Source organism: Azospirillum sp. 11R-A, assembly GCF_049472615.1.
GTDB classification, from domain to species: domain Bacteria; phylum Pseudomonadota; class Alphaproteobacteria; order Azospirillales; family Azospirillaceae; genus Azospirillum; species Azospirillum palustre.
In genome coordinates this window covers 1-109,275 of the sequence record NZ_JBCEBL010000028.1, presented here as the reverse complement: position 1 = coordinate 109,275, position 109,275 = coordinate 1, and the positions used below count along the sequence as shown (strand labels likewise).

92 protein-coding genes and 2 pseudogenes are annotated in these 109,275 nt (G+C 65.2%); 49 read left to right on the top strand and 45 right to left on the bottom strand.

The window, feature by feature from the left end; genetic code table 11:
- The first annotated feature begins 168 nt into the window (after positions 1–168).
- Complete coding sequence (locus VH569_RS28420; protein ID WP_423319844.1) at positions 169–792, top strand: hypothetical protein; 624 nt, start codon at positions 169–171, stop codon at positions 790–792.
- Between the two features lie 130 nt (positions 793–922).
- Positions 923–1,285, top strand: a complete 363-nt coding sequence (locus VH569_RS28415) for a hypothetical protein (protein ID WP_423319842.1) — start codon at positions 923–925, stop codon at positions 1,283–1,285.
- A 433-nt stretch (positions 1,286–1,718) separates the two neighbouring features.
- Here the strand turns inward: VH569_RS28415 and VH569_RS28410 are convergent, their stop codons facing one another.
- The 3 genes from VH569_RS28410 to VH569_RS28400 form a co-directional block, all read right to left on the bottom strand.
- Positions 1,719–1,982 (bottom strand): hypothetical protein, encoded by a 264-nt coding sequence (locus VH569_RS28410; RefSeq protein WP_423319840.1) that lies wholly within the window; start codon positions 1,980–1,982, stop codon positions 1,719–1,721.
- A 92-nt stretch (positions 1,983–2,074) separates the two neighbouring features.
- Entirely contained in the window at positions 2,075–2,710 is a 636-nt protein-coding gene (locus VH569_RS28405) for a hypothetical protein (protein ID WP_423319839.1), read from the bottom strand.
- A gap of 6 nt (positions 2,711–2,716) precedes the next feature.
- Positions 2,717–3,343: a transposase gene (locus VH569_RS28400; protein WP_423319837.1), complete on the bottom strand. Its 627-nt coding sequence runs from the start codon at positions 3,341–3,343 to the stop codon at positions 2,717–2,719.
- Between the two features lie 41 nt (positions 3,344–3,384).
- Between VH569_RS28400 and VH569_RS28395 the strand changes: the two genes are divergently transcribed.
- From VH569_RS28395 to VH569_RS28380, 4 genes are all read left to right on the top strand, one after another.
- Positions 3,385–3,612, top strand: coding sequence for a hypothetical protein (locus VH569_RS28395; protein WP_423319836.1), 228 nt, complete (start codon positions 3,385–3,387; stop codon positions 3,610–3,612).
- A 224-nt stretch (positions 3,613–3,836) separates the two neighbouring features.
- The gene (locus VH569_RS28390) at positions 3,837–4,715 is read left to right on the top strand and encodes a DNA/RNA non-specific endonuclease (RefSeq protein WP_423319834.1); all 879 of its coding nucleotides are present in this window, start codon (positions 3,837–3,839) and stop codon (positions 4,713–4,715) included.
- Complete coding sequence (locus tag VH569_RS28385; RefSeq protein ID WP_109155856.1) at positions 4,712–4,960, top strand: hypothetical protein; 249 nt, start codon at positions 4,712–4,714, stop codon at positions 4,958–4,960. The genes VH569_RS28390 and VH569_RS28385 overlap by 4 nt, the downstream gene beginning before the upstream one ends.
- Before the next feature lie 176 nt (positions 4,961–5,136).
- Positions 5,137–5,610 carry a helix-turn-helix domain-containing protein gene (locus VH569_RS28380; protein WP_423319831.1) on the top strand — a complete coding sequence of 158 codons (474 nt, stop codon included), beginning with the start codon at positions 5,137–5,139 and terminating at the stop codon, positions 5,608–5,610.
- Here VH569_RS28380 and VH569_RS28375 read toward each other — a convergent pair.
- The 6 genes from VH569_RS28375 to VH569_RS28350 form a co-directional block, all read right to left on the bottom strand.
- Positions 5,607–6,284: a JAB domain-containing protein gene (locus VH569_RS28375; protein WP_423319829.1), complete on the bottom strand. Its 678-nt coding sequence runs from the start codon at positions 6,282–6,284 to the stop codon at positions 5,607–5,609. The two genes, VH569_RS28380 and VH569_RS28375, sit on opposite strands and share 4 nt — an antisense overlap.
- Before the next feature lie 137 nt (positions 6,285–6,421).
- Complete coding sequence (gene argH / locus VH569_RS28370; protein WP_423319827.1) at positions 6,422–7,963, bottom strand: argininosuccinate lyase; 1,542 nt, start codon at positions 7,961–7,963, stop codon at positions 6,422–6,424.
- A gap of 66 nt (positions 7,964–8,029) precedes the next feature.
- On the bottom strand, positions 8,030–8,959 hold the full coding sequence (locus VH569_RS28365) for a DMT family transporter (protein ID WP_423319826.1): 930 nt from the start codon (positions 8,957–8,959) through the stop codon (positions 8,030–8,032).
- Between the two features lie 27 nt (positions 8,960–8,986).
- Entirely contained in the window at positions 8,987–10,213 is a 1,227-nt protein-coding gene (locus tag VH569_RS28360) for an ATP-grasp domain-containing protein (protein WP_423319824.1), read from the bottom strand.
- Positions 10,213–11,280 carry a cysteine synthase family protein gene (locus VH569_RS28355; RefSeq protein WP_423319823.1) on the bottom strand — a complete coding sequence of 356 codons (1,068 nt, stop codon included), beginning with the start codon at positions 11,278–11,280 and terminating at the stop codon, positions 10,213–10,215. The genes VH569_RS28360 and VH569_RS28355 overlap by 1 nt, the downstream gene beginning before the upstream one ends.
- A gap of 7 nt (positions 11,281–11,287) precedes the next feature.
- On the bottom strand, positions 11,288–12,178 hold the full coding sequence (locus VH569_RS28350) for a hypothetical protein (protein WP_423319821.1): 891 nt from the start codon (positions 12,176–12,178) through the stop codon (positions 11,288–11,290).
- A gap of 336 nt (positions 12,179–12,514) precedes the next feature.
- Between VH569_RS28350 and VH569_RS28345 the strand changes: the two genes are divergently transcribed.
- Positions 12,515–12,988 carry an Lrp/AsnC family transcriptional regulator gene (locus VH569_RS28345; protein ID WP_377807863.1) on the top strand — a complete coding sequence of 158 codons (474 nt, stop codon included), beginning with the start codon at positions 12,515–12,517 and terminating at the stop codon, positions 12,986–12,988.
- A gap of 13 nt (positions 12,989–13,001) precedes the next feature.
- Here VH569_RS28345 and VH569_RS28340 read toward each other — a convergent pair whose 3' ends face one another.
- Positions 13,002–13,457, bottom strand: a complete 456-nt coding sequence (locus VH569_RS28340; RefSeq protein WP_377807862.1) for a thermonuclease family protein — start codon at positions 13,455–13,457, stop codon at positions 13,002–13,004.
- A gap of 162 nt (positions 13,458–13,619) precedes the next feature.
- Between VH569_RS28340 and VH569_RS28335 the strand changes: the two genes are divergently transcribed.
- Together VH569_RS28335 and VH569_RS28330 are read left to right on the top strand one after the other, a co-directional pair.
- Positions 13,620–13,835, top strand: a complete 216-nt coding sequence (locus tag VH569_RS28335) for a hypothetical protein (protein ID WP_377807861.1) — start codon at positions 13,620–13,622, stop codon at positions 13,833–13,835.
- Positions 13,836–14,445: 610 nt separating this feature from the next.
- Positions 14,446–16,629, top strand: coding sequence for an ATP-dependent RecD-like DNA helicase (locus VH569_RS28330; RefSeq protein ID WP_423319818.1), 2,184 nt, complete (start codon positions 14,446–14,448; stop codon positions 16,627–16,629).
- 457 nt (positions 16,630–17,086) lie between these two features.
- Here VH569_RS28330 and VH569_RS28325 read toward each other — a convergent pair whose 3' ends face one another.
- On the bottom strand, positions 17,087–18,745 hold the full coding sequence (locus VH569_RS28325) for an ISL3 family transposase (protein ID WP_423319816.1): 1,659 nt from the start codon (positions 18,743–18,745) through the stop codon (positions 17,087–17,089).
- Between the two features lie 659 nt (positions 18,746–19,404).
- Positions 19,405–19,746 (bottom strand): hypothetical protein, encoded by a 342-nt coding sequence (locus VH569_RS28320; RefSeq protein ID WP_423319814.1) that lies wholly within the window; start codon positions 19,744–19,746, stop codon positions 19,405–19,407.
- A gap of 194 nt (positions 19,747–19,940) precedes the next feature.
- Between VH569_RS28320 and VH569_RS28315 the strand changes: the two genes are divergently transcribed.
- Positions 19,941–28,529 (top strand): GH36-type glycosyl hydrolase domain-containing protein, encoded by an 8,589-nt coding sequence (locus tag VH569_RS28315; RefSeq protein WP_423319813.1) that lies wholly within the window; start codon positions 19,941–19,943, stop codon positions 28,527–28,529.
- Positions 28,530–28,610: 81 nt separating this feature from the next.
- Here VH569_RS28315 and VH569_RS28310 read toward each other — a convergent pair whose 3' ends face one another.
- The 3 genes from VH569_RS28310 to VH569_RS28300 form a co-directional block, all read right to left on the bottom strand.
- On the bottom strand, positions 28,611–29,654 hold the full coding sequence (locus tag VH569_RS28310; protein WP_423319811.1) for a fatty acid desaturase: 1,044 nt from the start codon (positions 29,652–29,654) through the stop codon (positions 28,611–28,613).
- A gap of 65 nt (positions 29,655–29,719) precedes the next feature.
- Positions 29,720–30,199, bottom strand: a complete 480-nt coding sequence (locus VH569_RS28305; protein WP_423319846.1) for a DUF2147 domain-containing protein — start codon at positions 30,197–30,199, stop codon at positions 29,720–29,722.
- Between the two features lie 492 nt (positions 30,200–30,691).
- On the bottom strand, positions 30,692–32,338 hold the full coding sequence (locus tag VH569_RS28300) for an ELWxxDGT repeat protein (RefSeq protein ID WP_423319809.1): 1,647 nt from the start codon (positions 32,336–32,338) through the stop codon (positions 30,692–30,694).
- 358 nt (positions 32,339–32,696) lie between these two features.
- On the opposite strand from VH569_RS28300, the gene mgtA reads away from it, so the two are divergent.
- On the top strand, positions 32,697–35,240 hold the full coding sequence (gene mgtA, locus VH569_RS28295; RefSeq protein WP_423319807.1) for a magnesium-translocating P-type ATPase: 2,544 nt from the start codon (positions 32,697–32,699) through the stop codon (positions 35,238–35,240).
- Positions 35,241–35,781: 541 nt separating this feature from the next.
- Positions 35,782–36,147, top strand: coding sequence for a response regulator (locus VH569_RS28290; protein ID WP_098735085.1), 366 nt, complete (start codon positions 35,782–35,784; stop codon positions 36,145–36,147).
- Between the two features lie 78 nt (positions 36,148–36,225).
- Here VH569_RS28290 and VH569_RS28285 read toward each other — a convergent pair whose 3' ends face one another.
- The 4 genes from VH569_RS28285 to VH569_RS28270 form a co-directional block, all read right to left on the bottom strand.
- Positions 36,226–36,801 (bottom strand): chemotaxis protein CheB, encoded by a 576-nt coding sequence (locus VH569_RS28285; protein WP_423319805.1) that lies wholly within the window; start codon positions 36,799–36,801, stop codon positions 36,226–36,228.
- Between the two features lie 114 nt (positions 36,802–36,915).
- Positions 36,916–37,248 (bottom strand): response regulator, encoded by a 333-nt coding sequence (locus tag VH569_RS28280; protein ID WP_423319803.1) that lies wholly within the window; start codon positions 37,246–37,248, stop codon positions 36,916–36,918.
- Positions 37,249–37,277: 29 nt separating this feature from the next.
- Positions 37,278–40,433 (bottom strand): chemotaxis protein CheB, encoded by a 3,156-nt coding sequence (locus tag VH569_RS28275; RefSeq protein WP_423319802.1) that lies wholly within the window; start codon positions 40,431–40,433, stop codon positions 37,278–37,280.
- Between the two features lie 460 nt (positions 40,434–40,893).
- Positions 40,894–45,717, bottom strand: a complete 4,824-nt coding sequence (locus VH569_RS28270; RefSeq protein ID WP_423319800.1) for a chemotaxis protein CheB — start codon at positions 45,715–45,717, stop codon at positions 40,894–40,896.
- A gap of 392 nt (positions 45,718–46,109) precedes the next feature.
- Here VH569_RS28270 and VH569_RS28265 point away from each other — a divergent pair, with 392 nt between their 5' ends.
- Positions 46,110–47,222, top strand: a complete 1,113-nt coding sequence (locus VH569_RS28265; protein WP_423319798.1) for a response regulator — start codon at positions 46,110–46,112, stop codon at positions 47,220–47,222.
- A gap of 95 nt (positions 47,223–47,317) precedes the next feature.
- On the opposite strand, the gene VH569_RS28260 is transcribed toward VH569_RS28265, so the two are convergent.
- The 5 genes from VH569_RS28260 to VH569_RS28240 all read right to left on the bottom strand — a co-directional run bounded on the left by VH569_RS28260 (position 47,318) and on the right by VH569_RS28240 (position 49,891).
- Complete coding sequence (locus tag VH569_RS28260) at positions 47,318–47,569, bottom strand: hypothetical protein (protein ID WP_143273067.1); 252 nt, start codon at positions 47,567–47,569, stop codon at positions 47,318–47,320.
- A gap of 236 nt (positions 47,570–47,805) precedes the next feature.
- Positions 47,806–48,093 carry a hypothetical protein gene (locus tag VH569_RS28255; RefSeq protein ID WP_423319796.1) on the bottom strand — a complete coding sequence of 96 codons (288 nt, stop codon included), beginning with the start codon at positions 48,091–48,093 and terminating at the stop codon, positions 47,806–47,808.
- Positions 48,094–48,168: 75 nt separating this feature from the next.
- Positions 48,169–48,468, bottom strand: a complete 300-nt coding sequence (locus VH569_RS28250) for a hypothetical protein (RefSeq protein ID WP_423319794.1) — start codon at positions 48,466–48,468, stop codon at positions 48,169–48,171.
- Between the two features lie 210 nt (positions 48,469–48,678).
- Entirely contained in the window at positions 48,679–48,870 is a 192-nt protein-coding gene (locus VH569_RS28245; protein WP_423319792.1) for a hypothetical protein, read from the bottom strand.
- Between the two features lie 94 nt (positions 48,871–48,964).
- Entirely contained in the window at positions 48,965–49,891 is a 927-nt protein-coding gene (locus tag VH569_RS28240) for a hypothetical protein (protein ID WP_423319790.1), read from the bottom strand.
- A 341-nt stretch (positions 49,892–50,232) separates the two neighbouring features.
- Between VH569_RS28240 and VH569_RS28235 the strand changes: the two genes are divergently transcribed.
- Complete coding sequence (locus VH569_RS28235; protein WP_423319788.1) at positions 50,233–50,655, top strand: hypothetical protein; 423 nt, start codon at positions 50,233–50,235, stop codon at positions 50,653–50,655.
- A gap of 36 nt (positions 50,656–50,691) precedes the next feature.
- Here the strand turns inward: VH569_RS28235 and nhaA are convergent, their stop codons facing one another.
- From nhaA to VH569_RS28215, 4 genes are all read right to left on the bottom strand, one after another.
- Complete coding sequence (gene nhaA / locus VH569_RS28230; protein ID WP_098735075.1) at positions 50,692–52,029, bottom strand: Na+/H+ antiporter NhaA; 1,338 nt, start codon at positions 52,027–52,029, stop codon at positions 50,692–50,694.
- A 118-nt stretch (positions 52,030–52,147) separates the two neighbouring features.
- Positions 52,148–52,876 carry a YsnF/AvaK domain-containing protein gene (locus VH569_RS28225; RefSeq protein WP_423319786.1) on the bottom strand — a complete coding sequence of 243 codons (729 nt, stop codon included), beginning with the start codon at positions 52,874–52,876 and terminating at the stop codon, positions 52,148–52,150.
- A gap of 55 nt (positions 52,877–52,931) precedes the next feature.
- On the bottom strand, positions 52,932–53,330 hold the full coding sequence (locus VH569_RS28220; RefSeq protein ID WP_423319784.1) for a YsnF/AvaK domain-containing protein: 399 nt from the start codon (positions 53,328–53,330) through the stop codon (positions 52,932–52,934).
- A 38-nt stretch (positions 53,331–53,368) separates the two neighbouring features.
- Entirely contained in the window at positions 53,369–53,917 is a 549-nt protein-coding gene (locus tag VH569_RS28215) for a hypothetical protein (RefSeq protein ID WP_423319783.1), read from the bottom strand.
- A gap of 344 nt (positions 53,918–54,261) precedes the next feature.
- On the opposite strand from VH569_RS28215, the gene VH569_RS28210 reads away from it, so the two are divergent.
- The 4 genes from VH569_RS28210 to VH569_RS28195 all read left to right on the top strand — a co-directional run bounded on the left by VH569_RS28210 (position 54,262) and on the right by VH569_RS28195 (position 57,318).
- Positions 54,262–55,455 (top strand): sensor histidine kinase, encoded by a 1,194-nt coding sequence (locus VH569_RS28210; RefSeq protein ID WP_423319781.1) that lies wholly within the window; start codon positions 54,262–54,264, stop codon positions 55,453–55,455.
- Positions 55,452–56,099 carry an exopolysaccharide biosynthesis protein gene (locus VH569_RS28205; RefSeq protein WP_423319779.1) on the top strand — a complete coding sequence of 216 codons (648 nt, stop codon included), beginning with the start codon at positions 55,452–55,454 and terminating at the stop codon, positions 56,097–56,099. Before VH569_RS28210 ends, VH569_RS28205 begins: the two co-directional genes overlap by 4 nt.
- A gap of 590 nt (positions 56,100–56,689) precedes the next feature.
- Positions 56,690–56,995 carry a hypothetical protein gene (locus VH569_RS28200; RefSeq protein WP_423319778.1) on the top strand — a complete coding sequence of 102 codons (306 nt, stop codon included), beginning with the start codon at positions 56,690–56,692 and terminating at the stop codon, positions 56,993–56,995.
- A gap of 125 nt (positions 56,996–57,120) precedes the next feature.
- A complete protein-coding gene (locus VH569_RS28195) occupies positions 57,121–57,318 on the top strand; it encodes a hypothetical protein (RefSeq protein WP_423319777.1) in 198 nt (65 codons plus the stop codon).
- Between the two features lie 55 nt (positions 57,319–57,373).
- Here the strand turns inward: VH569_RS28195 and VH569_RS28190 are convergent, their stop codons facing one another.
- Both VH569_RS28190 and VH569_RS28185 read right to left on the bottom strand, forming a co-directional pair.
- Positions 57,374–58,660 carry a type II toxin-antitoxin system HipA family toxin gene (locus tag VH569_RS28190; protein WP_423319775.1) on the bottom strand — a complete coding sequence of 429 codons (1,287 nt, stop codon included), beginning with the start codon at positions 58,658–58,660 and terminating at the stop codon, positions 57,374–57,376.
- The gene (locus VH569_RS28185) at positions 58,657–58,947 is read right to left on the bottom strand and encodes a helix-turn-helix domain-containing protein (protein ID WP_376967798.1); all 291 of its coding nucleotides are present in this window, start codon (positions 58,945–58,947) and stop codon (positions 58,657–58,659) included. Before VH569_RS28185 ends, VH569_RS28190 begins: the two co-directional genes overlap by 4 nt.
- A 148-nt stretch (positions 58,948–59,095) precedes the next feature.
- Between VH569_RS28185 and VH569_RS28180 the strand changes: the two are divergent.
- The 4 genes and pseudogenes from VH569_RS28180 to VH569_RS28165 form a co-directional block, all read left to right on the top strand.
- Positions 59,096–59,533 (top strand): annotated as a pseudogene (locus tag VH569_RS28180) (IS6 family transposase); the annotation flags it as partial.
- Positions 59,534–59,784: 251 nt separating this feature from the next.
- A complete protein-coding gene (locus tag VH569_RS28175) occupies positions 59,785–60,255 on the top strand; it encodes a hypothetical protein (RefSeq protein ID WP_423319773.1) in 471 nt (156 codons plus the stop codon).
- A 269-nt stretch (positions 60,256–60,524) separates the two neighbouring features.
- Positions 60,525–60,917: pseudogene (locus VH569_RS28170) on the top strand (transposase); the annotation flags it as partial.
- Positions 60,918–61,130: 213 nt separating this feature from the next.
- On the top strand, positions 61,131–62,039 hold the full coding sequence (locus VH569_RS28165; RefSeq protein ID WP_423319771.1) for a helix-turn-helix transcriptional regulator: 909 nt from the start codon (positions 61,131–61,133) through the stop codon (positions 62,037–62,039).
- Between the two features lie 64 nt (positions 62,040–62,103).
- Here VH569_RS28165 and VH569_RS28160 read toward each other — a convergent pair whose 3' ends face one another.
- The gene (locus tag VH569_RS28160; protein ID WP_423319769.1) at positions 62,104–62,376 is read right to left on the bottom strand and encodes an XRE family transcriptional regulator; all 273 of its coding nucleotides are present in this window, start codon (positions 62,374–62,376) and stop codon (positions 62,104–62,106) included.
- Positions 62,377–62,595: 219 nt separating this feature from the next.
- Here VH569_RS28160 and VH569_RS28155 point away from each other — a divergent pair, with 219 nt between their 5' ends.
- The 3 genes from VH569_RS28155 to VH569_RS28145 all read left to right on the top strand — a co-directional run bounded on the left by VH569_RS28155 (position 62,596) and on the right by VH569_RS28145 (position 64,761).
- Positions 62,596–63,297: a TlpA family protein disulfide reductase gene (locus VH569_RS28155; RefSeq protein WP_423319768.1), complete on the top strand. Its 702-nt coding sequence runs from the start codon at positions 62,596–62,598 to the stop codon at positions 63,295–63,297.
- Positions 63,298–63,657: 360 nt separating this feature from the next.
- Positions 63,658–63,819, top strand: coding sequence for a hypothetical protein (locus tag VH569_RS28150; protein ID WP_423319766.1), 162 nt, complete (start codon positions 63,658–63,660; stop codon positions 63,817–63,819).
- Positions 63,820–63,897: 78 nt separating this feature from the next.
- Positions 63,898–64,761 (top strand): IS5 family transposase, encoded by an 864-nt coding sequence (locus tag VH569_RS28145; protein WP_423319764.1) that lies wholly within the window; start codon positions 63,898–63,900, stop codon positions 64,759–64,761.
- 130 nt (positions 64,762–64,891) lie between these two features.
- Here VH569_RS28145 and VH569_RS28140 read toward each other — a convergent pair whose 3' ends face one another.
- Entirely contained in the window at positions 64,892–65,725 is an 834-nt protein-coding gene (locus VH569_RS28140) for a helix-turn-helix domain-containing protein (protein ID WP_423319763.1), read from the bottom strand.
- 21 nt (positions 65,726–65,746) lie between these two features.
- On the opposite strand from VH569_RS28140, the gene VH569_RS28135 reads away from it, so the two are divergent.
- From VH569_RS28135 to VH569_RS28125, 3 genes are all read left to right on the top strand, one after another.
- Positions 65,747–66,268 carry a hypothetical protein gene (locus VH569_RS28135; protein ID WP_423319762.1) on the top strand — a complete coding sequence of 174 codons (522 nt, stop codon included), beginning with the start codon at positions 65,747–65,749 and terminating at the stop codon, positions 66,266–66,268.
- Between the two features lie 340 nt (positions 66,269–66,608).
- Entirely contained in the window at positions 66,609–67,538 is a 930-nt protein-coding gene (locus VH569_RS28130) for a recombinase family protein (protein WP_423319760.1), read from the top strand.
- Positions 67,539–67,826: 288 nt separating this feature from the next.
- The gene (locus VH569_RS28125) at positions 67,827–71,801 is read left to right on the top strand and encodes a hypothetical protein (protein WP_423319758.1); all 3,975 of its coding nucleotides are present in this window, start codon (positions 67,827–67,829) and stop codon (positions 71,799–71,801) included.
- Here VH569_RS28125 and VH569_RS28120 read toward each other — a convergent pair.
- Together VH569_RS28120 and VH569_RS28115 are read right to left on the bottom strand one after the other, a co-directional pair.
- Complete coding sequence (locus VH569_RS28120) at positions 71,798–72,586, bottom strand: hypothetical protein (RefSeq protein ID WP_423319757.1); 789 nt, start codon at positions 72,584–72,586, stop codon at positions 71,798–71,800. The two genes, VH569_RS28125 and VH569_RS28120, sit on opposite strands and share 4 nt — an antisense overlap.
- A complete protein-coding gene (locus tag VH569_RS28115; protein ID WP_423319756.1) occupies positions 72,583–75,534 on the bottom strand; it encodes an N-6 DNA methylase in 2,952 nt (983 codons plus the stop codon). The genes VH569_RS28120 and VH569_RS28115 overlap by 4 nt, the downstream gene beginning before the upstream one ends.
- 359 nt (positions 75,535–75,893) lie before the next feature.
- On the opposite strand from VH569_RS28115, the gene VH569_RS28110 reads away from it, so the two are divergent.
- Together VH569_RS28110 and VH569_RS28105 are read left to right on the top strand one after the other, a co-directional pair.
- On the top strand, positions 75,894–76,487 hold the full coding sequence (locus tag VH569_RS28110) for a hypothetical protein (protein ID WP_423319755.1): 594 nt from the start codon (positions 75,894–75,896) through the stop codon (positions 76,485–76,487).
- Between the two features lie 68 nt (positions 76,488–76,555).
- Complete coding sequence (locus tag VH569_RS28105; RefSeq protein ID WP_423319754.1) at positions 76,556–76,876, top strand: hypothetical protein; 321 nt, start codon at positions 76,556–76,558, stop codon at positions 76,874–76,876.
- A 71-nt stretch (positions 76,877–76,947) separates the two neighbouring features.
- Here VH569_RS28105 and VH569_RS28100 read toward each other — a convergent pair whose 3' ends face one another.
- The 3 genes from VH569_RS28100 to VH569_RS28090 are packed head-to-tail and all read right to left on the bottom strand — an operon-like array spanning position 76,948 to position 81,493.
- Entirely contained in the window at positions 76,948–78,390 is a 1,443-nt protein-coding gene (locus VH569_RS28100) for a TniQ family protein (protein ID WP_423319752.1), read from the bottom strand.
- A 2-nt stretch (positions 78,391–78,392) separates the two neighbouring features.
- Complete coding sequence (locus VH569_RS28095) at positions 78,393–79,319, bottom strand: TniB family NTP-binding protein (protein ID WP_423319750.1); 927 nt, start codon at positions 79,317–79,319, stop codon at positions 78,393–78,395.
- Entirely contained in the window at positions 79,316–81,493 is a 2,178-nt protein-coding gene (locus tag VH569_RS28090) for a Mu transposase C-terminal domain-containing protein (RefSeq protein ID WP_423319748.1), read from the bottom strand. Before VH569_RS28090 ends, VH569_RS28095 begins: the two co-directional genes overlap by 4 nt.
- A gap of 283 nt (positions 81,494–81,776) precedes the next feature.
- On the opposite strand from VH569_RS28090, the gene VH569_RS28085 reads away from it, so the two are divergent.
- The 5 genes from VH569_RS28085 (at position 81,777) to VH569_RS28065 (ending at position 88,713) form a co-directional block, all read left to right on the top strand.
- Complete coding sequence (locus VH569_RS28085) at positions 81,777–82,676, top strand: PhnD/SsuA/transferrin family substrate-binding protein (RefSeq protein WP_423319746.1); 900 nt, start codon at positions 81,777–81,779, stop codon at positions 82,674–82,676.
- Positions 82,677–82,711: 35 nt separating this feature from the next.
- Positions 82,712–84,142, top strand: coding sequence for a sensor histidine kinase (locus VH569_RS28080; protein ID WP_423319744.1), 1,431 nt, complete (start codon positions 82,712–82,714; stop codon positions 84,140–84,142).
- Entirely contained in the window at positions 84,129–85,466 is a 1,338-nt protein-coding gene (locus VH569_RS28075; protein WP_423319742.1) for a sigma-54-dependent transcriptional regulator, read from the top strand. Before VH569_RS28080 ends, VH569_RS28075 begins: the two co-directional genes overlap by 14 nt.
- A gap of 212 nt (positions 85,467–85,678) precedes the next feature.
- On the top strand, positions 85,679–86,233 hold the full coding sequence (locus VH569_RS28070) for an arsenate reductase (azurin) small subunit (RefSeq protein WP_423319740.1): 555 nt from the start codon (positions 85,679–85,681) through the stop codon (positions 86,231–86,233).
- Positions 86,234–86,244: 11 nt separating this feature from the next.
- Complete coding sequence (locus VH569_RS28065; RefSeq protein WP_423319738.1) at positions 86,245–88,713, top strand: arsenate reductase (azurin) large subunit; 2,469 nt, start codon at positions 86,245–86,247, stop codon at positions 88,711–88,713.
- 104 nt (positions 88,714–88,817) lie between these two features.
- On the opposite strand, the gene VH569_RS28060 is transcribed toward VH569_RS28065, so the two are convergent.
- Complete coding sequence (locus VH569_RS28060; RefSeq protein ID WP_423319736.1) at positions 88,818–89,909, bottom strand: ArsO family NAD(P)H-dependent flavin-containing monooxygenase; 1,092 nt, start codon at positions 89,907–89,909, stop codon at positions 88,818–88,820.
- A 185-nt stretch (positions 89,910–90,094) separates the two neighbouring features.
- Here VH569_RS28060 and VH569_RS28055 point away from each other — a divergent pair, with 185 nt between their 5' ends.
- The 11 genes from VH569_RS28055 to VH569_RS28005 all read left to right on the top strand — a co-directional run bounded on the left by VH569_RS28055 (position 90,095) and on the right by VH569_RS28005 (position 99,169).
- Entirely contained in the window at positions 90,095–90,445 is a 351-nt protein-coding gene (locus VH569_RS28055; protein WP_423319734.1) for an ArsR/SmtB family transcription factor, read from the top strand.
- A gap of 19 nt (positions 90,446–90,464) precedes the next feature.
- On the top strand, positions 90,465–91,430 hold the full coding sequence (locus tag VH569_RS28050) for a permease (RefSeq protein WP_423319732.1): 966 nt from the start codon (positions 90,465–90,467) through the stop codon (positions 91,428–91,430).
- 21 nt (positions 91,431–91,451) lie between these two features.
- Entirely contained in the window at positions 91,452–91,688 is a 237-nt protein-coding gene (locus VH569_RS28045) for a thioredoxin family protein (protein ID WP_423319730.1), read from the top strand.
- Between the two features lie 174 nt (positions 91,689–91,862).
- Positions 91,863–92,012 carry a hypothetical protein gene (locus VH569_RS28040; RefSeq protein ID WP_423319728.1) on the top strand — a complete coding sequence of 50 codons (150 nt, stop codon included), beginning with the start codon at positions 91,863–91,865 and terminating at the stop codon, positions 92,010–92,012.
- A 75-nt stretch (positions 92,013–92,087) separates the two neighbouring features.
- Entirely contained in the window at positions 92,088–92,432 is a 345-nt protein-coding gene (locus VH569_RS28035; protein WP_423319726.1) for a hypothetical protein, read from the top strand.
- 148 nt (positions 92,433–92,580) lie between these two features.
- Positions 92,581–92,850: a hypothetical protein gene (locus tag VH569_RS28030; protein ID WP_423319724.1), complete on the top strand. Its 270-nt coding sequence runs from the start codon at positions 92,581–92,583 to the stop codon at positions 92,848–92,850.
- A gap of 94 nt (positions 92,851–92,944) precedes the next feature.
- On the top strand, positions 92,945–94,132 hold the full coding sequence (locus VH569_RS28025) for a thiolase family protein (protein ID WP_423319722.1): 1,188 nt from the start codon (positions 92,945–92,947) through the stop codon (positions 94,130–94,132).
- 560 nt (positions 94,133–94,692) lie between these two features.
- The gene (locus VH569_RS28020; protein ID WP_423319720.1) at positions 94,693–95,250 is read left to right on the top strand and encodes a 2-oxoacid:acceptor oxidoreductase family protein; all 558 of its coding nucleotides are present in this window, start codon (positions 94,693–94,695) and stop codon (positions 95,248–95,250) included.
- Positions 95,251–95,268: 18 nt separating this feature from the next.
- Entirely contained in the window at positions 95,269–96,516 is a 1,248-nt protein-coding gene (gene porA, locus VH569_RS28015) for a pyruvate ferredoxin oxidoreductase (RefSeq protein WP_423319718.1), read from the top strand.
- 11 nt (positions 96,517–96,527) lie between these two features.
- Entirely contained in the window at positions 96,528–97,535 is a 1,008-nt protein-coding gene (locus tag VH569_RS28010) for a thiamine pyrophosphate-dependent enzyme (RefSeq protein WP_423319716.1), read from the top strand.
- Complete coding sequence (locus VH569_RS28005) at positions 97,535–99,169, top strand: NAD(P)-binding protein (protein ID WP_423319714.1); 1,635 nt, start codon at positions 97,535–97,537, stop codon at positions 99,167–99,169. Before VH569_RS28010 ends, VH569_RS28005 begins: the two co-directional genes overlap by 1 nt.
- A gap of 42 nt (positions 99,170–99,211) precedes the next feature.
- Here the strand turns inward: VH569_RS28005 and arsH are convergent, their stop codons facing one another.
- From arsH to VH569_RS27980, 5 genes are read right to left on the bottom strand one after another with little or no spacing between them, the layout of a single operon-like run.
- The gene (gene arsH / locus VH569_RS28000) at positions 99,212–99,973 is read right to left on the bottom strand and encodes an arsenical resistance protein ArsH (protein ID WP_423319713.1); all 762 of its coding nucleotides are present in this window, start codon (positions 99,971–99,973) and stop codon (positions 99,212–99,214) included.
- On the bottom strand, positions 99,966–101,039 hold the full coding sequence (gene arsB, locus VH569_RS27995; protein ID WP_423319711.1) for an ACR3 family arsenite efflux transporter: 1,074 nt from the start codon (positions 101,037–101,039) through the stop codon (positions 99,966–99,968). Before arsB ends, arsH begins: the two co-directional genes overlap by 8 nt.
- A gap of 12 nt (positions 101,040–101,051) precedes the next feature.
- Entirely contained in the window at positions 101,052–101,486 is a 435-nt protein-coding gene (arsC, locus tag VH569_RS27990) for an arsenate reductase (glutaredoxin) (RefSeq protein WP_423319710.1), read from the bottom strand.
- Positions 101,483–102,001 (bottom strand): arsenate reductase ArsC, encoded by a 519-nt coding sequence (locus tag VH569_RS27985; RefSeq protein ID WP_423319709.1) that lies wholly within the window; start codon positions 101,999–102,001, stop codon positions 101,483–101,485. Before VH569_RS27985 ends, arsC begins: the two co-directional genes overlap by 4 nt.
- 52 nt (positions 102,002–102,053) lie before the next feature.
- Positions 102,054–102,410, bottom strand: coding sequence for an ArsR/SmtB family transcription factor (locus tag VH569_RS27980; RefSeq protein WP_372395598.1), 357 nt, complete (start codon positions 102,408–102,410; stop codon positions 102,054–102,056).
- A 744-nt stretch (positions 102,411–103,154) separates the two neighbouring features.
- On the opposite strand from VH569_RS27980, the gene VH569_RS27975 reads away from it, so the two are divergent.
- From VH569_RS27975 to VH569_RS27965, 3 genes are all read left to right on the top strand, one after another.
- On the top strand, positions 103,155–105,002 hold the full coding sequence (locus VH569_RS27975) for a methyl-accepting chemotaxis protein (RefSeq protein WP_423319706.1): 1,848 nt from the start codon (positions 103,155–103,157) through the stop codon (positions 105,000–105,002).
- A gap of 201 nt (positions 105,003–105,203) precedes the next feature.
- Positions 105,204–105,524 carry a hypothetical protein gene (locus VH569_RS27970; RefSeq protein ID WP_423319704.1) on the top strand — a complete coding sequence of 107 codons (321 nt, stop codon included), beginning with the start codon at positions 105,204–105,206 and terminating at the stop codon, positions 105,522–105,524.
- A 365-nt stretch (positions 105,525–105,889) separates the two neighbouring features.
- Positions 105,890–106,222, top strand: a complete 333-nt coding sequence (locus VH569_RS27965; protein WP_423319702.1) for an ArsR/SmtB family transcription factor — start codon at positions 105,890–105,892, stop codon at positions 106,220–106,222.
- Here the strand turns inward: VH569_RS27965 and VH569_RS27960 are convergent.
- Together VH569_RS27960 and VH569_RS27955 are read right to left on the bottom strand one after the other, a co-directional pair.
- A complete protein-coding gene (locus VH569_RS27960) occupies positions 106,207–107,445 on the bottom strand; it encodes an MFS transporter (protein WP_423319700.1) in 1,239 nt (412 codons plus the stop codon). The genes VH569_RS27965 and VH569_RS27960 overlap by 16 nt on opposite strands.
- Positions 107,442–108,881: an NAD(P)-binding domain-containing protein gene (locus tag VH569_RS27955; RefSeq protein ID WP_423319698.1), complete on the bottom strand. Its 1,440-nt coding sequence runs from the start codon at positions 108,879–108,881 to the stop codon at positions 107,442–107,444. Before VH569_RS27955 ends, VH569_RS27960 begins: the two co-directional genes overlap by 4 nt.
- Positions 108,882–109,275: the final 394 nt, after the last annotated feature.

The window sequence follows — 109,275 nt, the reverse complement described above, 5'->3', positions numbered from 1 at the left end:
TCCTGTCCGGGATCGGGGCTATCGGCATCCCGCAAAGGCAACGGGTCTNGGCATGACGTGCCGGGATGACCGCACCGTCGCNGGGGGGGGGGGGGGGGGGGCGGCGCCCGCCCAACGCGCAAGGGGTCAGGCATCGCTCGGGCATGCGAAACCACGCGGAATTTTTCGATGATCCTCGAATCCCTGTCTGAAGCGCTGAATGAGACCGCGTCCCTCGACGTCTTCTGGCTGGACCATCGCCTGCGCTTGAACGGAACCGTCATTCCGCGCGAGGACCCGCGCTGTGCACCGGTCGACAGCTGGATTCGCCGCTTCGAGGCCGGTACCGGTGTCGGGGTCCTCGATCTCACCGCAACCGTTCCGGTCGGCGCTCGCGGCGTGCTGGATCTCGGGCGCTTGGGAACTCTTCTGGCATGTCTGCAAGCGGAGCTTGTCCTCAACCGGCCTGTGTGGCTGGGCAACACGCGGATCGAGAGCGTCACCACGGTGACGTTTCCGTCCAATGGAGCGGGTGGAGCAGACCGCCCAACCGCGTCGAGCGTCGTGTGCTCGATCAATCGCTGGGGCGACCACCGCAGCGAGGACGAGCGCTGGCCCGCGATGGTCGACGCGATGAACAGCGCGGCCGTGGCGGCCATCGACGATCAGCGCTCCTGGTTCGGCGCATGTGGGCTGGGGACGATGCGGCTGTTCGTCCGTGCCCGGTACCCGCTGTCGGAGCGGCATCGCGACCGCGCCCGCGAACAGCGGCGGCGTGCGGCGGAGATGCTTGAGAACAAGCCGGTGCGCTGACCGCCTCCCGCGTCGCGCCGCCCGGCAAACCGCACACCCAATCCGTCGCCCGTCCCGGCGCGCCGGCTGGCCCTACGGGCCGCCGCGCCGGGCGGTCGGCACGACAACGATGTTCCGACAGGAAGAAGCCATGATGACGATTGTTCGCGACGGTACCGAGCTGATCAACCGCATCGAAGCGGATGCGGTCGTCAGGGTGTTGCAGCCGGACACCGCCTATCTCACCAACCGCCTGTGCCGGCTTCTGCGGGATGCGGTGCATGCGTGGTCGCACGGCGAACACTCGCCCGCTGCGCGCGAGCAGATCGAGAACCTCCTTCTGGTGGCCGGATCCCTTGGCTACCAGGTGGGCCTCGAATGCACGGATGTCTTTACGGCCGTCGGCGACCTGGACGCGGCCGTGCAGCACGGGTTGGCTCTGATGCCACATTTTGACCGGCCGGTCCTTCGTCTGGCGTTGCAGCCCAAGCTCAACGTGGAGGCCCACGCCTGAGGGGATCGACCACCGCCGGGCGCGCCACCTCGCTCAGCCTGGCGTGGAGCGCATGAACCGGAGAGGAGGCCGGGACGGGAGCGGCCAGTTGGAACCGATGAGGACGCCCAGGGTGAGGCCCGCCGTCGGCCTCGCCGCCGCTCAGCCCGGGGCGGGCACCAAGGCCATGCACTGCAAAGGCATCAGCGTTCGCAGTGCATGGGCATCCCGGAATTCCTGCTGCCCCAAACATTTAGGTGCGAGATTCGGCTGCACGTCACGTCGGCGTCGCCTTGATGCGTCGGCGCGCCCCGTCCAAGGCACCCCGTAACCCCGTACATGTCACCCCGTCGGCCGCTGTCCCTCCGCACACGTAATCCCGGAACCCCGTACTTTTCACCCCGTCACCCCATCTCCGTCCAGGATTGGTGCGGGGTTCCGGTTCTCCGGAATCTTAGAACAGAGTATTCTTAAACAGGGGAACGAAGTTCCCGCCCAAGGGGCGCGGTCTGGTGTTTTCGCCACGGATGCCTTCGGTACCCGGCAGGCCGTACAAGCGGTGGCTGCCGCGGCCGCTCACCTCGACGGCATCGCCGCAGGCTACCAGATCCTCCAGCATCAGCCCGGCGCCGCGGACGCTGCAGCCGACCAGGACGGCCAAGCTGGCGCGAAAGCTGTCGGAATCGACATGGAAGCCGTGGAGGGCGCTCTGTCCCACGACCTTGTGAATAAGGCTGCGGGCATCGGCTTGACCGAGAAGAGGTGGCGTTGGTCGTCGGCTGGAATTTGGAGAGAGCCTCGCCTAACAGGTCAGGTCCGAGCTGTCGGAGATGATGCGCGAGGTACCCGAAGGATCGCCTTACGCCGCCTTCGGACCTGCTGGTGCTGAAGAGTAGGGTCCGGCGGCCCTGCGTCGATCACCACCACCGACAGCAGTTCGCGCGCACTGCCCGTCAGCCGATTCACGAGCGCCGTCTTCAGGTCTCCCGCCGATGCCGGGGGCGGCGAGCCGTCGCGTGGGGACGTGAGGTCAACCGTCGGCCCGAACCAGAACACAAGATACACGCCACGTCCGCCCGCCAGCGGATCGGCCGTGTAGAGCCGCTGCAACTGCCCTTCCGCCGCCGTCCACAGCGCATCGTGCATCTGCAGTTTGATCTCGACGGGTAACACGAGGGTGCCGCCGTCCACGTCGATATCGGCGTCCTTGCTCCCGGCGTAATAGCCTTCCGGCTTCGCCACCGCGCCGTGGCGGATGAGGCGGGGGGTCAACAGGCTGAGCAGGGCGTTGCGGCAGATGTTCTCCACCTTGGGTCTGACATGCTTCTCCACCTCAGTGTTCCAGAAGATCTTCCAGCCGTCGCCGGAGCTGGTGCGGATTTCCTCGGCGATGTCCTCCAGATGCTGGACGACGAGTGCCTGCAAATCCGCGGCGTTGGCTGGCAACTGTATTCAGGCTGCTTCCGGTGGTTCGTAATCGGTGCCCGTCGCAATCATCGCGTTGAGGGTGACGAGGAGCTTCCGAGCCGTGGCGATAAGGGCCGCTTTAACCGGCTTTCCGGCGGTCTGGAACCGCGCCCGAAACTCCTTGAATGCCTGGCACCATCGAGAGGCGTGCAAGGCGGCGATGTAGAGCACCGTCCGGACGATAGGCCTACCGCCGGCAATCGCCCGTGGGGCGGAGCGCTTGCCGCTGTCGCGGGCGACCGGGGCTAAGCCGACAAGTGACGCGATGCGACGGCGGTCGAGCTGACCCAGCTCTGGCAGTTCCGCGATCAATGTCGCCGCGACGACGGCGCCGGCACCCGGTATGGTACGCAGTCGGCGGTCGATAACGGCCATTTCCGGACCAGCGGCAACGAGAGCCGTCATGCGCTCTTCTATCTTGGCGATTCGGCGGTCGAGCACGACGAGCAAGCTGCGGATGTCGGCACTGGCTTCGGCGTCCGCCGTCTGCTGGAGACGGGTCGCCTCCCGTTTGCGCATCGCCACGAGCTGGCGGCGGCGCGTCGACCATTCCGTGCGGCACGCGGGTTCGTGAAGTCCATCTCTCCCCGGTTGCGTAATGGTCAAGGCCACGCTACCTTTCGTCCGATCATTGCCGAACTGGACGATTTCTGTTGGATACCGCAGACGTCCGCAGCCTGCATCTCCATTCCCTGGACAGTCTGCTGGCCGATCTGGTCAGCGGTCGGCCGGTTGGGTTGGTCGCGGACGGAACGTGCCGTTTCGCCCTGGGAACGGACGAGGCGCGGGCCTTGCTCGACTGGTACCGGAGGAACCGGCCGGTGTGGTCGAAGGCCGTCGCCAAAGACCTGCTGCCGCTCCTGGTGGACGCCGCCGCCTAGACGCCGCCCGACCTGACGGCCGCCTCTGCCTCCTCCTATACGCCCGGCAGCTACGTGCCTATTCGGGTCGAGATTCTCCGATTCGGAGGCGTGCAGGAGTACGATAGCGACGAACCTCTGGGCATCGATTTCGACAAGCGGCTGCTCCTGTTGGAAGTGCACAACGGCTGACAGTGCATTGCAAGCTGTCGTAGCTTCGGCCCTTTCTGGGAATGGGAGACACCATGCTTCTCGGACTATATGCCGTTGCCCGATGGGGGGTTGCCTGCTCGCTTCCGGCTCTCGTCCTTTTCGCCCTTTCTGCTCCCGCTGACGCCGCATCGACTGCTTGCCCTGATCATTATGCTGCGGCCGTAGCGCCGGACCTGATCAATCAGAAGCTGGCTGCGAAGACGCGGGAGCTTTGCTACTCAGCCTTCGCCGTTCTTCATTCCGGTGTGACACGGACTCCTCTCTATGCGGTTGAGCACCTGACCCGTGACAGCGTTGCGGCCGCCAAGGGCCTCGAGCGTCCGGAGGCGAGCGCCTTCCACGCCGAAACGGCCTTGCCGCCGGACGAGCGCTCCGAATTGGCCGACTTCAAGCGCTCTGGCTTCGACCGCGGCCACATGGCGCCGAACGGCGACATGCCGACGCCGAAGGCCCAGCAGGAGAGCTTTACTCTGGCCAACATGATCCCCCAGGTCGGTGAGAGCAACCGTGGGATCTGGAGTGCCATCGAAGGGGCGACCCGCCATCTCGCCAACACCCGCGGCGAGGTCTATGTCGTGACTGGTCCCGTCTTCCAGGGCGCCAACCTCCAGCGTATCGGCGGCCGGGTTCTCGTGCCGACCCACGTCTTCAAGGCCATCTACGATCCGCGTCGCCGTGAGGCCGCCGCCTATCTCGTGCCCAACGCGACAGGGAACGATTACCAGCGCATCCCCATTGCACAGCTGGAGGAGGTCACCGGCATCTCGGTCTTTCCAGGCATCCCGGCCACGGCCAAGTCGACGGTACTGGCTCTGCCGGAACCTCAGGCCTCGGGGCGGGGACGGAAGAAGGATGAGCCCGGTTTCTCTGAACGCGACGTGCTGAAGTTCCTGAAGGAGTTGATGCGATGATCAAGCCGTATGCCGACGACGCCGGAGCCATGCAGATCGGTGAACTCCAGGTCGAGAACGGCACCGACCGGGTGGCGCTCTATGGGTCAATCGATCTGACCAGGGATAAGCAAGGACTGGAACATGCCCGCAAGCTGCGTGACCTGCTGGCTGCCGTCGTGAAATCCCTGGAAACCGAAACAGACCTTCCCGACCAGATCCCTCCCCCGAAGCCGACGGATACGGTCGACAACCCGTTCAAGTGAATGGCAGCGGACACAGAGTTCACAGCCTTGGCTGTCCCACTGACCCTCGGGACATGCCAACAAGCACTCCTTGCCCACTGTGCCCGACCCAGGTCCGTGAAAGTGCATTTGGATGTGCGGACATGAGGGTTGTATAATGATTTCATCTGCTCACGCAAATGGATCGGTTAGGCGGCATGTCGCGTCGAAGGAATGGAATCCAAGCTAACGACGAAGTTGTAGCGCCCACAGCGGTAGACCAATATGTTGGAAGCCGCATCCGGCTGCGTCGCACGCTTCTGGGGATGACCCAGACCGCGTTGGGGCAGGCTGTTGGGCTCACGTTCCAGCAGATCCAGAAGTACGAGAAGGGAGCCAACAGGGTCTCCGCATCCCGCCTGTGGCAGTTCGGGATGACGCTGGATGTGCCTGTGTCCTTCTTCTTCGACGGCCTTGCCGACCAAGACTATATGCCGGACGTGACGCTCGAAGCCGATCTCTGCGCACCGGGAGAGCCGGACCCGATGGCAAGACGAGAGACGCTTGAGCTTGTCCGAGCCTACTACCGCATTGAGGATCGAGCCTTGCGCAGGCGGCTGCTGGACCTGATCAGGGCGGTTGCCGCAGCGGACGTCCCGGCAGACGCCTTTCTGGCCGCCACCGATGCCTAACGGACGGCGGCTTCGGGCGACGCCGTGACGCTGTCCCGCTCCGCTGCGACGAGGCGGGCCAGCCGCTTCACGACAGGTTCGCCCAGCAGGGTGACGTAAGAGCGCCTGCCGATGAGCAGGTACTCAACCAATTCGACCCCGAGCAAGTTCCCGGCTTTCTGGATGTCCGCGCAGGACACCCTGACGCTGGCCGGGTTTGGTGGTTCATCGCTGGGGCAGCTGTGGACGATCACCAAAGCACTGGCGTCCATGGTCAGCGCGCGGCCCATGATCTCCCGCACATACAAGGCGACGTCACCAACCGAACCGGTCTGGTGAAGCTCATCGGCAATCAGCTGGCGCTGGGGGTCGAGGAACAGCAGGCGCAGCGTCTGGACCGTCGAGCACGCGGCGCGGAGGCGGGCATAGGTCACCAGATCCTGGTGAGAGGAAAGGAGTGGGCGTTGCTCCAGCACAGGCCTTGCCAAGCGGGCCGCCAACTCGAGCACGGCTCGGAAGCGCAGCGATGCATGATTGTCCCAGAGGATGCCGCCGGGCAGCTTGCCCGCTGATGCCGCCGCGATGGCCGTCTCCAACGACCCATGCCCGCTTAGCAGGCGCAGGGCCAGGAGATCCCCGTCGGTGTCCGGGGCAGCCATCGCGAGTAAAGAGGACAGCAAGGCTTCGTCCGGCATCCCCTCCAGGCTGCCACCGACCCTCGCGTCCCTCATCACCGGGAACGGCCGGGGACTGTCGGTGGCTGTCAGTCTCCCGGCCTTCACCCTCGGCGCAACCTTGGCCGTGCTTGGCATGGTCGACCTCTCACTCCTAATTATGCTTGGCCAAGACGGCCACGACCCGTCCGGTCGAGAACGGCGATGCCGAGGACGCCGTCGACCGCCGCACGCAAGGACCGGCGTGCTTGGCGCCAGCGCCGCCGCTGCTCCACCAGCGCACCACGACGGCTGCGAAGCGAGGCCCGCACCCGTTCGATCTCGCTGGTGGTAGATTCGCGACCGGGGCCTCCGCCATGCTCCTGGGCTGCGGCGATGTCGACCGGCCGCAGTACGGGCGACCGGGTGCCGCGGAACCACTCAGGCCGAGCCTCGCGCGCGGCGGTCTCCAGATCGACCACACCTTGGACCATCATCGAGCGGATGATGTCGCCGACCTCATGGTGGGCGCGGCGGAAGGGCATGCCATGCTCCCGGACCAGCCAGTCGGCCAGCGCGGTGGCGTTGGTCTGGCCGGACACCGCCCTGAGGCGCATGGCGCCCTGGTTCGGCTCCGCCCCGGCCACGATCAGCCGGACCAGCGTCAGCGCATCCAGCATTCCCGAGGCCGCCGACCATACCGGCTTGACGCCCTCGGTGCCGACGGCGATGGAGTTGGAGAAGGGGGTGGCGTGCATCGCCATCGCTGCCGACGTCAGCGCTCCCATCGGCGCTGCCGCCAGACCCTTGACGTGCTCCAGCATGTAGACGTTGCGCTTCTGCGGCATCATCGAACTGGTGCCGACCAGATCGTCGGCCACCGTCAGGAAACCGAACTCGCCGGTGGTCCACAGCTGGAGGTCATGGGCAAGGCGGCTGAGCGTCACGCCGAGGATGCCCAGGGCCGCCAGCAGGCGCAGGACGGCGTCGCGCGAGGCCACGGCGTCGATGGAGTGCGTCCAGGGCGCCGAGAAGCCGAGCAGGGCGGCCGTTCGCCGGGTGTCGATGGGAAGCCCGGTGCCACCTACCGCTCCAGCACCCAGCGGGCAGCGGTCGAGATCGGCCAGCACGGCATGCAGGGACTCGGCGTCGCGGTCCAGCGCCGCGGCAACCCCAGCGTAATAGTGGGCCAGCGTCACCGGCTGGGCGGGCTGGTAGTGGGTGTAGATCGGAAACACGGCGTCGGTGCAGGCCGCAGCGCGGCGCAGGAGCGTGGTCTGGAGCCGGGACAGGCCGGTCAGCAGGTCGGCGACGACGCTGCGCAACCGCAGGCGCAGCACGGTGGCGCCCAGGTCGTTGCGCGAGCGCGCCGTCTGGAGGACGCCGCCGATTTCCTCGCCGAGGTCGGCGATGAGATAGGTCTCGTAGAGCAGGTACACGCCGCGCGGGGCCGAACGTCCGCGCAGGACGGCGAAGCCCGATCCTTCCATCTCGTCGATGCGCCGCAGCAGGGGGGAAACCTGCGCCACCGGCAGCAGGCCGGTCTCGGCCATCATCACCAGATGCGCCCGGTCCACTTGGGTGATCCAGGGCAGGTCACGGTCGATGGCGTCGTCGGCAACGTCGCCGAACAGGATGGACTGGGCCTTCGGGTTGAGCGTCCCAGCCACCCGGCCGGTGTCGCCGAGGTGGGCCAGGATTTGGGCGTTGCTGATCACCATGAGGGTGGCTCCCGGTGAGAAGGAATTTCGGGTGTATGGCTGGTCGGAGCGTGGCTGGTCGCCGGATCAGCGGCTGGAGGTCCGGCGGGCCAGCGTGATGCCGACCAGTGCCAGCGCGCCGCCGAGCCACTGGAGCGGCCCCAGGGCCTCGCCGAACAGCATCCAGGCCAGCGCCGCCGCCGCGACCGGCTGGATGAGCAGGCCGATGGACGAAAAGGTGACCGGAAGGTGTGCCAGCGCATGGGTGATGAGGCCTTGACCGATGACATGGCAGGCGACGCCCAGCGCCAGCACCACGGCCCAACCCCAAGCGGTTGCGGGCAGCAGCGGGCCGCCCTCAAGTGAGGCGGCTACCGCCAGCACCAGGGCGGCGGCAGCACTCGATCCCGCCATGATGACGCTGGTCGAGTGGCTGGACCGCAGGCGTTTCACCGCCATCAGGTAGACGGCGTAGAAGGCGGCGGTGCTGACTGCGATGGCGTCACCCTGCCATTGCCCCTCCGCAGCACTTCCCACCGACGCGAACAGCCCGTCGCCAATCAGCAGTGCCATGCCCGACAGCGAGACCGCCAGGGCGACGATCAGCCCGAGGCCGATCCGCTCGCCGAACAGCAGCCAGCCGAGCAGGGCGACTAAGACAGGGGCGCAGTTGTTGAACAGCGTCGCCTTGGCCACCGAGGTCATGGTGATGCTGAGATGCCAGAGTGCGAGGTCGCCCGCCAACATCAGCCCGGCCACCCCCATCAACGCCATGTCGGCGGCGGTGACGCGCGCGCTGGCGGACCGGGGGGCCTTGCGTTCGGCGAGCATGCCGAGCCAGAAGAAGGGCAGCGCGATGACCAACCGGTAGAAGGCAGTGGCGATCGGCTCCAGTTCGCTGACCCGCACCAGGATGGGGGCGAGCGCGATGGCGAGTGCGCCCGCCAGCAGGGAGAGCAGCGCCGGGTTCGCCCCGGCGCGCGACGATCCGGCTGCCGCAATGGAGGTTGAAGACATGGAAGGGGGCTCCTGCTGCTGTTCCGGTCAGGCGACGGTGGCAAGGGTTCCGGTGCCGTCCGCCGCGATACGGAAGCGGATGGCGCGGCGCGCCAGTTCGGCGGCGGCCACTGCGCCCTCCAGGGTGGGGGCGCTGGTGAGTGCGTGGCCGAGGCGGTCCTGGAAATCGCCGCGGCGGGCTATAGGCAGCGGGGATGCGCGGTAGAGCCGCAGGTCGCGCAGGAAGGGCGCACCCCGTGCCGCCTCCAGACCCTCGGTGGCGAACCACAGTCCGTCGTCGGGGGGCGTGAGGAAGCGGATCGCCGCGTGCTCCTGCCGGGTTGGCGTTACATCCGGGGTCTGGCCGACGGCCAGTTCGACAGTCGCCCGGATGAGGTCGATGCCGGTGGCCTGGCGGACGAGCTCGGGGATGAATCCCCCGGCCAGCCGCGGGTTGACCTCCATCATGTGCGGGCCGTCCTCGCCGAGGCGAAGCTCGACATGCAGCGGCCCCCAGGTGAGGCCGAGTGCCCGCGTTGCGGCGAGCGCAAAGCCCGCGATGCGGTCTGCCGCGGCTGTGGCCAGCGGTGCCGGGAAATCGTGGCCCATCTCAACGAAGTGCGGCAGGGCGCCCAGGTGCTTGCGGGTCACGCCGATGACCGCGTCGTGGAAGATCTCCACCGAATACTCGTCACCCCGGACGACCTCCTCGACCAGCAGCGCGCCGCCGGTCGGGTCGGCGAGCAGGGCCCTGGCATGGGCGGCCACCTCGGCCATCGTGGCGCAGAGCCGGACGCCGACGCTGCCTGATCCGGCCACCGGCTTCAGGACGACGGGCAGCCCGATGCCGATGGCGGCCTGGACCGCATCGGCTGCGCCGGTGACCTCGGCATGGCGCACGCGGTCGACACCGGCCTCGTCCAGGCGGCGGCGCTGGGTCGCCTTGTTGCGGCAGGCGGCCACAGCGTCAGCATCCGGCCCCGGCAGGCCGAGTTCGGCGGCTAGGCAAGCGGCGGTGGCGATGTAGTATTCCGAACTGGAGGTAATCCCGGCCACCCCCTCGCTGGGCGCCAGCTGCTGCACAAGCGAGCGCAGGACGGTCAGGTCGGCGGTATTGGCCTCGATGCTGCGGACGGCGTCCTCGGCGACATAGGGATAGCGGCTGGGCTGGCGGCTGATCAGTACCGGTTCGAAGCCGAGGGCACGGGCGGTTTGAGCGAACAGGCGACCGGTGCCGGACGTGTTGCTCTCGATGAACAGCAGGAGGCGCGGCATCACGCGGCCTCCGCGAGGTCGCGCGCAACCGGGGTGCCTGCCGCCAGCACCTCGTCCAGCGTCCGGCGGTCCCAGCGGAAGCTGCTCCAGCTGGGCCGGACATCGCTGGGATGCGCCACCGGCTGCGGGGCTTCGGGCAGCACGCCGGTCCAGCCCGGCAGCGCGGCGAGCCAGTCGTCATTGTAGATGCTGGCGACGTAGCGGTGGCCCTCGTCGGGGAACAGCGTCACCACCTTGCGGTCGGGATGGGTGCGCGCCCACCAATCGGCCACCAGGTAGGCCGCCCCGCTGGTGCCGCCCTGGTAGAGCGCATGGTGCTGGTGCAGGTGGCGGGTGGCCAGGAACGCCTCGGCGGCACCGACCCAATGGACTTCGTCGAACTGGCGGTGGTCGACGTTCGGTGGCACCAAGCTGTTGCCGAGGCCACGCAGCAGCCGCTTGCCGTCAGGCTGGCCGAAGACGACGCTGTTGGGGGTGTCGACGCCGATGACGTGGAGATCGGGGTTGAGGTGGCGCAAGAAGCGGGCGATACCCGACATCGAGCCGCCGGACCCGACGGTGCCGACGAGACAGTCGACATGACCGAGGCGCTCGGCAATCTGCTCGGCGACCTCGGCATAAGCACGCGGGTTGTCGGCGTTGCCATACTGGGAAGGGCAGAAGCTGCCCGGGTTGGCCTCCAGCGCAGCGCGCAGCCGGTCGAGGCGGGCGGTCTGGAAGCCGCCGATCTCATAGGGCTTCTCGACGATCTCCAGCGTGACGCCAAGTTCCAACAGGCGCTTGTGCAGGTGCTCGTCGATGGCCGGGTCGCTGACCAGGATGAGCTTGTAGCCGCGCACCGCCGCCAGCATGGCGAGTGCCAGCCCGAAGGTGCCCGACGTCGTCTCGCAGATGGTGCCGCCCGGCTTCAGGCGCCCGTCGGCCGCCGCACGGTCCAGCATGTGACGGGCCGGGAGCAGCTTCATCAGGAAGAAGGCGGCGCCGTGCAGGTTGTCCGTCAGCCGCACCAATCGGGGGAGTTCATAGTCGGGAAAGCCACGGGATTCGCGGGACTGGGGCTGGGACATCGTCATCTCAAGCGACATGGCGGACCTCGGCGACATCGGTACGGAAGTGGAAAGCGGGGGGCAGGCCGAAGGCCTCGAGGCGGGCGGCCGCTTCGGCGACCCGGCGGGCCGTGGCCGGGTTGCGGGGGTCGAAGAGCAGGCCGACGACCGTGCCGCTGTGGGCGACCTGGATGCCGAGCGCCCCAGTGGAGGCCGCAATGGCGTTGATCTCCTCGAAGGCGGGCTTGGGCAGGTGGCGCTGGGAGATTCGGGCGCTGGCCGTGGCAACCCGGCCGAGCAGAGCCGCGTCACCGGTGCGGATCGCCCGCCGCAGCATGCCGCGCAGTGGCCGGAAGGCCTGGACCTCCCAGTCGTCGTAGTCGGCCGGAGGCTGCTTCACAGTGTCCACGAGGGCGCTGGGAGCCGTGTTAACGCTGAGGACCTCCAGCGGCGGCAGGGCGGGGCCGAGATGCTCCAGCACAATGCCTTCGCGCTGGGCGAAGAGCACGGCGAGCTCGCCATGCATGATGCTGTCGCTGGCCGTCTCCGCTCGAACCGCCAGCCGGGCGACCTCTTCGGCGGCGAGGACCGCACCGTGGGCGTTGGCGACGGCGCGGATCGCAGCCACCACGTCGGCGGTCGAGGACCCCATGCCGAGGCCGACCGGGATGGTGCTCTCCACCGTCAGGTGGCCGCCCTGGTCATGCAGGCCGAGGCTGTCCAGCGTCAGCCGCGCGGCCTCGGCCGCCTTCAGCTTGTCGTCCGGGACGGTGACCAGATTTCCCGGCGCCGGGCGGAAGACGGCAGTGGATGAGACTATGTCGCACGGGAGCGTGACGAGACCGCGATGCAGGCGGCCTGCATCGTCCGGGAAGACCCCCTGAAGGAGCTCGCCGTGATGGCCGTTTACGCGGCCCAAACCGCGCTCTTTTTGCTGATTTCCCCTGGTGCCAAGGCGCACGGAGGCAAACCGAGAGATCACATCTCCGGGCATTCGAAACCTCTTCGCTGAATGGGTCAGTTTCTATTGTTGATGTTTAGGCGAGTGTCCCCGCTCTAACGGGGATAATTAGCTACTACTGGGAAGTTGTTTGCGCCGCGGCGCAGTTCATTGCGTCGTGATGAGCAGACTGTAGCGCCATCTGGACGGTATGAAATTTCTAATTCTGCCACCCAGTTTGTCACGATGGAAAAATTGACGACGCAGAGCGCGACACTCATAAGTGTGAAATCGCCTCAAACGAGCATTCGCCCCATGCCTGACATCGAACTCGACCAGATCGACCGAAAGATCATCAACCTGCTTCAGGGGAACAGCCAGATCACCAATCTGGAGCTTGCCGACGCGGTTGCGGTGTCGCCACCGACCTGTCTGCGTCGGGTCCGCCGGTTACGCGAGGCTGGGGTCATCGCCAAGGATGTCTCGATCGTCGATCCCAGCAAGCTCGGCAGCCACATCCAGCTGATCGTGACCGTCGAGCTCAAGGGCGACGACCGGGTGCTGATGGATGCCTTCGAGAAAACCATCCACGCCCAGGACTGCGTGACGCAGTGTTATCTGGTCACCGGATCGACCGACTATGTCCTGATGGTCTGCGTCAGGAACATGAGCGAGTTCGAGAAATTCGCCCGGGCGACGCTCTACACCAACCCCTTGATCAAGCGGTTCATCACTCTCACGGTCATCAGCCGGGTCAAGTTCGAGACCAGAATCCCTATCGACGGCTGATCAGACGCTGGCCTCACCGATACTTCCACATCCCCACCCGTTCGGTGCGCGCTGCCTGTTCCTGGAGTTCGTAGAACCCGGCGCTCTCGGCGTGGTCGTCCGTCGCCCATCCCGAGGTGATCATCAGGTGGCCGAGATCGGCGCCCTCGACCGAGCATTGGGCGCTGAGCGGTTTGTCCGGGCTGCCGTCCTTCACGATGCAGATGACCTCGTCCTTGCCGATCAGCGCCTCGAGCAGGCGGCGGGATACCCTGGCGCACGGCTCCCCTTGGCCATTTCCATGGCACAGGGCATCGGCCTCCGGTGCACGGACGCCCCAGAGATGGATGTCCCGTCCTTCCACTTCGATCCGGTCTCCGGCGATGACGGAGATCTCGGCCGCGAGGGTTGCGTGACCGGCCAAAGGCATTAGCAGGGCGGTCAGAGCAATTCGGTGAAATCTGCGGAGCGCTGCAGGAGGCAGGTTCATGCGCCTACTCATGAGGGAATGGCTGTGGCTTAATGCTACCGAACAGCCACGTCTTCGTCATGCAGGAACTTCTCCTTCCCGCCAAGCGCCCGCCAAAAGGTCGCTTGCTTGGCTGCCGGGGCCTGTTCATTGTCCAGGCGTACATTTTCGCGGGGTCTGCTGGTGTTCGTCGTGAGCAAGGAGATGGCGGAAGCCGTGCAGCGAGTCTTCCATGAGCAGGGTGAATGGCCCGCCGTAGCGGAACTGCGCCGCCACGTCCACATCGCTGACAACGCCAACGCCTTGCAGGCGGTCAGGGCCATCGCCTCTTGGCGCACCCTTCCCGCTGATCCACCGGCGCAGCACCATGAAGCTAAGGACGGCCGGGCAAACACGTGAACCAGCTATCGTGTCAAAGCCCCCTCGGCAGACAGCACGATGGGGTCTAGTTGATAGACTGTGCGAGTATACCTGTATGCATTCGCTCTAAATGCACTCTTAAACGCCGCTTTTCGCCGTCTTTCCCGGGAGTTTGCGCCAAAGCCACCCGGTTCCGACTGCTTTGTCGCGTTCCATTGGGCTTCCAGACGCTTTATCCGACTTCAAGCGTGCCTGAGTGCCTTGTTCGCGGTCCTTCGACGCGTAATTCGTCTGCTGCTTGGGCTTGACAAGACGATCTCTGTCGTCTTCGGTCGGGCCTATCGACTCATCTGCCACTCTCAGTCGCCAGGAACGCCAGGAGCTCCCGAGCAAGCTCCTCCGGTGCCTCCTCGGCCATATGGTGCCCGCAGTCCAGACCTCGACCACGCAGATCGGTTGCCCAGAGCCCCCAGACCGAGAGGACATCGCTATAGAGCGCCTCGAGGTCATTGCGCAGTGACCATAGGGCGAGGGTCGGGCAGGCGAGTGTCCGTCCCGTCTGCCAGTCCGTTTCGTCACCCACGTCGGCACCGGACCGTCTTCGCATGTGCGACTGGCCCAGAGCTCCGGAATCAAGCACAATCCCGGCATGAGCGGGCAAGCCATCGCGTCATCGACGGAGTCCCTGGCCGGGCTGGTGGAGCGCGTGACCTTCCACAGCGCCGAGACCGGCTTCTGCGTGCTCCGGGTGAAGGTCCGCGGACATCGGGACTTGGTTGTCGTCGTTGGCCATGCGGCGATGATCTCGGCCGGGGAGTGGATCCAGGCGAGCGGCAACTGGGTCAACGATCGCACCCACGGCCTCCAGTTCAAGACCACCTTCCTGAAGGCCACGCAGCCGACCACGCTGGAGGGCATCGAGAAGTACCTGGGCTCCGGCATGATCAAAGGCATCGGCCCCGTCTACGCCAAGAAGCTCGTGAAGGCGTTCGGCGAGTCCGTGTTCGACGTTATCGAGGCCGAACCCGGTCGCCTGCGCGAGGTCACGGGCATCGGGCCCAGGCGGGCCGACCGCATCGTCAAAGGATGGGCCGACCAGCGGGCGATCAGGGAGATCATGCTGTTCCTGCACGCCAACGGCGTCGGGACCTCCAGGGCCGTCCGCATCTACAAGACCTACGGGCAGGAGGCGATCCAGCTGATCACCGAGAACCCATACCGGCTGGCCCGGGACATCCGCGGCATCGGCTTCAAGACCGCTGATGCCATCGCGGCCAAGCTGGGCATCGAGAAGACGGCCATGGTCCGCGTCCGGGCAGGCATCGGCTATGCGCTGGCCGAGGCCATGGACGAGGGGCACTGCGGCCTGCCGGTGGAGGACCTGGAGAAGCTGGCCAGCGAACTCCTGGAAGTCGGCACCAATCTCGTGGAAGAGGCGCTGGCGGACGAGCTTCTTGACGGCGCCGTCATCGCCGATCAGCTGGAGGGCAGGGATTGCGTCTTCCTGGCCGGACTGTATCGGGCCGAGCAGGCCATCGCTGCCCGGTTGCGGGGACTTGCGGCCGGGACGCTGCCCTGGCCCGCCATCGACATGCAGAAGGCGCTGGAGTGGGTGGAGGGAAAGACGAGACTGACGCTGGCGCCAAGCCAGCGGGAGGCTGTCCGGCTTGCCCTGGCATCCAAGGTCATGGTCATCACCGGCGGCCCGGGCGTGGGCAAGACTACCTTGGTCAACTCCATCCTGAAGATCCTGGCTGCCAAGCACATCCGGATCCTGCTGTGCGCCCCGACCGGCCGGGCGGCCAAGCGGCTCTCGGAGAGCACCGGAATGGAGGCCAGGACCATTCACCGGATGCTCGCCTTCGACCCGGCTGCCGGAGGCTTCAAGCACAGCGAGGAGAACCGGTTGGAATGCGATCTGCTCGTCGTTGACGAGACGTCCATGGTCGACGTGCCGCTGATGAACGCGCTGCTGAAGGCGACGCCTGACAGGTCGGCCCTGATCCTAGTCGGCGATGTCGACCAGTTGCCGTCGGTGGGGCCGGGGCAGGTGCTCGCCGACGTGATCGCATCCGGCGCCGTGCCCGTGGTACGCCTGACCGAGGTTTTTCGACAGGCGGCGGCCAGCCGCATCATCGTCAACGCCCATCGCATCAACCAGGGCCAGATGCCGGATCTGACACCCGTAGAGGGCTCGGACTTCTACTTCGTCGAAGCGGCGGAGCCCGAGGATGGTGTTCGCAAGCTGATCGAGGTCGTTCGGAACCGGATCCCGAAGCGCTTCGGCCTGGACCCCGTACGCGATGTCCAGGTGCTCTGTCCGATGAACCGCGGATGCCTCGGCGCCCGGTCGCTGAACGTGGAACTCCAAGCGGTCCTGAACCCGCCAGGCGATGTCCGGGTCGAGCGCTTCGGCTGGACCTATTGCGTCGGCGACAAGGTGATGCAGACCGAGAACGATTACGAAAAGGAGGTCTACAACGGCGACCTGGGCGTCATCACCGCGATGGAACCGGAGAACAGTGAACTGTTGATCGACTTCGACGGTCGTGAGGTTCCCTACGACTTCGGCGAACTGGATAGGGTATCGCTGGCCTACGCAACGACGATCCACAAGAGCCAGGGATCGGAATACCCGGCTATCGTCATCCCGCTGGCGATGCAACATTGGACGATGCTCAGGCGCAATCTTGTCTATACCGGCGTCACCCGCGGGAAGCGGCTGGTCGTCGTTGTGGGCCAGCGGAAGGCGCTCGGGATGGCTGTGCGGGCACGGCAGGAGGGGCGCCGGTGGTCGAAGCTGAAGGAATGGCTTCTGGCAAAATCGGCCTGACTGGCGCGGGAACGTCTTCCTCTTGCCCAAGGGGGCACGTTCGCTCCGGAAGGGCTTGCTTCAGAGAGTGGGAGGCCGCGCGAGCCCCCGTTGTGATCGGGTAATCCTTGAATTCCAGAGCGAACCTGTCCAAGCTCGGGGAACCATGACACTGCCGCGCTGCCATATCCGTAACCTCCTGCGTGCAGGCCGCGTTCACGCAGGCTCGCCCGCCCCGGATCTGGTCGCCTGAGGCAAGGCTCCTGGACCGTCCGGGGCCAACATAATCTCCGAATCCAAGAGTTCCTCTCGAACCGCATCTATGCGGCCGCGGAGTTATCACGTGCAACCGCTGCATGACCGATGAGGCGTCCGCCGGGGGACGCCGCTTGGTAGCTGTGTCAATCGGCTTGAGATAGGGGGCTCTTCCAAGTTTTGTGTGGATGACCGGAGCGTGTTTCACTATTTGATGTTCGCGTCAGGCGTGACTGAGGACCCGAGCGCGCAGCAGATCGAAGCCAGCCCGGCCATACATCGCGCGCTTGATCGCCTTCAGCCGGTTGACTTGGCCCTCGACCTGCCCGCTGCTCCACGGCTCGCTCAGGGCGGCGCGCACCGCATCCTCGTCGCGGCGGATCCCGGCAGCGAACGGTGACAGCGCGCTGACCTCTGCCTCGCGCAACCAGCCATCGAATGGGTCAGGCACCTTGCCCTTCACCATCTCGCAGAAGCGGGTGATGAGATCGGCGGCCGTCGCGATCGCCGGTGAGCGCTCCCTCAACGCCTGGACAAAGCGGCGGTCCTCGTCGGTCAACCTGTCGGGATCGCCGGCCAGGAGCCGCACCGCACGCCGAGGTGTCGGAGGCTCGGACTGCTTCGCCGACACCGGCTTATCGGAGGTTCCCCTCGGTTCGGCGGGCGGATCCTGCCGCCGGCGTCGGGTTCCCCAATCCCGCACGACGCTGTACTGTCCGGGAAACCCGCGCTCCTGGAGTTCCCGCCACAGCGCTGCGGCGTTCCGGCAACCCGCCTGCCAGCGATCCTCCAGATAACCATGGTACGGATTGAGGATGCTGGTGCCGCGGTCGGCATGCTGCCAAGTCGGGGCATGGCCGGCGCGCAGCCAACGGCGCACCGTTTTGCGTTCGACACCGAGCGACCGGGCAACCGCCCGGGTGGACAGGCCCTGGTCGCGCAAGCGAACCGCTTCCGCATAGCGGGCGTCACGGCGCTCCTGAGCCGCTTGCGCCCGCCGTTCTGTGCTGCGCAGCCGCCGCTCCGGTTCGGCGGCGACCGGCTGGGGAGCTTCACTCATCTCCCCCGGCGGCTCCGATGGCGCGCTCGCCATCCGAGCGGCGGCTCGGAGGTCACGATGATGGTGCTCCAGAACAGAGCGAAGGGCATCGCTGGCGTTGCGCAGCAGATGCCATCTGTCGGTGATCTGGAGGGCGTTTGGCGCCCCACGCGCCGTCCCCTCGGCATAGGCGCCGGCGCGGTCGCGCACGACGACGGTGACGTTGGGGTGGGCTGCCAACCACGTTGCCAGTGTGTCGGCGCTGCGGTCGGGCAGCAGGTCGATGACGCGCCGGCGCTCGAGGTCGCACAGGATTGTTCCGTACCGGTGGCCCTTGCGCCAAGCCCAGTCATCCACCCCCAGAACCGTCACTGGAGCGACCGCCATGTCGATGCCGACGCGCACCCTGTGCCCCAGCGTCGTCCGGCTGATCGGCACGCCCATGGCCCTGGCATGACGGGAGCCGGGATTGCCGCCGAGCGCCAGACCAATGGTCCGGTGCACAGCCCGCAGCCGGTCGGTCTGGCGCGCCCGCGGGCGGGCGACGCCGGGCAAGGGTTCGGCAAAGGTGCGGCGCGGACACGTGGCATTGGAGCAGCGGAAGCGCCGGACGCGGATCAGCAGAACGGTGGGGCGTCCGAAGCATGCCACATCACCAAGGCTGCGCCAGTAGGCGCCGTGAACGCGGCGTGAGGGTGTGCCGCAGCCGATGCAGGACACCGACGCTGCAGCCGGCTGTGCACGTACGGTGATCCGATAGAAGCTATGATCGATCTGATCCAGGACTTGAAGATTGGGCAGAAAGCCGATCGACGACAGAGAGATGTTCAAGGGAACAACCATGATGAAGGAGGGTTCTTTCCTTCCATATGGCCTCCCTGGCCCGCGAAAGAGCTTGCGTCTTCCACCGGATGTTCAGAGCTTCCTACTCAACCTCTGCTTTGTCACACAAAACTTGGAAGAGCCCCTTATTCCATGCCGATTCACAAGCGCCCATTGGTCCCGTCATGCTCCATGTTCCAGCTCAGTCTCCTTGTCGTAGTTTCTCGTCCGTCCTATGGCGTCACCCCGGACAGTCTGAAAGCCCTGGACCGACCACAAGGCCAGAGGTATTGGGCCATCCGCGAAATTTCAGCATACGTCCGGCCACATCCGGGCTTTTCTCCAAAGACTGGGGTGTCGCCGTATCGGTGATGGGCTTCGTGAGCAAGCGGGAAAACCACCGGCAAAACGCCTGCCTTGGAAGACGGACTGAAGCGCTCACACGGCGATCTGGCGGACTGTTCTTGGAATCCATTGCACATGATTTTGCGGCGCATGAGTCCATATGGCGGAATCGCCACAATATCGACCCAGCTTCATCACCATTTCCTCGATAGGCGATTTCGCAATCGTTGAAACGCGGCGCAACGAGGAAACTATCGCGGCATCCTTGGTTCAATCCGCCGAACATATGGAGCACGACCATGTCCCTTCCCCCGACGGATACCGGCTCTTTATCCTCATGGAACGCCGTGAAAGCATACTTCGTGCCACCTGTGGTGATTCCAGTCGCCATCGCGCTGACGGTCTTGCTCTTCGTCCTGATACATGGTCCCGCTGTCTGAACCGAAGGCTTCGCCATGTTCGAGAGCGTCGATCGGAAGTCCTTTGAACGATGCGTTGTCCACGTCCCGCTGTAGCCAACCGATTTCAGCAGGAAGGACCGAACTGGGGCTCGCGTCATCAAGGACGGGACGGTCCACTGTCACCCCCATCACCGTGGCCAACGTGTCGACCTGAACCTCGCAAAGCTGTTGATCGGCCTTCCCATGCGCGACGATCAGATAGTCCGTGGCCCGCATCAAAAGAATGAGCTGACGGCAGCCTATGCCGGGACACTCACAGAAATTCCGCCTTCAGCCCTCGCGCCAAAGAAGACAGCCCTAAAAAATGGTGCGGCGGCCAACCTCGATGCCTACAGCGATGATCACACCACTGTTTGGCACGCATCTCTCTTAATCGCGGTCGCACGCTGATGCTGGCCGGAAAGGCACTGATGAATGCGATCCTCCGCCATGCTTTCGGGCGTCGTCTGCCACCGTCCCCCTGGAGCGATCTGGCACCGGTGCGCGAGGAGCTCTTCGGTCTGGACCGGCTCGAGCGGCATGCGGAGAGTCTCGCCGCCGCGCAGCCGGTGACACGCAAGCCGCTTGCCGTCCTGTCCCTGCACACCCGCCTCGCCGACAACGCCGCGGTGCTCCTCGCCGCCTATCGGGCCAGTGCGGCGGAATTGGAGCGCGGTCGCAGTGTGGATCCCGCCGCGGAATGGCTGCTCGACAATTACCATGTCGTCGAAGAACAGATCCGGGAAATCCGCGTCGACCTGCCGCCGGGTTATTACCGTCAGTTGCCGAAGCTCGCTGACGGGCCGTTCGCCGGGTATCCTCGGGTGTTCGGACTGGCCTGGGCCTTCGTTGCCCACACGGACAGCCACCTCGATCCCGCCATCCTGCGTCGTTTCATCGCCGCCTATCAGCGGGTCCAGCCACTGTCCATCGGCGAGCTGTGGGCAGTCGCGATTACGCTTCGCATCGTCCTCATCGAGAACCTGCGCCGACTCGCCGACCAGATCACCGCCGGACGCGTGGCACAGGCGGACGCCGACGCACTGGCAGACCGTCTTCTCGCGTCGGGGGACAGCCGTTCCGCCCTCGAAGCGGACATGGCCACGCGCTCTTCCGGTTCCTTGTCCGACGTGTTCGCCGCAGAATTGGCGAAGCGGCTGCGGGACCAAGACCCGCGAACGACGCCGGCCCTCGGCTGGCTGGAGGAGCGGCTCAACCGTCAAGGCGCAACGGTCGACGGTGTGGTCCAGCACGCTCAGCAGAGGTTGGGCGCCTCCAACGTCACCGTGCGCAATGTCATCACCAGCATGCGGCTGATCTCCGACATCGACTGGGCGGACCTGTTCGAGAGCGTGAGCCTCGTCGACGAACAACTTCGCGCGGCGAGCGGCTTTGCCGCCATGGATTTCCCCACGCGCAACCTCTACCGGAGCGCCATTGAGGAACTGGCCCGCGGTTCGTCATTCCCGGAACTCGCCATCGCCGGTCTGGCACTGTCAGCATCACGTGCAGCGGCGGCGGAAGCAGCCAACGGTGCGGACGCCGCGCGTGTCGGCGACCCCGGCTATCATCTGATCGTGGAAGGGCGAGGCGCACTTGAGCGGCGCGTCGGCTTTCGACCACCGGCCCGGCTGCGGATCAGCCGTTTCAGCGTTCATCTGGGAATCGGCGGCTATGTCGGTGCGATCCTGTCCGTGACGGCGCTATTGCTGGGTCTCGCGGTGTGGGCGGCCTGGCTTCCCGGTATGGGCGGCTGGCTCGTCCTGTTCGCCCTTGCCGGCGTCCTGCCGGCCTCCGAAGTGGCAACGGCGCTGGTCAACCGCGCGGTTACCGGGCTGTTCGGAGCGATCACCCTGCCTGGGCTCGAACTGGCGGACGGCGTGCCCCCGTCACAACGCACGCTCGTCGCCGTTCCGACACTGCTGACCGGCGAGGCCGACCTCCTGGAGCAGATCGAGCGGCTGGAGGTTCACCACCTCGCCGGGGCCGGCGGCGACCTCGTCTTCGCCCTGTTGTCGGATGGTCTCGACGCAGACCGGGAAGTGGTGGCTGACGACGACGCTCTCCTGGTGGTGGCCGCCGCGGCCATCGAGCGGCTGAATCTGCGCCATGGCCCCGGTCCCGACGGCGGAAACCGTTTTTTGCTGCTGCATCGCCGCCGGCTCTACAATGACGGCGAGGGCAAATGGATGGGCTGGGAGCGCAAGCGCGGCAAGCTGCACGAACTCAACCGGCTGTTGCGCGGCGCCACCGACACCAGCTTCATGCCCATTGCCGGTCGCGCGCCGCAGGTGCCGGCCGACGTGCGCTATGTCATCACGCTTGACGCCGACACGCGACTGCCGCGGGACGCCGCACTCCGGCTGGTCGGCAAGATGGGGCACCCGCTGAACCGGCCGACCTTCGACGCGGCCGGGCGGCGCGTCATCAACGGCTATGCCATTCTTCAGCCCCGCATCACGCCGTCGCTGTCGCTCGGCGGCAAGGGCTCGCTCTATCAGCGGATCGTCTCCGGCCCCGGCGGCATCGACCCCTATGCGTCGGCCATCTCCGACGTTTACCAGGATCTGTTCGGCGAGGGATCCTTCACCGGAAAAGGTATCTACGACGTCGATGCTTTCGAAGCGGCGCTGGACGGCCGGGTTCCGCACAATGCCCTGCTCAGCCACGACCTGTTCGAAGGTGTTTTCGCCCGCGCCGGTCTCGCTTCCGACGTCGAACTCGTCGAGGAGTTCCCCTCGCGCTACAACGTCGCTGCCAAGCGTCAGCACCGCTGGACCCGCGGCGACTGGCAACTGCTCCCCTGGATACTCGGCCATAGGACAGGTCCTCAGGCGGCCCCGCCGGTCGGTCGCTGGAAGATGCTGGATAACCTGCGGCGCTCGCTGCTGGCGCCGTTCACCCTGGTGACGCTGGCCGTGAGCTGGCTGCTGCCTCTGCCGTCCGCCTTGGCGGGAGTCCTGCTCGTGCTCGCCGTCAGCGCGGTTCCGGCTTTCCTGCCGGCGGTGTCCTCGGTGCTGCCGGGCCGGCCGGGTACCCGCCTCGGCAACCACGTCGGCTCGCTCATGCAGGATCTGCGGATGGCGGCGATGCGGACCGTGATGTCGGTTGCCTTCCTGGCCGACCAGGCGTGGCGGATGGCCGATGCGATCGCAAGGACATTGACCCGACTGTTCGTCACGCACCGCCACCTTCTCGAATGGACGACGGCGGCGCAGACAAGCGGCCGGCCGCGACTGGATCTCGGCGGCTTCTATCGCGACATGGCGGGTGGCACCGCGCTTGGGCTCGTCGTGGTGGCTGGTACCGTTGCCGTAACGCCATCGTCCTGGCCGCTGGCCCTGCCTTTCACCCTGCTGTGGCTGACGGCCCCCGCGCTCGCCGCGTGGACCAGCCGGTCGCCGGCCATACTTCGGCGGGCGGCGTTCTCCGATCCGGATGCCCGCGACCTGCGCCTCACCGCGCGGCGCACCTGGCGTTTTTTCGAGACGTTCGTCACACCTGCCGAGAACATGCTGCCGCCGGACAATTTCCAGGAGGACCCGAAGCCGGTGGTCGCCCACCGGACATCGCCGACCAACATCGGTCTCTACCTGCTTTCCACCGTCGCCGCCCGCGACTTCGGCTGGTCAGGAACGACGGAAACCATCGAGCGGCTGGAGGCGACGTTCGAGTCCATGCGGAAGCTCTCGCAGTTCAGGGGGCATTTCTACAACTGGTATGGAACACAGGATCTGAGAGTGTTGGAACCGGCCTATGTCTCGTCGGTCGACAGCGGGAACCTTGCCGGCCATCTGATCGCACTCGCGAACGCCTGCGAGGAATGGATGGACTGTGCTCCGGCGGCGGACGCCCGACTTGGCATGATGGATACCCTCGCCCTGGCGCGAGAGGCCGCAGACGCCCTGCCCACAGCGGACGGCGCGCAAATACGCCGACTTGGCGCCGTTCTTGACGAGATCGCCGCCCAGCTCAACGGGGGCCAGTCCCTCGAGGTCCAGTTGCCGACGCTGAAGCGGCTGTCCGACAGGGCCGTCGAGGCGGCTCGTGACATCATCCCGACGGGCGGGCCGTCGGCCGGTGGTGACGGTCCGGCGGATTTGATGTTCTGGATAATGGCATTGCGGACCGCGGCGATCGAGCATGGCCGTGACCGGTTCCCGGTCGCCGGGACGCCGAACATGCTGAGGGGCCGGTTGCGTAGCCTCGCCGATACGGCACGCGCCATGGCGCTCGCGATGGATTTCTCCTTCCTTCTCGATCCCGAACGCAAACTGCTGTCGATCGGCTACGCTCTCCCCGACAACAGCCTGGATCCGAGCTGCTATGACCTGCTTGCCTCGGAAGCCCGGCTCGCCAGCCTGTTCGCCATCGCAAAGGGCGACGTCGCGACGCGGCACTGGTTCCGTCTCGGCCGTGCGGCGACACCGGTCGGCAACGGCTCCGCGCTGATCTCCTGGTCCGGCTCCATGTTCGAATATCTGATGCCGGCGCTGGTGATGCGCGCGCCGGTTGGCAGCCTTCTGGAGCAAACGAGCCGTCTGGTGGTGGAGCGTCAGCAAGCCTACGGCAGAACGCTGGGGGTACCATGGGGAATCTCGGAATCCGCCTACAGCGCCCGCGACCTGGAGTTCACGTACCAGTACTCGAACTTCGGTGTTCCCGGCCTCGGCCTCAAGCGCGGCCTCTCCGAGAATCTCGTCATCGCGCCCTACGCCACCGGGTTGGCCGCGATGGTGGATCCGCACGGCGCGCGGCTGAACTACGACCGCCTCGCCGCGATGGGCGCATGCGGGCGCTATGGCTTCTACGACGCCCTCGACTTCACCCGCTCCAGGCTTCCCGAAGGCGCGGAAATGGCCGTCGTGCGCAACGTCATGGCCCATCACCAGGGCATGACCATCGTCGCCATCGCCAACGCCCTGCAGGACGGCCGGATGCGTGACCGTTTCCACCGCGAACCCATGATCATGGCCAGCGAACTGCTGCTCCAGGAACGCATGCCGCGCGACGTCGTCGTCGGACATCCGCGGGCCGAGGAGGTGAAGACCTCCGCAATGGGCGTCGCCATCGCATCGCCGACGGTGCGCCGCCTTACCGCGCCGCCCTCCGCCGCAGCCCCGGTCACTCACCTGCTCTCCAACGGGCGCTACACAGTGATGCTGACCGCGGCGGGGGCGGGCTACAGCCTGTGGCGTGACATCGCCGTGACCCGCTGGCGCGAGGATGCCACCCGGGACGATTTGGGGACGTTTATTTTCCTGCGCGACACGCAGACCGGCGAACTGTGGTCTGCCAGCGCGCAGCCGATCGGGCGTGCGGCGGACCATGCCGAGGTGGTGTTCGGCGAGGATCACGTCGAATTCATCCGCCATGACGGGACATTGACCACCACCATGGACGTTCTGGTCTCCGGCGAGGCCGACGGTGAAGTCCGCCGCATCTCGCTGACCAATGGCGGCCGGCGACCGCGCGTGATCGAAGTGACGTCCTATGCCGAGCTGGTCCTGACCACGCCGGCCGCCGACGCCGCCCATCCGGCCTTCGCCAAGATGTTCGTGCAGACCGAGTTCCACGCCGAGTTCGGCGCGCTGGTCGCCACCCGCCGCCCGCGCTCGCCACGCGAGCCGCCGGTCTGGGCCGCCCACTTCGCCGTCGTCGACGGCGGGATTGCGGCCGATCCACAATACGAGACCGACCGGGCCCGTTTCATCGGGCGTGGCCACACCGTCGGCACGGCCGCCGCGATCACCGACGGCCAGCCGCTGTCGAACAGCCTCGGGACGGTTCTCGACCCGATTGTCGCGATCAGGCAGCACCTGACGATCCCGCCCGGCGGGGTCGCGCGGGTCGCTTTCTGGACCTTGGTCGCATCGTCGCAGGCAACGCTTCTTGACCTTGTCGATCAGCATGTCGACCGGAATGCCTTCGACCGGGCGAAAACCCTGGCATGGACCCAGGCCCAGGTCCAGCTTCGCCACTTGGCCATCGGGGCCGACGAGGCCGCCGACTTCCAGCGCTTGGCCGCGCCGATCCTGTACGCCGATGCCCGCTTCCGGGCTCCCTCCGCGACAATAGCCGGTGGCGCGGGAGCCCAGTCGGGCCTGTGGCCGCACGCGATTTCAGGGGATCTGCCCATCGTCGTGCTGCGCATCGACGACGTCGAGGACATCGCCCAGGTCCGCCAGTTGCTGCATGCCCACGAATACTGGCGCATGAAGCGTCTGGCCGTCGATCTGGTGATCGTCAACGAGCGCGCCTCATCCTATGTGCAGGATCTTCAGGTCGCCATCGAGACTGCGGTGCGCAGCAGCCAGTCGCGGCCACGGTTCGGCGAGGAACCGGCGCAAGGTTCGGTCTACGCGATGCGTGCCGACTTGATGCGTGCCGATGCACGCGCTCTGCTCCATTCGGTCGCCCGTGTCGTGCTGATTGCCCGGCGCGGCTCCATCGCCGAACAGATCGCCCGCCTGCAGCGGCAATCGTTCCCATCGGCACCCATCGACACTCCCGTTTCACTCCAATCCGCATCCCAGCCCATGTCGGATCAGGTGCCGGTGCCGGGAGCCCTCGAATTTTTCAACGGTCTGGGCGGCTTCGACAAGGACGGGCAGGAGTATGTGATCATCCTCGACGCTGGCCGCATGACGCCCGCTCCCTGGATCAACGTGATCGCCAACCCCGATTTCGGCTTCCAGGCGGCGGCGGAGGGCGGCGGTTTCACCTGGGCAGGGAACAGCCGGGAAAACCAGCTCACGCCGTGGTCCAACGATCCGGTCGGCAACCCGGCTGGGGAAGCGATCTATCTCCGCGATGAGGTGACCGGGGACCTGTGGAGCGCCACCGCGCAGCCGATCCGCAACGGCGGGACCTATATCGCCCGCCATGGTCGCGGTTACAGCCGCTTCGAACATCGGGCGCACGGCATCGCGCTGGAGCTTCTGCAATACGTGCCACTGGCCGATCCGATCAAGATTTCCCGCCTGACCCTGCGCAATCATTCGCCCGGCCGGCGCACACTGTCCGTCACCGCCTATGCGGAGTGGGTGCTCGGCACGGCACGTGGCGCTTCGGCTCCGTTCATCGCAACGGAGATTGACGCGGCCACTGGAGCCATGCTGGCCCGCAACCGCTGGAGCCCGACCTTCGGTGAACGCGTCGCCTTCGCCGATCTCGACGGCCGGCAGACGGCGTGGACGGCCGACCGCACCGAGTTCCTCGGCCGCAACGGCGGCCCCTCGGCGCCAGCGGCGCTCGTCGGGCGGTCACCGCTGTCCGGGGCGACCGGCGCCGGCCTTGATCCCTGCACGGCCTTGCAGGGCGTTGTCGAGTTGGAGGCCGGCGAGACGGTCGAAATCGTCTGGTTCCTTGGGCAATGCGCCTCGGCGGAGGCGGCTCGCGAGCTGATTGCGCGCTACCGCGACGCCGATCTCGACGCCGTTCTCGAAGCGGTCACCGATCACTGGACTTCCGTGCTCGGCGCCGTTCAGGTCAAGACGCCGGACCGGGCGATGGACATCATGCTGAACGGTTGGTTGCTCTACCAGACGCTGGCCTGCCGCATCTGGGCACGCTCGGCTTTCTATCAGGCGAGCGGCGCCTACGGCTTCCGAGACCAGTTGCAGGACGGGATGGCGCTGAGCTTCGCCATGCCGAATGAGGCGCGGCGCCATCTGCTGCGCGCCGCTGGCCGGCAGTTCGTCGAAGGCGACGTCCAGCACTGGTGGCTGCCGCAGTCCGGGCAAGGGGTACGGACGCGGATCTCGGACGATCGCGTGTGGCTTGCCTTCGCCACCGCCACCTACATCGCCAGTTCGGGTGACGCAGCGATCCTAGAGGAGAGCGTGCCGTTCCTCGAAGGTCCGCCCTTGCGTCCCGGCGAGCACGACGCCTTCTTCCAGCCGGCGACTGCCGACGAGTGCGCCTCGCTGTTCGAACACTGTGCCCGCGGCCTCGACCAAAGCCTCGTCCTGTCCGGCGAGCACGGGTTGCCGCTCATCGGCACCGGCGACTGGAACGATGGCATGAACCGCGTCGGCCAGGACGGCAAGGGGGAAAGTGTCTGGCTTGGCTGGCTGCTGCTCCGCACCATCGCGCTGTTCGCGCCGCTGGCGGACAGTCGCGACGCCGTCCGCGCCCGCCGCTGGCGTGACCATGCCGAGGCATTGCGCCAGTCGCTGGAGCGCGAGGCTTGGGATGGCGCATGGTACCGCCGGGCGACATTCGACGACGGCACATGGCTTGGCTCTGCCGCGTGCGAGGAGTGCCGCATCGACTCCATCGCCCAATCCTGGGCAGTGCTCTCGGGTACCGCCGATCCCGAGCGTGCCGCGACGGCGATGGCGTCGATGGAAAGATTGCTGATCCGACCCGACGATGGCCTGGCGCTGCTGTTCACGCCGCCGTTCGATGGGACGACGTCCGATCCCGGCTATATCCGCGGCTATCCGCCGGGCCTGCGCGAGAATGGCGGACAATATAGCCACGCCGCCATGTGGGCGATACTTGCGTTCGCCAAGCTGGGTGACGGCAGCAGGGCGGCCGCCCTGTTCGACCTGCTCAATCCGATCAACCGCGCCCGCACGCCGGCGGAGGCCGAGCGCTACAAGGTCGAACCCTATGTTGTCGCCGCCGATGTCTATTCGGTGGCGCCACATGAAGGGCGCGGCGGTTGGAGCTGGTATACGGGTGCGGCGGGGTGGATGTACCGTGCTGGCACCGAGGGCATCCTCGGCATCCGCCGCGAGGGCGCATTCCTGGTCGTCGATCCGTGTCTTCCGGCTTCATGGACAGGCTTCGAAGCCACGGTAACCGTGGATTCGACCTACTACCACATCCGTGTGGAGGCGACGTCGCACGGTGATCGCGACGCATCGGACGCGGTCCTCGATGGCTCGCGTTTCGACCGGACCGGCGAAGCGGTGCGCCTGCCGCTCGATGGCGGGAGGCATAGCCTGGTCCTGCCGCTGCGGGATCGTCATGGGAAGCGGAGGTGGCAACCTGCCGATTGCAGCGGATAAGCCGCTCCCCAACGGGGGGTACGCAGCGGCGTCCTTAGGATCGCGAAGGGCGCCGTGGGGCGGGTGGCCGGGGAAATGTGGTCAAGGGAACGGGACGAGCTTTCCACGCGCTTCGTCCCACAGCCAGAGACAGCCTCCAGCCAACGCCCCTCCCAGGGTGAGAACGGGCGCTTCCTGGAGTGCCCGAATATCCCGGTGGCATTGCTGCAGATGATAGTTGGGAATGCGGGGATTCAGATGATGGATGTGGTGGAAACCGATGTTGCCGGTGAACCATTGGAGTATGGCGGAAAGACGCAGGTAGGAACTTCCCTGCAAGGCCGCGAGTTGTGGCTCCCATTGCTCCTGCCGAACCCACAGCGTGTGCTCGAACCGGTGCTGGACCGAGAACAGCCAGACGCCGGCTATGGCGGCGAGGATCGTAATGGGCAATTGCACCAGCAGCACCGTGCCGAAGCCGAGCCAGGCCGCGAGCGTTAGCAGCAGGGCGGCGATCATCAGGTTGGTTTTATGGACGGACAGCCGCTCCTGCCGCCAATCGGACGGCGTGTCGAAGGGGAAACGGTACAGCACGAGGAAGACCAGCGGCGGCAGCAGGATCAGCGCCACCACCGGATAGCGGAGCAGGCGATGGAAAAGACGCTCGCGATGGCCGAGCGCGTTGTACTCGTCCAGCGTCAGACAGGATGAGTAGATGTCGTATCCACTGTTCCGCCGGTCGAGATTGTTCCAGTTGGCATGATGACCGGCATGCTGGCGCCGCCAGTTGGCATAGGGAGTCAAGGTCATGACACCGCACAGCGTGCCGATGGCATCGTTGGCCCGCCGTGACCGGAAGAAGGCCCCGTGCCCGCAATCGTGTTGGATGATGAAAATGCGAACCAGGAAGCCGGCGGCCGGAACGGCAAGCAGCAGCGTGACGGCGTAGCTGATGTCGAGGCTGAGGACCATGAGCGCCCAGCACCCGATGAAGGGCAGGACCGACGTTGCCAGTTGGGCGAGGCTGCGGACGAGGTTTGGTGTCTGGTAGGGGCGAAGCCGTTCGCGCAAAAGCGCATGTCCACCATCGCCGATTGCGACATCGTTGTGCGGCGGCAATGTCGCACCCACGGCATCCTGAGTCATAAGCCCTCTCCTCGAAGAAGGTATTGGAAGCCGGCGCCGATTTTCTCGGGATGACGTAGGGGGCCTCACCCGTGACTTCGGCATTTATACTCGATCTCGTTTGCCGATGAACCGTCCACCCGTGTCCAAGTCTCGCTTCGCCCGAAGATCGGTACCCCTATATAGGCACGAACTCTCAATGACTCATCCGACAGGACGGTGATACTGCCACTGTAGGTCTGGCCATCCTGAGGATTGTAAACGGACCCGTCCCAGCGGTCGGGACCTACGGGGGTAAGGCCGGTTATGACGACGAGGCCGCAGATCCGCTGTGCTTGCTTGGCTGGATCCGGGTTCTTCTGATCCAGACGAGGCGAGCCACTCCGATCCGTAGCGTTCTCCAGCCAGATAATCCGACCGCAGAATCGATTGGCACAGCGGGTGATCCTAAGGACCGCATCCTTGTCTGCGGTTAGCCAGACACCTTGCAAGTCGGCTGCCGAAGCCGTCCCCGGCAGCCGGACAAGCGCCAAGCACCCGACGGCTATCACCACCGATCGGAGCATCGCCTTTTTGCACAAAGCAGGATCCTCCCGATTTCCCGGCTCCGGTTAATATCGCGGGCGATCGGCCGAACCGCTAGGGCGGACGTCCACCATCCTTTCGGCGATACGCTTTTGGTCGCGGGAATGGGTTGGTCAGGGGCGGGTTGCACCAGCGTTTAAGGCGGCAGCTTGACGGTGCGAGCGGCCAGCATCGCGAAGCTTTCCTGGTAGGGGAAGCTGGTCGGCGGAGGTGAGACGGCCACAATCGAAGTCAACGACAACCGGCTTGTCGGCAACCGGTGATAAGACGGGAGGAACGCCGGAACTCTCAGCCAAGGCGGGCGTGAACTCCATTGATCCGCTGTGAGACTGCGTCATCACAAGAATCATGTACGAAGTCTGTGGCTTAACCCCGCGCCCGCCGACCCGGCTCCGGTGAATTGGTCAGGTAGAAATCCCGACACGGTTCAGGGGGCGGTCGTGGCAATCGACACCAGCTTGAAATGAGTGGCATCAGATCCCGGCGATCTCCAGCGTGCCATAAAGCAGGCTGAAGGGGTGGGAGGTGGCGAGCTTCGTCACCTCATACCCGTCGGCATCCAAKCGGAACAGCGCGCCGCCTTGCCCGGCGTCGRTCSCGCTGAAAWAGAGGCTGTCGCCGACCGMGTGGAGGTTGCYGGGCGCCGTCCARWTCGTGTCGTGGGACCTGTCCGCYACCATGCGCGTGCCAGCCTCGGTACCGTYGCTCATCCACAGACTGCGTCCGTGCACTCCGTCGTCCGCGGTGAAGAACACCCTGTCGYCCAGAACGGCGAAGTCCSCGATGTTGGCCCCKGCGCTGCCAGGGGCGATRTCCTTCACCATGCGCGTTCCCTGCTCCGTCCCGTCCGACATCCARAGCTCGAAGCCGTGCTSCCCATCSCYGGCCACAAAGGCAATYYGGTCGTCGAAGGCGACATACYGGTTGGGCAGGGAGAGGCCGACCGGCGGAAAATTCTTTACCAGCATTGTGCCTTCCGGGGTTCCGTCGCTGGTCCAYAAATCCTCGCCGTGGTTATAGAACAGCCTGTCTCCCACTGCGGTCAGGACCTCCAAGCGCCCGGCCCTTGGGTCCTCGCCAATGCTGCCATCCAGCTTGACCGTGCCCTCATCCGTCCCGTYGCTGACCCAAAGCTGGCCATAGCCGCCGGTCCCGTCCCAGGCGGTCAGGAACAGCCGGTCGCCGACCGCCGTCAGATGCGTGGGCAGGATCGGCAGGGGAACCGGGGGRTCGAAGCYGSCGGGGAAGAAATCCTTGACCAGTTCCGTCCCGGCCGCCGTGCCATCCGACCGCCACAGTGCCCTGCCATGCTCGCTGTCGTTGGCGGTGAAGAACAGCTCGTCCCCRACCGCCGTCAGGTTGGAGGGAAAGGACGGCCGTCCRCCGGCATTCACGTCCTTTACCATATGCGTCCCGGCCGCCGTCCCGTCGCTGACCCAAAGCTCYCCTCCATGCTGGCCGTCGTYCGCCTCGAAATAAAGGCGGCCGTCCGCTATGGTCAGGGCCGTGGGTGCCGACGATGCGACGCCTGGATTGAGGTCCATCAGCAGGCGGGTTCCACCCGGTGTTCCGTCAGTGGACCACAATTCACGCCCATGGACGCCGTCGTCGGCGCTGAAATAAACAYGCCCATGGAGTTCGATAAAGCCCTGCGGCTCCGATGAAGCCACCCGTGGAGCGATGTCCCGCAGCAGGGTGGCCCGGCGCCCGTCCGTTCCCCACAGCTCGTTCCCACTCGCATTGTCCGTCGCCGCGAATACGGCGCTGGCTTTCATCGGCTCRKYTTTCAGTCGCAGATTGCCGGCAGYGAGATCCTCGCGCGACAGGCCCATCAGCTTCACGCCGTCRCGTGGTCCAAAATCGAGGACCAGCCCGTCGCTGTCCTGGTGGGAGCRGRCCAGCACATCTTCCAGGCTGCCGATCCCACTCCAGGCCCGCAGGTCCAACAGGTCCCCGTCGGCTCCGCCCCGGAAGTCGCCGATGCAGTCCCAACCGTCGCCGGGTTTGAGAATGAARCGGTCGCSGCCGCCGCCGCCTTCCATGTARTCGTTGCCGCGATTGCCGRCGATGATGTCGTTCCCTTCGCCGCCGAACAGAAAGTCGCGGCGCCCGCTGCCCATGATTGTCCGCCCGGAYGTGCCGTGATGCTTTTCATGATCCTGTCCCATGMCGGCGCCCTTTCGATGGTAGCRGYGGGTCTGGRTAGAAATGCTCTTARARGTTGCTGYTGCGARTGACGCATCGGGCCAGGGCTCTATCGKCCCATCCGTCTACTCCRRTCCAGCGRMAATRTTTTTAGCATTGTCCAACCGAAAGRGTGCCGGCAGTRAAAATCCRGAGCGTCRGTCCGCGGTCGCCGTTTTCGAATCYRGCCGTGTGGCGCYRRGTCCCAACCRTGAAATTGCGGGMTATCGTWMGCGTYRTTTCTCCTTCCTTNGGCCGACGCCTACACTKRTGYAACTGCCGAGGACACGACCTTTGGACCAAGGCAYCATCGCTGACGRGATCTGGAAACAACCGATCTCWGTCGTGCTYAAAAACCTGGATGCGACSCCCGCCGGGCTGAGCCGGACCGAGACGGAGGCCCGCCGGCGCMGATACGGCCTCAACCAGCCGCTGGCGCGCCGCCGCCGGCCGCTCTGGCTGCAATTCCTGACCCGCTTCCTSAATCCYCTGGTGCTGATCCTGYTGTTYGCCAGCGGCCTGTCGGCAGCCACCGGGAACATCACCAGCTTCGTCATCGTGATCGTCATGGTCGTGCTSAGCGTCACCCTGGACTTCGTCCARGAGATGCGGGCCGAGAACGCCGTGGAGGCGCTACGCCGCACCGTCGCCGTGCGTGTGCAGGTRCGCCGGGACGGTGTGGAGGTATCGGAGCCAGTGGATCAACTGGTTCCAGGCGATGTGGTCCGTCTGGCCGCCGGCGATCTGGTTCCAGCCGACTGCCGCCTCCTCGAAGCGCGCGATCTGTTCGTCAACCAGGCCATGCTGACCGGGGAGCCCTACCCGGCRGAAAAGCGGGTCGATGCCGTCGCGATCCCGGCYGAAGACGTTGAGAAGGCGCTCGACACCATATTCATGGGGACCTCGGTCATCAGYGGCAGCGCCACCGCCGTGGTCTGCCGGACCGGCGACGCGACGGCGTTCGGTCAGTTGAGCGGYACCCTGCAGGCGCCTCYGCCTCCCACCGCCTTCGAACTGGGCATCCGCCAGTTCGGTTTCCTCATACTGCGCCTGACGATCTTCCTGGTGTTGTTCGTGCTGGCGGTGAATGTRCTGTTCCAYCGSCCYTGGCTGGARTCCCTGATGTTCGCCCTRGCCCTGGCGGTCGGGCTGACGCCGGAACTGYTGCCGATGATCGTCACCGTCACGYTGGCGCGCGGGGCGATGCGGCTGGCGGAGCGCCGTGTCATCGTCAAACGGCTGGCGGCCATGCACAACATCGGCGCCATGGACGTRYTGTGCACCGACAAGACCGGGACWCTGACGGARGCGACGATCCGGATGGTCAGGCACCTGGATTTCCGTGGCGCGGAGAGCGAGCGCGTCTTYCGGCTGGCCTACCTGAACAGCCATTTCGARAGCGGCATCAAGAGCCCGCTGGACGAGGCCATCATCGCCTTCCGCACCCTCGACSTGACCGGCTGGCAGAAGATCGACGAGGTGCCGTTCGATTTYGAACGGCGGCGCGTCTCGGTTCTCGTTAGCGATGGCACYGAGCGGCKGCTGGTGGTCAAGGGGGCGCCGGAAGACGTKCTGCGGCAGTCYACCCATTATGAAGGCGAAGGTGGCGTCGAGAAGCCGCTCGAYCCGGCGGYGCGGGCAGAACTGGATGCCCTGTTCCAGAAACTGGGAGAGGACGGGTTCCGGGTGCTGGCGATCGCCTCCAAGGCGATGRGGCCGGATCATGCCTCCGCYGCGCTGGGAGACGAAAGCGAACTGGCCTTCGCCGGCTACGCGGTYTTCCTCGATCCGCCMAAGGCGAGTGCCATGGCGGCGATCCGCGATCTGACCGGGGCCGGGGTGGCCGTGCGYCTTCTGACCGGCGACAACGAGCGGGTGACGCGGCACGTCTGCGCCGAGCTCGGCCTGCCCGTCAYCGGCCTGATCACCGGCGACGATCTGCGGGCGATGAGCGARGAGGCGTTGCGGGCCCGCCTCCCCAAGGTCAACGTGTTCTGCCGGGTGACGCCGGCTCAGAAGGAACGCGTGCTGCTGGCGTACAAGCGCTCCGGCCGGGTGGTGGGTTTCCTGGGCGACGGGATCAACGACGCCTCCGCCCTCCATGCCGCCGACGTCGGCATCTCGGTGGACAGCGCCGCCGACGTTGCTAAGGAGGCAGCCGGCCTGATCCTGCTCGACCACGATCTGTCGGTGGTGCACGAGGCGGTGATGGAGGGGCGCCGGACGGTGCAGAACGTCACCAAATACATCCTGATGGGAAGCAGTTCGAATTTCGGCAACATGTTCAGCATGGCGGGAGCGTCGCTGTTCCTGCCCTTCCTGCCGATGCTGCCGACCCAGGTGCTGCTCAACAACCTGCTCTACGATGCGTCGGAGGCCGGCGTTCCGCTCGACAACGTGGAGGCGGAGGCGTTGGCCCTGCCGGTGCAGTGGGATCTGCGGCTGATCCAGCGCTTCATGCTGGTGTTGGGTCCAGTCAGCTCGCTGTTCGACTTCCTGACCTTCTACGCCTTGCTTCACCTGTTCAACGCCGATGAGGCGCTCTTCCAGACCGGATGGTTCGTGGAGAGTCTTGCCACCCAGGTGCTGGTCATCTTCGTGATCCGCACCCGCCGCAGCCCATGGCTCAGCCGACCCAACGCAATACTGGCCGGGTTGTCGCTGGGAGCTGCCGCCGTCGGCGCGCTGCTGCCGCTGACCCCGCTGGCATCCTTCTTCGGCTTCGTGGTGCCGCCGACATCCTTCTATCTGTTCTTGGTAGCCGCCGTCGTCACCTATCTCGTCCTCGTGGAGATCATCAAGCAGGTGTTCTTCCGTTATGTCGCTCCACGACAGTGATGTGGAACTCAGGGCGTCGAGAAGGGCTCCATCCTGAAAAGTCGGCGTTCAGACGACCCTGCGCGAGACTGGCATCCCGAGGCCGGTCACGATGTTGAAAACCTTGCCGCCGACGCGGGACTCGACCTTCTGTGTCGGGAGGGTTCGGCCACTCGTCGCGATCAGCCGAACGGCTTATCGCTTGAACTTTTCCGTCACCTTACGCCGTTGACCGTTACCCATGCCAAACCTCCCTGTCCCGCAGGTTAACGATGGAGGCCCTTCATTTTCTCCGGGCAAGTCCATCCAATCATGGCTGGGTTGGAATGGCAGGGCCAAACTTTCGTCGGAACCGGCACACCGGACAACGCAAAATTGTCGGCGTTGGAATATTTTTCTTTTCTCAGATCGAAAGCGCCACCAATTATAGTGCTGGCAGTTATTATTGCCAATATCAGAAAAGAGATCTCCATCGGCGCGCGGGTCCATAGCTTTTGCCCGGCAACACATCGGCGACCACTGGCATATCTTCTGGAGAAACCCCAAAACAGGAGAGCTGCGGATGTCTGGAAGGCTGCTGAACGACCGTCGTGTCCTCATCGTTGAGGACGAGTTCCTCGTTACCGTCGTATTGGAGGCGGCAGTCTTGGAGGCAGGCGCCAGTGTGGTTCGGCTTGCCGCTTCGACCGTGGACGCTCTCGCTCTGATCGAAGCCGAAACCTTCCATGTTGCGCTTCTGGATGCCAGATTGGACGAAGAACCGGTCACCTCCGTTGCCGAGGCTCTGGACGCACGGGGCATCCCCTTTGTTTTTCACTCGGGATATGGCCCCGAGCATCTGCCAAGCTCCCACTGTCATCGCCCCCTGCTCCGTAAGCCGTCGCTTTCGTCCACTGTCGTACAAGCGCTGCATGAGGCGATGAAATGATTGGAACCGAAGGATCGTCCACAATGCAGCGAAAGCTGCCGAGTTCCTCAGACAGTCACCGTTGCCTGACGCGATTGGCTACATCCCTTCGGCCAAATCGACCAGAAGTGAAGGCATATCGTCGATGTGGAGGATGTGGTCCGGGTGATCGTCACGCAGGGCGCTGAGCGGCATCGAGGGTGCTTCGGCTTCGTGAGGTTGCTGAACGATGATAAGGCCGCCCTGCGCCTTGATGGCTCTGGCGCCTGCCGTTGCGTCGAAATCCCCGCCGGTCAGCACGACCCCGACCGTTCTCGCCCCGTATGTCGCTGCCGCAGACTCGAAAAGCGGGTCCGCTGCCGGGCGGGTGTGGCGGACCTTAGGGCCGCGATCAAGGTGAATGGCCCCCGGCTGCAGCCGCATGTGGAGATCGGGCGGCGCAACGTAGATCCGACCGCGTTCGATGGGCTGGCCATGAACGGGATGATAGGCAGGGATGGGGCCGGCTCGGCTCAGGAGATGAGGCAGAAGACTGGGACGGTTGGTACCGATGTGGACGACGACAAAAAGGGTCGCTGCCAAGTCGGCAGGAAGTTGGCTGACCAGTCGCTGGAGCGCCTGAACGCCACCAGCGGACGCCGCAACGACAACAATGTCCCGAGTCTGCCGATCCATGCCGGACTCTTATCGTTCAGTTCTGTCCATCACCGCCGGATCAACAGCGGACGCGACCATCCGGCACCATCGCCTTCAGAAATTTCCCACCTTGCCCGGTTCACCGCTCCCCGTTCAGCCGATGGCAGCGTACAGCATGCGGACGATGGCAGCGGGATTGGACGGCTTGCGAAGCAACGGCCGGTGACGGTGCCGTGACGGCAGATGCTCCGGTCCATATCCCGAGTGGAAGACGAAGGGCTTTGCGCCGGCTTCGAGCGCGTCGGCGATGGCGGTCACCCGCTCATCATCGAGGCGGGCATCCAGCACGGCGGCGTCGAAGTCTTCCCGACTGATCAACGCCAAGGCGTCCGCCACGCAGCCGGCCATGCCGACTATCGTGGCTCCCGCGTCCTGCAGAATTTCCTCCAGCATCATGGCGATCAGCAGTTCGTCCTCGACGATCACGATCCGGCAGCCGTCCAGACGCTTTGCAGTCACCGGGCGCTCTCAGGGAAGTCGGGAGCCTCGTCGTCGCTCCTCAGTTGGGCAATCGGTACGGTGAAGGTCGCCTCAAGGCCGGTCGGACGGTAATCGACCGTGGCGTCGCCACGCAGTTCGTAGCGGATCTGCTGGGTGATCAGCTTGGAGCCGAAGCCATGATGGGAGGGCGGCGACAGCACCGGGCCGTCCGTCTCGCGCCAATGGACAAGCAGTGCCGCATCGGCATCCTTCTCCCCGATCTCCCAGGTCACGACGACGCGACCCTCGGCCACCGACAATGCGCCGTATTTGACGGCGTTGGTCACCAGCTCGTGGATCACCATACCGAGCGCCAGAGCGGCCTTGGGCCGGAGCTGAACGGCGGGTCCTTCAACGACGAACCGTCCTTCGCTGCCGGCATAGGGTTTCGCCTCGTTGAGCACGATGTCATTCAGGGGAATATTCCCCCAACGGTCACGGGTCAGCAGATCGTAGGTGCTGGCAACCGCCTGCAGGCGCCCGAGAAACGCGGTACATTCCGGAGCCTTGGCGATCGTCTTCAGCGTCTGCTGGGCCAAGGCGATCACAACGGCGAGCATGTTCTTGACCCGATGGTCGAGTTCGCCGATCAGCTGGCGCTGCTGCTCCTCGGCCTCCTTGAGTGACGTTACGTCCACAAAGGTCAACAACAGGCCTTCCAGATCGTTACGGGCGTTCCGGTACGGCAGGATGCGCATGATGTAGTGCTTGGTGCCGTCCCGGGAGCGGACCGCCTTTTCCACCGGCTCCGTCCCCGCAAGGGCTTGGCCGAGGTCGTGGTCAAGATCCAATTGATCGAGATGACTGACGATATCGGTCAGCGGRCGRCCGCGGTCGCTCGCGATCARATTGAAAATCYGGGTKACCGCCGGCGTGAARCTCCGGATCAGCAGGSAKCGGTCCAGGAARAYGATCCCGATCTGGGTGCTGTTGAAMAGATTYTGGAGRTCGTTGTTGGACTGATCMAGYTCCTCGACCTTGCTGTTGAGYTCGATRTTGACGGCGTGRAGCTCYTCRTTGACGGAYTGCGTTTCCTCYTTGGCYGTTTCCAGCTCYTCGTTGGTCGATTGCAGCTCCTCRTTGACCGAGATGAGYTCCTCRTTGGCGGACTTCARYTCCTCCARKGAGGTYTCRTAYTCTTCRATCGTGCTCTGRAGACGYTCCTTGGTRTCGCGAAGTTCACGYTCCARCTGCTCSACCRCAAYGGGATCCTGRCCCCASTKACKYTCCTTGCCGTARATCTCCTCCGSMGGACTSGGRSRKCCGACRTCGGAAAACAGRACCAGGAAGAAGGSYTCCCCCTCKCGGTCGAACGGYTCGATCGTCAGATCSAGCACTTGGACRCGMTCGTCCACYTCCACCGCMARGTGYTTGCGGGTYACCGGCTTGTGGGTCTGCAYCGCCTCGTGCAGGGCRCCGCGMAGATCSAGCCGCAGYCCCTTRCGGGCCATCGCCAGAAGCTGGCGGTTCGGGGCGCCGGGAGGCGCCTGAAGGTACTTGCCGGTGTTGGCGGAATAATAGACCACCTCACCGTTCWGGTTGACGACGAYRTGGGCCGGRGCGAAACGMTCCAGMACGCGYGCCTCCACATGCCCGCGCAGRTTGGCGGCATTGGACTGGATGGAGCGGGGCGTCTCAGCCCCTCCACGAACCGAGCGGCCGCCATGCTCCGCCAAGGCGAAGGGGATTGTCACCGAAGCGGTGTCCTGCCGGCGGAACAGACGGTGCTTCTTGTCGATGGGCACAAACAGGGCCTGATGCTGCCCGATCGTCTCGGCCACGCCGAGGAACAGATAGCTGCTGGGTCGCAACGCATAGTGGAACATGGGGATGACCTGATCCTGAAGCTCCACCCCCAGGTAGATGAGCAGGTTGCGGCAGGAAATCAGGTCGATGCGCGAAAACGGCGGGTCGCGGACAAGGCTGTGCGCCGAGAAGATGCACAGGTCGCGCACCTCCTTGCGGACGACATAGCTGGTGCCGTCTTCGATGAAATGGCGTTTGAGCCGGTCAGCCGGGACATCCCGCACCAGACTGGCGGGATAGCGCCCGGTGCGGGCCACTTCCAGCGCATGCTCGTCGATGTCGGTGGCGAAGACCTGGATCTTCGGCACGGAGTGGAGGGTTTCCGCATGCTCGGACAGCAGCATGGCGATGGAATACACCTCCTCGCCGGTGGCGCAGCCGGGAACCCAGACGCGCACTGCATCGCCGGTGCTCTTCCCGGCGAACAGATGCGGGATGACGAGCTCCTCCAGCGCCTGGAAGGTCTCGCCATCGCGGAAGAAGGTGGTGACGCCGATCAACAGGTCGCGAAACAGCGCCGCGGCTTCGGTGCGATCCTCGCGCAGATAGCCGACATAGCTGTCGATGTCCGTCAGCCGCAGGGCCTGCATCCTGCGTTGGACCCGGCGCAGAAAGGTGTTGTGCTTGTAGCCGCGGAAGTCGTGTCCGACTTGGTTGCGCAGGATCGTGGTGATGCTTCGGCGCGCCGCCTCCAGCCGCGCATCCTCACGCACCTCCTTCTCGCTCGTCAGGTCGCCCAGCGGCGTGGCGGTTCGCGTGTAGTCCACCAGCGTCGCCGCCATCGTCTCCACCGGCGCGACAAGGTCGACGACGCCGGTGGCGATGGCGCTGTTCGGCATTCCGTCATGGCGGTGGATGCCGTCATGGCCCTGCGCAATGGTGAAGCCGCCCCGCTCCTTGATCGCCTTGACGCCCAGGGTGCCGTCGCTGCCGCTGCCCGACAGGATGATGCCGACGGCCCTTTCCCCACAGTCGCCGGCAAGAGAGCTGAGGAAGATGTCGATCGGGTTGCGCTCGCGATGGGCGGCGTTTTCCGGCCGGACACGCAGCCGGCCGCTCTCGATGGTCAGCAGGGTTCCGGGCTGCAGGGTATAGATGCGGTCGGGTTCGACCAAATCCCCGTCAACGGCTTGGCGTGCCGGTGTGGAGGTACACCGACCGATGATGTCCGCCAGAAGGCTTTCGTGCTGCGGCGCCAGATGGGTGACGACCACGAAGGCCATGCCGCTGTCGGCAGGCAAGGCGCGGAACAGTCCCTCCAAGGCCTCCACCCCGCCGGCGGACGCGCCGATGCCGACGATCGGGAAGGATGCCTTATCGCTCATGGTACTGCCCTTCCGCGGCTCCCGAAGAACCGAACCGATATCGTTTGAGGGTGCCGCTGATGGCGTATTCGCTGGCAGTGCATTTCTCGATATTTCAACTGAGACGATCCACGGTTCGGCAACTCGGCGTTCCATTCTACCGTCGATGCCAAATTTTTACGCCAACGTTCAACTCACTCTTTAGCATCCTCTCGCGGTCGTGCACCACCAGCGTCGTCCCAGTTGCGGAATTGGGAGCCGCGCTCCCGCTGGTATTGACGTTGGCCGGGAACCGTCACGGCTATCGGAAGCACACACGCGGTTTGGATGAACATCTTCCCGTGTAGAAAATAGACAGACGATGTGCTGTTGCTTTGATTTTCGTGTAGTGCCAGCCTGAGGATGCGGCACACGGTGCTTTCCGCATCCACCGGCAAACTTTGCAATGGAACCATCGGCCCTCTCGTCCTCAACCTCATCCTCAGGCGCTTCCTGGCTTCGATGGTTGGGTTGTGAGGGACCGTCTTATGGCGGTCAGCAGAGGCTCCGGGCTGAGCGGCTTGTGCAGCAGCAGGAAGCCGCTGGCACTCGCTTCCCGGATGCGCGCGGGCGAGGTATCACCTGTCAGGAGGATCCCGGGCAGCCGGGTGGCGAAGTGCCGCTCCAGCCGCCGGATCGCTTCAGATCCGGTTTCCGTGCCCCTGAGCCGGAAATCGGCGATGACCAGGTCCGGCGCCCGGCTCTCCAGTCGCTCCACCGCTATGTCGCCGTCGGATGCCGCCACCACATCATAACCCAATTCATGGAGGAAGGCGGCAACCCCGTCGAGAACCGCCGGGTCGTCGTCGATCACCACCACCCGCTCGCCGTTGCCGCCATCGGGTATCGCCGTCTCCTCCTCTTTCGGAACGGGATCCTCCGGACTGGCCAACGGAACCAGGATCTCGAACATCGATCCCCGCCCTGGTGTCGATTGGACCTGGATCGGGTGCTGAAGCAGCGTGGCAAGGCGTTCCACGATGGCAAGCCCCAGCCCGAGTCCCTGCCGCCGGTCGCGCTCCGGATTGTCGACCTGATGGAATTCCTCGAAGATCGAAGCCAGCTGGTTCGGCGGAATGCCGCGCCCGGTGTCCCAGACCTGGATACGCAGGTTCGGGCCGGCGCGGCGGCACCCCATCAGGATGTGGCCCTGGTCGGTGTATTTGATCGCGTTGGCAATGAAGTTCCGCAGGATGCGTTCCAGCAGCTTGGGATCGCTCCGCACCGTCAGGCCGGTCCGAACGCTGTGCAACGACAGTTCGGCAGCCTCGGCCAGCGGCGCAAACTCGGCACACAGCGAGGCGATCATCGTCTGGACCGGACAGGACCGGGCCATTACCTCGATGTTGCCGGCGTCAAGGCGCGACACATCCAGGATATCGTCCAGCATGGCGGTCATGGCGCCCAACGCGTTGCCCATACTGACCAGCAGCTTGCCCGCCGCCTCGCCTTGTGGCTGCATTGCCACCAGATGATGGAACATGATCAGCGCCTGGACCGGCTGACGCAAATCGTGGCTGGCGGCAGCGAGAAAGCGGGTTTTGCTGGCGCTTGCCTGTTCGGCGGCCGCCTTGGCGGCGGCGAGGGCTTCGCGGACTCGCACCTGCTCGGTGACGTCCTCCAGGGCCAACAAGATCAGCCCGCCAGCCTTGTTCAAGCGGCGGGCATTCAGCAGCAGCGTGCGGCGTCGGGCGAAATGCCGGTCATCGGTGTCTTGGCCGCCGGACCCTTGGCTGCCGGACTTTTGACCGCCCGGCTCTCGACCGACAGTCAGCTCCAGCGCCTCGATGACCGTGCCGTCGGGTATGATCCGCTCCAGTGCCTGGTGAAGGGCAGAATCGGCCAGCAGACCGCCGGCCATCTCCGCCAGATCGATACCGAGCACGCCATCCGGCGTGGTGGCGAAGGATTGGTGGAAGGCCGCACTGGCGCCGACCACCCGCAACGTCTCGTCCAGCACCAGAAGCGGTTCGCGAACCGTATCGACGATGGCCTGGGCGAAGTCGCGCTCCGCCCGCGCCGCGCGCAGTACCCCGGCCCGTTCGATGACCAGCCCCAGCACGCTGGCGATGGCCTGGACGAATTCCAGGTCGGCGTCGCTGAACCGCCCGGCGTTGTGGCTGAGCACCGCAAGGACGGATGGTCCCCGCGCCTCGCTGCCGAAAGGGACTGCCAGACCGCTGGAAGTCCGGCAACCGGGCAGCGCCACAGGGGCGCGGACGCGCCGATCGGTGGCGAAATCCTCGACGATCAGCGGCTGCCGGGACCGGAACACCCGTCCGATCAGCGTCGCCATGTCGCTGGGGATCCTGACCTCGGAATCCTGCGGAAGGGAGAAGCCGACACTGCCGAGCAGGATCAGATCCTCGGCGTCCCCGGTACGCCGGCCGGAGGGATCCTCGCCGGGGCCGAGGATGGCGACGCCGTCCACGTCAAGCCCCTCGGCGATGAGGTGGGCCGCTTCCACCAGCGTATCCGGCCCCTCCACTCCGATGGGGTCCTTGCGCCCGAGATCGGCGATCAGCTTGTACTGGCGCGCGCGCAGGGCCATGGCCAGACTGGTGCGCTTCAGCGGCGTCACGTCGCTGAAGGTGATGACGACCCCCTCCACCCGAGCGTGCTGCGTGCGATAGGGCTGGATACGGCGCAGGTAGGTGGTGTCGCCGTCCATCGACACCTCCCGTTCCGAAGGCGTCACTGACGACAACACCGACCGGATGTCGGCCAGCAGGTATGGGTCGGAGAAATGGCGGGCGATGTCGGTGATCGGGCGTCCGGTATCCTGCGGCAGCAGAGCGAACAGCCGGGTCGCCGTCGGAGTGAAACGCTTGATCCGCAGGTCCGACGACAGGAAGATCGTGGCGATGTCGGTGCTGCTCAGCAGATTGCCGAGGTCGTTGGTGGTCGCCTCCAACTCGTCGACTTTTTCATGGAGCTGGGCGTTCAGCGTGCTGAGTTCCTCGTTGAGGGATTGCAGCTCTTCCTTGGAGGTCTCCAGCTCCTCGGTGGTCGACTGGTACTCCTCCCCGATCGACAGGATCTCCTCGTTGGCGGCCCGCAACGCCGCGCTGGTGGCGCTGAGTTCTTCGATGGTGTCGTTCAACTCTTCACGGGTCATGCGCAGCTCGCTTTCGAGCTGTTCGACGCCGTCCATATCGGCCGGCGGCGGCGCGGCCTCGCCGGCCGGCATGCTTGGCGCCGTGTCGCCGGCCGTGAAGGTGACCAGGAGCAGATCGTTGCCGGCCCGGGGGAAGCGCACCGGGATCACCAGAATGGTCACCGATACCACGACGCCCTGGCGGTTGTGCCTGATCCCGGAAATCTGGATACGGCCGTGCGAGGCGATCGCCTGGGCGACGGCGCGGCGCAGTTGCAGGCGCAACTCCCCGCGCGTCATCGCCGTCAGATCCCAGGGCGGCTCCCCCGTCGGCAGGTCGAGAAACTCGCCGGTCGGACCGAACAGGTATTGGACGCGATGCAGCCCGTCGATCAGAACCGCCGCCGGGGCGTATTCGAGCAACAGGGCCTGTCGGATGATGTCGGCCGGGCTGGTCCCACGCAAGGAGGTGGGCGGTGCCGGCACCGTGATCGCAGACCGCCCGCTCGTCGGCGGGACCGTCACCGCGCTGCCGCGTGTCGTGCCGATTTTCCGGTAAAGGCGCCATTTCTTCGATAATGGTGCGAACAGGTCGGAGCGCGCGTCAATGGATTCCGCGGTGCCGAGGAGCAGGCCGCCATTCTCGACCAGAGCGAAATTGAACAGCGCGAAGATGGACTTCTGCACGTCCGGCTCGATGTAGATCAGCATGTTGCGGCAGCTGATCAGATCGAGCTTCGAAAAGGGCGGGTCGCTGAGCAGGTCGTGCTGGGCGAAGGATACCGCGTCGCGCAACGGCTTGGCCACCTTGTAGCCGCCCTCGGCCTTGGTGAAATAGCGGTCGAGCCGTTCGACCGACACGTCGACGGCGATGGTTTCCGGATACAGACCGGTGCGGGCGATGGTCAGCGCCCGGCTGTCCACATCGGTGGCGAACACCCGGAAGTCGGGGGATGATCCGCTCTGCGCGCAGGCTTCCATCAGCAGGATGGCGATGGAGTATGCCTCTTCCCCGGTGGCGCAGGCCGGGACCCAGACGCGGATCGGCTTCCCCGCCGGCCGATTCCGCACCAGCGGGGCGATGAAATCGCCGGCCAAGACCTCGAAAGCCGGATCGTCGCGGAAAAAGCGGGTCACGCTGATCAGAATGTCGCGCGACAGCAGTTCGATCTCTGCCGGGTGCGTGCCCAGAAAGGATCGATATTCCGGCATGTCGGCGATGTGGTGAATCCCCATGCGCCGTTCGATGCGGCGGGCCAGCGATCGCGGCTTGTATGCCCGGTGGTCGCGCTTGGTCTGTGCGTTCAACAGGTCGAGGATGGCGCTCAGTGCGGCGTTCGGTACGTCCGGCTGCTCTGCCGCCACGGGGCCGAGATAGGGCTGGTGAACGAAATCGACGATGACGCCGGGCATACGTTCCGGCGCCAGGATGTAATCGGCCATGCCGGTGGCGATGGCGCTGCCCGGCATGCCGTCGAAATCGGCGGTTGTCGGGTCCTGCACGACCACCAGCCCGCCGCATTCTTTGATCGAGCGCAGACCATTGGTGCCGTCCGCACCGGTGCCGGACAGCACGACGCAGATCGCCTTCTCCTGTTGGTCGGTCGCCAACGTGCGGAAGAAGATGTCGATGGGCAGGGTCGCGTCAGTCGACAGCTGCGATTCGCGAATGCGCAGCTGGCCGGCCTCCATGGTCGGCAACCAGCCTGCCGGAGCGATGTAGACGTGATCTGCCTCCAGCGGAATCCCGTCATGGGCCGTATGGACCGACAGCGGCGTCACTTTTGCCAGGAGGTCGGACAGCAGCCTTTCATTGTTCGGAATCCGATGCTGGATCACCACGAAGGCAAGGCGGCTGGCCGCCGGCACGGCGCTGAGCAGCGCGGTGATGGCCTTGAGGCCGCCAGCCGAGGCGCCGATTCCAACAATTGCCAAAGGGCCGGACCGCGTGTCCCGCTCTTCAGCCGGAGCCATGGACGGTATGTCCTGGCAATGCCGATCCCTGCTTTCATCCGATGACATCTTGTCCGCCTCCAGCCCCATACCACGACCCCCACTCGGTCTTTGCCGACATCCACTGTTCTGGTCCACCAAATCGTTATGGTGGGAGGGTATTAGGCCGGTACGCGGATGTTCACCAATTAAGATGCTTAGAAGCTTACGACACATTGACGATCGGAGGGAGAAATTAAAAGAAATCGCTGTGGATATTCATATGCGCACTTCTGCAATCGAATTTATATTTCCGAATTCCAGAGCGTGAACTGTTTGTAATCAATGGATTGCGCCTGAAGTTACGCCCGGCCGGCCGCTGTGGCGTTCGGAGTCATGTGGTCCAGGACTCTGGAGGGCGGTTGCACCGGCCACGGCGCAGGCCATGGTGAGACGGGTCAGCACGGCCCCGCGCATCAGGCTGGCTTGTCCCGGCGGCGCTCGGCATTCGTCCAGCGCAACTGTTCGCGCAGCACGTCGGCACCATGGGGGTATCGCCCGTCGTTGGAGTGGAGCAGCGTGGTCATGGGCGTTCCTCCGGTCGGTGTGCGGATGGCGGGATGCCTGCCATGGGCGGAATTGCCGAATGCGGAGTCTCGGTGGCTGCCCTTGGAACTCCGGCGGCGCCGGAACAGGACCAGCGGACAGTACAGGGTTCCCCCGCCGCTGATTGTGCCAGCACGGCGCTGGCGAAGCCGAGGCGTTCCGTTGCTCTGGCTTCGCGAACGGCTTGCGGTGCCCAGCTGACGCATTCGCTGCTCGCCTTCGCCCGGCGTCAGATGCTCACGCCGAAGCCGGCACACATGCTTCCCCTTATCGCGGGCATGCGGCCCTTGCTGGAACGCACGCTGGGCGGCCTGATCCGTTTCGACATCGATGTTCCACCGGGCACGGCGCCGGTGATGGTCGATCCGGCGCAGCTGGAATCGGCGATCCTCAATCTGGCGATCAATGCAAGGGATGCGATGCCCCAAGGCGGGGTTCTGACCTTGCGTGCCGACAACATCGCCATCAGGCGGCAGGGCGAACCGGGATGCCCGGCGGAGTTGGCACCCGGCGACTATGTCGCGATCAGCCTGACCGATACCGGCATCGGCATGGAGGAGGCGACGCTGGCCAGGGCCTTCGAACCCTTCTTCACCACCAAGGGTGTCGGTGGGGGCTCGGGCCCCGGCCTGTCGATGGTCTATGGCATGGTTGCCCAATCCGGCGGCGGCGTGACGATCGCCAGCAAGGTCGGCAAGGGGACCTCGGTGACCATCTTCATCCCGCGCGCGTCGGAGGCGCGGGCTTTGACCCAGGAGCCGCCGTCCGAGACGATTCCGGGGGACGGTGCCGTAGTGCTGCTGGTCGATGACGACCTGCTGGTCCGGGCCGGTGCGGCGGCCGTCCTGAAGATGCTTGGGTACCAGGTGATTGCCGCCACGAGTGGATTGGAGGCATTGAAGGTTCTTCAGGAGCGGATGCCGGTCGATGTCATGATCACCGACTATGCCATGCCGGGCATGAGCGGCGTCGCCCTGATCCAGGAGACCCGGCGTCTTGCGCCGTCGCTGCCCGTTCTGCTCATCACCGGCTATACCGACAGACCGGAAGGGATCGAGCGCTGCGCGGTTCTCCACAAACCCTTCAAACCACAGGCTCTGGCGGAGCAGATCGCGACCCTTCTGAGGGTGAGTTGACCGGCACCCAAGGGGGGAGGCCGATCCCTAAGCTGGAACGGCACGATATCAGGCAACGCATTGTGATGATGCGACTGCGCGTAAAGCAGGATCATTCATGACTGTGCGTTATTCCGACGCTGACGCTCCTGCTGGTGGTGGCGCCTGTTGACGATGCTGTCAACAGCCGAACCAGGATGGATAACCACCAGAATCTCATCTTTCGAATGCTCTTCGATGTCTCCAAAAAGATGGCTTGAATGATCCTTCTTCAGCCAATAATCCGGATATGGCTCCCAAAACTCGAAACCGTTCGCACGCAGGAAATGAACGGCATTTGCCCGGCTGTCGAAAAGATGGGTTTCCATGATGACCTCACAATGAAGGTTTCTCACATTATATGTGCGCTTTTATTAGGATTTATGAGGTGTAAGATCAGATATTTTAGGGGACGAGGTCGGGCTGTTTGCAAATTTTACCTATTTTCTAATATATCTGAAGCCTGCTTGGGCCCTTCTGCGTGGTGCGAGACCGTAAACCGCCCGATGCATCGGAGTTGGCGGGAGTGTCCGACGGACAATGGCCATTCCGACAAATCGTCCGGTCAATTGAAGTCGATGTTCGACAGCGCATCCGGGCACTTGACTGCCAGCATGGCGAATGCCCGGTCATGCCGCTGGGTCAAAAGGGAGAGCTGGACGATATCCTGCTTGGTCGCCGGCTGTTCGCTATGCCGTTTAAAATCCTGGACGGCTTGCTCGAACAACTTCTTCGTGTTGATGACTTCATCCACCAGCTGGTCGCAGGTCGCATTTCCATAGGTGAGCGCAGAGGCTCCACCGGAGATGACGCAGATCAAGGCGGTGAAAACAACGGCTTGGGCCTTAAACATGCCTTCCTCCCATGGTCGTGATGGCCGCTTTATTGGCGCCTGGAACACACCTCCGTTGCGGGTGTGAGCCCCCCGTCACCGGCGCTCCAGCGTGCCTTGGCGGCGGCCATCACTATCCCGGATGACCAGTTCATTCTTATTGAAGCCGGGCACGACATTGCCGCTCCGGCGTCCATTGCTGTCACGCAGCACATGGCTGCCGCCAACCTCCTCCTCGATCCGCCCGATGGGCCGGCCCTCACGGCTGCGCACGACACCGGCGCCGTCGACATAATTGCCCGGATCGAAGAGAATCGTCGGGTCGCGTTCGTCGGCGGAAGCCGCAGACGCGCCACCCACGAGCGTCAGGAGCAAAAGGACAGCGGCGGCTTTCATTTCGAAAAGGTCCTTGTCAGCCCGGTTGATGTCAGCCCGGCTGGGCAACGATCCTCCTGTATGTGGCGATCGTCAGGGATGAGCTGTGAGGTTCCGGCATGTCCTCCTTTGCCGGCTTCCCGGCGGCCGCCTCTTGTGAACTCTGTCATCGCATCCCGATGGGGACTTGCGACCGAAGGGGAATGCCGGGGACGAGCCGCGGCATGGCGATCACGGACGGGTCCGCAGCATTATCCAGCGCATCATTGCACTGGCCGGATACATCAAGGCGAAGCAGAGCGTCGACCAGGCGATCTCCACTGCCAGGGGGGAGGTGCCAGGCTTCACCCGGATCTCCGCCTCAAGCAGACCAACAATGCTGACAAGCAAATATGTGCAAGCGCAAAACCAGACAAGCGACATGATCCCTCCACAAGGAGACACCATGTCGCTTCACCATTAACGAAACGCCAACGTCAAACCCGCTATCCCGAATCAATGGCGTCGATCCGCGGCGTCAATCGGCAATTGCCGAATGCTCATGCCGCTGGGTGCCCAGGCGGCCGCCGACCGCGGCGGCCACGGCGCCCAGCAGCAGGGCGATGGTGCCCCAGATGCCCGCGGCGGACAGGGTGTTGCTGGTTGCCTCTGCCGCGTTGGTCGCCGTCTCGGTGGCCTGCTGCTTGGCTGCGCCGAACTGCTGCTCGACCTGCTGAAGCCGCTGACGCGCCTGATCCTCGGGGACCCCGGCCTGTTGCGCAATGATGGAAACCGCCTGCTGACGCGCCTGATCCGCCTGCGGCCCGCCAGTCGCCATCGTGGTCAGGGCGCTGAGCAACTGGGTGCGGGCATCGTCGCCGCTGCGCTGTTGATCGACCGGGCGCAAAAGGTCCTCGGCCCGCCGCCGCAACTCCTCGGCGGACAGTCCCGATGCGCGAACGACCTCCGGAACAGCCTGTTGCACCGTCTGCGCCACGCCCGAGGTTGCGCTGCCCAGCGCACTGAACGCCCCACCTGTGATGCCACCCAGCGTGGTGGTCACGAGATAGGCGCTGATCAGCAGCGCGAAAGCCCAGGTCAGCAGACCATGGATCAGGCCATCGCCACGGACCGCCACCCCGGCAAGCCGGGCCGCCACATAGCCGCCGATGCCAAGCGCCACCATGTAGCTTATCGTCCACCACAGTCCCGCGCCGATCCCGAAGGAACTCGCCTGCGGCAAACCTTCACGGCCCGCGGCGGGATCGATGGCCGTCATTCCGATGCCGAGCCCGAGCATGCTCAGCAGCAACTGGATCGCCAGGGCGAGCACGACGCCCGCAAAGACGCCCGCCCACGATACGCGGCGATGAACACCCGGCCTCACCTCCACGTCCGAACCGGTCAGAATTGTGCGGTGCGGTGCCGCGTCGGGCGCCGTGTAGACGCCTTGCTTCGTGATCATGGTCGTGGTCCTTGGACCTGGGGGGACGCAAAAGTCTGGCGTCTCCGTCGGCCAGGATGACAAATGGCCGGATGGAGAAGCATGAGGCGTCGGACACTCTTCAACCACTCAACATCAGATGTGTGATGATGGTTCCCTGTGATGATGACAAGTGGATATCGCCGTCTCACGCGTTTTCATGACAAGTTGCAAACATAATTTTTTCGTCTTTAATCTCTATTATGAGTTCTATTTATATACAAAATATGACAATGTCGAAGCCCTATAATCACGACAGGTTGGTGATATAAGATCGAAATGACACATATAATGGATGAAAACTTTTTCACGGGGAGGCTGACATGCCATTGCGCGCCGAATACACCCTGCACCATTCCAACTTGGGCGATTTCCTCTCTGCTCCAGTTTGGATGGAAAAGAATGGAACGCCGCTCAGCGTCCTCTCGGCACTGGCTCGGCTTGACCTCGATCCCTGGGCCGAAGGATCTCGCATGGCGGCGTTGTCAAAGGATGCGGCGACGTCACGGCTTGCCGCCATCCTTCGTCAGCTTCCTGAGAAACAGCCTGGGACAACGGACACCGACAGGATCGCGGATCGTCTCGTGGCGCTTTTGCCCAAAGAGGGAGCTGCCGCGATCACCACTGCCATGCCGATCAACGACATCGCCGGTCGGATGGGCGGTGCAATTGGCGGCAACCGTTGGATCATCCTTGCCTTGGCGGCGCTCCTTGCCGCCCTGGTGACGAACGGGCTGTGGTTCTGATCCGGGCGGCTCTGAGACAGGCAGCCGAAGGAGCCATCACGGCCGCTTGTCCGTCAGCGCCGTCTGTCGCCTTGCGGAGGTCAACCAGGTCAGCGCCAAGAGGCCGCATCCTGCCGAGACGATGGAGGCGGCCAGGATGCCGAGCTTGGCGGCACCGATCAGGGACGGGTCGAACGCCAGCTCGGCAATGAACAGCGCCATCGTAAAGCCGATGCCCGTCAGCAGCGAACCGGCAGCGAGAAGGCCCCAGGACAGTTCCGCCGGGAGAATGGCCAGGCGCAGCGTCACGGCCACAACGCTGAAGGTCACCACCCCGACAGGCTTGCCAAAGACGAAAGCCAGCAGAATTGCCAGGGTCAGGGGGGCGTCGATCCCTTCGGCCGACAGCGGCAGACCGGCATTCGCCAAGGCGAAGAGGGGCATGATCAGGAAGGCGATCCAGGGATGCAGCAGGATCTCCAGGCGTTCGATTGGAGACAGCGCCTCACGGGTCGCGACGCCGGCCCGGCGCAGGTCGTGACGGTCGGCCGTGTCGCCGCTCCAATGCTCCCCCGGCGGGTAGGCGGTAACGCGCCCCAGGATGCTGCGCAGGCGGTGATCGCTCACCCAGCTGCGCGCCGGCGTCATCAGGCCGAGAAGGACACCGGCCAGCGTCGGATGGACGCCCGAAACGTCCAGAGCCAACCAGATCGCTCCGCCCAGCGCGAAATAGGCCGGGAGGTTGCGGACGCCTGCGCGGGCGATGCCCGCCACGACGCCAACCCCCAGCCCGGCCAGTCCGAGGGCCGCCGGATCGAGCGCGCTGCCATAGCCGATCGCGATCACGAGGATCGCGCCGATGTCGTCGAAGATCGCCAGCGACAGCAGGAATAGCCGAAGGCTGTGGGGGATGCGCGTCCCGAGGACTGCCAGGCAGCCGATCACGAAGGCAGTATCGGTCGCTGTGACCGCCCCCCAGCCATGAACGCTGTCCCCGTCACCCACCACCAGAAGGAAAAGGGCGGCGGGCACGATCATTCCACCCAATGCCGCGGCGATCGAAAGCGCGGCCATCCGCGGACTGCGGAGCTCGCCCAACACCATTTCCCGTTTCAGCTCAAGCGCGGCGACGAAGAAGAACAGCGTCATCAGTCCGTCGTTGATCCAGTGCTTCAACGACCGGGAGAACTCGATGGCGCCCAGATGAAGTCCGGCCTGGGTCTCCCAGATGGCCAGGAACGGTGCGGACCATGGGGAGTTGGACAGAAGCAGGGTCAGGGCGGTGCACAGCAACAGGGCGCCGCCGGCCGCCGCCTCGATCCGCAGGAAACGTGCGAGTGGCCTGGTGATGCGATCCACCGGCTCTTTCGGCAGCCTCCCGGCCTCCTCGCTCATGTCTTTCGATCTTGCATCGGGGGTGCCGGATGCCGGATGGCCACCCCGGCTTATGTCCGGGATGGCCGTCGGAGGCGGGCGGTTCACGTCCGCCCTGCCACGCCTTGTGTGCTTCGGGTCAGCGCTTGTTGCCGGACTTGCCGCCGACCGGCTCCACCTTGACGTCGGTGCGGCGGGCGACGGCCTCCACGGTCTTTTCCCGTTCGGACGCCGTCTTGGACAACACGACCTCCTCGACGACGCGGGCCTCCTTGGTGATCTCCGGCATTTCGGAGGTCGCCGTCAGTTCGACGGTCTTCTCACCGAAGGCGGCCTTCTCCTCGTCGGGGCTCAGGGGGCGGTCAACCTTGCGGTGTTCCACATCCACCGTCTCGTCGCGCAGCGTGACGGTGTCCTTGACCGGCGTCTCGGTGACCTCGGAGGTGAGCTTCATCCCACCCTTGGAAACCCGGCGCTTGCCGATCTCAACCTCCTCCTTCACCGATTGGAGGGTCTCCTGCTCGACAGTGCCGCCATTGCGCGCCTTTTGGGCCGGCTTATGCGCTGCGGGTGCGTCGGACAGGTCGATGGTCCCATTCTCGTCGAGAATCGCCTCCGCCGCGTCGGCATCCTGATCGGCGATATCGGCCGCAACCAGAGTGTGGCCCTGACGGAGGGCAGCGCCATACTTGTCCGCCAATTCCTTCTCGAAGCCGTGCCCCAGCAGGCTCTGAGCGGCCTTGTCGGCGCTGTTGGCGCCATCGAAGGTCTCGATGTCCGTTTCCTGGCAGCCCGCCGCGATCAGGGCCTGGAAGGCCTTCTTGGCGGAACCGGTTTCCTTGTAAAGTCCAACGACGATCGTGCTCATGATGTTCTCCGATAGGATTTCGACTGTTTGGGATTTTTGAAGCGGTCCGGGCCGGTCAGGCCTCTGAGTCGTTCGGCGCGGGATCCTGGTCGATCACCACGTCCTGATGGCGCAATGTGACGTGTTCGGTCATCCTGCGGCTTTCGGTGCGGCGGGTGATCCGGACCTCTTCCACCAGCTTCAGGCGGACCTCCACGACGGCCACCTCCTCGATCACCGAGATGACGGTGGTGTCGCCATCCTGGCGGTCGGGGATCGGACCATCGACGAAGCGTCCAATGGGCACCCGCTCGACCACCAGCGTCTCCACCGACAGATCGGCTTCGACCGGCTGTTCCCGCTCATGGCTGAGGGTGCGGGCGCGGACGGTCCCGGTGACCTGCCGGCGCTTGGCGACGCCCACCTGCTCTTCGACGGTGAGAAGCGTCTGCGTCTCGTTTTCCGAACTGGTCAACGGAGGTCCTCCTAGGGCTTTTTGGCAGGCCGGCGGCGTCAGGCGTTGGGATGCGGCGCGTTGTGCTTGGCATCCTGGGTCAGACGGGACGCGGCCTGGGCGACGCGGACATTGACCTCGAAGAAGGCCAGCCATCCGCCGAGCAGGTAGCGGTGCCCCGCCGTCACGATGTCCTGCGGCCCGCGGGCCTGGAGCATGCTGCCCATCATCTCGTTCTGACGCTCGACGGCCTGGTTCATGAAGGAGACGGCTTCCGAAAAGGCCGTTCCATAGCCTGCCATCAGGGCGCCGCCGAGTGCCGTCGCCTGACCGCTCCCGCTATCGAGGCCCTGGTTGAATGCGCGATTGAACCTTTGGCCGGCAGCCTGGACGGTTTCAGGAAATCCCTGGTTGCCCGACGTGCCGGGCAGCGTCGGCGGCCAGGGCCTCGGCTGCTGTCCGAAGCCACGGTTGGCTTGCGGCGCATGCTCCTCGCTGGCGCTTCGGATGGTGGTGCCCTTTGACCCATCCTTGCCCGCCGGGATTTCGTCGCTTGCGCTGCGAATGGTCGGGCGAGTGGTGGGGGTGGGTTGCGTGCCGTCGTCCATATCAAATCCATATCTGTTCGGGTGGGGTGTCGGGGAGCGCTGTGCTCGACCTTAATGACTTAGCCTTATATTATGCCGCACTGCAAAAATACAACGTCGCAAGAAATATAATTTGAAAAAACACGCGATTAATCGCAAAATAATAAGGAGGTATTCTTTTGATGATTTGGGAGTTTATATTGTACGTATGCAGAAAGCTTATGAAAATTCTGCAGGAGGCAATTGATATATTTTTCTATATAATGGACAGTGCCGTGAAGGGCCTCTGCCACTTATTCGTCTGAGAACGCTGCACCGTGCAGCGATACTCTTTCAGTAGAAGCGAATGGACCAGGGAGCGTTGCATGCCCGGTAATTCCCGCGACCAGAAGGACGCAGAGAAGATGGTCAATGAGGAGGAGGCGCGTGGCGGTCCCTTCGTGGTGGCGGCGGAAACGACCCTGATGCCGATGCTGATCGCCGATCCGACCCTGCCGGACGTGCCGATCGTCTTCGTCAATGACGCGTTCATCAGGCTCGGCGGCTACGCACGGGAGGAGGTGCTGGGCAGGAGCTATCACCTTCTGTCCGGCTCCGACACCGATCCGGAGGTGGCGCGCGCCATCGACCTGGCCCTGCGCGCCGGGGAAGCCATCGTGCGTCCAGTGCAGCTCTACCGGAAGGACGGCAAGGAACTGTGGGTGCTTCAGCATGTCGCTCCCGTCTTCGAGGAGGACCGCATCCGCTATCACTTCGCATCCTTTGTCGACATCACCGCGCGCAAGGCGGCGGAAGATGAACTGCGGCAACTCAACGAGGCGCTGGACCGCCGCGTCTCGTTGCGTACGGGCCGGCTGGACGAGCTGAACCGCCAACTCGCCGCCGAGGTGGAGCGCCGCATCGACGTGGAGCGGGTGCTGCGCAACACTCTACATGACAAGGACATGCTGCTGCGCGACAAGGACGACCTGATGCGGGAGGTGAACCACAGGGTCAAGAACACCTTGCAGATGGCTTCGTCCTTCCTGCGCATCCAGCTGGGCACCACCCGGAACCAGGAGCCGGCCGTGCAGGATGCGCTGCACAGCGCCGTGGAGCGGCTGGACCGCATGGCCGAGATCCACGAGAAGCTCTACCGGGTGCAGGGGTTGCAGGAGATCGAGTTCGGCGGCTATCTGGGGATGCTGTGCCGTGATCTGCTGGCGTCCTTCGAGACCGAACAAGGCCTGCAGGTGGTCTTGGATATCGACGCCGACGAAGCGTTTCTGAAGCCGGACCAAGCCATCCCGCTCGCCCTGATCGCCAACGAGGCGATGATCAATGCGTTGAAATACGCGTTCCCAGGCGGTCGATCCGGCCGCATCGCCGTCTCGTTCCGCCATACCTCGCGCAGTCTTCTGCGCATGGGCATCGCCGACGACGGCGTCGGCATGCCCGAGACCCGGCGCTCCGGTTCGCTCGGTCTGACCTTGATGGAGTTGCTGGCCGGGCAGATCGACGGCGGCGTGACCGTCCGGTCCGACAAAGGCACGACCGTCACGGTGTCGATCCCGGCGTGACCGGCCCGGTGCCGGCTGCCGGAAAGGCCAGGAGCGATGCCGCCATGGACCCGGTCATAAACCAGCATATCCCGACATCCGAGGTTCTGCGTGGCTTGCTGGCCGAGGCTCCAGCCGACTGGGTGTCGTTCGGCTGGTTGCTGGACAAACTCCACAAGCGCTCCTTCGGTATCGTTCTGCTGCTGCTGGCGCTGATCGGGCTGGCGCCGGGAACGTCACCGGTCGTCGGCCTGCTGCTGACGATCCCGGCGATCCAGATGATCCTGGCGCGCGAGAGTCCAGCCTTCCCCCGGATCATCGCTTCCCGGCGCTTTTCGACACGGCGTCTGGTCCGTTTGGTCGATCGTGCCGTGCCGGTGTTGAGGCGCATGGAGACGGTCATACACCCGCGCTGGAAGACTCCGTTCGAAGCAACGACGCGTGTGGTCGGGCTTGTCGTTCTCGCGCTGACAAGTGTCTTCTTCGTGCCGGTTCCCCTGAGCAACGTCGTTCCGGCCGTGACGATCATGCTGATCGCCCTGGCTTATCTCGAGGAGGACGGGGTGTTGCTGGCCTTGTCCCTGACGGCAGCCGCCGCCGTGATCCTGGTCGGGGCTTTCACCATCTGGCAATCGGTCAAGGCGGTCCGGTTCATGGCGTCTTGAGCCGAGCATCGCAACGACGTCGCCGCGACCTGCCCCGATGGAGCAGGGGAAAGGATCGCGCTCCGAATTGTGTCAAATAAAAACGTATATGAATTAAGAAAAATAAAGTGTACACGACTTCATGCCAAATGAGTTTTAATATAAATATTTGAGGTTGATCATTGCTATATAAATTATCAGCGCCATATTCATTATGAAACCCGTAACAGGAGGTTGCGATGACGCACAGGAATACGACGCTATCAGAGTGGACTGCTTCAGAGCGTGCAGCCTGGGCTTTGTCCGCGCCGAAATGGAAGAGTATGGCCTATCTGACACTTGGCATGTCAGTCGGCTTTCTTGCAGGGTTGGCGTTCTCGGGCTTCAGCGGATAGCGTGTCTGCTGCAAGATGAACCTCCTGCAAAGACGACGGCTGCGTTCGACCACCCGGAGAGCATCTGCAGGACGCCATCCGCCGCAAGCCCGTCACTTCGAACGGGCACATCCCGCCTCTTCATCGAGATGCGATTATCGGGTCACTCGTCAAACCGGCGGTCTGACCTGGAAGGTACCTTCAGAAACCGCCGGACACGCATGGGAGCACCGTTCGATGAGCACCGCATTCACCCGCACAACTACCAGGACTGTGACGTTCACCGGTCCCTTCGAATTGAATGGCATGGACGGAGTGCAGCCGGCGGGGAGCTACGTCGTGGAAACCGACGAGGAGTTGATCGACTCGCTCTCTTTCCCTGTGTATCGCCGTACTGCGACCTGGATCCATCTGCCACATGCCGATGGACGCTTCAATGGAGGGTCGGGCATGGCGCAGACAGCGCTCATCGACCCGGATGAGCTGGACAGGGTTCTGGCGTCGGCGGAAACGGAAACCCAGCACAGTTCGCAGGGCACGTGAAACAGGGGTAGGACCGGTCGGGTGCCTTCACCCTCATACCGGGATGACTGTTACGGCGAGGAACACACAAGAGCGGTGTAGTCAGTCCAGGTCTTATTGGACCGTACCAGAGAGGAGAAGCCGTTATGCAAGCCACCCACCTAAGCAAGCGCTCATCGTCGGTCCATTTTCTACGCGGGAAGATGTTCATTCAGACCGCTTCGGCGCTCCCGGTTGCCGTGAGCATTGCCGATGAGCGGCAACGCCGGCTGGAACGTGGCGCCCGGCTTCGTGGCTGGGACGACGACGGTGGTGCGCAGCCGCAGGATCACGCCAAGGAGTGAAGCGCGACTTTGTTGCGCAAATCGGCGCGACGAGTCCACGGCCGGCCCGGCGGTTTCACCGCGGATGCTCGTCCTCGGCGTCTTCCTCGACGTGGGCGAGGAGCCGCACGACGGTCCGGCAGCGGGCCTCGATCGCCGCGGCGAACTCGCCCAGCAGCGGGTGGTCCCCGCCCGGCATTGCCCTGACCGCCCCGACCGCCTCAGGCAGCTCCCGCCGAACCCGGTCCGCGACCGTCTCGATCCGCCGCAGGATCATTGTGCGGTTGAAGCCGCACTCGTCGGCCATGCGCTGCCAGTGGCGGCCCATCAGGTGGTCGCCGCGACCCTTGCCGGCGATTGTCTGCGACAGGTTCTTCGTGACGTTCTCCCACGCGGCCGCGCACATGAGGTCGTAGAGCGGGGCCAGCGAGGCGCCCCGGCCCGTCAGCAGGATACTGTAGTTCTTGGCGTGGGCGTCGGTGTTGCAGATCAGCACGTTGAAGACCACGGCGTCGAGCAGCCGCATGCGGTCGGCCGCCGTCAGGTGGTCGTCCACCACCTTGAACATGTCCACGAGCCGCGGCCCTTTGATGCCCAAGCGGTTGCGCTCGTACTTCGCCCCAGGCGGCTTGCCGAGCGCCTGGCAGAAGTCCTCCTGGTGGACGCGCAGCCAGCGCCCGTCCCGCTGCACCCGGTCGTAGCGGGTCACCAGAAGGTAGCTCCGCTCTCCCGCCTTGCCCGTCGTCACCGCCGCCGTCTTCAGGTCGCAACGGTGGGCGAGCGTCATGCAGAGGGCCTCGTTCTGCACGCTGCCCCACAGCCGTCGGCGGGCGTCTGGCTTCAGGATGTGTGTGGACGGCGCTCCGTTGACCGGAATTGCCATCCGTCCGTCCGGCAGCAGGGCGACGGGCAGCTTCTCCTGGGCGCCGGCCAGCGACATCGACACGCCGTCCTCGCCCGCCAGGAACGGCTTCGCCGGCAGCTCCTCGATGATCTTCTCAAGCTCGGTCTCGCCGTCGATCGGACGGTAATCGGGGGCCTCCCCCGCGCGGAGACGCCCGATGGTCAGCGCTCCCGCCGTGTCGCGGCCGATCCGCTCAAGGATGCCGATGACGTCCTGCGGCGCGACACCGAGGTTCCGTCCAACGGCGAGCAGATTGGCGTCCTCGGGCAGCAGGTTGGCCAGCCACGGCATCAGGACCTCCGGGCCGAAGGGCCCCCCGCCAAGCGGCATCCCCAGCGATACCGGGAACGCCCCCCGGGTGTTTTGCCAGCGGATGTCGTAGGCGAAGGACGGCCCCTCATCGGCGAGGGTGATAGCGCCGATGACGAGATGTTCGTAATGGACGGGAAGCGTACTCACGCCTCGTCTCCGAGGTCGGGGAGGTCTGGATAGGCATCGCCGGGGCCGAGGTCGGACAGTGTATCGGCAGACGGAACAGGGGCTTGGTCGGTCAACCGGATGCCGACGCCCCTGGCAACGGCGAGGGCCTTGCCGAGCTGGCACGTCGGCTTGCCGCTTTCGAGATCGACGATGAACCGCTCGCCGACGTTGACCGCCAACGCGAGGTCGCGCTGGGTTATGCCGAGGGCCTGCCGCCGAGAGCGGACGAGGCTGCCGAAGCGGCCCGGCGTGTCGATAAATTCCATGGCATGCACCGCTCTTCCCGCTCGGGAAGATGATGCCTCCTTTCGCCCGCGTCAAGGCGGTATCTTACCGAGCGGGAAGAAATGCCCGGTTTGACAGAGTCGGGAGCCGGAAACTTCCCGCTCGGGAAGCCCGGCGCAGTTTCACCGGGGCCAGTACAGGTACCTGTGGAGGGCCGTCGATGATCAGGGCGAGGTGCTGGAGGTTTTCATCCAACGCCGATGGGACAAAGCTGCCGCCGGCAAGCTGATGCGTACGCTGCTCAAGAAGCAGGGCTTTGCCCCGGCCCGGGTTTCCGCCGACAAGCTGCGCTCCTATGGGGCCGCGTTTCGTGAGATCGGCCTGACGGCGCATCATGAACAAGGCCGGCGCCAGAACAACTGGGCCGAAGTCTCGCACCAGCCGCTCCGGCGACGCGCAAGGAAGATGCAGCGCTTCAAGTCTCCAGGCTCAGCCCAGCGCTTCCTCTCTCTGCACGCCGCCGTCAACAACACCTCCACCCTTCAGCGCCACCTGGTCTCCCGCCGCACCCTGCGCACCGCCCGGGCGCAGGCCATGGCCGCTTGGCAATTCGCGATCGCGACCGCGTACGGTCGGCACTGCCGGGGCAGCTCGGTCGCGTGGCTCAGGACGACCTCGAACACGATCACGGCGGGCTGAGCAGGGCGAAGCCGAGCTCCCGAACGCACTGCTCGCGATGGGATTGATCTGCAGCCGCGTGCTGCGGACGGCCGAAATTTTTTCGTGCTGACACGCCGGCGCGGTGCGCTGACCGGGGCGCCTGAGAGGGCACGGGTGGTACCTTCGTCTTGGGGGGAAAATGTCTGGGAGTACCATGCATGGACGCTGAGACGAAGCTCCGCGAGTTCCTCGCACTGATCGATCCTTCCAAGATGCCGGGGCAGCGCCGTCCGAGTCTGCCGTTCCCGACCGCCTTTCTGTTCGGCGAGGGCCGTTTCTGGACGCCGGCGCCGCTGCCGCCCGACATCCCCTTCGGCACGCGGAAGATGTGCTTCCAGAACGCCTTCCAGCTGATGATGTCCAACCCGCGTCGCTACCGTTATGCGGAGGGCTACGCCCTGGAGAGGGACGGTGGCGTCCCGCTCGAGCACGCGTGGTGCGTGACGGAGTCCGGGACGGTGGTGGACCCCACGTGGCGGACGCCCGAACGGACCGCCTACTTCGGTGTCGCGCTTGATGCCATGGTGATTTGCCGCGTGCTCGCAGCGACCGAGACGTACGGTGTGCTTGATTACGCGACGTGGCGGGTTGCCGGACCGATTCTGCATGAGTCAGTCATGTCGGCTTAGGCGCGGATCGGCTGAGGGATGGGCGCCGGCTCGGTTCGGAGCGGCGCCCATCGCTGGTCGGTTTCTTTATCGGCGGACTGGCGCCGCGTGGGTCCTGGCCGACAACGAGGCCTTTGTCTGGAGTGGCACCTTAAAAACAGACCAGAACAAGAACCCATAGAACAGAGCGCACACAGATCATGCGCACGCACGGCGGGCGCGCAGATTGTACCGGGAGTCGCACAATCCGGTCTCGCCCTACCGCTTTTTCAGCATCGCCTGGGAGACCATGGAAGTTGCCCTCGAAACGCCGGACGGCGTGGCTGGTGGTGGCCGATCCGGAGATGATCGATGCCGCCGAGCAATGGTTCGTCGCTGCCCTGCTCATCCGTTCCGAGGGACTCACCAGGGCCATCGAGTTGGCCCGCGCGTTCAGCACCATGGTGCGCCGTCAGCAGGCGGGCCGGTTGGATGAATGGTTGGCCGTGGCGAAGGAAACCGCCTTGGCCGGGTTCGCCGATGGGCTCGCGCGTGATCTCGCGGCGGTCCGCACGGCGCTGTCGCTGCCGTGGAGCACCGGGCCCGTAGAGGGGCAAATCAGCCGATTGAAGACCATCAAGCAAACCATGTGCGGCCGCGCCAAGTTCGATCTGCTGCGTCACCGGGTCCTGGAGGCGGCTTGAACGGCAGCGCTCCAGCCACGCTGTTGCACCGAAAACGCGGAAGGACCAAATTGGGATGTCGCATGACAAGAAGGGACGGTCCATCGGCTGACGCCGAGGTCGCGGCTTCGAAACGTGACCGTGACGATTTGTGTCCCCAAGGGCCTTTCCTGGCGCGGCGGGTGGAAAATATCCAAGCCGAGCCCACCCACGGGCGACACAACGGAGCCCCGCATGACCACCCACTCCACCGCTCACCCCCGGCACGCGTTCCTGCCGGCGTCGGCCGAATCCACCCAGGATGCCGCTCTGTTCAACAACCTGCACCGAGCCCACGAGAACGCCGGTGGCCTGGGGCTCGCTTACCAGGCCGCCGTGCATGGCGCGGCCACCACGACCAACCCCACGCCGACGATGGCGGCGTTGAACGCCCTGTTCCTTGACCAGTACGCACGCGCAGAACCGCATGTCCGGCGGGCGTTCGTCGCCGACGTTCTGACCGGCGACACGGGCGTCGACCTGCCCTTCGCCATCAACGGTGTGCCTTTCTCGATCGACGTGCCTGATGCCGATGAGGCGTTGGCCAGCGTGGTCACCGGCATCGACTGGCACACGCTGGAGGACGAAGACGAGGCCGAGGATCAGGCGGTCGACGTCGCTCAGGCTGTGCTGAAGGCCGGATACCGCCTGTTGAGATACGGGCTGGCCGATGAGGCAACGATGGAGACATACACCGCTCGGGCGCGTCGGCTGCCGAATGTGGCGACCCTCATCGGTCTCGATGACGTTGCTCTCCCAGGCAATGCGCGCACGGTGGCGCGTCGCCTCCTGGAAGACATCCAGGCGCGCCGGAAGCCGGATGCGCTGACGGAAGGGCTGATGCTCGCCCTGCTGCGCTGGATCGACGATAGGGTTCTGGAGACGATGGCCGGTGCGGACGTGTTGAGCCTGCGAGAGGGCGCAGGGCTGACGCAGCAGGCTCTTGCCGATCAGATCGGGATCACGCGCGAGCGGCTCATGCGCTTGGAAGCCGGGAAGGACAGCGTCAGCGCCCGCCTCAGCCGTGCGATCGTCGACGCGTGCCGCACCACGACGGCAACGGGGAGGCCGGCTTCAGCCGAACCGACGGTGAGGGCGGGTTAACCGCGGTCCAGCCGGCACGACCTGCACGGGCTGGCGCTTTGGAGGAGGCGCCGCCCGCGTCCGGTCAGCCTTTGCCATCGGATCGCAGCAGCGTCAATGCTTCGATCTGCAGGAGTGCCACCTCGGCTTCGCGGTCCGTCAACCCGCGCATCACCTCGCGCAGCCGCATGTCGGTGGCGGCCCAGGCCGGCGACACCACGCGGGCACCCTCATCGAAGAAGTCGGTGAGCGGCACATCGAGGTAGCGCGACAGACGGTCGAGGGTCTCCAGCGCCGCCAGAACCCAGCCGTGCTTGATGTTGCTCGTCTCGACGCTGCGGTTAATCGCCGCAGCCATATCCTCCTGGCTGAGGTCCCAGCTCTCCGGAAAGCCCGCAGCCGCTTGTCTATCCTACGTTTCAGCTCGTCGCTCATAAGCCGGAGTGTCTCCGGGTGAGTGACTTGACCGAGAAACGAATTCTTATTACGCAACGGCGACTTGAAATTAAATCCTATCTGAGACCAAACCGCCGCACTGGCTGGTCGAAACACATCATCGAACGCCTGGGACCTTGCCATGACGTCCACCCTCGCCGCCGTAACCCGGATCAACTCCGCCTTGCTCACCATAGGGCCGGCGTTCGCGGTCCTCTTGACGATGCTCCCGGCTTCCCCAGCCCAATCGCAGTCCTACGGCTTCACCGTCGGCGACCGTCTTCCCGTTTTTACCCATCACGGCGAGGATGGCGTCACCCACCACACCGATGAGTTCCGAGGCCGCTGGTTCCTGTTCAAGCGCGGCGCCGACTGGTGCGCTCCGTGCTTGGCGGAACGCCCGGGGCTGGACGCGTTCATGCGGGCGCATCCGGAGGTTCCGGTGGTGATGATGGTGGCCACCAACCGGGCCAGCCCCGCCGGTGCGGATCCGCAACGGCAGATGCTGCGCGACGTTGCCTATCAGCGCAGCCATGGCTTCGACCCGCGCATCGTCGTGGTGCAGGACAGCCGCCAGCCAAACCAGGACGCGTTGCCGGCGCCCAAGGACATCGAGCCGGTGCCACTGACCGCCGTCATCGACCCCAACGGCGTCATCGTCGCGTTGTGGACCTCGACCCACCGCTACGAGCGCTTCTACGACCGCAAGGGCATCACCGGTCGGTCGGAGCCACGGTTCCGCGACTATGTCGAAGCGATCCTGCTGTGCAAGGGGGCCACGCTGCCCTCCTTCGGTGAGGACGCCCGTGCCCTTGTCCCCAACCTCGACGCTAGCTGCTCCTGATCCGTCTGCGACGCTTTGCCAAGGCGCATGACCGATCCATCGCCACGTCAAGTTGGAATTCCCACACATGCATTTTAGGACTGCTTTGAGCCGCATCTCCGCCCTCGGCGTGCTCGCCGCAGCTCTGTCAGCCTGCCAGACCGCGGCCAGCCGGCCGGCCGTCGTTGCTGGGGAAGCGGTCCAGCTGCCTTTCGGTGTCCGGCAAAGGGAACGAAGATCACCTTCCAGGACGGGCGCTCGGCGACCGCTCTGGAGCGGCGGGACGACACCTGCGTCTACGCAGTCGGAACGACAACCGAAGCCCGAATCTTCAGCCTGTCGCGTCTGGACCAGCCTCGTGCCGAAAGGTTTCGCCATGCCATGGCGACGCTCTGGCCACTGGAGGTCGGCAAGCGGGCGGTGGCCGACCATGATCTGATCCTCACCGGCGATGACGACATCGACAAAAAATTCGCCACGGAGATTCAGAACTTGTTTGCAGCGGGACCGTGCCGACCGGGGCTGGGCGGGATGCTACTTTAAGCTGAAGAGGGATGTTGCGGCGGAGGCGCGGTCTGCTAGCTCTGTGAGCTTCGTCCTGACAGTCTGGAACCGCATTCTATGGGCACTGCCGTTCGTCCCGCAAGCACCACGCCAGCGTCCTGGGACGCGTTCTCGGATGTCGAGGCCTTCGTCGAGGAGGTGCTGATCGAGCTTACGGCGATGGCGGCCGACGGCTCCCGCCCGACCCGCTCCGGGCCCAAGCCGGAGCTCACGGGAGCGGTGCTGCGCAAGGCAATCATGGCCATCTGGTGCGTGGCCTTCTGCGGCATGCAGTGGCGAGCTATCGGCCAACTCTCCGCCATTCCGTTCGGCACGCTGTACGCGCTGTTCGCCCGCTGGACCAGGCTCGGACTGTGGCGCCGTCTTCTCGGCCGGCTGCGGCGGACGTGGCGCTTGGCCTGCGGAGATGTGGCCGAGCCGAGCGCGGTGGTGATCGACAGCCGCAGCTGTCCCTCGGCCCCGAGTTGCTTTGCCCGCGGCGTGGATGGCGGCAAGAAGATCCGCGGCATCAAGATCCAGTTAGCGGTGGAGAAGTACAACCTTCCATTGGCCATCGACGCTTCCCCGGCCAACGTGCACGACACCAAGGGCATCGTGCCGGTGCTGCGCCAACTCGCGGAGCAGGGCTTCCAAGGACCGGCCATTGGCGACCTTGGCTATCGGGGCAACCGCCTGGCCAAAGTCGGTGACGGGCTCGGCATCACGATCCAGCCGATCGCCCGCGGTCGCAACGGCGTGTTCATCCCCACCGAAATCGCTTGGGTCGTGGAGCGCTCGTTCTCTTGGCTGTCGCGCTACCGCCGATTGAACACCATCGTTGAGCGGACGAAGGAGCACCTCGTCGCTTTCGTCGAGATCGCCTTCATTTCCATCCTCTCCCGGCGCCTGCAGCGCCTCGCGCCCAAGCAGGTCAACGCATGACGTCTACAAACATGCTCTAATATGATCATTGTGCCTGATCTGGGCTGCATCGGGGGAGGCTCGCGGACAGCGACGGGTCCGTTCACATTGCCGCCGACCGCGGGCCTCCGGCGCCTGTAAGTGCCGCCCGTCACCGGCTTTTGAGCAATCGCTGCACGCGCTCAACGACTCGGTTGGTGTCGGCAAGCAGGGCGTCTAATGCCGTGTAATCCACCTCCAGGCGCTCGAGGCGGGCGGGCACCGGCGGTGGTGGCGGGAGCGGCTCGGTCACGGCCAGCGGCTCCGGCACGATGACCTTCGGCGGCCGTCCCCGCCGGTGTCCGTAGCGGCGCGGCCCGGCGGTCTCGCCGCGGATGCCCTCGGTGGCGGGCAGGCCGTAGAGGCGGTGCGAGCCGCGGCCGGTCACCTCGACGGCGGCCCCGCAGGCCACCAGCTCCTCCATCATCAGCCCGGCGCCGCGGACGCTGCAGCCGAGCAGGGCGGCCATCCGGGCCGGGCCGAGCAGCGGCGTGGCGGCGAGCAGGTCGACGGCGGCCGGCAAACGGCTGTTGGAACGGCGCGGCCCGATGGCGGCGCGGGCCTCACGCCAAGCGTGCTCGAGCCGGCGGAGAATGGCGAGGCCGTCCGTGGCCTCGCGCTCCAGGCTGCGGGCGAAGGCCAGCGTCCAGCCGTCCGGGTCCAGGGGGCTGTCCGGGCGCAGCGTGTCGGCGCCGGCAAGGATGGGGAGCAGGGCGCGGGTGACGCCGGTGGCCTGCAGCGCCGCGGGCAGGGCGGCGCGCACGGCGCCGCGCGGGCGGTCATCGACGATCCACGCCCGCATCGCCCGCGCCAGCACCGGCAGGTGGGCGCCGGGGGCGGCCTGCGTCAGCGCCCACAACGCGTCCTCGGCGAGGCGCCGGTGCTCCGGGGCCTCGGTGGTCTCGTCAAGCTCGCGCGCCGGGCGGCGGTCGGCTGTGGCGAGCATCAGGCCATAGAGCCGTAGGGCGTGGGAGAGCGCATCGAGGTCGGCGCCGCGTTCGTGATGCGCCGATGTGTCCGGCGCGCGCAGGCGCAGCCCTTCGAGGTACGCGGCGAGGCGCTGCGGCTCGACGCGGTGGCCGTCGAGGCCGGCGTGGGCGCGCACCGCCTCCAGGCGCACCCAGTGCTGCCAAGCGCGCAGCAGCGGATGGCCGTCGAGGGTGGCGTCGAGGCGGGCGACCGCCAGGGTGGCGCGCTCGAGGGCGGCGGCGCGGACGGTGGGGTCGGCTTTAACGAGGGCGGAAAACCCGAGCACAGACAATCCTTTCGCGGCGGCCACAGCGTGTCAGGTGGAAGTAAAATAGCGTTTTACTTCATGTCAGTGAATTCCCTTTGTGGGGGCAAAGGCTCCTGGCGCACGGCGGCGGCCGGGGGCACGACCGTCCTGGAAATCTGTCGCTATAAGGCAGTTGATGCGAAAAGTCGGAATCCCGGTGTTCTGGGCTCCCTGCAGCCACTGTTCTGCCCACCGGTTCATGCGAAAAGTTGACGGTTCATGCGAAAAGTCCGCCTGCCAGCCGGGGTGGCGGCTTCATCCCCTTGGAAACACGTGAACAATTGTGAGCAGTGCGGTCACTGTCCCAGTGCGACCTGCTTCCATGACAGCCTTGATCACGAGGCACAAGGCGAGGGAGCGGCTTGGCGTCTTGTCGCGTGGCATCGGCCGGCTGCGGATGCGAGCGGCAGGAGCGAGGCAACCCAGCTTGACCGGGCCTGGTCCAGCAGGCCGCTGTAAAGAAAACGGACTGCGCTGAAACGGTCGTTTACTCTAGTCCTCACAGACTTTACAAAAGGGGCATCCGGACGCTTTTTTCAGCTTGGAATCCGCCATGGCGCTCATCGGCTACGCCCGTGTCTCGACCGACGATCAGACCACCGCCGCCCAAATGGACGCGCTGCACGCCGCCGGCTGCACCACGATCTTCGAGGAGAAGGCCTCGGGCGCCTCGCGGGCCCGGCCGGAATTGGCCCGGACCCTGGCCCGCCTCGCTCGGGGCGACACGCTGGTCATCTGGAAGCTGGACCGCCTCGGCCGCTCGCTGTCGCATTTGCTGGAGGTGATCGAAGATCTGCGTGGCCGCGGTTGCCACTTCCGCTGTCTCACCAGCCCGATCGACACCGCCAGCCCGCATGGCACGCTGGTGCTGCAGATGCTCGGCGCCGTGGCCGAGTACGAACGTTCGCTGATCCGTGAGCGGACGCGGGCCGGGCTGGCGGCCGCCAGGGCGCGGGGCCGGATCGGCGGCAACCCCAAGCTGAAGCACGGCGACACGGTGACGGCGCAGCGTCTGGCCGACCGGCAACGCCAACTCTATCTGCTGGAGCTGACCCGCACGGCGGAGGAGTGGCTGCCCACCGTGCAGCGGCTTCGGCCATCCCGCTCCTGGGCGGCGGTGACGCGCGCCGTGAACGCCAAGCTGCCACCGGGTCGGCATTGGACGGCCGAACGTTTGCGTCGGGCCGTCCGCGCCTTCGTCGATGAAGGGCTGGCCGATCGGGCGTTGCTCGACAAGGTGCCGTCGGTGCGGGGGGACGACCGGCTGATGGTGCTGGTGGCTGGCATCGCCCGGGCCAACCCGAAGCTCTCGCTCCGAGCAATCGGCGCCCAGTTGGAGGCGATGCGGGAGACCACGCCACGGGGTGGGCGCAGCTGGGCGGCGGCGTCGGTCAAGAACCTGCTGGATCGCGCCCGCGCCCAGGGGCTGCTGCCTGTCGCCCCCTCAGCCGACATCAGTGATCTGGCGGCGAGCGGCGGATAGCTGCCCTTCAATCACCCAGCTCGGTTCGTGTTCTCAGATAGGAATCTGACGGCGCTTACCGCACCCCCTTGTCATAGTCGACAGCAGAATGGCAGATTCGGGGGAGCCGGTAAAAGCAAATGCCTCGCGGTCGAGGCTTGACGGCCGCTGACTTGCAGCCATCGTCGGCCTGTGCGCCTTGCGCGAGGAACGCCGGGGCAGCTAACGTCCCTTCCGTGTAACCTGCCAAGGGGGATTGCGCGGCCCGGGCATTCCGCCTGACGTGAATACCAAGACGGGGTGGCGTGAATGTCTATGACGATTCCTGGGGGTGGTTCGGGTGCTGGGTCCGCGTCCCTGGCTGGCTATGAGTACCAAATCGACGTGTCGGTGTGGCTCGCACTCGACCTTGTGGTGGTCACGCAGCAGACAGACGAGCTCGAGCTGGAGCCTGCGACGCAGGAAGATCTTGAGGCGGAGTTGACGGACACTCAGCCCGGACGCCTCGTCAGCCGCGTTCCGATGAAGAGCTATACGCTCATTGTGCAGGCCAAGCGACGTGGGGGGGACGCATGGACCCCCTCGACGCTTTGCAGCCTGCTTGCGCACGGCAGTGACGACCGTAAGTCTGCAGCTGAGCGCCTCAAGAAGACCGATGCTCGCTACCTCCTCGTCACCAGCGCGGGGCTGAACGGTGATGCGAAGAAGCTCGGTCGTCGCCGTGCGGGGGCTTGGCCGAAGCCCGCTGCGATGCCGCAGGTGACAGCCAAAGGCTTTAAGCACAGCATCGCGGGGCGGGTGGCCGTCATCGCGAACCAGGACGACGAGCGGCTGCGTGGCGACATTGACCGCCTTCTGTTGGAGGGCTGCCGCATCCCCAAGGCCCGGCTGGACGACTGCCGGGCCAGACTCCGCGAGGAAGCACGCGCCCGGATAGCCGGAGCCGGCGGTCGGCGCTGGCGGCGCGCCGAGATCGAGGAGGTGATCCGCGCCCACGACGGCTATCTCGCAAGCGCGCCGGAACTCGAGAATTACGTCCATCCGACAAACTGGGTGGAGCTGCGCGCGGCGATGGCGGAGAGGTCAGCGGCGATCATCATCGGCACCTCGGGGACAGGCAAGACGTTGGCGACCAAGATGCTTTACGACGAACTGCGGAAGGAGATCCCAGGGCTGACCCGGCGACCGATCCTGCTCGGTCCGTCGGAGCTCCAGAACGACAACACGGCGCGGCCGGTGCTGTACGACATCGAGGACCCGTGGGGACGGTTCGACTTCGATCCTAGGAGTCGGCCATGGAACGAGTTGCTGAGCGACGTGCTTGCCGCCGCGCGGCCTGACGCGTTGGTGATCGCGACATCCCGGCACGACGTGGCGCTCGCGTCGGGCGCGCTGGGCTCGGTCAAACAGTGGGTTGTCAAGCTGGAGGCGGAGAACTACGGTCCAGGAGAGCGGCGGCGCCTCTACCGCACGCGCATAGACAGCCTCCCCCGTGACCTGCAGACCCTGGCGCGCGGTTCGGAGCGGACCGTCCTGGGGGAACTGGCCACACCTCTCGAGATACAGAAGTTCTTCGACGCGATGCGTGTCCAGGACCGCAAGGGACTCAGCAATCCCCCGGGGTTCGTAAGGGAGGCGATAGCCGGCGCGCATCAGAACTCCATCGAAAGGACCGTCATCGAGCAGATCGAGGGTCGGGACGATGTTCCGGCTGCAGCGATTTTGTACGGACTGCTCACGGCGAGCGGAAAGGTGACCCGATCCGTGCTGCGCGAGATCGAGGATGCGCTCGCCGACAGGGACGTGGCCTTGGGCCGTGGCGTCTCGCCGCTCGTAGACTTCTTCGTCGCGGCGCGGAACCTGCGCCAGGGCGAGGGCGGGATGGTGACGTACTACCATCCCCGCGTGGAGGCTGGGATCACACGCACTCTGGAGAAGCCTGAGCACCGGCAGGTAGTGCGTCGGACCTTCCACAAGCTGTTGGACCTGCTCGTGTCGGATGACGGGCCGGGTGCCGAGTGGGGTACTGCAGCGGCGGCACGCATCCTCGCCGTCGTCCGCGACAAATTCGGCGTCTCACCCAACGCTGCTACTGCCGGCAGTATCGACGGGTGGCTGGATGCCCGGCTCGCAGAGGGCAGCACGGACTTCGAGGCTGACCTGCGCCTCGCGGCAAAGGCGGGATCGGCCAATAGCAATGGCGCCGAGATCGCTCGCTTTATACGCCATCGTCCAGACCGGACCTTCGGCGGGCTCGACCGATGGGGACGGCCCGACCATTCCGAGGAATGGTATGAGGCACGCGCGGCCGACCCGGCAACCCGGCCGATCCTTGAGAGGTTCGTGCGTGACGTCCTCCCCCAGGACCGAACGTCCTATCCGAAGTGGCTCAGCGCGGAACTCGTACGGCTTTCGGATGGACTGACGGACGCGTTCCTCGGCGCCGCGGCGACAGCGGTGCACTTCGGCTACATCTCCTCGGACGATGCGATCGCCCACGGTGCGCTCCAAGACCTGGAGGGGTTCGAACTGATCGTTGACACCGCTGTGCAGGTCCTGACGCCGTCCGCCAGCGATCTCGTTGCGGCCGAGGAGACCAGTCTCGACATCATGAACGACGTCTACAGCGACGACTATGCCCAGCACCTCGCTGAGAACGACGACGGCTACACAGCCAGCGAGTTCCTGAAGGCCTATGTAGAGCGGATGCGAGAGGAGCGGGGTTGGCGGCTGGTCGCGCAGCACCGTCACGCAGACCAGCTGCGGCCCTATTGGCTGCGGGCGCTCTCCGACCGGAACTCCGACGAGGTCCGACAAGCCGACGAGGTGGCAGGCGCTTTCCAAGCGGCATACGGCACCGAGGATGAGGATGACCTCTGGTCGACGCTGCTACGGAACTGGGAAGAGCGCTACCGCGAGCCGCTTGAGGCCCGCATCGTCAGCGGCTCCCCGTACAGGGATGTCGAGCAGGCGGCGCTCGCCTGCCTTGTCGAGTGTGCGCCCGATCTCGTGAAACCTATCCTGGACCGTCTTATGCAGCGGCGCGACCATGGTCGCCTGATCTCGATTGCCCGCGGGATAGCCAAGCTGCGCCACGGTCTGTCGCCGAGCGGATCGGAGCACCACGAGGCCGCAGAGGTCGCTGCCGTCCTGCTTCCCAAGCCTTTCGACAGCCTAGGTAATGCTCAGTTGGCGCTCCTGGCTGGGAGGAAGCCGAGGCCCTCGAAGGAGGCCGTGGAGCTGCTCACGTCGATGGCCGAGCCGTCGCCCGAAATCCGGGCATTCCGGCTTGCACTGGACGAATACGTCCGGTTGTCCGTCGAGGGCGACGCACGCTGGGCCCTCAGTTCCAGCGACGAGCCGGCGGTTGTAATCGACGGGTTGTCAGCGGCGATCCGCCACGGCATGTTGGACGAGGTGGAGATTGCCATCGACCACAAGTTCGCGCATGTGGCCGCGCAGGCACTGACCGCAGTCGCCACTCCCATGGAGGCACCGCTTCCGCAGCGGCTCCTCGCGCTTGCTGGGCACAAGGCCAGCCCAGTGCTCCGCGCGCTAGTAGAAGTGCTGAAAGCCAAGCCCCACAACGGGCACCGGAATGCCCTGCTCTCGCTGGCCGCCGATCAGTGGTCGCGGCACTCCCAACACTACGGGCGAGACAGCGACGACTATCCGATCGCCCAAGCGGCGATCGCAGCGCTGATGGATGTCGCACCGCTGGAACCTGAGCAGAACGAGGCCCTGTTCGCCATTGCAACCGACACGTCGGACCCGGACGTGCGGAGGGCGATCTTCACCCTTCTCGCTAAGTTTGGTGGAGAACTTTATCATGAGCGCCTATTTTTTCTCGCCGTAGAACCGGGTAGTGCGCGAGTACGCTCGTCGTCGGCCTATGCACTGTTAGCTGTTGGCGCTGATCTTGATGGCGGGCTGATCGAACGAATCACGCCGCAGTTGCTCGATAAACGCTATGAGCCCGTGGCCGGGGTGCTGGCTATCCTGCTCGGCTGGCGCGGCAGCGCGGAAGCGGTCCGTTCTGCCGCCGAAGCCCTCGCCGCGAACCGCAAGCGCAGGGCCCTCGTCCTTCTCATCGCGTGGATGCTGGCTAGTAGGGATCGCGCTGCCGCGGAGGAGCTAGTCGCCATGCTGCCGGCCGGTCATCCGGCAGCGCCCTGGGCACTTGGTGGGGGCATCGGCGCCGTCGATGACACGGTAATATCGGATCTCGGGGATCCTTCCATATGCGCCGAGGTGCTCACATACATGCGCCTACGCAATGATTAGGCGATCATTTTATGCGGTTTCTTCTTCGCAGCTGAGGCGGTCGCGTCTAGCTGCCGCGCTGACGGATCGCTCTCGAAGGGGAGCAACATGTGCAGGACGACGACGTTCTGAGTCGCGTGCGACCTCAGTACGGATGCGCTCACCGGGCCGCTTGCGAGGCCGACCTGATGGAAACCAATCACAGCATCGGACGGCTTGCTCTTTCCCTCGATCAGCTTGAGCCAGTGGGCGTCGTCTCGGCGCGCTGAGTAGCCGAGCATCATCCCCACCGGCTGATCGGTGTATGGCTCAGCGTCGGCGAAGCGTAGCAACCCATCAGGACCGCAGTAAGCAGAGACGTCCTTGCCAGCGAAAAGCATCTTGGCCTCGACGCGCAGGTCGAGCTTCTCGACTTTCAGTGAGCGGATCTGGATATCGGTCGTGTATGCCTTCGATCCGACCCTCTTTTGGGTTGCGCGCGGCTGCTGCTGGACGAAGCAGACCTGGAGTCTCGAGATCAGATGATCCTCGGGCGCGGACTGCCGTACGACCTCGAGGGCTCGGACGAGGGGATCCGTAATCCCGTTTTCCAAAGGGACGCGCACCTTGGTCTTGTATACCTCGCGTGGCTTCTCGGACCAGTACCCGTCGCTGAGCGTATGGTCGAATCCGAGTCCCTTGCTGGCGAGCAACACACCTGCCTGCTGGATGGATTCGATAGCCATCGCCGCGAAGCGCTCCCACAGACGCACCTGCAGGTCCTCGGTTCCATGTGGCAGCAGGGTGCCGAGCGCTGTGGCTGTCATGCCGCCATTATCCCGCGCAACGCTGCGAGGGCGTCGGCATAGGCCCGCTCCGCTGTCCAGGCAGACCGGACGTCTGGCTTGCTGATCTGGATCGTGGCGCCTCCGCGCGCGCTTTCAACGTGCAGGCTCAGTTCTTCGCTCAGCCGCTTCGGCCGCCAGCTGGTAGCCGCCGATATAGGTGCGGCGCCAATGGATGCGCTGAAGCCGAGGCTGCCTTCGGCTGCTGCAGACCCAAAGACCACGGCCACAGGTTCGTCGAGCACCGCGGACAGTTCATCGACGAAGATCTTCGCGTATGTTTTGCGTTCGCTTTCCTCGGTCGGCGCAGATCCCTCGGTGGGCTTCCGGCCGTCCTGATATCGCTCGCGAAGGCTGTGGTGTTCGTTCACAGCGGTTACGAAAAGATCGGTTGTCCCGAAGCTCTCGCGGCAGAAGGCTGTAAAGTCCTCATCGCTGAAGCTTGTGACCGGTCTTGCCAACAGGGTCTCGGTGTCCGAGTAAGGAAATGGCAGGCGTCGCAAATCCTTCGCCTCGAAACGGCGTTGGTCGAAGACCCACAGCCTCCCGAAAAGCGCGAGCAGATAGCGGCCGACGCTGGTTGCCGGATAGGCACCTATCTGCTCCAACACCGTTAGCTGTTCGGTGTGCGACAGGTTGCCATCCTGCATGAAGATGCCGAGTAGGGAGGATGCATAGGCGGCCGCATGGTCGACCAACTCGGTGCCGGACTGGGCGCGCGACATGAGTAGCATCGGCCCCTGAAAGGCTGTTCGGAACGACGGGGACACGCGGTCGAGGTCTGCCTGCGTGAGTTCGTAGTCCCTCATCGTACCCGGAAGGCGGCCGAGGCGCACCCGATAGTCGTTGGACTTGGTGTTGAGCAGCTTGTCCGCGGGCAGCCCGGTCTCTGCAGGGCTTCCACCGCGACGAACCAGAATGCCTGCCCGATCAATAAACTCGCCCAGGCTTCTCGTGGAGCCACCGCGCGGGCGTGAAAGGTTCGCCGCAAACTGCCGGTCCAGGGGCTGGAGCATAAGATCGCGGAACCACTCGTGTTCGGGGAGGAGCATGTCCGCCTGCCGGAACCGCTCCACCTGACCACGGTCGACGACGATGGCCCACGGCACGCCGTCCTTGCCGACCGGCTGGCTCGACGGCTTGGGGGAGTAGCGCCAAGTCCAGTCGAGGCTTGCCGGCTTCGTCGGTGAGGCGAACACGACAGTGGCGGCCTCGCGGGCGTTTGCGAACAGGCGCTCGCGGAAGTGCGCGAGGTTGGTGATGCCGAGGACGCGTGAGCCACCAGCGAGTGCGTCCGGAAAAACCGTTGCCGATGGTGAGATGAACGACTTGGTCGGGAGGACCATTGCGACATGGCCGTGTGGCGCGCATAGATCATGAAGCGCGCGCCAGTAGAACGTCTCGGCCATCCCGTCCTTCGGGGATAGCAACTTGGCGTCCCTGCCTATCGCAAGGGACTGCCTGTACCCCTCGGCCCTTGATCCCTTTGGGACGGGTGTCCATGGCGGGTTCGCCAGGACGTGGGTCGCCTTGCGACGGATGTCGGCAGGGATAGGCCCGAATGCGTCGCCGTGATGAACTCGACGGACCAGTGGAGGGAACAGCTTCTTGCCCGCCATCGCAGAAGGGATCTCGCGCAGCGTAAGGCCGGGAAGGTAGTCAAGCAGCGTCAGGTAGAGGCTGAAGCGCGCAACGTTTGCGGCTTGGCGCTTGACCTCGAACCCGGCGACGCAACGGCTCAGGATCTCGTGAAGTTGGGGCGCCGTCGGGACAAGGCCCAAGCGGCGCTCCTTCTCGACGATGCGCCTGAAGCTGGCAACCAGGAAGGCGCCCGAGCCGCACGCCGGATCGACCACCAAGGAGGTGGCATCGATGGGGTCGATTCCGTCAATCTCATCGACGATGTAATCGACCAGGAATGGCGGCGTGTAGAAGGCGCCGTCGCGCTTCTTGGCGTCGCCGTCCTCGAGTTCAAAGAAGCACTCGTAGAGCGCCGAGATGGTCTCGGTCCGGATCGTCGCGTAGTCCACATCTAGGAAGCCGTACTGCTGCTTGCCGTCGCGGATCTCGTCCGCCCGCAGGACCCGGCGGATGAAGTGTAGCGTCTCTGGACCTGCCAGGGCGCGCTCCTTGCGGGTGAGCGGGAAAATCGAGCCATTGAGCTGGTCGTCGATCGCATCGAAAAGGCGCCAGACCTGGGTCGCGGGCCAGGCACGTGGCGGCGGCTGACCCTCGGCAAATCCTTCGTCGATCCGGATCGCCCGGCAGACGGGGCGACCGTTGACGTGGATGCCATCTACCCACGCCTGGTCGATAACGCCCCGGTCGATGAGCACGTAGAGGTATAAGAACCTGCCGACCAGCGCGTTCACGACGTCACGTCGGCCGGCAAGGCGCGGCTGCTGCCGCACCACCTCATCGCTAAGCGCGCTGACCGATTTTCCAAGACGTTCATCCACGCGGGTCGGCACGTGGAAGTCCTGCCACGAGGCGGAACTCCGCATCGCCTGGGCGGTCAGCGAGAGCAGAGAGGCGGGCAGCCCCTCGCCATCCAGCTCCGTCCAGGGCCAAGCCGTGTGCTTGCGATAGTCGAAGCCGTTTCGGATCTGGAAGCCCGACTCGGTGGCAATCAGCAGCATGGGCACCACCGACTGCGACCAGACGGACCGGTGCATGGCATCCGCATCCTCGCTCATGGCCGCCGCGACGTACAGGACCGGCACCCGCCGGTCGCTCCCGGCACCGAGCGATGATTGCGGGCAGAACACGCCCACCACGCCCATCCGCTCGAACGCCGCCCTGACCGCGTGGGAGACCTGGATCGGGCCAAGGCCATCTGGATCCGTGAGAAAGTCCGGGTCACCCGTGAACCCGAGGCGGCTGAGCAGCAGTTGGAGCCGTTGCTCGAAGTCAGCGACGCCGGATGTCATGTCGCCTCCCCCGGCTGAATGTCCTTACTCAGGTATAGCGCGCCAGCCAACTCCCATCAAGAATTGTTTCTAAATCAGTATCTTAGTGCATGGATCAAACATTGTTCAGGAAGTTCAGGGCTTTAGCTGTGCCTTCGCACCAAAGGTGTGTCTGAAGGTACCGCGAAAAGGAAGCCGAATAGCTTGGCTGTTGACGGAGGCGACGGCGGCACTTGTCGCTCGGCGCGCTGCCATCAATGCGGCGGTCGGCCCGGCCATACCTGCTACAGGGTTTGGGTCAGGTGCTTGAGGGCAGCGACGGAAGGCTTACGAAGAGGGCCCCGGCGTTCACGAGCGCGGAGCTTTTTCGGCAACGGTCCATGAGCCTCCAGAACCTGCCGGACGGCATCCAGGATGTCTGGGCTGATTGTCTGAGAAAGGGCTATTCGACTTGGGGGCGGCTTGGGGATCGTCGGGCGCGTCGCATTGCCTCTCAGGAGGCCGCGGCAAATCTGCCGCTTCGGGAGCCCTTAGAGCATCCTTACGATCATGAAAAAATTCTCTTGCCGCTACCTTGCGATTGTCTTACGCTCCTTCTGAGGAAATCAGGTTGTCGTATAGAGTCATTACAACATAAGGACAGAGAAATGAATCCAATAGATTTCAATTTTCTTGAGGACGCTAAAAATAGCCTCATAGAAGCAAGCATAAATCGCGTTTCTCATTCAGGAGAAATGGTTTATTATTATCAAATATCAATAGCTGAGGTTAAAGAAAGGACAGGAAGACAAAGAATACATGAATCTGTTATTGAAAGTTATCTGGCATTTTTCTCAATGAATGGGATTCTGACCAGATATAACAATACATTTTCGATAATTGAAATTGAGCTTAATTTAAGCAACTGCGTATTGAACCCATCTCAAGCACGTTTTTTTTCTATAGCAATGGAGACATTTCGTTCCAGCATTTAATTTTTTCTCGGATACTCCTTGGATCTTGGCTACCTCTAAGAAATTGTCCCCCGGAAAGGAGAGTCCCTATGCCGAAGGTCACCGACACGCTCGCCGATAACGTGCTCGACAAAGTCCAGACTGCCACTTCGCGGGCCGGTCATCTGGTCCAGCGTGCCGCTAAGCTGCGACGTGGGAACGTGAATGCAGAAGTCATTGCGATGCAGATGACGAAGAACAGCCCCAACGGCCACGTTTACACCGCAGACGGGGTTCAGCAGATGGCGAATGCCTACCAAGACAGCCAGTCGAAACCCATCCTGACGGCTCGCCAGACGACGGCCCTCCTGGCCGACCAAGCCGAAGTTCGGCGGGCCGGTGGGGCCGGGCTGGCGCCGCAGCCCGCCTGAGAGTGTTGCCCACGAAAAAAGGCGGGAGCTCTGCTCCGGCCTTCGTGCTTTATGAGAACCAGTCAGTGCGTCTACAAGATACCGGCATGCCTATGGGCTGTGCGGGAGGCAGCCAGGGCGGCCTCTGACAACCGATGCAACGTGCGTTTCCGCACCGCTGGCGGGGCATGGCGCACAGCCAACCACTCAGGGCTCGAGAGGATCGCTTCCGCCAGACGCCGGTAGTGGGCGGCGTCCGGCAACCCAAGTGCTCCCGACGTGGATGGCGGGGTGTCCGGCGTCTTTCCGGGAAACGGCTTGCGCGCAACTGGCCCTGCCGCCTTCTTGCGCTGAACGGAGGCTTTCCGGCCATGGTGGGCCGACCGTCTCACAGACGTTTCGCCAGCGATCTTTTCCAACCGCTGCCGCAGAAGCTCCGGCCACTCCGCGCTCCGTGCAACCAGCCAAGCTCTCTGGGACTCTCCGAGCCAGCGGAAGAGCCAATCCAGAGAGGCAGTCCACCGGTAAGAGCCGAACCAAGACTCCGACACCAGAGCACTGGCTTCCTCATCCAGCAGAAGGGAGACCACGGCAGCCAGCAGGCTTCGACGCCGCGCCGGCGGCACGCAGCATGCCCAGTACTGCAGGTCGACTCTTGATCTGAACTTCCCAGGCGACGGAAAGGCGGCGCTGTCGAATGCATTGATCGCATGTTCGCGGGGGTAGGCGCCCTGGCCCGCCATCAGCGCCACAATCAGATCCTCGGTTGCTGCGATGAACGCCGCTGGGCGCGTTCGCCCCATCCATCGAGCCGCGGGTGTCCGGCGGTTCAGCGCCCGACAAAGGTCCGTCTCGAAGGCCATGACCGCACTCCACGCGCGACCGATTGGACTGTTGTCGGCGCACGAGCTTGCGGCTGCATCCTTGGGGCCTGCCGTCGCATACTCATCAAGCGGGCGGCCGCAGTCTCCACAAAACAGCCGGGCTCCGCCATCGGACGGCACAAACCGGAGGGTGCTGGCCGTTTGACAGAATGGACATAGATGACGCAACGGCAGGCGATGTCGGTGACAAAAACCCACCGCCGCATACGCCCAATGACGACGCAGGTATGTATGCCGGCCGGTGGCGTGATCTTCGTTCAGGCAGAGATCGCACCACCCTGGAGCCAGAGCATCGGCATAACGCTCGGTTCCGTTGGTCTGATCCAAAACGCCCCAGTCCCAGGCGTACCAATGCCGCGGCCAGGTCGGGTTGGCCGTCTTCAGAGCAAGGATCGAAAGACGTTCGACTGGAAGCCGGGCTGCCGTGGCAAGCGCGGCGATTTCCTCGTGCGCCGGCCGGTAATCCAGACCGTTCATAGTCGGCAGGGCTTCCGCATCGTCACCCGGCGTGGTCAGGATACCCCGCAAGGCGCCACCATCGAGGTCGTACCGGCAGGCGACCCGCGACAGCCACGACGACAGCAGCTCATCTTCCATTGGCCGGGGGGCGAGCGGCAGCACCGTCGTCACGATGACGGATGCAACTGTCATCGCTACACCGCCGCCGAAGCCTTCCGTCCCAAGCCGCGTTGCGCCTTGACGGTCATGGAAACCAGCGGAAGCACGAGATCGTCGGCGGTGAAACTCTCCTCATCGATCATCTCCCGACCGCTCCGGATCGCCGCGATCGCCACGGTTTCGATCAGCCGGAAGACGCGCACCGTGATCCCATCCGTCATCGACAGCACGCGCCGGCTGACGGCGGCGCTGCTGAGGGACGACCGCTGCCGCAACGGCAGAATTGCCGCGAGGCTGGCGAGCAGATCGCGGAATGCCTGATCGTCCCGCCAATGCGTCAACTCAAGCGCGTCGAACCGATCGGCAAGCTGCTGATCGGTCAGCAACGCCATCCGAGCCTCGTCGGTGCCGGCGCAGACCAAGGGGATGCGCAGATCATTGGTCAGGAATCGCAGCGTATTCAGAAAAATCCGCTGTTGACGGTAGGTGCCGGCCAGCATGGCATGCACTTCGTCGATGACCAGCACCCGGGCGTTCATCTCGCCCAACAGACGTCGGCACAGGTTGCGGGCGCCACGCACCGTTCCCGCTCGCCGTTGCGGCACGCCGAGAGCGGTCAGCAGTTCGTCGTAGAAATCCCCCTCGTCCGGCTGCGTCGGCATCTGGAACGCGACCACCGGCATGGTCGTCACCCCCGTTCCCTCGTTGAAGACCGCTGGGTGGTCCCGGACAAACTTGCGGATGATCTTGGTCTTGCCCATGCCGACGTCGCCGAACAGCAACAGGCACGGCATGCGGTCCCGCTTCGGGTATGTCAGCAGGTCTTCGAGCTTACTGAGCGCCGCTTCTGCCCTCCGGTGGTTGATCCAGCGGTCGGCCCGGATCCATTCAATGCGCTCATGGTCGGCTAGGCACGCGTATTCGCGATAGGCCGGATGGAGGTGTTCGAAACCCTCGCTCATGACCATTCCTCCACATCGTAGGGCAACAGGGGCCGATCAGTCGGCGGGGCGTCGTCAGCGGGCGAGGATGGTGAAGGCTCCGTCCGCTCTGGGGTTGCGCTTGCCGTCTCAGACCCGGCGAGTGCATAGGCGGTCCGTTGCAGCGTTTGTCGGGCGGCTTTTGTTCGTGCCGCAGCCTCGGCGACCAGCATTCGTTGGGCTTCGATCGCATCGAAGATCATGGCCTCGTCGACGGACCTGCGTCCCCGTTCCCGCAGCGCCCGTATCGCCTCCAGGTGCTCCCAGCGTGTGATGCGCGGCCGGCGCAGATCGCGGTAGCGGATCGGCCAGTGCTTTCCATCGGGAGCCTGGAGAAACACCCGCGACAAATCGCGTGGGTCATATTTGACCGGCATCCGGGAGGCCGATTGTCCAGCCCATACGCTCAGAATGCTGTCCCAGTAGTGGATGTTGAATATCCGGATGCCTTCCCGCGTCACCTTCCGCTTCTCGAACGGCAGGAAATCAAAGAGGAACCGCTCCGGGTCGGCCGGATGACGCACCGGGGTGGACCGCCGGGCAACGGTGTCCTCCCACGCCGTCATCGGCGGAAGCTGAAGGGCGCTGTGGATGCTGGCGTGGTAGACCCCCACGATTTGAATGGCGAGCCACGTTTCCAACTCCGGCAGCGTCATAACCGCCGTCTTCTCCGGGTCGTAGTCGCCCTTCTCGTCGATGTTCGAGAAGGTGGTTCCCGGCAGCAGATGGACGGCGCCCATCATTGTCCCGATCAACCGCTCGATGTGGCCCCCGAAATGCGGGGTCGCCGGCGGCCGATACTGCTGCTCGATGCCATATTCCTGACAGCCGCGCTCCAAAGCCTTCGAATGGAAGTCCTTACCGTTGTCCATGTGCACGGTTTCCGGAAGCCCCGCGACCGGCCAGGGAGCCGCCACCCCGCGTTCCGCCAGCCAATCCGCCTTCGGTAGCACAGCGTGCCGCATGGCCATGGCGACGGAGGTCGCCGATGGAGCCTCCAGGGTCAGATAGAATCCCACGACCATCCGGCTTGCGACGTCGATCATCAACGTCAGCCAAGGGCGTCCAAGGGGCAGTCGGTACATCTCGTCGACGACCATGACATCGACGCGCGTGTGGTCGATCTGAACGACCTGAAGAGCGTGATCCGACACATACTCCCCGAAGACCGGGCGGAACTGGTCACGGGCTGCTTTCGGTCCCTCCCGCGCCTTCACCAGAGCTTTCCGGCCCTGCCGATCAATGCGGACACGCAAAGCCTTCACCGATGGCGTCGAAAGGCCCCGTGCCTTGCACTCGTGCTCGATGTGCCGCCGCAACCCGGCCACCGTGGGATGCTGGCGTGTCATGTAATAATCGCGGATTGCCGCTTCGATGACGCTCTCGATCTCCGGCTCCAGGCGACGGAACCCTCGGGCTGGACCCGGCTTCGGCGGAATCAAGGCGCTCGTCACCGGCTTCTCGCGATAGAGCGCCACGAGCGCGTAGATGCGGCTCCGCTTAAGCCCCAATATGGCAGCGGCATCGGCAACCTCCGCCCGCGTCAAACGCTGGCGCTCTGCCAGCGGCCGGACGACGCGCTCCCGGCGCTCCGCCTCGTGCCACTCTTCGTCAGTGGCCGATTGATGATCGGGTTTGCTCTGCGGCATGATCGCCACCGTGACGACGGTCTGTATCGACATCGTCCGGTAATCCTGGACATCAATCCGGTGATCCTGGTTTATTTTCCACCGATCCTGGGAAACACGGACGGCTTGAATTTGCTTGAAACTGAGTCCAGCGATCCCGGAAAACCGACACTCGGCGAGGCTAGGATGGCGGCATGACCACAGATGTCGGCTGGCGAAATAACCTTTACTGAAGCCGTTTCGGCCGAAATCCAGGTCGTAATAACGTGAACTGGCACGTGTCGCCGGCGCTTTCTCGGCAACAATAACCTTTACCGGCGATCTCAATAACCTTGACTGACCCCAGTTCCTGGCCGGGTGCTGAGCGCGCGGCGCAGGGGCGCCATTGCTCCGATCAGCTTCCAACGGCCTTGGTGTCTTGTCTCGCTCCGGTCCGAGACGGAGGGCGGTTTCCGCAATCCATGAAGCCAAAACTTTTCCGCTGGGCTGCAACCGCTCCGATGGCGAGAAGCCGACGCTCGCCCGCATCGGTCGTCAGTTGGAGCGTCAGGGCATCCCAACAAAGACTGGCGCCCGGACCTGGGCACCGTCGAGCGTCAAGGCCCTCCTCGACCGGGCACGCGACCAAGGCTTGCTTGCTCCTCCCGAGGATGATGTCTGACCGGCTCCCTTCCGGCGTGGCCTGATCACCATTGGCACACTTGAGGAAAGTTGGAAAAGAGGAATAGTTTGCACTACTGACGATAAGTCGGAATGTGGGTGTCGGACGTTCCTGGCCGTCATCGCATGCCGTGTCTCTCGGGAGGACAGCGTGCCTGAGGGGGAAAAACCGCAGCATGGATCGCTCCTCCGCTGGAGCCGGCGGTCGCTCCTGGTGGGACTGGGTGCGGCAAGCCTCGTCTCGATGCCGAGCTTGGCGGCCTCTCCCCCGACTGCACCGGTCCGCTTTGGACTGACGCCGGTATTCCTGGATTCCGATACGGACCTGCTGGCGGCGCTTGAACGCTATCTGGAGACGCGCCTGTCGCGGCCGGTCAGCCTGGTGAAGCGGCGGAGTTACCAGGAGATCACCACGATGCTCCTGACCGGACAGCTCGATGCCGCCTGGATTTGCGGGTTCCCCTACGTCCAGTTCCGCAGCCAGTTGGGCCTGGTTGCCGTCCCGGTCTATCGCAAGCAGCCGCTCTACCAATCCTATGTCATCGTGCAGGACGGCGATCCGGCCGCGACCATCGACGATCTGCGCGGTCAGGTGCATGCCTTTTCCGACCCGGACAGCAACTCCGGCTTCCTGGTCACCCGGTACCTGCTGGCGACGATGAACGAGTCCCCAGCCAGCTTCTTTCGCCGGAGCTTCTTCACCTACGGGCATCGGAACGTCGTGCGTGCCGTGGCGAGCGGGTTGGCCCAGAGCGGCAGCGTCGACGGCTATGTCTGGGATGTCATGGCCGAAATCGAGCCCGATCTGGTCGGCCGCACCCGGATTTGCCATCGCTCGAAGCAACTCGGATTTCCTCCGATCGCCTGTCAGGCCTCCAAGCTCGGCACCCCTCTGGTTCGCGAGCTGAGGGCGGCGCTCATCGACATGCAGACCGACACCGTCGGCCGATCCGTCCTGCATCAGCTCCGATTGGACGGCTTTGCCGTCGGTGAGCCATCCCTGTTCGACGGCATCGCCGCCATGTCGGATTTCGTGAGGGCTCCGGCATGAAATGGCCCGGGTATCCTCGCACCTGGCCTCTCGCGGTGAAGGCACCGCTGCTGGTGGCCGGTCTCATGGCTGCGGTGGGGTCGCTGATCTCCTACACCGTGCTCACCCGCTTGGCCGAGGAGCAGCAGGCGCAAACCCGCCAGCTGGCGGCGGCCCATCTCGGCAGTCTTGCCGTCGCCATCGAGCCGCACCTGGCCCGCCAGGACGTCTGGGAGACGTTCGATGTGCTGGATCACGCCCGCAGGGCCGCCACCATGGCCTCCGCGCGCCAGCTGGTGGTGGTTCAGCCCGATGCCTCCGTCGTGGCCGCGTCGGATCCGATGGCCTATCCGGTCGGCACGCCGCTGCCGGAAGGATTGCGGGCACGGCTCGGTCGATCGGACGGGCTGTCGATCGACAGCACCCATGAGCTGGCCTGGGTCCATTGGCCCATCGGGTCCGGAGCCGTGCCACTCGGTCACATTCTCGCCGAACTGGACCTGCGACCGCTCGTCCGGCTTCGGCACGAAGTGCTGATGACCTTGATTGCGGTGAATGCGGGACTGACGCTGATGCTGGCCCTCCTGGGCTACGCCCTGGTCCGCCGGCTCCTGCGCCCCCTCGCTGTGCTCGACGACCACGTCGAACGCATGCGACTCGGCGTGGTCGAGCCGATCCCCGGCCGGTATGTCGTTGAGCAGACTGGCGAAATCGGCCGGCTGTACCGGCGCTTCAATGCCATGGCCACCGCCGTCGCCGAACGTGAGGCCCTTGCCGCCCGACTGGCCGACGAGGAGAAGCTGGCGTTGCTGGGGCGGCTGGCCTCGGGCATGGCGCACGAGGTCAACAACCCCCTCGGCGGCATGCTGACCGCGGTCGATACCCTGCAGCGGCACGGCGGCGATGAAGCGGTGCGGCTGCGCTCCGCGGCCCTGATCGAACGCGGCCTCCGAGGGATCGGCAATGTCGTCCGTGCGGCCCTGGTCGCCTACAAGGAGCCGCTGGAAGCCATCGAAATGGCGCCGGACGAGCTCGATGATCTCCGCTTCCTAGTCGCTCATGAGGCACAGCGCCGGCGCATCGGCCTGCTTTGGGAAAACCGCCTGGACAAACCGCTGCCCGTCAATGGCGCTGCCGTCCGCCAGATGGTGCTCAACCTTCTGCTGAACGCCTGTCGGGCTTCCCCTCCCGGCTCCCCCGTGACCATGACCGCCGAGGTCAGGGGGCGGGGCTTGCGGATCGTCATCCGTGACGAAGGGGCGGGCATGCCATCCGAGATGGTGGCCCTGCTGGGATGCAGGGGCTCCACGTCGCTGCCCCAGAGCGGGCGCGGGCTGGGGCTATGGACGGTCGCCCGCCTTCTCGATCGTGTGGGGGGCGAGGTTGAGGTCGCCATCGGACCGGCAGCAGGGGAGCCGGCCGTCGGAACCACGGTGACGCTTTCCATCCCCCTCCAACAGACGAGGCGAAGCCATGAGGCCGCGTGAGGCACCGTTGGTCGCGATCATCGAGGATGATCCCATCATGGGCGAGTCCCTCGTCGAGCGTCTCGCCCTGGAGGGGTACAAGCCGGTCTGGTGGACCAGCGGTGCGGAAGCCCAGGCCGCCCTCACGGCACACAGGCCCGACATCCTCGTCTGCGATATCCGCCTGCCGGACATGAACGGCGAAGAGCTGTTCCGAACGACCGCCGCCCAGTTGGGGGGAACGCCGGTGCTGTTCATGACCGGCTTCGGAGACGTCAGGCAAGCCGTCCGCCTGGTGAAAGCCGGGGCCGACGACTACCTGACGAAGCCATTTCCCATCGATGAGTTTCTGGCGCGGGTCAGCGAGCTTTTGCAGGCGCGCGGGCGTTGGGCTGGCGGTGGTGTCCTCGGCACTTCCCCGCGGATGCATCAGGTCGAGCAATTGGTCCGCCGGGTTGCCGACGTGGACAGCACCGTCCTGATCAGCGGTGAAAGCGGAGCCGGCAAGGAGGTGGTTGCCCGCTACCTGCACGAGAGCTCCAGGCATGCGCAGGCACCGTTCATGGCGGTGAACTGCGCCGCCGTGCCGACCGAGCTGATCGACAGCGAAGTGTTCGGGCATGAGAGGGGAGCCTTCACCGGCGCCCATGCCCTGCATCGCGGCTACGCCGAGCGGGCAGCGGATGGCGTCCTCTTCCTCGACGAAGTCGGCGAGTTGCCACTGCCGCAGCAGGCCAAGCTGCTCCGGCTGGTCCAGGAGCGCGTCTTCTTCCGGGTCGGCGGCGAGAAGCCGCTCCCCTTCCAGGCCCGCCTGATCTGCGCCACCAACCTTGACCTTGAGCAGCGGGTCCGCGACGGCAGCTTCCGGCGCGACCTCTATTACCGCATCAACGTCATCCCCATCGTCGTCCCACCCCTGCGCGACAGGCGGGACGACATCCTGCCTCTGCTGCTCACCTACCTGCGCCGCTACGCCGACAGCTTCGGGCGGCCTGCCCAATGCCTCACCCCGCAGGCGGAGGCGACGGCACTCGCCCATGACTGGCCGGGCAACGTCCGCGAACTGCGCAACCGGATTGAGCGCGCGGTCGCCCTGTCCACCGGGGCTTGGCTCGGGGTGGCCGACCTGTTTCCAGAACAGGGAGTTCGGGACAGCTTTGGCGACGCCCACGACTGGCCTCACCTGACCGCGGTCCGCGACGAGAGCGAACGGTCGTACATCCTGGCAACCCTCCAGCGGGCCGATGGGCAGATGGGCAAGGCCGCCGACCTGCTGGGCGTCGGGCGCACCACGCTATGGGAGAAGATGCGGCGGCTCGGCATCGCCCTGGAACAAACGGAGTAGAGGTCGCAGCCAAGTTCCGATGGCCGCGTCCCATTCGGAACAGCGAACACCTCCTGATCCGGAAATGGGTCTTGTGCGGCGGTGATGTTCGGATTTCCGAACATCCAAGCCCCCTTAATCCTGCATAAGCCTAGATTGGCCCCCGCTCTCTTCCCTCTGGCACGTCCGATGCTTTGTGCAGCGGACAACGATAATGCCAAGGGAGGACCCCGATGAAGGAATGCCCACGTCTTGCTGCGCTGGGGCGCCGCCAGTTCCTGCGCGGTGGCGCGGTGGCGGCCGCCGGCGCCGCGGCTGTCTCGGTCGTCTCCACCGCTCCGGCCAGAGCCGCGGTTCCCGCCGCCCGGGTCGATTACCCGGCCAGCCGCCTCGCCAACCTCAGGGACCTCAAGGCCAACGAGCCGATGCAGATCGCCTATCCAGACGCGGACTCCCCCGGTGTTCTGATCAAGCTCGGAACTTCGGTCGATGGCGGGGCCGGACCCGACCGCGACATCGTCGCCTATTCGACGCTCTGTCCGCACAAGGGCTTCCCGCTCGCCTACGACTCCACCGACAAGACCTTGAGCTGTCCCGGCCACTTCTCGCGCTTCGACTGCGAGAAGGAGGGGCAGCAGGTGTGGGGGCACGCCACCCAGAACCTGGCGATGTTCCGTCTGACCGTCGACACGGCAGGCGACATCCGGGCCGTCGGCGCCGACGAGCTGATCTACGGCCGCACCCGCAACGTGCTGAGCGAGAACACCGTGTCGCTGCGGCGCGGGTGAGGGAGGACGCCATGACGTACAAGACCGGTATCGACCAGCTGCCGATCCCACCCAAGGACGCCAAGGTTCAGAACGTCACCTGCGACTTCTGCATCGTCGGCTGCGGCTACAAGGCGATTTCCTGGCCCATCGACCGCCAAGGCGGGGCGGAAGCCGGGGACAATGTCTTCGGCGAGGATCTGAGCCAGCAGCAAGGGGCGGAAAGCCCTGCCTGGTACAACCCATCCATGTACAATGTCGTCCAGCAGGACGGCCGTCTGGTCCACCTCATCGTCAAGCCGGACAAGGCGTGCGAGGTCAATGCGGGCCTCAATTCCGTCCGCGGCGGACGGATGGGGGTGACGCGCTACTCCGAGCAGACCGGAACCATGACGGCCCGGCTCACCCAGCCGATGGTCTGGCGCTACTCGCAGATGATGCCGAGCTCCTGGGACGACTCCCTGTCCCTGGTGGCCGATGTGACCCGGCGGGTGATCGAGGAGATGGGGGAGGACGGTGTCATCGTCTCCGCCTTCGACCATGGTGGAGCGGCCGGCGGCTACGAGAACACCTGGGGGACCGGGAAGCTCTATTTCGATGCGATGAAGGTGAAGAACATCCGCATCCACAATCGCCCAGCCTACAACTCCGAGGTCCATGCCAGCCGCGACATGGGGGTTGGAGAGCTCAACAACAGCTATGAAGACGCCGAACTGGCGGACACCATCTTCGTGGTCGGCGCCAACCCGCTAGAGAACCAGACCAACTACTTCCTCGCCCATTGGGTGCCGAACCTGCGCGGCGAGACCCTCGACAAGAAGCGGCAGATGCTGGCTTCCGAGGCTCATGCCCCGGCCAGGATCATCATCGTCGATCCACGTCGCACCGTGTCGGTGAACGCTTGCGAGGCGGTGGCCGGCAAGGAGAACGTCCTGCACCTCGCCATCGCTCCCGGCACCGACCTGGTGCTGCTGAACGCGCTGCTGACCGAGGTGGTCAACAAGGGCTGGCATGCCAAGGACTTCATTGCCCAGCACACGGCCGGCTTCGAGGATGCCGTTGCCGCCAACCGCATCTCGGTCGAAGACGCCGCGGCCGTCACCGGGCTGGCGCCCGCCGACATTCGCAAAGCGGCGCAGTGGATCGCCGAGCCGAAGGCGGGCGGCACGCAGCGCCGCACCATGCATGCCTATGAAAAGGGCCTGATCTGGGGCAACGACAACTATCGCACCAACGGCGCCATGGTGAACCTCGCCCTCGCCACCTGGAACGTCGGGCGGGAGGGCACCGGCTGCGTGCGGCTCGGCGGCCATCAGGAGGGCTATGTACGGCCCTCCGACGCCCATGTCGGCCGTCCGGCGGCCTATGTCGACCAGCTGCTGATCTCCGGCCAGGGCGGTGTTCACCATGTCTGGGCGACCGACCATTTCAAGTCGACGCTCAACGCCGAGGAGTTCCGCCGCATCTACCGGCGCCGGACCAATCTGGTGAAGGAGGCGATGGACAGCGTGCCCTACGGCGACCGCCAGGCCCAGCTGGAGCAGATCGTCGCCGCCATCAAGCGCGGCGGCCTGTTCAGCGTGGTGGTCGACATCCTGCCGACCCAGATCGGCGAGGCCGCCCATGTGTGGCTACCGGCGGCAACGGCCGGCGAGATGAACCTGACCTCGATGAACGGCGAGCGGCGGCTGCGGCTGACCGAGCGCTATATGGACCCGCCGGGCGTCGCGATGCCCGATGCACTGATTGCGGCCCGGATGGCCAATGCCATCGAGGCCTCCTTCCGAAAAGCCGGCAACGGCGCCTATGCCGATCAGTTCAAGGGCAAGTTCGACTGGAAGACCGAGGAGGACGCCTTCATGGACGGCTACCACGAGCATGCCGAAGGCGGGACGTTCGTGACCTATGACCGGTTGCGGAACATGGGCACGAACGGCGTCCATGAGCCGGTGGTCGGCTTTGAGAATGGCCGGCTGATCGGCACCAAGCGGCTCTACACCGACGGCAAGTTCAAGACGGCCGATGGGCGGGCCAAGTTCATGAAGACCGAGTGGCGCGGCCTCCAGGTTGCCGGCCGCGAGCAGCAGCGGGAGAAGTATGCCTTCCTGATCAACAACGGGCGCAACAACCTTGTCTGGCAGAACGCCTTCTATGACCAGCACACGCCCTTCGTGCGCGAGCGCATGCCGGTCGCTCCCATCGAGATGAACCCGGGCGACATGACGACGCTGGGACTGCAGGCCGGCGATCTCGTGGAGGTCTACAACGACGTCGGCTCGACCCAGGCGATGGTCTATCCGACGCCCGCGGCAAAGCCCGGGCAAGCCTTCATGCTCTTCATCGCGCCGACCGGCCAGGTCGGCAACGTGATCAGCAAGGCCACCAACGAGTTGATGATTCCCGATTACAAGAATGTGTGGGCCAACATCCGCCGGATCGGGCATGTGTCGAGCGCCGACGGGATGAGCTTCAAGAACATCGAATATCCGCAGGCTCTTTAGGACCACTTCGGCTCGCTTTGCGAGGGGGGACGTGCCCCCTCGCTCCTTTGCCCGGGGCATCACCTGGGACGACCAGACAGATCCCCGTCCGGACTGCCAGACGGTCAGTGCGCGGAGGCGGCCAGACCATCGATCAGGCTCCGTGCGGTGTCTCGCGCCGATCGTCCGACACCGATCAGGGTTGCCGACGCCGGGCCGGTCCACCCCCCATAGCCGACGAACCAGAGCCGAGGCTCCCGCAAGGAGCGGGTTCCCTCCAGCGCCACCGTGCCGTTCTCTTCGATGATCCCGAGACCGGCGACATGGTCGAGGGCCGGACGGAAGCCGGTGCACCAGATCACGGCATCGACCGTGCTGCGCGTGCCGTCCGCCCACTCCACGCCGCCGTCGAAGAACCGGCTGAAGCGGCCGACGGCGTGAAGCACGCCCCGGCCCCGCGCCTCGACCACCGGCGGCACCATCACGATGTCTCCGAAGCCGCCGGCGGGTACGGCTTCCCCGCGCCCCTCCTGCAGCGCCTTGACCCGCTCCGTCGCCCGGCGGAACAGCTCACGGCCATCGACCTCGTCCGGCAGGAAGGCCGGCGGGCGTTCGGTCACCCAGATGGTGCCGGCAACCTTGGACAGCTCCGCCAGGATCTGTGCGCCGGAATTCCCACCGCCGACCACCAGCACGCACTGCCCGGCGAAGGCTGCGGGCTCGCTGTAGGTGCTCGAATGTAACTGAGTGCCGCGGAACAGCTCCTGGCCGGGATAGCTTGGGATGATGGGGTGCCGCCAGGTTCCGGTGGTGCTGACGACCATGCGGGCCATCCAGACACCCTGATCGCTCACGACCCGCAGCCGGTCGCCATCGGTCCGCTCGACCGCCCGCACCATCACCGGCCGGCGGACCGGCAGCTCGTACCGGTCCTCATAGCGGGCCAAATAGTCAAGGATGTCGTCCCGGCTGGGGTAGTCCTGGTCATTCCCCGCCAGCTGCCAGCCCGGCAGTGAGGACCACGCCGCGGGTGAAAACAGCCGCAGGGACTGCCACGCATGCCGCCACGCACCACCGGGAGCTTCCTCCGCATCGAGGATGATGAAGGACAGGCCGGAGCGCCGCAGGTGGTAGCCGACGGCCAAGCCCGCTTGGCCGCCGCCGACCACCACCACGTCCACGTCGCCTGTCGGTACCGACATTGTGCTCGTCTGCATTGGTCCACCCGTCCTCATTGCATCATTCGGAGCACGGCGGCCGGATAAGGTCGACCACCGATCTAATAAGCGCCCTGTTCCCAACATGGCGCCCGCGGCTGTATCGCCCCCTGCGTCGAGCTGTCGCATGCCTGAATCGGAATATGCTGTGTCCAGAATATGAAACAACGCTTATGTTTATGTCTATGGAACACGCATGCACCGTCTTCTCCGCCCTATCCGATCCGACGCGCCTGCGTGCGTTGGTGCTGATGGCCCGGGAAGGTGAGCTTTGCGTCTGCGAGGTCACCCATGCCCTGGACATCGCGCAGCCCAAGGCATCGAAGCATTTGGCAGCCCTGCGGGAGGCCGGACTGGTCCGGGTGCGTCGCGACGCGCAGTGGATGCTCTACGCCATCGCTGATGACCTGTCGCCATGGGCGCGCACCGTCGTCACCGCGGCAACGGATGCTCTGACCGACGACGCCGTGCATCAGGCCGATTTGGCCCGCCTGCTCGGCATGACGGGGCGTCCCTCCCGCTACCGGGCTGCCTGAGGGCGCCCAGGAGGCTGACATGTTCGAGGTTTTTACCCTGCTCGCCGACTGGGCAACCTACCGGCTTTTCAGTCTGACGCCGGGCACCAAACTGGCCGACGCGGTCCATTTCTTCATTGAAGACACCTCGAAGATCTTCGTGCTTTTGGTCCTCATCGTCTTCGTGATGGGGCTGTTCCGCACGCTGCTATCGCCGGAGAAGGTCCGCGGCTACATCGAAGGCAAATCGCGTGGCGTCGGTTACGTGCTGGCCGTCGTGCTCGGTGCCGTGACGCCCTTCTGCTCCTGCTCGTCGGTGCCGCTGTTCATCGGCTTCCTGGAGGGCGGCATTCCGGTCGGCGTCACCATGGCCTTCCTCATCACCTCGCCCCTGGTGAACGAGGTGGCGGTCGTCATCCTCGCCTCCATCATGGGCTGGAAGCTGACGGCAGTCTATGTCGCCTCCGGGATGGGTATTGGCATCATCGGCGGGGTGTTGATCGACCGACTGCGCATGGAACGCTATGTCGAGGAATACGTCTGGAAGATCCGCATGGGCGCCGTCGCGCGGATCGAGACCGACACCTCTCTCGGCAGCCGCATCCGATATGCGTGGGGCGAGGTGACCGACATCGTCGGGCGCATCTGGCTCTACGTGATCGTCGGCATCGGCCTCGGCGCCGCCCTGCATGGCTACGTCCCTCAGGAACTGTTTGCGGAATACGCCTCGGCAGACAACCCGTTCGCCGTCCCTGTGGCGGTGCTGATGGGGCTGCCGCTCTACTCGAACGCCACCGGGGTCATTCCGGTGGCCGAGGCCCTGCTCGCCAAGGCAGTTCCCATCGGCACGGTGATCGCCTTCATGATGAGCGTAGTCGCCATCTCCCCGCCCGAGTTCATCATGCTCCGCAAGGTGCTCAAGGTCCCGATGCTGGCCTTCTTCGGCGGCTTCCTGACCATCGCGTTCATCCTGGTGGGCTATCTGCTCAACACCCTTTTTGCGTGATCCCCGAAAAAGGAGGACATCATGAAGACCGTCAAGGTGCTTGGTTCCGGCTGCAAGAACTGCGTGACCACTGCCAAGCTGATCGAAGAGAAGGCCGCCGCATTGGGGGTCGCGGTCCAGGTGGAGAAGGTCACCGACATCGCCGCGATCATGGGCTACGGCGTGATGAGCACGCCGGGCGTGGTCGTCGACGAGAAGCTCGTCCATGCGGGCGGCATCCCCAAGCCGGAGGCGGTCGAGAAATGGTTGGCGGCGTAATCCTCAAGCATTCGGTTCGAACCCAGCGACGAGATGCCCATAGCAGTGTCGCCCATGCCAAGGAAGCCGAGATCATCCTGAATACTAAACGCTCGGGGCGCCCCGACGCCGTCAATCCGGCGGAACAGTTCCGGGTCACTGTTGCACGGCGTTCGGCAGGACAAACGGTCGAACATGGTGAAGGTCGAGTACGAACTCGTCCTGGATACCGACGAACCGGATCGGCGCCTAGAGTTCATTCACGAGAACGTCCGTAGATATGGCACGATCTCCAACACGGTGTCTGCGGCGCTGGAATTGACCGGCGTCCTCCGCTGCACTTGAGCCCGGTCACAACACTGGCGTTCAAGCCGCTTTCCTTCGGGAACGGCGGTGAATGGGGGCGCCAAGGAGGATACGATGACGAAGCTCGTGATCCACATCTTTCACGACGACCCGACATCTCTTGCCTTCGCAGGGGATCTCGCCGAACGGGTCCGCCAAGTCAAAGCGGAACGGGGCGTCGATCTCGAAGTGTACGTCTCCGGACCAGCGCGGCAGGCTCTCCTCAACCCTGCATTCACCGCGTTCAATGACCGGATCGAAGTGCTGACGTGTGACGGAATTCCCGTTGGCGCCTGCCTCAGCACGGTGGGTGCCCAGGATGCTGCGGACGCGCTGAAGGCCCGAGGTCTGCGTGATGAGGACGCCCGCGATGCCTTCGTGCGATTTGCACTCGAGGGGGCCACCGTCGTTAGTTTCTAGCCAACCTGACGAAACCGAAAGTAAGTACTGCGGCAATTCCGAGATAACTTGATCTGTCTCAAGGTGTCACACCGTATCGCCGAGCACCGTCTAGGACAGTACCGACATCTGGGGCGAGCTGCCGATGCTGTCATCAAGGGAGGCAGCCATGCATATCGACCTGGAAATTCTTGAAGCTAAGGCCAGAGCGGCGAAGGCGGCTTGGCCAAGCGCATGGCGCGTCACCCGGGACTGTTCGGTCGCCCAAGTTGACGATGATGGTCAAGGCTTCGTGTGGACGGTTAGCCCGGCCGACGAGGTGGTAAGTGGAGCCGGACGATCCGGGTGCGGCATGCCGAAGGCCATCGCCGAATATATGGCGGCGAGCGACCCGGAGACCGTGCTCATGCTCATCCACACGATCAAGGCGTGGCGCTAGACACGCGGCGGCCCGCCTTCGCCAGGTCCGACAAACGAAGGGAGCGAGCCCTCTCGGTTCGGCCCCAGAATCCCCTCAGGGAAGGAGGAATACCATGGCGCATCGAGACGTGGTCATCTGCAACGCCGTCCGCACGGCGATCGGCACGTTCGGCGGCACTCTCAAGGCGACACCGGCGCCCGAGCTCGGCGCGGCCGCCATCAGGGCAGTCCTGGCCCGCTCGGGCTTGAAGGGCAGCGACATCGACACGGTGGTCATGGGAAACGTCATCCAGGCCGGGGTCCGGATGAATCCGGCCCGGCAGGCGGCGATCCAAGGGGGCTTGCCCGTCGAGGTGCCCGCGATGACCGTCAACCGCGTGTGCGGCTCCGGCGCCCAGGCCATCTCCTCGGCGGCCCAGGACGTCATGCTGGGGTTTGTCGACAGCGCCATCGCCGGGGGCATGGAGAACATGGACCTGGCGCCATACCTCGCGCTCGGCGGCCGCTGGGGCTTTCGGATGGGAGACGCCAAGCTCGTCGATTCCATGCTCTACGACGGGCTGAACGACGCCTTCTCCGGCCAGCACTCCGGCTGGCACACCGAGGATCTCGTGAAGAAGATGGAGATCAGTCGCGCCGACCAGGACCGGTGGGCGGAGCGGTCGCAACAGCGTTTCGCCAAGGCGCAGGCCGCGGGCCTGTTCGACGCTGAGATCGTGCCCGTCGAGACCCCCGGCCGCAAGGGGGCAACCGTGTTCAACAAGGACGAGCATAACCGCCCGGAAACCACCTTGGAATCATTGGCCAAGCTGAAGCCCGCCTTCCGTCCGGATGGAACGATCACCGCGGGCAGCGCACCGGGCCTGAACAGTGGTGCCGCGGCGATGATCGTCGCCGACGCAGTCTGGGCTGAGACTCACGGGTTGCAACCGATGGCCCGGCTGGTCTCCTATGGTATCGGTGCGGTCGAGCCCGGCATGTTCGGCCTTGGCCCGGTTCCGGCCGTGCGCCAGGCACTCGAGCGCGCCGAGTGGACGCTCGGCGATATCGAGCGCATTGAGATCAACGAGGCGTTCGCCGCCATCACCCTGGCCGTGTTGCGTGACCTCGGTCTTCCCGAGGATGTCGTGAACGTCGAAGGCGGCGCCATCGCGCACGGACATCCGATCGGCGCGTCCGGCGCCGTGCTGACAACCCGCCTGCTGCACTCGATGCGCCGCGATGGGCTCCGGCGGGGTGTCGTGACCCTGTGCATCGGTGGCGGACAGGGCATCGCGTTGACCCTGGAGAGCACGGGCTGATCGTCAGCAATGATGGTGGGATGACCCAAGAAGGAACGCTATGACCAACGAAAAGCCATCAACTCCACTCCACAGCTTGGATCCCGAAAGCAAGCTGATGAATCCGGGCGACGCTGCACCGGAGGGGACACCGGGGACTGGCGAGGACGTTTGCCCGAAGTGTCACGGGACCGGCCAGATCGACAGCAGGCCGTGCACCAATTGCGGTGGGACCGGTTTCATCGTTGAGGCCATTGGCGGCGCCTGACCGGGACCGGGTACTCCGGATGGGGCAGCGGCCGTGCGGCTGTTGGCGACGGCTGCCCCATTGCCACATCGTCGATGCGGCCGAGAGACCAATCGGCGGATTGATTTGCCATGGTCGCGGCGCAGTGATTGTCGCCTAGGTTCTTGTGCCTCGTCATACAACAATTTGCCTGCTTTTGTGGTCATTTGAGAAACAGAGTGATCACCGTGTTCAGAGATGGATTCTTGCTCTGGATCAAGGATGGCGTCTCTGATCTTCCCTATACTTTCATAAAGCAGAATAAGAATCGCCCAACCTGGGGAGGTCTCGTCACATGTTCCAGGTGCGCATACACGGTCGTGGCGGACAGGGTGCGGTGACCGCCGCCGAAATGCTCTCGGTCGCCGCGTTCAAGGAAGCGCGCCACGCCCAGGCTTTTCCCAGCTTCGGGTCTGAGCGGACGGGCGCTCCCGTTGTTTCCTTCTGCCGGATCGCCGACACGGAAATCCGCACTCGTGAGCCGGTCTCCGTGCCCGACGGGCTGATCGTGCTGGACCCGACGCTCTTCCATACCGTGGACATCTTTCAGGGACTGCCGGAGACGGGCTACGTGCTGATAAACTCCTCACGCACCTTCGAGGAGTTGCACATCGCCGATTTCATGAAGCGCTTCCCGCCCGGACACACGCACTGTGTTCCGGCGACCGAGTTGGCCCGCCAGCACGTCGGCCGCCCTTTGCCCAACGCTGCCCTGCTGGGCGGCTTCGCCGCCATCACTGGCCAGATCCGCATCGAGTCCGTGCTGGCCGCCATCCGCGAGACCTTCCCCGGCGCCGTTGGAGAAGCGAACGCCAAGGCGGCCGTCGCCGCCTACGAACACTGCCTCGCCTGATCCGGGAGGGGACTTGCCATGCTGAAGCAAATCGAAGGCAGCCGGGCGATGGCCGAGGCTATCGGGCTTTGCCGCCCCGAGGTCATTTGCGCCTACCCCATCACGCCACAGACCCACATCGTCGAAGGGCTGAGCGAGATGGTCCGCGATGGGCATCTGACCGGTTGCGAGTTCATCAATGTCGAGTCCGAGTTCGCGGCGCTGTCGGTTGCCATTGGCGCCTCCGCGGCGGGGGCGCGCGCCTACACCGCCACCTCCAGCCAGGGCCTGCTGTTCATGATGGAGGCGGTCTACAACGCCTCCGGCCTCGGCCTGCCGATCGTGATGACACTCGGCAACCGGGCGATCGGTGCACCGATCAACATCTGGAACGACCATTCCGACGCCATGGCGGTGCGCGACGCCGGTTGGATCATGCTCTTCGCCGAGACCAACCAGGAGGCCGTGGACCTGCACGTCCAGGCGTTCAAGCTGGCTGAGGAGTTGGGCTGCCCGGTGATGGTCAACGTCGACGGCTTCATCCTGACCCACGCGGTCGAGCGCGTCGACCTTCCCAGTCAGGAGCAGGTGGACGCCTTCCTGCCGCCGTTCGAGCCGGTGCAGGCGATCGACCCCGCCGCCCCCATCTCCATCGGTGCCATGGTCGGGCCGGACGCCTTCATGGAGGTGCGCTACCTCGCCCACCACAAGCAGATGCGGGCCCTGGACCGGATCCCTGCTCTGGCGGCTGAGTTCAAGGCGGTCTTCGGGCGCGAGTCCGGCGGGCTGGTGCGCCCCTACCGCACCGAGGCCGCCGAGACGATCGTCGTCGCCCTAGGTTCGGTGATCGGCACGATCAAGGACATGGTGGACGCGATGCGCGCCGATGGCCACAAGGTGGGCGCGCTCTCGATCTGCGCCTTCCGCCCCTTCCCCCTGGAGGAGGTGCGCGCGGCCCTGTATGATACCCACCGCGTCGTGGTGCTGGAGAAGGCCCTGGCGGTGGGCATGGGCGGCATTCTCGCCTCGCACGTCCGCATGGCGCTCCGCGGGCACGGCACGCACGTCTACACGCTCATTGCCGGTCTGGGCGGGCGGCCCATCACCCAGGCGTCGCTCACCCGCTTCATCCACACGGTGGAAGGTGAACCGCACGCCGACGTGCACTTCCTCGACCTCAAGCATGACGTGATCGAGGCCGAACTGGCCCGCGCCGCCGAGACGCGCCGCGCTGGTCCCATCGCCGAGAACGTGCTGCGCCGGGTCACCTCCGGCGGTTTGCTGTAAGGGAGGACACGATGACCCAGACCGTCAAGTTCTACCAGACCGGCACACTGACGGTTGGTAACCGCCTGTTGGACGAGGCCAGACGCACCGTCCAGTCTTCGATCGACCGCTCCAACGCGCTGACCAGCGGACACCGCGCCTGCCAGGGCTGCGGCGAGGCGCTGGGCGCGCGCTACGCCATCGACGCGGCGATGCGCGCCACTCAGGGCAACCTTGTCTGTGTCAACGCGACTGGTTGCCTGGAGGTGTTCACCACGCCCTACCCGGAAACCTCCTGGCAGGTTCCGTGGCTCCACTCGCTGTTCGGCAACGCCGCCGCGGTGGCCGCCGGGGTGGCCGCGGCGATGCGCGTCAAAGGCAAGCCCAACGTCCGTGTGGTGGCCCAAGGCGGCGACGGCGGCACCACCGACATCGGCTTCGGCTGCCTGTCCGGCATGTTCGAGCGCAACGATGACGTGCTGTACATCTGCTACGACAACGAAGGTTACATGAACACGGGCGTGCAGCGCTCCTCCGCCACGCCCCCGGCGGCGCGCACCGCCACCACGCCAGCGGTGGGCGAGGCGCCGGGCAACGTCTTTGGCACCGGCAAGAACGTGCCGCGGATCGCCATGGCGCACAACATCCCCTATGTCGCCACCGCCTCGGTCGCCGATCTCCACGACCTCGAGGCCAAAGTGACCAAGGCCATGGGCATCCATGGAGCGCGCTACATCCACATCATGGTCCCGTGCCCGCTCGGTTGGGGCTCGGCGAGCCATGACACCGTCAAGCTGGCGCGGCTAGCTGTGGAATGCGGGCTGTTCCCGCTGTTCGAGGCGGAGCACGGCGAGGTCACCGCCTCGCGTCCCATCCGGCGCAAGGTGCCGGTGACGGACTACCTGAAGCCGCAAAAGCGGTTCGCCCATCTTTTCAACCCCGACAACCCGAACGGTGGCGAGGCGATCGCCCGGCTTCAAGCCATGGCCAACGCCAACATGCGTCGTTACGATTTGCTCCGTGACGAGGAGGCCGTGTGATGAAGAAACCTCCCTTCGCCATCACACTCGATGTCGGCTCATCGCTCGCCAACCACACCGGGTCCTGGCGCACGCTGAAGCCGGTCTATGGCGACCACCTGCCACCCTGCAACAACCAGTGCCCGGCCGGTGAAAACATCCAGGGCTGGCTCTTCCACGCCGAAGGCGGCGATTATCGCGCCGCGTGGGAGAAGCTGGTCGAGGAGAACCCGCTGCCCGCCATCATGGGGCGCGCCTGCTATCACACTTGCGAGAACGCCTGCAACCGCGCCCGGCTCGACCAGCCAGTCAGCATCCACGCGGTCGAACGTTTCCTCGGCGACCTGGCCATTCGTGAGGAGTGGCGGGTGCCGGTTACGGCGGCCCGGTCCGGCAAGAGGGTGCTGGTGATCGGCGCGGGCCCGTCGGGCCTGTCCGCCGCCTATCACCTCACGCGCCTGGGCCACAGCGTGGACTTGGTGGATGCCGGTCCCAAGCCCGGTGGCATGATGCGCTTCGGCATCCCCAAATACCGCCTCCCGCGCGAGGTGCTGGACGCCGAGGTGCAGCGCATCCTCGACATGGGCGTGACGCTGACCCTCGACACCAAGATCGAGAACATCCCCAAAGCAATGGCGGACGGCGGCTACGACGCCTGCTTCGCCGCCATCGGCGCGCACTTGGCCAAGCGGGTGGACATCCCCGTTGTTTCAGCCGGGCGCATCCTGGACGCCGTGTCCGTCCTGCGCTCGATGGAGACGGCCGATGAGCCGCCGAAGCTGGGCCGCCGTGTGGTGGTCTACGGCGGCGGCAACACCGCGATCGACGTGGCCCGCACCGCCAAGCGCCTCGGTGCCGAAGAGGCGCTGATCGTCTACCGCCGCACGCGCGAGATGATGCCCGCCCACGCCTTCGAGGTCGAGGAGGCGCTGGAGGAAGGTGTCGTCATGCGTTGGCTCTCCACCATCAAGACCATGGACGAGGGCACGCTGACGGTGGAGAAGATGGTCCTCGGCCCTGATGGCTGGCCCCAACCGACCGGTGAGTTCGAAGCCATTGAGGGCGATACGCTGATCCTCGCCCTGGGGCAGGCCGTCGACACATCGGTCATCACGAACGTCCCTGGGGTGGCCGTCAATAAGGACCACACCATTGCCGTCGGCCCCGATTTCCAGACCGGCCATCCCGGCCTGTTCTGCGGTGGCGACATGGTCCCAGCCGAGCGCACGGTAACGGTGGCCATCGGCCACGGCAAGAACGCCGCCCGCCACATCGACGCCTATCTGCGCGGCACCCGGTACGAACCCGCGCCCAAGCACACCCTGGCGACCTTCGAGCGGCTGAACACCTGGTACTACACGGACGCGCCACGCACCGTGCAGCCGGTGCTCAACGACCTGCGCCGCCGCACCACCTTTGACGAAGTCACGGGCGGCCTGGATGAAAGCAACGCACTGTTCGAGGCCCGTCGATGCCTCAGCTGCGGCAACTGCTTCGAATGCGACAACTGCTTCGGTGTGTGTCCCGACAATGCCGTGGTGAAGCTCGGCTCCGGCAACCGATTCCGTTTCAACTACGACTTTTGCAAGGGCTGTGGCCTGTGCGCCACCGAATGCCCCTGTGGCGCGATCGACATGGTCGAGGAGGAGATCTAGGGCGCGCCATAGGAACAAGCCAACGACGGCGAAATCGAACCGCTACGCCTTCTTCTCGCCGCTCATCGCGGCCGCCGCAAGGGCCTGCGCCTCGGTTTCTGCCTTTTGCCCGGCCTCGCGGCGCTCGCTGTAGCGGTCGGTCAGGTAGTCGCTGCGGTCGCGCACCAGCAGGGTGAACTTGACTAGCTCCTCCATCACGTCCACCACGCGGTCGTAATAGGGCGACGGCTTCATCCGCCCGGCCTCGTCGAACTCCTGGAACGCCTTGGCCACCGACGACTGGTTCGGGATGGTCACCATCCGCATCCAGCGGCCCAGCACCCGCATCGCGTTGACCGCGTTGAAGGATTGCGAGCCGCCAGAGACCTGCATCACCGCCAGCGTCCGCCCCTGTGTCGGCCGGACGCCGCCGCTTTCCAGCGGCAGCCAGTCGATCTGGCATTTCAGGATGCCGGTGATGGTGCCGTGGCGTTCCGGGCTGACCCACACCTGACCTTCCGACCATTGCGACAGGGCGCGCAGCTCCGCCACCTTGGGATGGTCGGCCGGCACGCTGTCCGGCAGCGGCAGGTCGCGCGGGTCGAAGATGCGCGTCTCGGCACCCATGCGCTGGAGCAGACGGGCGGCTTCCTCGGCCAGGAAGCGGCTGTAGGACCGCTCGCGCAGCGAGCCGTAGAGCAGCAGGATGCGCGGCGGGTGGGCCGACGGCCGCTCCGGTGTCAGCCTGTCGAGCTCGGGCACATCGAAATAAGGCTCGTCCAGGCTTGGCAAGGAGTCGCGTCCGGTCGTCTCGATGTCATGCATGGGTGCGTCCCTCGTACCAGGGCTTGGTCGCCTTGACGATCTTCACCACCGACAGCATCACCGGCACCTCGACCAGCACGCCGACCACGGTGGCAAGCGCGGCACCCGACCCGAGGCCGAACAGGCTGATGGCGGCGGCGACCGCCAGCTCGAAGAAGTTGGAGGCGCCGATCAACGCCGCCGGCGCCGCAACGCACCACGCCACCCCGAAGCGCCGCGACAGCCAGTAGGCCAGCCCGGCGTTGAAATAGACCTGGATCAGGATCGGCACCGCCAGCAGCAGGATGACCAGCGGCTGCGCCAGGATCTGCTCGCCCTGGAAGCCGAACAGCAGCACCAGAGTGGTCAGCAGCGCCACCAGCGAGACCGGCTGGATGAGGTCCAGGGTACGCTTCAGAGCGGCCTCGCCGCCAGTCGCCAGCAGGCTGCGGCGCCAGAGCTGGGCGGCGACCACGGGGATGACGATGTAGAGCAGCACCGACAGCAGCAGCGTGTCCCACGGCACGGTGATCGACGCGACGCCCAGCAGCAGCCCGACCAGCGGCGCGAAGGCGAAGACCATGATGATGTCGTTCAGCGCCACCTGGCTCAGCGTGTAGTGCGGCTCGCCCTCGCACAGGTTCGACCAGACGAAGACCATGGCGGTGCAGGGGGCGGCGGCCAGCAGGATCAGCCCGGCGATGTAGGAGGAAATCTGGTCCTGCGGCAGCAGCGGGGCGAACAGGTTGCCGATGAACAGCGTGCCCAGCAGCGCCATCGAGAAGGGCTTGACCGCCCAGTTGATGAACAGCGTCACCCCGACGCCGCGCCAGTGCTCCTTGACCTGCCCCAGCGCGCCGAGGTCGATCTTCAGCAGCATCGGCACGATCATCAGCCAGATCAGCACCGCCACCGGCAGGTTGACCTTGGCGACCTCCGCCGCGGCGATGGCCTGGAAGACGCCGGGCACCAGATGGCCGAGCGCGATGCCGGCGACGATGCACAGGGCGACCCAGACGCTGAGATAGCGCTCGAAAAGCCCCATGGCGGGGCGGGCCGCCGGAGCGGCGTGGATGTCAGCGGTCATGATGCGTGTCCGTCAGGAGGCTTTGCCGATGCGCTGTCCGGCGGCGTCAACGACCTGCTCGCCATCTTCCTTGGCGAAGGCGCCGCGCTGGGCATCGGGGAGGATGTCGAGAACCGCTTCGGACGGGCGGCACAGCCGCACGCCGAGCGGCGTCACCACGATCGGCCGGTTGATCAGGATCGGGTGCGCCATCATGGCGTCGAGCAGCCGGTCGTTGCTCAACGACGGGTCGCCGAGCCCGAGTTCGGCAAAGGGCGTGCCCTTCTCGCGCAGCACGGCGCGCACCGGCACGCCCATGCGGCGGATCAGGCCGGCCAGCTCGTCGCGCGTCGGCGGCGTCTTCAGATACTCGATCACCGTCGGCTCGACGCCGCTGTTGCGGATCAGCGCCAGCGTGTTGCGCGAGGTGCCGCAATCCGGGTTGTGATAGATGGTGACCGACGTCATCGCGCCGCCTCCGGAGTGGCGGACGCTTTCCCCATATCGTCGAGCTTGCGCTTCAGCGCCAGACGGTCAAGCGAGGCGATTGGCAGGCTGACGAAGGCCTGGATACGGCGCTGGATTTGGCCGAACACCGTGGCGGTGAAGGCGGCCTTCTCCGCGTCGCTGCCCTGGGCACTGGACGGGTCGGGGAAGCCCCAGTGCGCCGTCATCGGCTGTCCCGGCCACACCGGGCAGACCTCGCCGGCGGCGTTGTCGCAGACGGTGAAGACGAAATCCATGTGCGGAGCGCCGGGGGCGGCGAACTCGTCCCAGGTCTTGGAGCGCAGCTCGGCGGTCGGAAATCCGAGCCGCTCCAGCAGGTCATGGACATGGGGGTTGATGCGCCCGGACGGCTGGCTGCCGGCGCTGAAGCCGCGGAAGCGGCCCTTGCCATCCCGGTTCAGCAGGCATTCCGCCATGACGCTGCGGGCGCTGTTGTGGGTGCACAGGAACAGGACGTTGTAGACGCGGTCGGTCATCGCGGGATTGCCTTTCCTGGCCGCGGAGAGGCGCGGCGGTTGGGGTCGGGTCTCAGGCGTCGTGGTCGCAACCGTCGGGACCACACAGAACGGCCTGAGTCAGGTCGGCGGAGCAGAGTTCGGGGCGGCCCTGGCAGCAGTCCTCCATCAGGAAGGCGATCAGCCGGCGGGTGCCCTCATAGTCGGAGGCGTAAAAGATCTGCCGCTGCACCCGCCAGGAGCGGAGCAGGCCGGCGCGTTCCAGCGTCGCCAGATGATGGGACAGGGTGGAGGCGGGAACCCCCACCTGCTGGGCGACCTCGCCGGCCGTCAGCCCGTTCGGCCCTACCGTGATCAGCAGGCGGAACACGGCAAGGCGGGTTTCCTGGGCGAGGGCGGCGAAGGCGTCGATGGCAGTCTTATTTTCCATGTTTCTACCCTAGTCGAAATATAAATGTGAAGCAAGCGGCATGCGTCCCCACGCCATTCCCTCCCGGAAACCCGAGGAAGCAATGGTTACTGCGCCGTTCGCGCTGTTGCCAACCCCATCACTCATCCGGAAAGCTGACCGTTCGGTACGTCGACTATACTGGAAGCATGTCAACCCGGTTCCCGGCTGGAGGGAAGCCGCCAGCGGAGCCGGTCCGGACTGGGCACATCCTCGATAGGAGGAGGTTCGCATGTCTCGCCGGACGACGCCTGGGGGGGGTGAGCGCACCAGCTGGGCCCGCCGGTCGTTCCTGGGAGGTCTTTGTGCCTCCGGCATCATCGCCGCCGGCCGGCGCCTTGGGCTTCGTCGGATGCCGGACCGCTCCGGTTCGGTCTGCCCCCGATCTTCCTCGACTCCGGCGTCCACCTGCTCGCGGTCCTCGAACGCTACCTGTCCGCCCGGCCGGAACGCCCGGTTCGACTGACCAAGCGGCGAACCGACCAAGAGACAGCGACGCTGCTGGTGATCGGACAGCTGGATGCCGGAGGGCAGCCCGCCGAGCGTGGCCACGTACCGACGATTATCATCGTGGCGTCAAACAACCGTCACGTTGCGACGGTACATTTCGATAACGGTCGCAGGATCGAATTAAATCGGCTCTATCCAGCGGCTGCCTCAGGTTTTGTGTCTTTCCAGCCCCTTTCGCGCCAAGCACCGTGGAACTCCTCAAAAGGAAAATCGGCTATGAGCCAGGAGACGTCCCTCAACGTCGCCGAGACAAATGCCAGTTCGATTGGCGGTGACGAGCGGCCTTCGAGGGGCCCCTTCAAAGTCCAGTTGCCTTTGGTCATACCCAAGCACTTCCTGCCGAACTCGCTACGCAGCCGATTCCTTCTGTTTGCAACCCTCATGATCGCTCTGGTGCTGCTGCAGGGGGGCTTGAGCTGGATCACCGCGGAACGCAGTCACGACATGGGCGCCGCCACCGGTCATTCCATGGCAGCCTTGACCAACGACCTTGAACTCCTGCGCACGATCAAGGACATGCAGGTTCTGTCCCTGGCGCTGCAAAACAAAGTCGCGACGTCCGCGTCCGATGAGATCAACAATGCAAAGATCGATGTCAAGAAGATCGCCACCGACTATCTCGCTGCACATGCGGGATTGGCGAAAATAGCCACCGAGCGGGGCATGACGACTCTGGGGGGAATTGACGACGTCGAACAACGTATCAAGGTCGCAAAGGATTCTTTCGAAAGCCTGCTGGCCCGGTCCTTGAAGGGGATCGAGGACGTCAGCCAACGCAAGGGTGTTGTTCCCCAGGATCTGATGCTTGAAATCAGCGCGCGGGTCGACGGGCTGTTCGAACATCTCGACCGCATGGCGGAGGGGGTCAAACTTCTGGCGACCCAGGACAGGCAGACGCTGTCCGAAACGGTGGAAAGCAATGACGAGATCACCACCGGTCTGGCAGGTGTGATGATGACCGCCGCCGCGATCGGTGCCCTCGGCTGTGCCGCGGTCACGCTCTTCGTCCTGCGCGGGATCCTCCGCCCGCTTGCAACGCTCACCAGCACCACGGCCTTTTTGGCCAATGGGAAGCTGGACACGCCTGTGCCGGAGTTCCGGGCCAGGGAGCTGGGAGAAATCGCCGCCGCGCTTCGGATCTTCCGCGACAACCTGATCGAGACAGGGCGACTGAAGGCCGAGCGCGAGGAACAGGAAGCCTACGCCGACGCGGAACGGACCCGCATGATGTCGGACCTGGCTCTGGCGTTCGAACTCAGCGTCGCCGGCGTCGTCGAGAACGTATCCTCGGCGGTCACCCAACTGAGGTCGACCGCAGAGTCCTTTTCCCAAGTGGCGGAAGACGCGACGCAGCAGGCGACGTCCGTTGCCGACGCTTCCGATCTGGCCGCCGGGAACGTCTCGGCGGTCGCTGCCGCGGCCGAGGAATTGTCGGCGTCCATCCGCGTGATCGGCGAGCGCGTTGGCCATGCTGCCCGAATTGCCGATCGCGCGGTGATTCAGGCTGAACAGACCAACGAGATCGTCGCCAGCCTGGGTGCTGCCGCCAGTCGCATCGACGCGGTGGTCAAGATGATCTCCGACATCGCGGGCCAGACCAATCTTCTGGCCCTTAACGCCACCATCGAGGCGGCCCGCGCCGGGGAGGCGGGCAAAGGCTTCGCTGTGGTTGCCGGCGAGGTCAAGTCGCTGGCCAGCCAGACGGCCCGGGCGACGGCGGATATCGGTGAGCAGATCGCTTCGGTGCAGAAGGCCAGCCAGGAGGCAATCGGCGCGATCCGGGCGATCGGGCAGACAATCGCTCACATCAGCGAGATTTCCTCCGACGTCGCTGCCGCCGTCGAACAGCAGGGAGGGGCGACCGCGGACATATCGCGCAACATCCAGCATGCCGCCACGGGAACCCAGAAGGTCACTTCCCACATCGGGGGCGTTACGGTGGCGACGCGCGAAGTCGGGACGCATGCCTCCAACGTGCTGGGAGCAGCATCGGGATTGACGGCCCAGTCCGATCGGCTGCGGACGGAGGTCGACCAGTTCATCGCCAAGGTGAAGAGAGGGTGACCCTCTGCGTGCAGGCCGCGACCGCGGCCGAAATCGCACAATGCCTATCGCTGGCGGCAACCCGGGTGACTGCCGTTTCACGCAGCAACCCGTCCAGATGGGGGAATGGGAGAAGGCGGAGGCCTGCGCCCATTTCCACCGGCCCGGACAACCCTGCGGATACTCCGTGCTCTTGAAGCTCATCCCCTGGGCACCCGGCGCATGGCCGATTGCCGGCAGCGCTGCCAGCGGACACAGATACCGGTCGACCAGTTCGCCGCCGGTCGGCAGGTCATCCAGCGGCGGTTTCCGCCAGCCGCTGCCCTCCAGCAACGCCCGGGCAGCCTTGTCGATGTCGTAGCGCCACGGGGAGAACATGCGCAGCATCGCCACCTCGTGCGCACCATCGACGCGGTCATCATCACCATCCCCGCAACTATCCAGGATCAGACGGCGACTATGGCGGAGATCGCACGGCACATGGCCGGTGCAGCGACCCGGGTCACCGCGGTTGGACGCAGCATCGGCACCGTGGTGCGGTAGGCCACGCAGACGGGGGCCGCCACCAGCCAGGTGCTTTCGGCTTCGGAAGGTCTCTCCCACCAGGCGGCGCAGTTGCAGGACGCTGTCAGCGAATTCCTCGCTCATGTCCGCACCGGATGAGGCCGCCGGCCCCCCTCCAACCGCAGACCCGTGAACGCGCCCATCCCTCCTCGTTCCCGACCACCATCGTGACCCTCGCCGCGGTTGGCCGGCACGGATGGGCGCGGCTGCCGCGACTTGGCGATGCGACAAGACGCCAAATGCTTCGATAGTTCTGGAACTGGTGATCCGATCGGCCCATTTTCCGGTGAGGAGGGGCGCTGCCGGTCGCTCCTGCCGATGCGCTGTTGCGAGTGACGATGCCGATGGATGTGACCACTGCCGCCCGCTGCTTCGCCGAGCTTGGCCACCCGACCCGCTTGGCGATCTACCAACGTCTGGTGCAAGCCGGCGACGGCGGGATGACCGTTGGCGCCATCGGCGAAGAGCTGGCTGTGCCAGCCTCCACCCTGTCCCACCACCTCAAGCAACTGGTGAGCGTGGGGTTGATCGAGCAGGTGCGGGAGGGCCGCATCCTGCATTGCCGTCCGCTCTACCCGCAGATGGACGGGTTGGTCCGTTTCCTCACCGAGCAGTGCTGCACACGGCCGGCTGTACCGGAACAGGAGGCAGCCCTCGATGCTCAGATTTGCTGCTGAGCGTCAGACACCTGAGACCGTGCGGCCACGGTGAAGCTGACCAGCACCACGAGGGATGCCGCAATCACGGCAACGATCACGGGACTGTAGGATCCGTCCCACTGCCACAGCATGGCCGCCAATGCAGGCGCGAAGGCCCGCACCAGCGCCGTCGGCACGGTCAGGATCCCGTTGATCGCCCCATAGGCGGATCGGGTGAGCATTTCCGGCACCGCCGCTCCCCGAATGATGGTCATCACCCCGTTGGCAGCTCCGTAGAGCAGGGCGAAGCCGATCAGCAGCGGCGTGCTGTGCCCGGCCAGGAGCAGCAGGGTGAAGGCCACAGGCAACGCTGCGGCGGTGGCGGTACCGATCTCGCGAATGGAGGCGGTTCGGGCGACGGCGGCAATGGCGATGCGGCCGGCGACCTGCGCCGGGCCGATCAGGGCCATCGCCGACACGACGGCGGCCGTTGGCAGGCCACGCTCGATCAGCAGCGGGTAGAGGTGGAAGCTCATGCCGGAGAAGATGGCGTAATAGACGGTGAAGGCGACACCGAGGCCCCAGAACGCCGTCTGGCGCACCGCCCAGCGGACGACGGTGCGGTCATCCATTGACGGCGATGCTCCGGACGCTTGGCTGCGCCGACGGTCGATGACCGACAGATGCAGGGGAACGCACAAGGCGAGGTTCATCAGGGCCAGCACTTCCAGCGTACCGCGCCAGCCGAAGCGGTCGAGCAGCAGTTGGGTCAGCGGAATGAACACGGTGCTGGCGAAGCCGCCCCACAAGGTGAGCGCGGTGATTCCGCGCCGGGCATCGGCGCCGTAGCGTCGCGCGACGACCGCGAAGGCCGGTTCATACAGCGTCATCGACTGGACCAGCCCGAGGGCGGCGAAGACGGGAATCAGCGACCAGTCACCGGGCGTTGTCGACCACAGCCAGAGCAGGACGGCGGCCAGAAGCGAGCCGGCCGCCATCACGACCCGACCATGGCCCCGGTCAATGGCGGCACCGACCGGCACGGCGGTCAGGCCCGCGCATCCGAGCGCCAGCGACGCCAGAAGGTAGACTTGTGTCCGGCTCCAGCCGAGGTCGGTTGCCATGGGTTCGGCCAGCAGCGGGAAGCTGTAGATCAGCGACCCCCACGAGACGATCTGCCCCACTCCAAGGCCGGAGATGAACGCTTTGGAGGAAGGGAGCGCCGGTTCCGGCGCTCCTTCCCGCAGAGCCTGGCGGCTCACGACGCCGGCGATCCGCAGCAGCGATCGGAGGCACGCACGATGGCTGGAACCGGGTCGGCGGTGGTCGCGTCCCCACAGCCACACCCAGCCTGGCCGGCGTCCTTGGCCACCGCGTCGGCACTGCAGCAGGCATCGCTCGGCGTTGGAGCCAGTCCACCACAGCCGCCGCCGCCTCCGGCGTTGCCGGCCGGTGCTTGCAGGTCGGTGCTGCAGACCCCGGTTTCCGGCAGATCGAGTTGGACGTCGAAGGCTGCCTCCGTGTCGCCGGCGAGAAATGCGGCGATAGAGCGGACCTGCTCGTAGCCGGTTGCCATCAGGAAGGTCGGAGCCCGGCCATAGCTCTTGACGCCAACAGTGAAAAAGCCCGCCTCTGGGTGGGTCAGTTCCCGCACCCCATGCGGCCTGACCGTGCCGCAGCTGTGCAGATTGGGGTCGATCAGCGGCCCAAGGGCTTCGGCGCATTCCAGCCAGGGATCAAGGCGCAGGCGCAGTTCGCGCAACGGAGTGAGATCCGGTCGCTGACCGGTGGCGCCGATGATCTCATCCACCCCCTTGATGCGGCGACCCGACTGATCGAGGACGGTCAGGCGACCGCCGTCGGCCGCGACCGAAGCGACGCGGAAGCCAAGGATGAGCTCGATAGCACCACTTTCCTGCAGATGGCGCAGGGCCGTACCCAATGCGCCGCGTGCCTGCAGCGCGTCGGCGTCGCCGCCGCCGAACGCCCGGCGCAGATCGGTACCACGCACGGCCCAAACGATGCTGGTGCCTGGTGCCTGCCGGGCCAGTGTGGCGAGATCGAGCAGCGCGTTGGCGGCCGAATGACCGGAGCCGACGACGAGCACCCGCTTGCCGGCATAGCGCGGGCGCTCGGCTTCCGACACGTCGGGAATGCCGTAGGCGATGCGGTCGGCATGGGCGACCTCGCCGAGCGCCGGCAGGCCGTTCGCCCCCAAGGGATTCGGCGTGCTCCAGGTGCCGGAGGCATCGAGAACGGCACTTGCCTGAAGCTCGATCTCGCCGTCCGGGGTCGTGACCCGCAGGACGAACGGTGCGGCCTCCCGACCAGTGGTCTTGACCTTGTCGAAGCCCAGCCGGCTGACCGCTGTCACACGATGCTTCAGGCGCAGGCGCGTGGAGATCGCCGGCAGCGCCGCCAGCGGACGCAGATAGCGGTCGACCAATTCGCCGCCGGTCGGCAGTTCATCCAGTGGCGGTTCCCGCCAGCCGCTGGCCTCCAGCAATGCCCGGGCGGCCTTGTCGATGTTGTAACGCCACGGGGAGAACAGCCGCACGTGCGACCACTCGCGCATATGGGCGGCGATGTCGGAGGCTGCTTCCAGCACCAGCGGCTCAAGGCCGCGGTCGAGAAGGTGGGCGGCGGCGGCTAAGCCCACCGGGCCGGCGCCGATCACGATGATGGGAGGGGACGTCATCTCCGGACCTCCAGGCAATTGAATGGGGATTGCGCGGACAGGCGCACTCGCAAGACCATAATTCGACAAAACCAGAAATATCGTACCTTTAGAGCTGGGTCAAAATATATTTCCAGCTTCATCGAAATATCCGGGATTGAAACCGAGCCGGCCGCTGGATCGATGGGGCTGTGGCGCCTCGCGGCTGCAGGGCTTGGTCACGAGGCCGGAAACCTCCCTTGCCCCGCATCATCAGGGTGCTGGCCGGGATTATGCCCCAGGGTTGGCGGGTGTAGCGCAAACCGTTGATCAGGCATAGGATTTGGGTGCTGAAGCCAATCCTCGCCATATCCGGAGCGCCCACCCGCCATGGTTGATCCTACGCTGCCGTTGCCCGGCTTGTCACCCGTTGCCG

Coding starts and splice junctions, on each gene's coding strand:
- VH569_RS28420 (WP_423319844.1), top strand. CDS start 169: ATGATCCTCGAATCCCTGTCTGAAGCGCTGAATGAGACCGCGTCCCTC.
- VH569_RS28415 (WP_423319842.1), top strand. CDS start 923: ATGATGACGATTGTTCGCGACGGTACCGAGCTGATCAACCGCATCGAA.
- VH569_RS28390 (WP_423319834.1), top strand. CDS start 3,837: ATGCTTCTCGGACTATATGCCGTTGCCCGATGGGGGGTTGCCTGCTCG.
- VH569_RS28385 (WP_109155856.1), top strand. CDS start 4,712: ATGATCAAGCCGTATGCCGACGACGCCGGAGCCATGCAGATCGGTGAA.
- VH569_RS28380 (WP_423319831.1), top strand. CDS start 5,137: ATGTCGCGTCGAAGGAATGGAATCCAAGCTAACGACGAAGTTGTAGCG.
- VH569_RS28375 (WP_423319829.1), bottom strand. CDS start 6,284: ATGCCGGACGAAGCCTTGCTGTCCTCTTTACTCGCGATGGCTGCCCCG.
- argH (WP_423319827.1), bottom strand. CDS start 7,963: ATGGTGATCAGCAACGCCCAAATCCTGGCCCACCTCGGCGACACCGGC.
- VH569_RS28365 (WP_423319826.1), bottom strand. CDS start 8,959: ATGTCTTCAACCTCCATTGCGGCAGCCGGATCGTCGCGCGCCGGGGCG.
- VH569_RS28360 (WP_423319824.1), bottom strand. CDS start 10,213: ATGCCGCGCCTCCTGCTGTTCATCGAGAGCAACACGTCCGGCACCGGT.
- VH569_RS28355 (WP_423319823.1), bottom strand. CDS start 11,280: ATGTCCCAGCCCCAGTCCCGCGAATCCCGTGGCTTTCCCGACTATGAA.
- VH569_RS28345 (WP_377807863.1), top strand. CDS start 12,515: ATGCCTGACATCGAACTCGACCAGATCGACCGAAAGATCATCAACCTG.
- VH569_RS28340 (WP_377807862.1), bottom strand. CDS start 13,457: ATGAACCTGCCTCCTGCAGCGCTCCGCAGATTTCACCGAATTGCTCTG.
- VH569_RS28330 (WP_423319818.1), top strand. CDS start 14,446: ATGAGCGGGCAAGCCATCGCGTCATCGACGGAGTCCCTGGCCGGGCTG.
- VH569_RS28325 (WP_423319816.1), bottom strand. CDS start 18,745: ATGGTTGTTCCCTTGAACATCTCTCTGTCGTCGATCGGCTTTCTGCCC.
- VH569_RS28320 (WP_423319814.1), bottom strand. CDS start 19,746: ATGCGGGCCACGGACTATCTGATCGTCGCGCATGGGAAGGCCGATCAA.
- VH569_RS28315 (WP_423319813.1), top strand. CDS start 19,941: ATGAATGCGATCCTCCGCCATGCTTTCGGGCGTCGTCTGCCACCGTCC.
- VH569_RS28310 (WP_423319811.1), bottom strand. CDS start 29,654: ATGACTCAGGATGCCGTGGGTGCGACATTGCCGCCGCACAACGATGTC.
- VH569_RS28305 (WP_423319846.1), bottom strand. CDS start 30,199: ATGCTCCGATCGGTGGTGATAGCCGTCGGGTGCTTGGCGCTTGTCCGG.
- VH569_RS28290 (WP_098735085.1), top strand. CDS start 35,782: ATGTCTGGAAGGCTGCTGAACGACCGTCGTGTCCTCATCGTTGAGGAC.
- VH569_RS28285 (WP_423319805.1), bottom strand. CDS start 36,801: ATGGATCGGCAGACTCGGGACATTGTTGTCGTTGCGGCGTCCGCTGGT.
- VH569_RS28270 (WP_423319800.1), bottom strand. CDS start 45,717: ATGTGTCGTAAGCTTCTAAGCATCTTAATTGGTGAACATCCGCGTACC.
- VH569_RS28265 (WP_423319798.1), top strand. CDS start 46,110: ATGGGCGGAATTGCCGAATGCGGAGTCTCGGTGGCTGCCCTTGGAACT.
- VH569_RS28260 (WP_143273067.1), bottom strand. CDS start 47,569: ATGGAAACCCATCTTTTCGACAGCCGGGCAAATGCCGTTCATTTCCTG.
- VH569_RS28255 (WP_423319796.1), bottom strand. CDS start 48,093: ATGTTTAAGGCCCAAGCCGTTGTTTTCACCGCCTTGATCTGCGTCATC.
- VH569_RS28250 (WP_423319794.1), bottom strand. CDS start 48,468: ATGAAAGCCGCCGCTGTCCTTTTGCTCCTGACGCTCGTGGGTGGCGCG.
- VH569_RS28245 (WP_423319792.1), bottom strand. CDS start 48,870: ATGTCGCTTGTCTGGTTTTGCGCTTGCACATATTTGCTTGTCAGCATT.
- VH569_RS28240 (WP_423319790.1), bottom strand. CDS start 49,891: ATGATCACGAAGCAAGGCGTCTACACGGCGCCCGACGCGGCACCGCAC.
- VH569_RS28235 (WP_423319788.1), top strand. CDS start 50,233: ATGCCATTGCGCGCCGAATACACCCTGCACCATTCCAACTTGGGCGAT.
- nhaA (WP_098735075.1), bottom strand. CDS start 52,029: ATGAGCGAGGAGGCCGGGAGGCTGCCGAAAGAGCCGGTGGATCGCATC.
- VH569_RS28225 (WP_423319786.1), bottom strand. CDS start 52,876: ATGAGCACGATCGTCGTTGGACTTTACAAGGAAACCGGTTCCGCCAAG.
- VH569_RS28215 (WP_423319783.1), bottom strand. CDS start 53,917: ATGGACGACGGCACGCAACCCACCCCCACCACTCGCCCGACCATTCGC.
- VH569_RS28210 (WP_423319781.1), top strand. CDS start 54,262: ATGCCCGGTAATTCCCGCGACCAGAAGGACGCAGAGAAGATGGTCAAT.
- VH569_RS28200 (WP_423319778.1), top strand. CDS start 56,690: ATGAGCACCGCATTCACCCGCACAACTACCAGGACTGTGACGTTCACC.
- VH569_RS28195 (WP_423319777.1), top strand. CDS start 57,121: ATGCAAGCCACCCACCTAAGCAAGCGCTCATCGTCGGTCCATTTTCTA.
- VH569_RS28185 (WP_376967798.1), bottom strand. CDS start 58,947: ATGGAATTTATCGACACGCCGGGCCGCTTCGGCAGCCTCGTCCGCTCT.
- VH569_RS28175 (WP_423319773.1), top strand. CDS start 59,785: ATGGACGCTGAGACGAAGCTCCGCGAGTTCCTCGCACTGATCGATCCT.
- VH569_RS28165 (WP_423319771.1), top strand. CDS start 61,131: ATGACCACCCACTCCACCGCTCACCCCCGGCACGCGTTCCTGCCGGCG.
- VH569_RS28160 (WP_423319769.1), bottom strand. CDS start 62,376: ATGGCTGCGGCGATTAACCGCAGCGTCGAGACGAGCAACATCAAGCAC.
- VH569_RS28155 (WP_423319768.1), top strand. CDS start 62,596: ATGACGTCCACCCTCGCCGCCGTAACCCGGATCAACTCCGCCTTGCTC.
- VH569_RS28150 (WP_423319766.1), top strand. CDS start 63,658: ATGGCGACGCTCTGGCCACTGGAGGTCGGCAAGCGGGCGGTGGCCGAC.
- VH569_RS28145 (WP_423319764.1), top strand. CDS start 63,898: ATGGGCACTGCCGTTCGTCCCGCAAGCACCACGCCAGCGTCCTGGGAC.
- VH569_RS28140 (WP_423319763.1), bottom strand. CDS start 65,725: ATGCTCGCCACAGCCGACCGCCGCCCGGCGCGCGAGCTTGACGAGACC.
- VH569_RS28130 (WP_423319760.1), top strand. CDS start 66,609: ATGGCGCTCATCGGCTACGCCCGTGTCTCGACCGACGATCAGACCACC.
- VH569_RS28125 (WP_423319758.1), top strand. CDS start 67,827: ATGTCTATGACGATTCCTGGGGGTGGTTCGGGTGCTGGGTCCGCGTCC.
- VH569_RS28120 (WP_423319757.1), bottom strand. CDS start 72,586: ATGACAGCCACAGCGCTCGGCACCCTGCTGCCACATGGAACCGAGGAC.
- VH569_RS28115 (WP_423319756.1), bottom strand. CDS start 75,534: ATGACATCCGGCGTCGCTGACTTCGAGCAACGGCTCCAACTGCTGCTC.
- VH569_RS28110 (WP_423319755.1), top strand. CDS start 75,894: ATGAGCCTCCAGAACCTGCCGGACGGCATCCAGGATGTCTGGGCTGAT.
- VH569_RS28105 (WP_423319754.1), top strand. CDS start 76,556: ATGCCGAAGGTCACCGACACGCTCGCCGATAACGTGCTCGACAAAGTC.
- VH569_RS28100 (WP_423319752.1), bottom strand. CDS start 78,390: ATGACAGTTGCATCCGTCATCGTGACGACGGTGCTGCCGCTCGCCCCC.
- VH569_RS28095 (WP_423319750.1), bottom strand. CDS start 79,319: ATGAGCGAGGGTTTCGAACACCTCCATCCGGCCTATCGCGAATACGCG.
- VH569_RS28090 (WP_423319748.1), bottom strand. CDS start 81,493: ATGCGGGCGAGCGTCGGCTTCTCGCCATCGGAGCGGTTGCAGCCCAGC.
- VH569_RS28075 (WP_423319742.1), top strand. CDS start 84,129: ATGAGGCCGCGTGAGGCACCGTTGGTCGCGATCATCGAGGATGATCCC.
- VH569_RS28070 (WP_423319740.1), top strand. CDS start 85,679: ATGAAGGAATGCCCACGTCTTGCTGCGCTGGGGCGCCGCCAGTTCCTG.
- VH569_RS28065 (WP_423319738.1), top strand. CDS start 86,245: ATGACGTACAAGACCGGTATCGACCAGCTGCCGATCCCACCCAAGGAC.
- VH569_RS28060 (WP_423319736.1), bottom strand. CDS start 89,909: ATGCAGACGAGCACAATGTCGGTACCGACAGGCGACGTGGACGTGGTG.
- VH569_RS28055 (WP_423319734.1), top strand. CDS start 90,095: ATGGAACACGCATGCACCGTCTTCTCCGCCCTATCCGATCCGACGCGC.
- VH569_RS28050 (WP_423319732.1), top strand. CDS start 90,465: ATGTTCGAGGTTTTTACCCTGCTCGCCGACTGGGCAACCTACCGGCTT.
- VH569_RS28045 (WP_423319730.1), top strand. CDS start 91,452: ATGAAGACCGTCAAGGTGCTTGGTTCCGGCTGCAAGAACTGCGTGACC.
- VH569_RS28040 (WP_423319728.1), top strand. CDS start 91,863: ATGGTGAAGGTCGAGTACGAACTCGTCCTGGATACCGACGAACCGGAT.
- VH569_RS28035 (WP_423319726.1), top strand. CDS start 92,088: ATGACGAAGCTCGTGATCCACATCTTTCACGACGACCCGACATCTCTT.
- VH569_RS28030 (WP_423319724.1), top strand. CDS start 92,581: ATGCATATCGACCTGGAAATTCTTGAAGCTAAGGCCAGAGCGGCGAAG.
- VH569_RS28025 (WP_423319722.1), top strand. CDS start 92,945: ATGGCGCATCGAGACGTGGTCATCTGCAACGCCGTCCGCACGGCGATC.
- VH569_RS28020 (WP_423319720.1), top strand. CDS start 94,693: ATGTTCCAGGTGCGCATACACGGTCGTGGCGGACAGGGTGCGGTGACC.
- porA (WP_423319718.1), top strand. CDS start 95,269: ATGCTGAAGCAAATCGAAGGCAGCCGGGCGATGGCCGAGGCTATCGGG.
- VH569_RS28010 (WP_423319716.1), top strand. CDS start 96,528: ATGACCCAGACCGTCAAGTTCTACCAGACCGGCACACTGACGGTTGGT.
- VH569_RS28005 (WP_423319714.1), top strand. CDS start 97,535: ATGAAGAAACCTCCCTTCGCCATCACACTCGATGTCGGCTCATCGCTC.
- arsH (WP_423319713.1), bottom strand. CDS start 99,973: ATGCATGACATCGAGACGACCGGACGCGACTCCTTGCCAAGCCTGGAC.
- arsB (WP_423319711.1), bottom strand. CDS start 101,039: ATGACCGCTGACATCCACGCCGCTCCGGCGGCCCGCCCCGCCATGGGG.
- arsC (WP_423319710.1), bottom strand. CDS start 101,486: ATGACGTCGGTCACCATCTATCACAACCCGGATTGCGGCACCTCGCGC.
- VH569_RS27985 (WP_423319709.1), bottom strand. CDS start 102,001: ATGACCGACCGCGTCTACAACGTCCTGTTCCTGTGCACCCACAACAGC.
- VH569_RS27980 (WP_372395598.1), bottom strand. CDS start 102,410: ATGGAAAATAAGACTGCCATCGACGCCTTCGCCGCCCTCGCCCAGGAA.
- VH569_RS27975 (WP_423319706.1), top strand. CDS start 103,155: ATGAGCCAGGAGACGTCCCTCAACGTCGCCGAGACAAATGCCAGTTCG.
- VH569_RS27970 (WP_423319704.1), top strand. CDS start 105,204: ATGGCCGATTGCCGGCAGCGCTGCCAGCGGACACAGATACCGGTCGAC.
- VH569_RS27965 (WP_423319702.1), top strand. CDS start 105,890: ATGGATGTGACCACTGCCGCCCGCTGCTTCGCCGAGCTTGGCCACCCG.
- VH569_RS27955 (WP_423319698.1), bottom strand. CDS start 108,881: ATGACGTCCCCTCCCATCATCGTGATCGGCGCCGGCCCGGTGGGCTTA.